Genomic DNA, 105698 nt, shown 5'->3' on the forward strand with positions numbered 1-105698 from the left:
CTCAGGTAGTCGTGAATCTTGCTGCTCAAGCCGGTGTGCGTTATAGCATCACTAACCCCGATGCATATATTGAAAGTAACCTTATTGGATTTTATAATATTTTAGAAGCCTGCCGTCATCATAGTGTGGAGCACTTGGTATATGCTTCTTCCAGTAGCGTATATGGAAGTAATAAGAAAGTGCCTTATAGTACCGATGATAAGGTGGATAATCCTGTATCACTCTATGCTGCTACTAAAAAAAGCAATGAGTTAATGGCTCACGCTTACAGTAAGCTCTATAACATACCAAGTACAGGTTTGCGGTTCTTCACCGTTTATGGTCCCTGTGGTCGTCCCGATATGGCTTACTTTAGCTTTACCAACAAACTTTTGAAGGGTGAGACCATTCAGATTTTTAATTATGGTAATTGCAAACGCGACTTCACCTACATTGATGATATCGTAGAGGGCGTTGTCCGTATTATGCAGTATGCTCCTGAGAAGAAAAATGGTGATGACGGACTTCCAATTCCACCATACAAAGTATATAATATTGGTAACAACTCACCTGAGAATCTCCTTGATTTTGTGACCATTCTTCAGGAAGAGCTCATAGCAGCCAAGGTACTTCCCGATGATTACGATTTTGAGATACACAAAGAGTTAGTGCCAATGCAACCTGGGGATGTGCCTGTGACTTATGCTGATACTACTCCTCTGGAACAAGATTTTGGCTTCAAGCCATCAATCTCACTACGTAAAGGTTTAAGGGCTTTCGCTCAATGGTACTCTAGGTACTATAAGTGTGAAGAGTAGTTTATGCAAAGTTAATCGAAGTCCCCAATACTATGGCACCTGCGAATACCATCTTTAGACTTTCGTCTTCAGCCTTTCCTCTTTCCTAAAATATTTAGATACTGCTACTGTATTTTGCAACTTTTTTTCTAGTGGTAATTCTGTGGTTAGGCTGCTTGCAAAAGAACAAAAAATAAAATAATAACAGTCAATTTATGGCAAAGAAAGTTATGCTAGTCTTCGGAACCCGACCAGAGGCAATTAAGATGTGTCCACTGGTTAAGGAGTTCCAGAAGCGCAACGATGAGTTCGAAACTATCGTGTGTGTTACTGGTCAACATCGTGAAATGCTTGATCAAGTTCTCAAAATCTTCGATGTGAAGCCTGATTACGACCTCAACATTATGAAACAAGGTCAGGATCTTACTGATGTGACTGCACGTGTCCTCACCGGTCTTCGTGATGTGTTCAATGAGTGTCGTCCAGATGTTGTACTCGTTCATGGTGACACCACTACCTCAACGGCAGGTGCCCTTGCTGCGTTTTATGCTCAGATTCCTGTAGGTCATGTGGAGGCAGGTCTTCGCACTCATAATATTTACTCTCCATGGCCAGAGGAGATGAACCGTCAGATTACAGGACGTATTGCTACCTATAACTTTTCTCCAACTCCACTTTCTGAGAAGAACTTATTAGAGGAGAAGGCCCATGGCAACATCTATGTGACTGGCAATACCGTTATTGATGCCCTTCATATGGTGGTGAATAAACTTAAGGACGATGATGCGCTTGCTAAGGAGCAAGAGAACATACTTGCACAGGCAGGTTACGATGTAACACGTCTTGCTAATAACAAGAAGCTCGTCCTCATCACTGGTCACCGTCGCGAGAATTTTGGTGACGGTTTCATTCGTATGGTAACTACAATGAAGGATCTTTCAGAAAAATATCTTGAGGTTGATTTCGTATATCCTATGCATCTCAATCCTAACGTGCGCAAGCCCATTCATGAGGTGTTTGGTGAAGATCTTACTCGTCCTAACTTTTTCTTTATTGAGCCACTTCAGTATCTCGAGTTTGTATACCTTATGAGCAAAGCTACCATTGTTTTGACCGATTCTGGTGGAATCCAAGAGGAGGCTCCAGGACTTGGAAAGCCAGTACTCGTAATGCGTGATACCACAGAGCGTCCTGAAGCACTTGCATCTGGTACTGTTCATCTTGTGGGAACAGATTATGATAAGATAATGAATGAGGTAAGCGTCCTCCTCGACGATGCAGCAGCATATGATGCTATGAGCAAAGCTGTTAACCCTTACGGTGATGGACAGGCTTGCTGTCGCATTGCAGACATCCTTGCTGACAAAGAGACAGAACGTTACGATGTCAATTTCATCCCAACAACAGAAAATAACAACAAAAAATAACTCATTAAAAATCAAACTCATGATTAATGTAATTGGATTGGGTTACATCGGTCTTCCGACCGCCCTTATGATGGCCTCTCACGGAGTTGAGGTCATCGGTACTGACTACAACGAGCAGCTCGTTAACACCCTCAATGCAGGTCACACCACCTTCAAAGAGGATGGTATCGACGAACTCTTTCATAATGCCCTCAAAGCTGGCATCAAGTTCACTACAGAGTACCAGAAGACAGACATATATGTCGTGTCCGTTCCTACACCATACGACAAGTTTTCAAAGAAGGTTGACGCATGCTATGTAGTAGCAGCTGTCAAGGAAGTGATGAAGGTTTGCCCTAAGGGAGCAACCGTAGTTATCGAGTCAACTGTCAGTCCAGGAACCATCGACAGGTTCGTACGTCCTGTCATCGAGGAGAACGGCTTCAAGATTGGTGAGGACATAAACCTTGTGCACGCTCCTGAGCGTATTATCCCAGGCAACATGATTTATGAGCTTCTTCACAACAACCGCACTATCGGTGCTGACTCACGTGAGATTGGTGAGAAGGTAAAAGAGTACTATGCAAGCTTCTGTCAGGGTGATATTGTAGTAACCGATATTCGTACTGCGGAGATGACCAAGGTAGTTGAAAACACCTTTCGTGCAGTTAACATCGCTTTCGCTAACGAGCTTGCACGTATCTGTCGTCACGACAATATGAACGTATACGAGATTATCCGCATCTGCAACATGCACCCACGTGTAAATATTCTTCAGCCAGGACCTGGTGTAGGTGGGCATTGTATTTCTGTCGACCCATGGTTCCTCGTTGGAGACTATCCACAGCTCGCTAAGGTAATCGATGAGTCGATGAAGACTAACGATAGCCAGCCAACATTCGTTCTTGAGCGCATTTATGAGATCATGAAGGAGAATAATATCACCGATAACCGTAAAGTAGGCCTCTATGGGTTGACTTATAAGGAGAATGTTGATGACTTCCGTGAGTCTCCAGCCCTTCAATTACTCGATATTCAGCAGCGCCACTTAGCTCGTCCATTGAAGTGCTACGATCCTTTTCTCGAGAACCACAAGATTGCAGAGAATCAGTTCTCTGATTTCGATGAGTTCCTGAAGGATGTTGATATGGTCGTATTGATGGTTAAGCACGATCACATCAAGCACAACTGGGATAGGCTCAAGGGTAAGGTGATATTGGATTGCTTCAATATTTGTCCACTTGAGGGAGTTTATCACATTTAAAATATAAGGTTATTCGTCAGCACAGGTGGAGCACAAGCTTGCAGTTCGATTCTGCCTGACGGAGCAAATTGATAATAGTCAAATTTTAAACAATGAAAAGAGTTGGATTATTAATAGCTTATAAAAATCCAAATTATGGCACTATGCTTCAGGCATTTGCAACTCAATATATTGTTGAGTCTTTAGGGTGTGAAACAGAGATAATCGATTATACTGCAGATCGTTTTAACAAACATTATCCGCTTGATTTGGGCTTGTTTCGTTTTTTGATTGATGCTTATCAAGAAAAGAAGAAAAAGGCAGCACGCACAAAATTTAATGATGCAACTTTTCAAAATAACATTGCGAAAAGAAAAACTTCTTATGTAGAATTCATACATCGAAGATTACATAATATAAAGGAAGTTTCAGGTTTTTCAAATCTCTGTAAACTAGGTTCTGAATATGATGCTGTTCTTATTGGTAGTGACCAGAAATGGCATCCTGGATTCTCATTTGGAGTTGATTCTTCATTCCGTTTTGTGCCCAAGAGCGTTCGAACAATATCTTATGCAACTAGTCTTGGTGTTTCAGAATATCCAAAGAGCTATTGGAGAACATCTCGTAAAGCTTGGAGCAGGATAGACTATCTTTCTGTACGAGAAAAAACAGGAGCAGATATTATTTCAAAAGTATGTGATAATAATATTCATGCTGAGGTTGTTGTTGATCCTACCTATCTAATATCTTGCGAAGATTGGAAAAAGATTTTTCCAGTTGAAAAGAAATTTGAAGACAAGTATATTTTCTGCTATTTCTTAGGAAATGATGAAGAGTCAAAGAAATGTGCTCGTAGATATGCTAATTTGAAGGGGCTCAAACTTGTATCAGTAGTTAGTAACGAAAGTTATTCAGAAATAGACCAGGAATACGCAGATTTTCTAATGACAGGTGAGTCTCCAGACAGTTTCGTTAATTGGATAAGGGGGGCAGAATGTGTGTTTACAGATTCTTTCCATGGTACAGCATTTTCTATAATGAATGAAAAGCAGATATATGTGTTTTATAGGAAGAATACTGGAGTAAAGTTACAGCGTCATTCTAGAATCGATGATATCCTTTCTCTTTGGGAGATTAAATATAGATTAATTACAGATAAGCATAGGGAATGGGATAGTTATCAGGAACAGCCAATCGATTATACACTTGTTACCCAAAAGGTTCAATCAGAGCGCGAGAGATCAATGAAATTCTTGAAAGCAGCATTAACTTTTTAATATGTTGACATCCGGTTTATATCAAAGTAAGAATCAATGCTGTGGCTGTGAATTATGTTCTTGTGTCTGCCCGAAGAATTTAATTAGAATGCAACCAGATGACGAAGGCTTTCTGTATCCATATATAGAGACAGATGAGGGGTGTATACATTGTAATAAATGTATAAAAATCTGCCCAATGAAGTCCTCTAATCGAAATGATATTGTATTGAAAGCTTCGTTTGGCGGGCAAACGCGAGATATTGATGGAACGAGATATAGTTCTTCTGGAGGCTATGCAACGGCCATCAGTAAGCAATTTATTTTGGAAAAGGGTGTTGTTGTTGGTGTACGTTATTCTTCTGATTTTTCAAAATCGGAATATGCAATAGCAGAAACTATTGAGGAATTAGAACAGTTTAGGACTTCTAAGTATATTCAAGCTGAGAAGGGTGGTATCTATCAAACGATAAGAAATATAAAAAGGAAAAAAATATTATTTATCGGTCTGCCATGTGAAGTTTCAGCTCTGTATAATTATTGGGGGCGTAACACAGATAATTTATATTCTATATCTTTGGTGTGTCATGGACCTACGACTCCTAAGGTGCAAAATCTTTTTGCAAGTAAATTAAAAGAAAATAATAATTCTCAGATAAAGTATTTCTCCGTAAGATATAAAGAGAGTGGTTGGAAACCATATTATATTTATGCCGATTTTGAAAATGGGAAACATCATCAAGAACTTTTTAAAGGAAGTAGTTATGAGATTGCTTTTCAGTATCTGAAGCGACCTTCATGTTCTTCTTGTAGATATAAACTTGGTGATCAAGAATTCGGACTCGTATCTGATTTAACACTTGGTGATTTTCATGCTGTAGAAAAAAATATGCTCCAATATAGTCCTTGGGGGGTATCACAAGCGAGTGTTCAGTCGGAGAAAGGTGAATATTTGATTGATCTTGCAAGAAGGCAATGCAATGTTGAGTTCATTCCTGAAAAATATATAACTAAATATAATTATGCATTTCATCATCCTGTAGCTCAGAAGACAGGTAGAGAATCTTTTAAGCGTATACTTTTACGGGAGGGATTAGATTGTGCAGCAAAGAGTTTGCTGGTGCAAATCCCTACTTGTTATATTAATGCAAAAAGGAGAATAATATCATTCCTCTATAATGTAAAATTATATCTTATATCAAAGTAAAATGGGGAAAAGCTTAAAAAGCGTTTTTTTATCTGGAACAATGTGGACAGCTGCCGAAAATGTTATATTTACAGTATTAGGTATTGTACAATTGGCAATAACTAGTAGAATATTGTCTTCAACTGATTTTGGTGTCTATGCTATTGCTGTGTTTTTTACTGGCCTTGGAACAATTGCGTTTTCTATGGGATTAGGCCCAGCTTTAGTTCAGAAGAAAGGAGATATTAAAGACTATTTGGATACGGCTTGGTCTGCGAATTTATTAGCATCAATAGTAGCAACAATAGTTTTGGAATTTTTGATATTTCCAATATGCACTTATTATTACCATAATGAGGAAGGAGTGCTTCCATCTATGGTTATAATGTTAAGTGTTATATTCTCAGCAGGACAAAATCCTGCAATAGCATATTTTCAGAAGGAGATCAAATTAAAGAAATACTTCTATCTTAAAGTTTTTCCAAAAATTCTTAGTTTTGTTCTCGTTGTAGTTAGCGTGTACTACATGAAGTCTTATTGGGGATTAATTATTGCACTACTATCAGAATATTTGTTTAGGCTAATATATTCATTCTTTGTTTATCCATATAAAGTTAAGTTTGTTATTGACAAAGATAAATTTTATGAGCTATATAGATTTGGGGGGTGGTTGCAGTTGAAAAATATCACGTCATGGTTTGCTACTAATATTGATGTTGCTATAGTCGGTAACGTTTTGGGTACAGCATCTCTTGGATTGTATAATCGTGCTCAAACAATTGCAGGTTATCCAAGAACTTTCGTTACAGGTGTGATTGATAATGTCGCCTTTCCACTTTATGCTCAGATAACAGACGATAAATCTAGGGTCGACCATGTCCTTAGTCAAATTCAGAATATTGTCATGTATCTTCTTTCCATGATGTGTATTGTGGTTGTGCTTTATGCAAAGCCTATTGTTCTTCTTGTATTGGGCAGTACTTGGGTGGAAATGGTTGAACCGTTTAAAATAATATTTGTATCATATGTTTTTCAAACTTTGTTGTTTTCATTTAATCCATTATTGAGAGCTTATGGCTTTACAAAACAGGAATTCAGATTTTATACAATCAAAATGTTAGTGATGATAGGGCTTCTTTATCCTCTCACTTATTGGTATGGTCTTATTGGTGCTGGCATTTCTATTCTTCTTGCTGTGATATGTGTATTTCCTTATTTGTTTTACACTATTAAGAAACTTACCCATGTTGAGTTGAGACAAATCTTCTATTCTTTTGGAATTTCTCTCTTTGTTTCATTTATTACAGTTGGTGTTTTTATGTATATACCAGATTTTGATGGTTTTTGGTGGGTGTTAGAAATGTTTATAGCAATAACTTTTGCGTCATTCTTTTATTTTCTTCTGGCTTTAATTCTTAAGAAAGGACCTGGGCTCGCTATATTGTCGCTTACTCACCTTAAAAAATAAGTTGTTGATTCAAGATCACTATATAACTGTTTGTTAATAAACAGGAGATTGCTAGAATATATGAAAATATTATTTTATTACTTATTATACTTGATATTTTTAATATCATCAATTCTTTATGGGTCTTTATATATTGGCCCTGTTACCCCCAGACAAATAATGTCTGTTGTTATGATAGTCGTTTGCATAAAGGAGGGTTATCTTTTTTTTGATAAATATGCAAAACTGTATTTTGGATTTGTGTTCTTTTATCTTGTCGCTTGTTTCTCTACAGGAGGTTTTGATATAGCTCTTAGAAATTTATTAAGTTATTACTTGGTTGCATTTGTAGGATATCAGTCAACTCGAATGATAATTTCAAAATATAGGGGGGCAAGGTTTGTTTTGTTATCTTTGCTTTCTATTTTTTTCGTTGATGCTGTCGTTACTTTAATTCAAATGTGGCAGCGGCCACTTTCATATATCATACTTGATACTTTAAATATTACAGCTGCTGATGAACTTTTAGAGAGAGCTGAACTCCGTGAGATGGATACTCTAGCAGGTCTTGCGGTTCCGGGCATTGTTGGCTCCGTATTAAATGGATATGTACTTGCAGTTTCGTGTGCTTTGATATTTTATAATAAGAGCGCTCGTTTAAAGTTCTGGAATATAATATTGTTAATGTTTTTCCTTGTTTCAGTGTTCGTTGTACAAGAACGAACTGCTTTGTTTGCTGCAGGCTTTATTTCGATATTAATGATTGTTAAGTTAGTCGGTAGTTCTGAAGAGAAAAACAAAGTCAAATGGATATTTTTTTTTATAGCTATAATATTAATAATTGTATTTGGTAGCCCATTATTTTATGACAGTATTTTGGATGATGGATTTAGATATAGTGAATCGAGTTTCAGTATCAAAGAGGATGCTCGAAGTCATATTTGGTCTGAAGCCTGGGATTTTATTCAATCAACTCCAGTAGGCGGTATTTTTTATTATACTAACATTCACATTAAAATGCCTCATAATTTTTTTCTCAACGCTTTCATTTATGGTGGTATATTCGGTGGTTTGTTCCTTATCACTTTGTTTGTAGAACAAATGATAATTGTATTAAAAATACTAATCCAAAAGTTATCTGCGAATAATATTCTATCTCTAGTATTTGCTGGGGCCTACTTGGCATATAGTATTAATACAATGACTCATAATAGTTCTTTAGCAGATGGAAACCTATTGGTATGGTTATTATGGGGGGCTATTATTTCAACTCGTAATGGTATTAATAATATTAAGAAATAGTGTTTTATGATAAAAAATATTACTGATCTGCGTTATTATCATGAAAGTGATAGATTGGCTTGTAATAAAAGTGCAAAAGTGTCATTACGAGAAAGAATTCTTAGTTTCTTAGCACCTGATTATATTTCGGAATTCTTAAGAGAATTACGAATTGTTGAATATCTGTCCAATTGTTCTAATACGAGGAATTATGGGGAGGGCATTTCTTTTTTATCATCGATTAAAATTAAGAAAAATTCAATTGCATCTAGGTTTTTCTATACCTATTAATGTTTGTGGCCCAGGATTGTCCATCGCTCATTATGGTTCTATTATTATTTCAAGTAAAGCTAAGATTGGACGTAACTGTAGAATTCATTCATGCGTCAACATAGGGGCAAGTAGAGGCAAAAACGGTGCTCCCATAATTGGGAATAATGTGTATATTGGCCCAGGGGCAATATTGTTTGGTGATATAACTATTGCTGACAATGTAAGTATAGGAGCTAATGCAACTGTAAATCGCTCGTTCACTGAGTCAAATGTTGTTATTGCTGGGACGCCAGCGGAAATTGTTAAAAGAAATGTTCCTGCATGGAATGAAGTATAATTTATTTGTATAGTAATGAATATTTGTATTGTATCAACTGATTATCCTGCTCCATCTCATCCAAAATATGTTTTTGTTGAGCAGTTGGTAAATGAAATGGTTAATCAAGGGGTTGATATATCTGTTATCGCTCCTCAAAGTATAACACGCCATTTACTAAAAGGAGACCCTCTGCTAGCAGTGGATTCTGAAAAGAAAATTGGTAATCGAAGTTATCATATTTATCGTCCGAAATATTTAACCCTTGGAAATGCTCCAAGATGGATACAAAACATATTAGAATGGTTAAGATATAAAGTCATCTTGAGAGTAATCACAAAACATAATTTAAAGCCCGATGCTATTTATGGCCATTTTTGGCAAAATGCTTTTGATATTAGAAAGTATTGCTATAAGAATGGTACACCATTGTTTGTTGCTTGTGGTGAAGGAGATACAGCATTGGAGGATCTTGTCAATTCGTTATCTTTTGCAGAAAAGAAAAGGCTTTCCAATGCGGTAACAGGCGTCATAAGTGTATCAAGTCTTAATAAAAGGAAGTGTATAGAATATGGGTTGTCAAAAGCTGAGGATATTGTTGTTCTTCCTAACTCTGTAAGTTCTTCTCTTTTTTCTGATATAAATCCTCTTAATAGGAATTCACTTGGAGTTTTTGATGATGATTTTTTAATTGTTTTTACCGGTGGTTTTATCCATCGTAAGGGGGCTTCTAGACTTGCTGCTGCAATTGATAAGATTGGTGATAAAAGGATAAAAGTTATTTTTATAGGAAAGCCAGTACCAGGAGACGATGCGACACCTCATTGTAATGGAATAGTTCATATTGGAGCATTAGAACATGATGATATCCCTTCTTATCTCAGTGCTGCTGATGTGTTTTGTTTACCTACTTTGAATGAAGGCTGCTCTAATGCTATAGTAGAGGCCATTGCATGTGGACTTCCTATTATATCTTCAAACTTACCATTTAATGATGATATATTAGATAGTTCTAATGCTTTACTAGTAAACCCAGAAAGTGTCGATGATATCGCTTCTGCTATTAAACAATTAATGGATAATTCTGATTTAAGACAAAAGTTAGCAGAAGGATCTAAAGAAAAGGCTAAATCATTATGGATTGAATTTAGAGCAAAAAAAATAATTGAATTTATAAATAGACAGATGCAAAAGTAATCGATAAATGAGAGATTTTATTAGTAGCTTAATACATTTCTTTATTGAAATAAAAATATGGACACCGTGTCATATGCTGAAACGACTATGTTGCAAATGTTTTATAAAGAAATTCGACATGTTCTATATTTAGGAATGTAGACATTCGAAGTCCGCAACGTATTACAATTGGTAGAAATTGCAATATTAACAAATATTGTGTACTTGATGGACGATGTGATCTTACAATTGGTGATAATGTCGATATAGCACAAGATTCTTACATTTGGACTGAGCAACATGATTATAATAGTTCTGAATATACCCCTGTCGCGAGTAATGTTACTATCGAAGATTATGTATGGATTGCATCAAGAGCAACAATTTTGCCAGGTGTAACAATAGGAAGAGGCGCAGTTGTTGTATGTGGAGCAGTTGTAACAAAAGATGTTCCTCCTTTGGCTATAGTAGGAGGGGTACCTTCTAAGATTATTGGATGGCGAAAAGATAATATGAAATATAAATTAGGCGATCGCCCATGGTTTAAATAAATATGAAATATTTATTAGTTGATTTGTCGGGAAAGGTCGATAATTATGACAAGGCTTTATACCAAGCATTAGAAAAAGAATTGTCGAAGGGAAAATCATCAATACAACTTTTGATTCCTGGTCATGGTTTAATTAGACTAATCCCTAATAAATTCAGTCAAACCGAATTTATTGTAAAGAGATTAATAAAAGCATTGGAGGGGCTTATTAATTATATTTACTTGCTTTTGTTTGTTTCTTTTAAGAAAATTGATGTTATTCATTTCCAATGGTTACCTTTTGTTGAAGTAGTTGGTATAGAAAAATATATTCTTTATTTGCTACATGTACTATCACCTCAAACGAAGGTTATTTTAACGATACACAATATTTATCCTCATGGTGTGAAAAGCATGAGCGATAGCGGAAAACAAAAATATAAGAAGAGGTTTCGTGATACTTGCAGGAATATAGATAACATCATTGTTCATACGGAATCATCTAAAATGGAAGTAATCAAAGAGTTTGATTTTGTTCCTGATATTATCAGTATTGTTCATCATGGAGTTTTTATTCCTAAGATTAGGATCTCCAAGAAAGAATTTTTGCAAAAAAATAAATATGTTATATTACAGTTTGGTTTGCAAACTTATTATAAAGGAACTGATGTTCTAGTTGATGCAGTTAACTTATTGCCTGCTGAATATAGTGAAAAGATTGAAACTAGGATAGTTGGTGGTGTCGGTGAAAGCTATTTACAGGAACTTAAAGGTAAAGATTCTAACTCCCTTATTCATTGGAAATCTTACTTTTTGCCTAATGATGAACTTTATGAAGAGATAAATAATAGTGACGTTTTAGTCCTTCCTTATAGAGAAATATCACAAAGTGGCGTCCTGTTGTTATCTATCTATTTTGAAAAAAATATAATCTGTTCGGACTTACCTTCTTTTGTAGAAACGATTCATGGTGATCTGGACAATTCGTTGGATCATGATTTTTTCTTCAAAAATAATGATCCGTCTTCTCTATGCGAATTACTTATGCGCTATATTGATAGTAATATTAATAATGAGAAGATACAATACAGGATTAAGTATCTGAAGAATTTGTATTCATGGGAGAATGCAGCTAAAGCTACTATTAGTATATATAGAAAATAAACAATTATTAAATATACAGAAATGAAAATTGCATTATTGACACAATACTACAAACCTGAAATGGGTGCACCTCAGAATCGTTTGTATGAAATGATTCATGGCCTTAAGGAATGTGGTAATGAAGTATGCATAATCACAGGTATGCCCAATTACCCTATGGGGAAGATATTTGATGATTATAGAGGTAAGATTACATGCACTGATCAAATAGATGGTGTAGAGATTAAAAGATATTGGCTCTATGCATCAAATACAAAGAAGGTGATTCCTAGAATTTGGAATATGGTGTCTTTCTCATTTATGGTGTTATTCTCTTTACGCTATCTGAAGAGCAAGCAATTGGATTATTTAATAGTTGAAAGTCCTCCTTTGACGTTAGGGCTTGTTGGAAAATGGTTAGCCAAGCGTGCACATTGTAAATTTATTGCTAATATTTCTGATATTTGGCCTTTGTCTGCGAAAGAGTTGGGTGCGATATCAGAAGGAAAACTTTATCATATTCTTGAGAATCTTGAGCATAGAATTTATAAGGGTTCTTATATTTCTATGGGGCAATCTCAGGAGATTGTTGATCATATTGCTTCCCACGGTAGCAATAAAACCTATCTGTTTCGGAATGGAGTAGATCCTACAAGATTTGCAGATATTAAGGTGCATAAGATTAATGATGGAAAAGTTAGATTGGTTTATGCTGGTTTGCTTGGATTCGCTCAAGGGGTTGCTGATATCTGCAAGTCCATCAATTTTGCTGAGATGGGTATGGAATTTCATATATATGGTTCAGGTGGCGAGCAGAAGGAGATTGAAGCATTTATAGCTTCTCATCCAAATAATGGTATTATATATCATGGTGTCGTTGCTAGAGAAGAATTACCTTTTCGATTGAAGGAGGCTGATATGACGCTGATTCCATTAGTCAAAAATATCTATGGAGCAGTTCCTTCTAAAATTTATGATTCTATGGCTGCAGCTTTACCTATTATGTTTGTTGGAGAAGGTGAGGGGGCCCGTATTGTGAAGGATAACAATATTGGATTGGTGGCTCATTCTAAAGACTATGAAGGATTAAAAGATAATATTAAGTATGCAGTATCTCATCCTGAGGAAATGAAAGTGATGGCAAAGAATTGCGTTGATTGTGCTGAGAATAAATTCAATCGTCCTAAACAAATCTTGTGTCTAAACGATTACTTGAAGGATAATCTTAAGTAAAATATTAAGCTATTTGAAAAGACGATTTCCAATAAATGGAATTAATAGTTAGGAAAAATCTACTCTTAGCATTATTATGAGTATCTCTTTTTAGGCAGGATTTTAACAGATTGCTTACATTTCAATTGAATGCAAATGAGTGGGACTATTGGTTTGATTTTGCTGTTGATCATGGAATGCAAGTTTTTGCTCTTGAGGCTATTAAAGGAAGAATATTAATAAATGTGAGCAATTGTGTAGACGAAGTCTTAACTCTGTCATTGATGAAATAACCAGCTAGCCTAATATTGTTCAACAGAATTTTAGACATAGCATCAAAAAACAACTTAGGGATTTGCAGCTAATCTTAGCTGAACCTGTTGTACGCAATACAGTTCCTTGCATTGTTTGGACTTGCTGGAGTATCTGTAAGGAAGAAGCTAATGCTACTTGTTGTTACTCCTACAGATGTAATAGTGATGAATCGAGAGGAGTTCAGGCGTGTTATAAAGAATGTGCTAATTTATACAGAGAAGAACAATGATATCGTAACTTAGGGAGGAGAAGATTCATAGCGTAAATGAATTCAAGGAGAAGCCAAACCTTGAAACAGCAAAGAAATATCTTGTTGTTGGCAATTATCTCTGGAATGCAGGTATATTGGTATGGAGTGCCAATACCATTACAGAATGCATTAGTAAGTATAAACCAAGTATTGTAGAGGAGATGGATGCTACTATTACCTCAGAAGTTTCAGAAATTTCAAAGGTTCGAGAGATTTTTCCGAATGTAGAAAAGGTCTCTGTTGTTTATGCAGTCATGGAGCCTGTATCAAAGGTTGGTATGGTATATATCCATCCTACTGATTTCGGATGGAGCAATCTTGGTAATTGGGCTTCGTTACATGATAAACTTCAAAAAGATGAATTTATAATGGCGCAATTGGTAACATTTACGTGTACGAATGCAAGAATTATGTGGTTTATGTAGAAGATACAAATAAGGTTGTGTTTCAAGGTTTAGATGGATATATTGTCTCTGAGAAAAATGGTTATATTCTTATTTGTCAGGGAAGTGAGGAACAGAGAATTAAAGAGTGGCCAACAGGAATATAAAGGTTGTGATAGGTAGTAAGAAGGACATAAGCCTATGATTCGATGTCATTGCCTGTGAGAATGAATAATAAGTTATATGAAACGATTATTTGATATAGTAGCGAGTGGAATTGGGCTTGTGCTGTTGAGCCCATTGTTTTTAGTCCTTGCCATTTGGATCAAGATGGATTCAAAAGGCCCTGTGTTCTATCGTCAGGTGCGTGTAGGCAAGAACAATAAGAATTTCCGTATTTTAAAGTTTCGTTCCATGCATGTAGGGGCGGACAAAGGATCATTGGTGACTATTGGTGGGCGTGATTCTCGGATTACACGCTCTGGGTATTACATCCGCAAATATAAGTTTGATGAAATACCTCAATTAATCAATGTGTTTATCGGCGACATGAGTTTGGTAGGTCCTCGTCCTGAGGTTCGCTATTATGTGAATTATTGGACTTCAGAGCAGATGCACGTGTTGGATGTACGTCCAGGCATTACAGATCCTGCAAGTATCAAGTTCCGTAATGAGAATGAACTGATGGAAAAGGCTGAGGCCCCAGAGGATTACTACATTAATGTGATTATGCAGGAGAAGATCAAGCTCTACTTGGAGTATGTTGAGAACGCTAGTTTTTGGTATGATATTAAGCTGATCTTTATGACATTCAAAGTGATAATTACTGAAAGATAAACAATAACTTTTAAAATATACAGTAAAATGAGTACTGATTTAAAAAAAAGGAACGTGTTTTTCAGTCCTCCAGATATGACGGAAACTGAAACGAGATTGGTAGTAGAGGCTATCATGAGTGGTTGGATTACTACTGGTCCTAAGACAAAAGAATTTGAGAAGAAGATTTCGGCATACGTACATACTGATAAGACTGTATGTCTGAATTCTGCAACAGCTGCTATGGAACTTGCGCTTCGTCTGATTGGAGTGGGGCCTGAGGATGAGGTAATTGTGCCTGCATATACTTATACGGCTAGTGCAAGTGTGACTCAGCATGTGGGGTGCCACTTAGTGATGGTAGATAGCAACGAGGAAAACCAGCAGATGGATCTACAAAAGTTGGCTGAGGCTATCACAGAACGTACTAAGGTGATTGTGCCTGTTGATCTAGGTGGTGTGGTATGTGAGTATGACAAGATTTTGGAGGTCCTTGAGCAGAAGAAGGGTTTGTTCCGTCCTACTAATGAATTACAGAAGAAGATTGGTCGTGTGATAATCAGTTCGGATTGTGCTCACGCTTTTGGTAGCGAGTGGAAAGGGAAGATGGCTGGTGAGATTGGAGACTTCTCTTCCTTCAGTTTCCATGCTGTTAAGAATCTGACTACGGCAGAAGGTGGCGCACTTACTTGGCATCTACCATTTGGAAACGAACCTGTAGTAATGGATATAGATACTACTGTCCCTGTCTTCGAAGGAGAGACATGGAATGAGTTTCTGTACCGCAAGTGTCAGTTGTTCAGTCTCCATGGACAGAACAAGGATGCTTTGGCAAAAACTAAGCTCGGATCATGGGAGTATGATGTGATTGGTCCTTGGTATAAATGTAATATGACCGACATCATGGCTTCGCTTGGTTTGGCTCAGATGGAGCGTTACGATACAATGCTTCAGAAACGTCAAAAGTATGTAGAGCGTTTCAATGAGGCTTTTAAGGAACTGAATGTGGCTGTTCTCGACCATAAAGGGGCTGAGCATTGTTCAAGTCATCACCTTTACATCATCCGTTTGTTAGGCAAGACTCGTGAGCAGGTGAACGATGTTATCACTAAGATGGCAGAACGTGGCATCGCTACCAACGTGCACTACAAGCCGCTACCTATGATGACTGCCTATAAGACTCTCGGTTTCGACATTAAGAACTTTCCCAATGCCTACAAGATGTTCGAGAATACAATGACACTTCCACTTAACACTAAGATGACAGAGGAGGATGTAGAGTATGTTATCGAGAACTTCGTAGATATCGTAAAGTCCCTCTAATCTCATTTAGATTCTCCAATGAAAAAAGTAGTAATAGGGGGATTATGTGCATACTTCTTTTAGGTACAGAGGACAGATAAGACAAGATGTGAGTTTTTGAGTTCAATAATTAATGGAAAAGATGATTGATAAAGATTTTCCAAAAGGGCTATTAACTCAGGCGGCTGAATTGCCATCCTTGCGTTGTAATTATGACTTATGTAATTTGACACATTACAATGAATGCTGAATGCTTTGCAGGCACAAACGGAAGTGTCTACTTATCAATATGAAAATACTGGAGAAGCTGTAACGTGTCTTGCAGGTAAATTGGAAGAAGTTATCTATGGAGGAGTAAATAAAATTTGTAATTATAGTATTAAAAACAATAGAAAGAAATATATGAAGAAAATGAAACAACTAGGCTATTGCCTATTGGTAGCTTTTCTGTTAACAGCCTGCCAGTCTTACAAAAAAGTACCTTACTTGCAGGATGCAGAAGTGGTATTGTATAGTACCCAGAATGAACAACTGTACGATGCAAAGATTATGCCAAAGGATTTGTTAACCATTGTGGTGTCATGTACTAGTCCAGAATTGGCGGCGCCTTTCAATTTGACTGTTGCAACGCAGAATAATATGGCCTTGAATTATGCCACCACTCAGCCAGTCTTACAACAGTACTTGGTGGATAATGAAGGTAATATTAATTTTCCAGTGTTGGGTGAACTACATGTGGGTGGATTAACGAAGAAAGCAACAGAGCAAATGATTGTGGAAAGGCTGAAACCTTATATAAAAGAAACCCCTATTGTAACAGTACGTATGGTGAATTATAAGATTTCCGTAATCGGCGAAGTTGCCCGTCCTGGTACGTTCACGATTTCTAATGAAAAAGTGAACATTCTGGAAGCTTTAGCTATGGCAGGAGATATGACTGTATACGGTTTGCGTGATGATGTTAAGCTGATACGGGAGAACGCCAATGGTAAGCAGGAAATTATTCCGTTGGACCTGAATAAGGCGGAGACTATTCTTTCTCCTTATTATTATCTGCAGCAGAATGATATTCTTTACGTAACTCCTAATAAAGCGAAAGCACGAAATTCGGATATCGGAACTAGTACAAGCTTGTGGTTCTCTGCTACTTCAATCCTTGTTTCTATTGCCAGTTTATTGTTTAACATCTTGAAATAAAAAGAAAGGGTTATGAAGGAAGAAAATCAAAACGTGAAGGAACGTGAATTGACTGAGGATCAGATTGATTTCCGGGCGCTTCTTTTTAAGTATATTATTCACTGGCCCTGGTTTGTAGGGGCAGTGTTGCTATGTTTTGTTGGCGCGTGGTTTTATTTGCATTGGGCTACCCCCATTTATAATATTTCCGCCACTGTTCTCATAAAAGACGAGAAGAAGGGTGGAGGTGCAGGACTTTCTTCGGAATTGGAGGATATGGGGTTAAGTGGTGTGATGACTTCTTCTAAAAATATTGATAACGAGTTGGAAGTTTTACGTTCGAAAACACTCGTAAAAGAGGTTGTTAATCAGCTGGGATTGTATATAACTTATAAAGATGAGGATGAATTTCCTGCTAAAGGTTTATATAAGACTTCTCCGGTGCAGGTGAGTCTGACATCTCAGGAGGCTGAAGAATTGAATGTACCAATGATGGTAGAGATGACCTTACAGCCTGAAGGTAGTATGGATGTGAATGTGACTGTAGGTGAGAAGGGTTATCAGAAGCATTTTGAGAAGTTGCCTGCTATCTTTCCGACTGATGAAGGCACACTGGCTTTCTTTCAGGCGGCTGATTCGGTAACTTTACAGGATGGAACGAAAGTTCCTCGGATAGAGAAGAACATACGCCATATAACTGCGACAATAAACAAACCGATGAGAGTGGCAAAAGACTATTGTAAAAACTTGTCTATTGCCCCTACTTCTAAGACTACTTCTGTAGCCGTAATTTCGTTGAAGAACTCCAGTTTGCAGCGTGGACAGGATTTTATCAACCAGTTGCTTGAGATGTATAATCGCAATACGAACAATGATAAAAACGAGATCGCTCAGAAGACGGCGGAATTTATCGATGAACGTATTGGCATTATCTCAAAAGAATTAGGTAGTACGGAAGCTAATCTGGAGTCCTTCAAGCGTGATGCAGGTATCACGGACTTGACGAGTGAAGCTCAGATAGCCTTAGCTGGTAATGCTGAGTATGAAAAGAAAAGTGTGGAGAACCGTACTCAAATCAGTTTGGTAAATGATTTGCGTAAGTATTTGCGAGGCAATGAATACGAAGTCTTGCCGAGTAATGTTGGTTTACAGGATGCTGCCTTGATCGGTGCGATTGAACGTTATAACGAGATGCTTATTGAGCGTAAACGCCTGTTGCGTACATCAACAGAGAATAACCCTACGATTGTGAATTTGGATACAAGTATCCGTGCCATGAAAGCCAATGTGCAGGCTACTCTTGAAGGAACCTTGCAGGGGTTGATGATCACCAAAGAGAGTCTTGACCGTGAAGCAAGTCGCTATTCCCGTCGTATCAGTAATGCTCCGGGACAGGAGCGTGCTTATGTAAGCATCGCCCGCCAGCAGGAGATTAAAGCAGGCTTGTATCTGATGTTGTTACAGAAACGTGAAGAGAATGCGATTGCACTTGCCGCTACTGCCAATAATGCGAAGATCATTGATGAAGCGATAGCTGATGATATTCCGGTATCTCCCAAGCGTTCTATGATTTATCTGATTGCATTGGTATTGGGTATTGGAATTCCCGTTGGCATTATCTACCTGATAGAATTGACAAAATTTAAGATCGAAGGTCGTGCTGATGTAGAGAAACTAACGAGTGTGCCGGTTGTAGGTGATGTTCCATTGACAGACGAAAAGAATGATAAGAATGGCTCTATTGCGGTATTTGAGAACAAGAACAATCTGATGAGTGAAACTTTCCGTAATATTCGAACCAACCTTCAGTTTATGCTCGATAATGATCAGAAGGTTATCCTTGTGACCTCAACTGTCAGTGGTGAAGGAAAATCATTCGTATCGTCGAATTTGGCTATCAGTCTTTCTCTTTTGGGAAAGAAGGTGGTGATTGTCGGACTCGATATTCGTAAGCCGGGGTTGAATAAAGTATTCCAGCTCTCTAATAAGGAGAGAGGTATTACTCAGTATCTTTCCAATCCTGAAACGGATTTGATGGAGCTTGTTCAACCTTCTGATGTAAATAAGAATCTGTTTATTCTTCCGGGTGGTACTGTTCCTCCTAATCCAACGGAACTGTTAGCTCGTAACGGTCTGGACAGAGCGATAGAAACCTTGAAGAAGAACTTCGATTATGTCATTCTTGATACTGCTCCTATCGGCATGGTAACGGATACCTTATTAATCGGCCGTATAGCAGACTTGTCAGTTTACGTATGCCGTGCTGACTACACTCATAAGGCGGAATATACATTGATCAATGAACTGTCTTTTGAGAAGAAGCTGCCTAATCTTTGTACCGTCATCAACGGCGTAGACCTGAAGAAGCGAAAATACGGTTATTACTACGGCTACGGTAAGTATGGCAAACACTACGGCTATGGTAAACGTTATGGCTACGGCTATGGATATGGCCAAGATACAAAAAGATAAATATCTGAATATCTATGAATTATAACTTTTCTCAGAAAAAGAGCCCCGCAAGGGGCTTTTCTTTTTGCTATATGAAATAAAAGCTTCACCTTTGCATTGTTGATCAACGAAACGTGAATAAATAACTTGAATTTGAATCTTTTTAAAAACGTATTATGAGTGTAATTTACAAAGTCGTAACGCGACCATCTGATCCGCGTGTTCCTAATTCTCCTAAGAAATATTATCCGCATCTGATTACTTTAGGTCAGTCTGTCAATCTGAAATATATTGCGCAGAAAATGCAGGGCTATTCCTCTTTATCCATTGGTGATATCAAGAGTGTGATTCAGAATTTTGTGGAGAAGATGAAGGAGCAACTTCTGGAAGGTAAGTCAGTGAATATCGAAGGCTTGGGTGTATTTATGCTGACTGCCTGTTCGAAAGGTACAGACACAGCGAAAGATGTTACGGCTAAAAGTGTGGACAGTGTACGCATCTTCTTTCAGGCAAATAAAGAACTGCGTATCACGAAGACAGCTACCCGTGCGGATGAAAAACTGGATCTGATCAGTCTGGATGAATATCTGAAGAAATTGAATGCCTCTGTGACACCGGATAATCCGGATGATGGTGAAAATGGCGGTGGTGGAAATGAAGGAGGAGGAGACGAGGAAGCCCCGGATCCGACTGTATAATCTGAAAAGCTTAAAAAAGAAAGGAGGAAAAATCTATGAAGAAAACTTGGAGTGTAGTTTTGAAAGTAATCATTGCTGTAGCCGGTGCGATTGCCGGAGTACTGGGAGTACAGGCTGCATCATTGTAAGCAGCATTCAGTAAATAAAGTAATTGGTTAGATAAGACAGGCAGGCGGGAAGAACTTTTCCGCCTGCTTTGTTGTATGCTAAAATATCAAATAGTTGGCGTTACTTTTTCGTGTGCGATAACGAAAACACAAAAAATAACATTTTATTATGTAGAAAAAAGTGAGGGAATGCTTCGTAGTTCACAAATAATGATTAAATTTGCCGCGATTTGTAATGTTGAGTTTGCAAAATGACGAATAATACTATAAAGCATCTGGGTATTGTGGAAAACATACAGGGTTCTCATCTGTCGGTGAGGATCGTTCAGACGTCGGCTTGTGCGGCTTGTAGCGCAAAAGGTCACTGTTCTTCGGCGGATAGTAAAGACAAAATCATAGATATAACAGATGCTGCGGCTGATTCCTATCAGACAGGAGAGCGGGTGATGGTGATCGGCGAAACGTCGATGGGCATGATGGCTGTAGCATTGGCATTCATAATTCCTTTTGTACTTCTGATTGTTTCTCTGTTCGTCTTGATGGCGTTGATAGGGAATGAACTGTATGCGGCTCTTCTTTCTCTGGCCGTTCTTATACCTTATTATTTCATTTTATGGCTCAATAAAACGCGAATGAAACAACATTTTTCATTTACTATAAAACCAATAAATAACTAGAACATTATGAATTTGATTCTGATTGCAGTGATTTCATTGGGAGCTATAGCGCTCGTGCTGGCCGCTATTCTTTATGTAGCTTCCAAGAAATTTGCCGTGTATGAAGACCCGCGGATTGCCCAGGTGGGGGAAGTGTTGCCCCAGGCAAACTGTGGTGGATGTGGCTATCCTGGTTGTAGCGGATTTGCCGATGCTTGCGTCAAAGCCGGTTCGCTGGATGGTAAATTCTGCCCTGTAGGCGGTCAGCCTGTCATGGCACAAATTGCTGATATTCTCGGACTGGCAGCTACTGAAGCTGAGCCGATGGTAGCAGTGGTGAGATGTAACGGAAGCTGTGCCAACCGTCCGCGTATCAATCAATACGACGGTGCCAAGAGTTGTGCTATTGCCGCTTCATTGTATGGTGGAGAAACAGGCTGTAGCTACGGATGCCTCGGATGTGGCGACTGTGTGGCTGCCTGCCAGTTCGACGCCATCCACATGAATCCTGAAACGGGACTTCCGGAAGTGGACGAAGCAAAATGTACAGCTTGTGGCGCTTGTGTGAAGGCTTGCCCGAAGGCGATTATTGAGATTCGCCCGCAAGGTAAGAAGTCACGCCGTGTATACATCTCTTGTGTGAACAAGGACAAGGGAGCTGTAGCACGCAAGGCTTGTACGGTGAGCTGCATCGGCTGCGGTAAGTGTGTCAAGACTTGTCCGTTCGAAGCTATCACGCTGGAGAACAACCTGGCTTATATCGATCCGAACAAGTGTAAATCATGCCGCAAGTGCGTAGAAGTTTGTCCGCAGAACACGATTATCGAGCTGAACTTCCCTCCGCGCAAACCGAAGGCAGAAGAAGCATCCAAGCCGAAAACAGAGGAAACTTCAAAGCCGGTTGCTGCAGAAACTCCGAAAACTGTTGCGACAGAAACTCCTAAAGTTACAGAATAATAACAGAATAAAATACAGAATTGTATGTTAAAGACATTTTCAATTGGTGGAGTTCATCCACACGAAAATAAATTGTCGGCACATCAACCTATCATCACGGCAGAAGTTCCTGCGAAGGCAGTTATTCTGTTGGGCCAGCACATTGGCGCATCTGCCAAACCGGTAGTGGCAAAGGGTGATATGGTGAAGGTAGGCACGAAGATTGCCGAACCTGCCGGCTTCGTTTCGGCAGCGATTCATTCTTCAGTCAGTGGAAAAGTGGCGAAGATCGATACAGTGGTCGATGCGAGCGGTTATGCAAAACCTGCTATTTTTATTGATGTAGAAGGGGATGAATGGGAAGAAACCATTGACCGTAGCAAGACATTGGTAAAAGAATGTGAATACTCGGCTGAAGAAATCGTGAAAAAGATTGCTGATGCTGGTATCGTAGGTTTGGGTGGGGCTTGTTTCCCTACACAGGTGAAACTCTGTCCGCCGCCTTCATTCAAAGCAGAATGTGTGATAATCAATGCGGTAGAGTGTGAACCATACTTGACTGCCGACCATCAGCTGATGCTGGAACATGCGGAGGAAGTCATGGTAGGTGTTTCTATTCTGATGAAAGCCGTGAAGGTAAATAAAGCATTTATTGGAATCGAAAATAACAAGCCGGATGCTATTGAACTGATGACGAAAGTCGCTTCCAGTTATGCAGGCATCGAAGTCGTTCCTTTGAAGGTGAAATATCCTCAGGGCGGTGAAAAGCAGTTGATTGATGCGATAACCAAACGTCAGGTGGCGAGTGGTGCGCTGCCTATCTCTACAGGAGCTGTTGTGCAGAATGTGGGTACGGCATTCGCTGTCTACGAAGCTGTTCAGAAGAATAAACCATTGTTTGAACGGGTGATTACCGTGACTGGTAAATCTGTGGCTAAACCTTCCAACTTCCTGGCTCGTATCGGTACACCGATGAAGCAGTTGATTGATGCTTGCGGTGGTCTGCCGGAGGATACGGGAAAAGTGATCGGCGGCGGTCCGATGATGGGGAAGGCTTTGGTGAATATCGAAGTTCCTACGGCCAAAGGCAGTTCGGGTATCCTGATCATGAATCAGAAGGAAGCTAAACGTGGTGAAGCACAAACCTGTATCCGTTGCGCGAAGTGCGTGAGCGCTTGTCCGATGGGACTGGAGCCGTACTTGCTCGGAGCTTTGTCCGAAAACGGAGACTTTGAAACAATGGAAAAAGAAAGAATCATGGATTGTATCGAGTGCGGTTCCTGTCAGTTCACTTGTCCTGCCAACCGTCCGTTGCTTGATTACTGCCGCCTGGGTAAAGGCAAGGTAGGAGCTATGATTCGTGCACGTCAAGCTAAAAAATAACGAAGTATGGAAAATAAATTAATCGTATCACTATCCCCCCACGTTCATGGCGGAGACAGCGTACAGAAGAATATGTATGGCGTGCTGATCGCACTGATTCCGGCTTTTCTGGTGTCTCTTTATTTCTTCGGGCTGGGGGCTCTGATTGTCACGGCTACTTCAGTAGCAGCCTGTTTATTCTTCGAATGGGCGATCGTTAAATTCTTAATGAAGAAACCTGCTACAACTATCTGCGACGGCTCTGCTGTTATTACAGGTGTGTTGCTGGCATTCAACTTACCTTCCAACTTACCTGTCTGGATTATCATTCTGGGCGCACTGTTTGCAATCGGTGTAGGCAAGATGTCTTTCGGTGGTCTGGGCTGCAACCCTTTCAACCCGGCATTGGCGGGACGTGTATTCCTGCTGCTTTCTTTCCCGGTGCAGATGACAACATGGCCGGTAGTGGGGCAGCTGACTTCTTATATGGACGCTACCACCGGTGCTACTCCGCTGGCATTGATGAAACAGGCTATTCATGGCGATACAAGCGCTTTGAGCCATATACCCGATGCGCTGAATCTGTTTATCGGACAGAACGGCGGATGTATCGGTGAAGTAAGTGCGCTGGCACTGCTGCTCGGACTGGCTTATATGCTTTGGAAAAAGATTATCACCTGGCATATCCCGGTTTCTATTATTGTGACTGTGTTTGTATTTGCAGGCATTATGCACCTGGTAGATCCTGAAAAGTATGTTTCTCCGGTATTGCAGTTACTCTCCGGAGGTCTGATGCTGGGAGCCGTATTTATGGCAACCGACTATGTGACTTCTCCGATGAGTAAGAAAGGTATGCTGATTTACGGAGTTTGTATCGGTCTGCTGACGGTCGTTATCCGTCTGTTCGGTGCATATCCCGAAGGTATGTCATTTGCCATCCTGATAATGAATGCGTTTACTCCGCTGATTAACACCTATTGTAAACCTAAACGCTTTGGGGAGGTAGCGAAGAAGAAATGAAAAAGTTACAATCATCTTTAAAGAATATGTTGCTGGTGCTTACAGGAGTCACTGCTGTCTCTGTAGCGTTGCTGGCATATGTAAATGAATTGACGAAAGGACCGATTGCCGAAGCGAATGCGAAAACGCTGAACGAGGCTTTGAAAAAGGTGCTTCCTGAATTTACCAATAATCCGGTAGCTGAAAGCGATACGGTGTTCAGCGAGAAGGACGGAAAGAAAATCGTAGATTTCATTATCTATCCGGCTAAGAACGGTGAACAATGGGTCGGTTCTGCTGTAGAGGCTACGTCAATGGGATTCGGTGGTGAACTGAAAGTGCTGGTAGGCTTTGATGCCGAAGGCAAGATCTATAACTACTCTTTATTGGCACATGCCGAAACTCCGGGACTGGGTTCCAAAGCAGATAAGTGGTTTGGTGCTTATGATCCGGCTAAAGGCGAGCAGGCTGTATCTCACGAGCAAAGTGCGAAGTCTATTCTGGGTATGAATCCGGGAGACGCTCCGTTGGCCGTGACAAAAGATATGAATGGACAGGTAGATGCTATCACTGCTTCCACTATTACCTCACGTGCTTTCCTGAACGCGGTGAATGCTGCTTATCAGGCATATAAAGGCGGTACTTCCGATACAACCAGCGGTGCTTCCCGGAAAAATGAACCGGTTACCGCTCCGGCAAGTGAAGCTGCTGCTGATGACACTAACAACTAAGAAAGGAGGAGACAGATATGAATAACTTTAAAGTAATGATGAACGGGATTATCAAAGAAAATCCTACTTTCGTGCTCCTGCTGGGTATGTGTCCTACGTTGGGTACTACTTCATCTGCTATCAATGGTATGGGTATGGGGCTGGCTACGATGTTCGTACTGATTTGTTCGAATGTGGTCATTTCATCTATCAAAAATTTGATTCCGGATATGGTACGTATCCCGTCGTTTATCGTCGTGATTGCATCTTTCGTGACACTGCTTCAGATGGTGATGCAGGCTTATGTTCCTGACCTGTATGCTACACTGGGACTTTTCATTCCGCTGATCGTGGTAAACTGTATCGTATTGGGACGTGCGGAAGCTTTTGCCGCTAAAAACAACCCGTTAGCTTCAATGTTTGACGGTATCGGTATGGGACTTGGTTTTACCATTGCCCTGACTCTGTTGGGTGCTGTTCGTGAATTCCTCGGAACAGGTAAGATTTTCGACCTGACTATTCTGCCGGAAGAATACGGAATGCTGATCTTTGTTTTGGCTCCGGGCGCCTTTATCGCTTTGGGTTACCTGATTGCAATCATTAATAGCCTGAAGAAAGCCTAACTCAATTAAATAAGAAAAGAATATGGAATATATATTGATCTTTATTTCGGCAATCTTTGTAAACAACATTGTGTTGTCGCAGTTCCTGGGAATCTGTCCGTTCCTGGGTGTTTCCAAGAAGGTGGAAACAGCGATGGGTATGAGCGCAGCCGTTGCTTTCGTACTGACTATCGCTACCATCGTTACATTCCTGATTCAGAAGTTTGTGTTGGATGCTTTCGGATTGGGATACTTGCAGACAATCACTTTTATCCTGGTCATTGCCGGACTGGTGCAGATGGTGGAAATCATTCTGAAGAAGGTTTCTCCTTCTTTGTATCAGGCATTGGGCGTGTTCCTGCCGCTGATTACAACCAACTGTTGTATTCTGGGTGTGGCAATTCTGGTCATCCAGAAAGACTTTGACTTGCTGACAGGAGTGGTGTATGCGTTCTCCACTGCTATCGGCTTCGGTCTGGCGCTGGTACTGTTTGCCGGATTACGCGAGCAGATGAGTCTTGTGAAGGTACCGAAAGGGATGCAAGGCACTCCGATTGCTTTGATTACCGCAGGTTTGCTGGCTATGGCATTCATGGGTTTCTCAGGCGTCGTGTAAAAGACTGAGTTGATAATTAAGATAAAGGGCCGGAAACTCTGTCATGTGGTAATACGCAGACAGTTCGTTTCCGGCTTTTTTCTTTATACCGGGTTTATACCAGATTGGATTTCCATCATACCAAATCGTCCGCAGATCATCCCTTAAGCATCTTCCTGCGAAGAAAATTGAAATAGTTTATTGCATTTTCATTTTATTTCCATACATTTGTACCTCAAACAAACTGAAAACCGAAAAACTAACCATATTTTAAAATTATATGAAAGAAAGAATTTTAGTAACGGGAGGAACGGGCTATATTGGGTCTCACACCGTCGTAGAACTGCAAAACAATGGATACGAAGTAATCATTATCGATAATTTATCAAACTCGAGTGCTGACGTTGTTGACAATATAGAGAAGGTATCCGGTATCCGTCCGGCTTTTGAAAAATTGGATTGTCTTGATTTTGCAGGCCTTGATGCCGTATTTGCTAAATATAAAGGAATTAAAGCGATTATTCATTTCGCAGCAAGCAAAGCAGTAGGAGAGTCGGTAGAGAAACCGTTGCTTTATTATCGTAACAACCTGGTTTCTTTAATTAACCTTTTGGAGTTAATGCCTAAACATGGAGTAGAAGGCATCGTGTTCTCTTCTTCCTGTACAGTATATGGTCAGCCGGATGAGTTGCCTGTAACAGAAAAGGCTCCGATTAAGAAAGCGGAATCTCCTTATGGAAATACAAAACAGATTAATGAAGAAATTATCCGTGATACAATAGCTTCCGGTGCTCCGATCAATGCTATTCTGCTGCGTTATTTCAATCCGATTGGCGCGCATCCTACAGCATTGCTGGGCGAACTTCCGAATGGCGTTCCTCAAAACCTGATTCCTTATCTGACTCAGACAGCGATGGGTATCCGTGAAAAACTAAGTGTATTCGGTGACGATTATGATACTCCTGACGGTTCTTGTATCCGTGACTTTATCAACGTTGTTGACTTGGCTAAAGCACACGTGATTGCAATCCGCCGCATTTTGGAGCAGAAACAGAAAGAAAAAGTAGAAGTATTCAATATTGGTACGGGACGTGGTGTTTCTGTATTGGAACTGATCCACGGATTTGAAAAAGCAACCGGCGTTAAATTGAATTATCAGATTGTAGGCCGTCGTGCAGGTGATATTGAAAAGGTATGGGCTAATCCCGATTTTGCTAATCAGGAACTGGGATGGAAAGCGGTAGAAACCTTGGAAGATACTTTACGCTCTGCATGGAACTGGCAGCTGAAACTCCGTGAAAGAGGTATTCAGTGAAAAGATATTTGTTTTAATTAACATAAAAGTTTAAACAAATCGTTCATGCGATTTGTTTATTAGATGCTAATCAGCTTGAACTGTTTGTGAGTATGTGAATATGAGTAAACGGTACTTATGCCTCTCCGGCATAGACAGGTATGATTGCATAGTAGTTTTGTCGTGTTTTATTTTGTGTTTGTGTTGTGACGGTACTACGACGGGAGTCGTGGTACCGTTTTTTTGTTGCTCCTACAGCTTGCCTTTATAACTGAATGCGTTACTTCCCCAGTCCGCCTCCGGCAACGTACATCCCGGTTCGAATAAGCCGTATACGGAAGAACCGGAACCACTCATGGAAGCATAGACAGCCCCCTGATTGTATAATTCAGCTTTTATTTCTCCGATCACCGGATGTTGGGGGAATACACTGTTCTCAAAATCATTGATCAATATCTCTTTCCATTCATTGATCGGGCGTTTGATCGTCTCTTTGATGGAGTATTCGGGATGGTGAGGATGAATATTGGCGAAAGCCTCCCGGGTTGATACGAATACATCCGGTTTGATAATCAGAATTTGGTATCCTTTTAAAGATAGTGAAATGGGAGAGAATATATTACCGATACCTTCGGCAAAGGTCGGGGCGTTTCTGATGAAGAAGGCACAGTCAGCTCCCAAAGTCGCGGCATGCACTTCCAGCTGATCGTCGGATAGATTCAGTTGAAAGTGTTCGTTGAGCAGTTTCAGCATAAAGGCCGCATCCGATGATCCTCCTCCCAGTCCGGCACCTGAAGGAATATGCTTGTAGAGGTGAATTTCGATGGGAGAGAGGTGAAACTCCTTATCCAACAGCAGATAGGCCTTCACCACTAAATTCTCTTCCGGATTGCCGGATATCTCCATCCCGTACTGATGGAGAGAGAACTTGTTGTCTGCTTGGGGGCAGGTCCGGATTTCCAGCGCATCTTCGAGAGCTACGGGGTAGAATACGGTTTCAAGATTGTGATATCCGTCCGGGCGCTTCTCTGTAATAGAGAGTCCCAGGTTTATTTTGGCGTTGGGGAAAGTGATCATATAAGTTCTGAATTATTATTTTTGAATTTTAAATTATAGGTCGCAAATTTATACTATTGGTGACAAAGTTACTAAAATCTTCATTTTTCCTTATCCTTTCTTCATTATAATATTCTATCTTTGTCATCCCTTTCGGCTTTGGCTATGTCTGAAGGCCGGGGATCATAAATAGTAAATCATAAAATCGTATATAGGCAGATGGCTGAACAAAGAAGAAATTCCCGTAACACAAAATCAACTAAAGTACAACCGGTCAATGATTATGGTCGTATTCAACCTCAGGCGCCGGAGTTGGAAGAGGCGGTGTTGGGTGCTTTAATGATTGAGAAGGATGCTTATTCGTTGGTGAGTGAGATTCTTCGCCCGGAGTCATTTTATGAACATCGTCATCAATTGATTTATGCCGCCATTACTGATCTTGCCGTTAATCAGAAGCCGGTGGATATCCTGACGGTAAAAGAACAGTTAAGCAAAAGAGGTGATCTGGAAGAGGTCGGAGGCCCCTTTTATATAACTCAGTTGAGTAGCAAGGTTGCTTCTTCCGCGCATATCGAATATCATGCCCGTATTATTGCGCAAAAATCGTTGGCGCGCGAATTGATCACATTTACAAGTAATATTCAAAGCAAGGCTTTTGATGAGACGCTGGATGTGGACGACTTGATGCAGGAGGCAGAAGGTAGACTGTTTGAGATTTCCCAGCAGAATATGAAGAAAGACTATACGCAGATTAATCCGGTGATTGACGAGGCGTATAAACTGATTCAGAAAGCAGCTGCCCGAACGGACGGTTTAAGTGGTCTTGAGAGTGGATTTACGAAACTGGATAAGATGACTTCCGGTTGGCAGAATTCCGACCTTATCGTAATCGCCGCCCGTCCTGCTATGGGTAAGACGGCTTTCGTACTTTCCATGGCCAAGAATATTGCTGTTGATTATCGGAATCCGGTAGCGTTGTTCTCTCTCGAAATGAGTAATGTCCAGTTGGTCAACCGTCTTATCACTAATGTTTGTGAGATTCCGAGTGAGAAGATCAAGAGCGGACAATTGGCAAGCTATGAATGGCAACAGTTGGACTACAAACTGAAAGACCTGCTGGATGCCCCGCTTTATGTGGACGATACTCCGTCTTTGTCTGTGTTTGAACTTCGAACTAAGGCGCGTCGTCTGGTACGTGAACATGGGGTGAGAATCATCATTATTGACTACCTTCAGTTGATGAATGCGAGTGGTATGGCATTTGGCAGCCGCCAGGAAGAGGTTAGTACGATCTCCCGTTCGTTGAAGGGATTGGCGAAAGAGTTGAATATTCCGATTATAGCCTTGTCACAGTTGAATCGTGGTGTGGAAAGTCGTGAAGGTATCGATGGTAAACGTCCTCAGTTGAGCGACCTTCGTGAATCCGGTGCCATCGAGCAGGATGCCGATATGGTGTGCTTTATTCACCGTCCGGAATATTATAAGATTTATCAGGATGATCGCGGTAACGACCTTCGCGGTATGGCGGAAATTGTGATAGCCAAGCATCGTAATGGTGCGGTAGGCGAAGTCTTACTCCGATTTAAAGGTGAGTTTACGCGATTCTCTAATCCGGAGGATGATATGGTGATACCGATGCCGGGTGAACCTACAGGTGCTATGCTGGGGTCTAAACTTAATGCAGGCTCTGTGGCCCCGCCTCCGCCGGAACCCGATTTTGTTCCGCAGGGGAATAATCCGTTCGGTGCAACGGAAGGACCATTGCCTTTCTAAAACGATCGTATAATGGAATAGAAACAACTGCTTGATCGGACGAAAACGACCGTTTGATTGGGGAAGATCGACCGCTCTTTTATAATGAAAGATACGGTTGAACAGATAAAACCGACCGCTTGATTGATTCCAATCGAGCGGTCGGTCTTTTTTTATGTATCAGGGATTGAGAGTATTCTGATACCGGTTAGTGACGGTAATGACGGAAAATATCAGGTTTGAGAGTATATAAAGGAAAATAAATAATTAGTAAAATGGAAAATAAAAATTCGAATTAATTATTTTCCTATATATACTATAATATCTCCCTCTATTTTTGTCACTACCGTCACTAATCCTGAATTTATTGAAGAATAATACAGTCTGGTACCCTGTTAGTTTAGCTTCTCTTTACATTTTTCTCTCAAATCGTTCTATGTCAACCGAAAAATCTTATTAACTTTGCGAAACTTTTTGAGAAACAATAAAAATTTAATTATATGAATATCTCTTATAACTGGCTGAAAGAGTATGTCAACTTTGATTTGACACCCGATGAAACGGCTGCAGCGCTGACCTCAATCGGCTTGGAAACAGGTGGTGTAGAAGAAGTGCAAACCATTAAGGGTGGTTTGGAAGGACTCGTGATCGGTGAAGTACTGACTTGCGAAGAACACCCGAATTCCGACCATTTGCATATCACTACCGTCAATCTGGGAGACGGAGAACCTGTGCAGATTGTATGTGGGGCTCCGAATGTAGCTGCCGGACAGAAAGTAGTGGTTGCCACCTTGGGGACCAAACTTTATGACGGTGATGAATGCTTTACTATCAAGAAGTCAAAAATCCGTGGTGTAGAATCTACAGGTATGATTTGTGCAGAAGATGAAATCGGTATCGGTACCGATCATGCAGGAATCATTGTGTTGCCGGCTGAAGCTGTGCCGGGTACTCTCGCCAAAGACTATTATAATATCAAGAGTGACTACGTGCTCGAAGTAGATATTACTCCTAACCGTGCAGACGCTTGTTCACACTATGGTGTAGCCCGTGACTTGTATGCTTACCTGATCCAGAATGGTAAACAGGCTACTTTACAGCGTCCGTCAGTAGACGGGTTTAAAGTAGAAAACCACGATCTGGACATCGAAGTAATAGTGGAAAACAGCGAAGCCTGTCCTCACTATGCCGGTGTTACGGTGAAAGACGTTACGGTGAAGGAAAGTCCCGAATGGCTGCAGAATAAATTGCGCCTGATCGGTGTGCGTCCTATCAATAATGTAGTTGATATTACTAATTATATCGTTCATGCTTTCGGCCAGCCGTTACATTGCTTCGATGCCGGAAAGATCAAAGGCAATGAAGTCATTGTAAAGACATTGGCAGAAGGAACTCCATTCGTCACATTGGATGAAGTGGAACGTAAGCTGAACGAACGCGATCTGATGATCTGCAACAAAGAAGAAGCGATGTGTATTGCCGGTGTGTTCGGCGGACTGGATTCCGGTTCTACGGAAGCTACGACAGATGTGTTCATCGAAAGTGCTTATTTCCATCCTACATGGGTGCGCAAGACTGCCCGCCGTCATGGTCTGAATACGGATGCTTCTTTCCGTTTCGAACGTGGTATCGATCCGAATGGTGTGATTTATTGTCTGAAACTGGCTGCCTTGATGGTGAAAGAACTGGCTGGTGGTACTATCTCATCCGAAATTAAGGATGTATGTGCTGCTGCTCCACAGGACTTCGTGGTAGACTTGTCTTATGAGAAGGTAAATTCGTTGATTGGTAAAGTTATTCCGGTGGAAACGATCAAGAGTATTGTTACCAGTCTGGAAATGAAAATCACGAATGAGACAGCTGAAGGACTGACATTGGCTGTTCCCCCTTATCGGGTGGATGTACAGCGTGACTGCGACGTCATCGAGGATATTCTCCGTATCTACGGATACAATAATGTAGAAATCCCGACTACACTGAATTCTAGTCTGACTACCAAAGGTGAACATGACAAATCAAATAAATTACAGAATTTGGTTGCAGAACAATTGGTTGGCTGTGGTTTCAACGAAATATTGAACAACTCTCTGACTCGTGCGGCTTATTACGATGGCTTGGAGAACTATCCGTCCAACCATCTGGTGATGCTGTTGAATCCGTTGAGTGCCGATTTGAACTGTATGCGTCAGACATTGCTGTTTGGCGGACTGGAAAGCATTGCTCACAATGCCAACCGTAAGAATGCTGATTTGAAATTCTTCGAATTCGGTAACTGCTATTACTTCGATGCGGACAAGAAGAACCCTGAAAAAGTACTGGCTACCTATTCGGAAGATTATCACCTCGGGTTGTGGGTAACCGGAAAGAAAGTTGCTAATTCATGGGCACATCCGGATGAGAACAGCTCGGTATACGAATTGAAGGCTTATGTAGAAAATATACTGAAGCGTCTGGGACTGGATTTGCACAATCTGGTAGTTGGCAATCTGACTGACGATATTTTCGCTGCTGCACTTTCTGTTCATACTAAAGGCGGCAAACGTCTTGCTTCTTTTGGTGTTGTGACAAAGAAACTGCTGAAAGCGTTTGATATCGACAATGAAGTATATTATGCCGACCTGAACTGGAAAGAACTGATGAAGGCTATCCGTTCTGTGAAGATCAGCTACAAGGAAATTTCCAAATTCCCGGCTGTGAAACGTGACTTGGCATTGTTGCTTGACAAGAATATACAGTTTGCCGAAATTGAAAAGATCGCCTATGAGACAGAGAAGAAACTGCTGAAAGAAGTAGAACTCTTCGATGTATATGAAGGCAAGAACCTTGAAGCAGGCAAGAAATCGTATGCAGTCAGCTTCCTCCTTCAGGATGAAACTCAGACGCTGAACGATAAGATGATCGATAAGATCATGTCTAAGTTGGTGAAGAATCTGGAAGACAAACTGGGTGCGAAATTGAGATAACTTTAAAATTCACAATTCAAAATTAATACAAACCAATGGGAAGAGCATTTGAATATAGAAAAGCCGCTAAGCTGAAAAGATGGGGGCACATGGCTAAAACATTTACAAGACTGGGTAAGCAGATTGCTATTGCCGTGAAGGCTGGTGGTCCGGAACCGGAAAATAACCCTACATTGCGTTCGGTCATCGCTACTTGTAAGCGTGAGAATATGCCGAAGGACAATATCGAACGTGCAATTAAGAACGCAATGGGTAAAGACCAGAGCGACTACAAGAGCATGACTTACGAAGGATACGGTCCTCACGGGATTGCTGTCTTTGTGGATACATTGACTGATAATACCACTCGTACGGTAGCCGATGTACGCTCTGTATTCAATAAATTCGGTGGCAATCTTGGAACAATGGGATCATTGGCTTTCCTTTTCGACCATAAATGCATGTTTACTTTCAAGATAAAGGATGGCATGGATATGGAAGAACTGATTCTCGATCTGATCGATTACGACGTAGAAGATGAGTACGAACAGGATGACGAAGAAGGAACAATCACTATCTACGGTGATCCTAAGAGCTATGCCGCTATTCAGAAACATCTTGAAGAATGTGGTTTCGAGGATGTCGGCGGTGACTTTACTTATATCCCAAACGATCTGAAAGAGGTAACTCCGGAACAACGCGAAACTTTGGACAAGATGATCGAACGTCTTGAAGAATTTGATGACGTGCAGACTGTTTATACAAACATGAAACCGGAAGAAGGCGAAGAATAAGCGGATTATGGAATATGTTTATAGGACCCAAGGTACTTGCAGCACAAACATCGAACTGAATGTAGAAGATGGAGTTGTGAAGGAAGTTGCCTTTTGGGGAGGATGTAACGGAAATCTTCAGGGGCTTTCACGTCTGGTAAAAGGTATGAAAGTGGAAGATGTGATCAAAAAGCTTGAAGGAGTACGTTGCAGTGGCAGACCGACGTCTTGCCCCGATCAGTTGTGTCATGCACTGCATGAAATGGGGTATTAACGGAAGTTTTCCTTTATAAGATATACACTGGCCTCCGGCAATTCATTTTGTCGGAGGCTTTTTTTGTTTGCCGTGCCTTTCCCTATTTGTCGGTATTTTGAACCAAAATCAATCCTCGGTCGTTATTTATAAGTATATTTGTGCTGAATAAACTATTATGCAATGATGAAGAATATTTTTCAAGATTTAAAACGGAAAGATCATAAACGCTATTTAGGCGGACTGGATGTTTTTAAATATATTGGTCCCGGACTTTTGGTAACTGTCGGATTTATTGATCCGGGAAACTGGGCATCTAATTTTGCTGCGGGTTCCGAATTCGGGTACTCACTCCTTTGGGTGGTTACATTATCCACCATCATGCTGATTGTCCTCCAACATAATGTGGCTCACTTAGGCATTGTCACAGGGCTTTGCCTTTCGGAAGCTGCTACTAAATATACTCCTAAATGGGTGTCTCGTCCTATTCTGGGTACAGCAGTATTGGCTTCTATCTCTACTTCGCTGGCTGAGATTCTGGGAGGGGCCATCGCATTGGAGATGTTATTTGATATGCCTATAATGTGGGGGGCGGTGCTGACCACTCTTTTTGTTTCCATCATGCTTTTTACCAATTCCTATAAAAAAATAGAGCGTTCTATCATTGCTTTTGTTTCAGTGATTGGTCTCTCGTTCATTTATGAGTTGTTTTTGGTAGAAATAGACTGGCCGGCTGCAACGATGGGTTGGGTGACACCTTCTTTTCCAAAGGGAAGTATGCTGATTATAATGAGTGTGCTGGGAGCGGTTGTGATGCCCCATAATCTGTTCCTGCATTCGGAGGTAATCCAGAGTCATGAGTATAATAAGAAAGATGACGCGTCCATCAAGAAAGTTTTGAAATATGAGTTGTTCGATACTCTTTTCTCTATGATTGTCGGCTGGGCAATTAATAGTGCTATGATTCTGCTGGCTGCTGCCACCTTCTTTAAAAGTGGTATCCAGGTGGAAGAATTGCAACAGGCTAAATCATTGCTCGAACCTTTGCTGGGCAGTAATGCTGCAATCGTATTTGCATTGGCTCTGTTGATGGCAGGTATTTCGTCTACCATAACAAGTGGAATGGCAGCAGGTTCTATCTTTGCCGGTATCTTCGGAGAATCCTATCACATCAAAGACAGCCACTCGCAGGTGGGGGTAATCCTGTCGCTGGGAATTGCGCTGTTACTGATTTTCTTTATTGGCGATCCTTTCAAGGGATTATTGATCTCGCAGATGATATTGAGTATCCAGTTGCCTTTTACGGTATTCCTGCAGGTAGGGCTGACTTCATCCCGAAAAGTAATGGGAAATTATGTCAATAGTCGTTGGAGCACTTTTGTGTTGTATACTATTGCTGTTATTGTTTCGGTATTGAATATCATGCTGCTATTTTCATAAAACGAACATGAATCTATAAAATATAAGATGATGAAGATTATTACTTATAATGTGAATGGGCTTCGTGCTGCTGTTTCTAAAGGTTTGCCGGAATGGCTGGTACAGGAGAATCCGGATGTTCTTTGTCTGCAAGAGACAAAACTGCAACCGGACCAATATCCGGCAGAAGTGTTTGAAGCTTTGGGCTATAAGTCTTATCTCTATTCTGCGCAGAAGAAGGGATATAGCGGTGTGGCAATCCTCACAAAGCAGGAGCCCGACCATGTGGAATATGGTATGGGAATAGAAGCGTATGATAATGAAGGGCGCTTCATCCGTGCAGATTTTGGTGACTTGTCTGTAGTCAGTGTTTACCACCCTTCGGGAACGAGTGGAGACGAACGGCAGGCATTTAAAATGGTGTGGCTGGAAGACTTTCAGAAATATGTGACAGAACTGCGCAAGACTCGTCCCAACCTCATCCTCTGCGGTGACTATAATATTTGTCATGAGCCGATTGATATCCATGATCCTGTCCGTAACGCAACAAACAGTGGCTTTTTACCGGAAGAACGGGAATGGATGACCCGCTTCCTATCAGCAGGATTTATTGATTCTTTCCGTCTGCTTTATCCGGAAAAGCAGGAATATACCTGGTGGAGCTATCGTTTTAATTCGCGCGCCAAGAATAAAGGCTGGCGGATTGATTATTGCATGACCAGTGAGCCGGTACGTCCGTTGCTGAAAAGCGCAAGCATACTGAATGGGGCTGTTCATTCAGATCATTGTCCGATGGCTTTGGAAATAGAACGCTGATTTTCCTTAAAGACGGGACGGTAACGCAATTTTATTGGAAATATTACAGGATAGTAATACTCAATTTACGGGTGTCTCCTCCATCGCGAAACTCGCAGAGGTAGACACCTTGCCATGTTCCGAGGTTCAGACGGTGATTTTTAATGGGGATCGTGACGGAACTACCCACCAGAGAAGCCTTGATGTGAGCGCTCATGTCGTCCGGCCCTTCAAGCGTATGAATGAAGTAGGGAGCACCGTCGGGAACCAGTTTATTGAAGAAAGTCTGGAAATCGTGGCGAACATCTGGATCTGCGTTCTCATTGATAGTCAGTCCCGCCGAAGTATGTTTGATAAAGACCACCAGCAGACCACTTTCGGGAAGTGCCGGCAGTTGGGAAACGATGTCACGCGTGATCAGATGAAATCCGCGTGAGTAATGCGGTAGTTGAATATCAAATGTTGTAGCCATAACTTTCTTTGGTTAATAAAACGGCTGCAAAGATACTTTTTTATACTTTTGCATGAAAATAAAAACAGAAAATAGCATGGAAGATAGAATACAAAAAGCTGTAGAGCTTTTTAAGAGTGGATATAACTGCTCGCAGTCTGTAGTAGCTGCATTTGCCGATATGTATGGTTTCACTCAAGAACAGGCGGTACGCATGTCTGCCTCTTTTGGCGGAGGTATCGGGCGGATGCGCGAGACTTGTGGAGCTGCTTGCGGCCTCTTCCTGGTAGCCGGGCTGGAAACCGGGGCTACCGAGGCGACAGATCGTGAGGGAAAAGCTGCCAATTATGCAGTAGTGCAGGAACTGGCTGCCGAATTTAAAAAACGTAACGGGTCGCTGATTTGTGGAGAATTGTTGGGATTGAAGAAAAAAGATCCGATTTCTACTATTCCCGAAGAACGTAATACTCAATATTATAGCAAACGCCCGTGTGCTAAAATGGTAGAAGAAGCGGCAAGAATTTGGGTAGAATACCTCGAAAAACACCCTAAATAAGGGGGAAAATGCTTTTTTATTACAAAATCAGCAAAAAAATACTCAATAAAGTGTTATATAACATAAAAATAACTATCTTTGTCCCCGAAATAAAATCTGAAAGCTTTCGGGCCGGATGATTTTTAAAGCATGTCTAACTATAATTTCAAAAGCAAATGTTGAAAGAAAAAGCAGGTGTAATTGCAGGTAATATCTGGAATGCACTGAATGAAACAGAAGGAATGACTGCCAAGCAACTGAAAAAAGCAACTAAATTGGTTGACAAAGATTTGTTCCTCGGCCTTGGCTGGTTATTGAGAGAAGATAAAGTTTCTGCTGAAGAAGTAGAAGGTGAACTCTTCATCAAATTGATCTAAGCGAGTAACTCACTTAAGCAATAAAAAAATGCGTTGGTACATTGTTATAATGTTATCAACGCATTTTTTTATATTCCGTCATTTACGTATCTTTGCACACCAAAAAGATAAAAATAATAAGAATTCAGAATGAAGAATATACGCAACTTCTGCATTATTGCCCACATTGACCATGGTAAATCGACCTTGGCAGACCGCTTGTTGGAGTTTACCAACACTATTCAGGTGACTAACGGGCAGATGCTTGATGATATGGATTTGGAGAAGGAAAGAGGTATTACCATCAAGAGCCATGCTATCCAGATGGAATACAACTATAAGGGTGAAAAATATATCCTTAACCTGATTGACACTCCGGGACACGTGGACTTTTCGTATGAGGTATCCCGTTCCATTGCCGCTTGCGAAGGTGCGCTGCTTATTGTAGACGCATCGCAGGGAGTACAGGCACAGACTATCTCCAATCTGTATATGGCTATCGAGCATGATCTCGAAATTATCCCTATTATCAATAAATGCGATATGGCAAGTGCCATGCCCGAGGAAGTAGAGGATGAAATCGTAGAATTGCTGGGCTGCAAACGTGATGAGATTATCCGTGCATCCGGCAAGACAGGAATGGGGGTAGAAGAAATCCTTTCTGCTGTGATCGAACGTATCCCGCATCCCGAAGGTGATGAGGAAGCTCCGTTGCAGGCATTGATTTTCGACTCTGTATTTAATTCTTTCCGTGGTATCATCGCTTATTTCAAGATTGAAAACGGAGTGATCCGCAAAGGTGATAAAGTAAAGTTCTTCAATACCGGAAAAGAGTATGATGCAGATGAAGTAGGCGTACTGAAAATGGAGCTGGTTCCACGTAACGAACTTCGTACGGGAGATGTAGGTTACATTATATCGGGTATCAAGACTTCGAAAGAGGTGAAAGTGGGAGATACCATTACCCATGTAGCCCGTCCGTGTGATAAAGCTATCGCAGGTTTTGAGGAAGTAAAGCCGATGGTATTTGCTGGAGTCTATCCGATTGAGGCGGAAGATTTTGAAGATCTGCGTGCTTCTTTGGAGAAATTGCAGTTGAATGATGCTTCCCTGACTTTCCAGCCGGAATCTTCACTGGCGCTGGGCTTCGGTTTCCGTTGCGGATTCCTCGGATTGCTTCATATGGAAATTGTGCAGGAACGTCTCGACCGTGAATTTGATATGAATGTGATTACTACCGTGCCTAACGTATCTTATAATATATATGATAAGCAAGGCAATATGAGAGAAGTGCATAATCCCGGTGGTATGCCTGATCCGACTTTGATCGATCATATTGAAGAACCTTATATCAAAGCGTCCATTATCACGACTACCGATTATATTGGTCCGATCATGACCCTCTGTCTGGGTAAACGTGGGGAACTCCTCAAACAAGAGTATATTTCAGGCAATCGTGTGGAAATATATTATAACATGCCTTTGGGAGAAATTGTGATTGACTTCTATGACCGTTTGAAGAGTATTTCAAAAGGATATGCGTCGTTCGACTATCATCCCAATGGTTTCCGTCCTTCCAAGTTGGTAAAATTGGATATCATGTTGAATGGTGAACCGGTTGATGCGCTTTCTACGCTGATTCACTTTGATAACGCATACGATATGGGACGCCGGATGTGTGAGAAACTGAAAGAATTAATTCCTCGCCAGCAGTTTGAAATCGCTATTCAGGCAGCTATCGGGGCTAAGATTATAGCTCGTGAAACCATTAAGGCAGTTCGTAAGGATGTAACTGCAAAATGTTATGGCGGTGACGTAAGCCGTAAACGTAAACTGCTTGAAAAGCAGAAAAAAGGTAAAAAACGAATGAAACAAATCGGTAACGTGGAAGTGCCGCAGAAAGCCTTCCTCGCTGTACTGAAGCTGGATTAAAAGACGAACCGCAAGCGATTTTTCAGAGAGATATTCTGAACAAATCGGCTTGCGGTTAGTTTTTTAATACACCAGGTGATTGCCTTCTGTCTGCAGAGCTTTCCTTGGCAATCGTCTTTTTTGAAACAAACAACTATAAATATGAGAAAAGTTCTGTCTTTTTCGGGCTTCCTGATGTTGGGGCTCGTCATTTCACAATTCCTTCCGATGATAGCGGGAGAAGGATATGGAGCCGTTAAGGTCCTGTCGAATATACTACTTTATGTATGTCTTAGTTTTATAATGATTAATGTGGGGCGGGAATTTGTGCTCGACAAAGTCCGCTGGAAAAGTTATGCCGAGGATTACTTTATAGCGATGGCTACAGCCGCCTTACCTTGGTTTATGATTGCTATCTATTACGTATTCGTACTTCTTCCGCCTGATTACTGGAACAGTTGGGAGGCTTGGAAAGAAAACCTGTTGTTAAGCCGTTTTGCTGCGCCTACGTCAGCCGGCATTTTATTTACGATGTTGGCGGCTATCGGTTTGAAGTCGAGCTGGATATATAAGAAGATTCAGGTTTTGGCTATTTTTGACGACTTGGATACGATTATTCTGATGATCCCCCTTCAGATAATGATGATTGGTTTGCGCTGGCAATTGATTATTGTAGTGGTCATTGTATTTATGTTGCTGTCTGTCGGTTGGCGGCAGTTGAATAAATATAATTGGCGGCAGGACTGGAAGGCTATTCTTTTCTACTCCGTTATCATATTTCTGGCTACGCAGATACTTTATCTTGGCAGTAAAGAACTGTACGGAGAGGAAGGAAGCATCCATATCGAAGTACTGTTACCGGCATTTGTATTGGGTATGATCATGAAGCACGAAGAGCATGACACCCCTGTGGAACGGAAAGTCTCTACCGGAATTTCCTTCCTGTTTATGTTCCTGGTAGGAATGAGTATGCCTCATTTTATCGGAGTCAACTTTGCGGAAACTCATGCAGGTACTCATTCGGTGACAGGTTCGCAGGAAATGATGTCATGGGGGATGATTTTGTTCCATGTTGTCATAGTCTCTTTCTTGTCGAATATAGGAAAACTTTGTCCGATGTTCTTCTATCGTGACCGGAAGTTGAGCGAACGACTGGCTCTTTCTATTGGTATGTTCACTCGTGGAGAGGTAGGTGCCGGAATTATATTTATTGCATTAGGTTATAATCTCGGAGGTCCGGCATTGGTAATCTCTGTGCTTACATTGGTATTGAACCTTATTTTGACGGGCATATTTGTTCTTTGGGTGAAAAACCTGGCTTTAAGGAGCTATAATGATTGAGAAAATCCGTATATTGCGAATCTAATACTATAAACACTTTTCATTATGACAATTTTGCGTACTATGCGAAATTTCTCGTCAATGAATATTGCGGCGAGTATCCTCTTGTTTGTAGCGGCAATTGCAGCTGCTATTATCGCTAATTCTCCGGTAGCTCCGGTTTATCAGGAGTTCCTCTTGCATGAGCTTCATTTGCAGATTGGTGATTTTAATCTGCTTTCGCATGGTGGAGAGAATCTGCGGATGATTGAGTTCATCAATGATGGACTGATGACTATATTTTTCTTATTGGTAGGGTTGGAGATTAAGCGGGAGTTATTAGTGGGTGAACTTTCTTCTTTCCGCAAAGCAGCGCTTCCCTTTATTGCTGCTTGTGGGGGGATGCTGCTGCCGGTGCTCGTTTTTATGTCAATTTGTCCTCCGGGTAGTGAGGGAGGGCAGGGGCTGGCTATTCCAATGGCGACGGATATTGCTTTCTCGTTAGGAGTCTTGAGTTTGTTGGGAAGTCGCGTTCCGTTGAGTCTGAAGATATTTCTGACGGCTTTTGCAGTGGTTGATGATATTGGAGGTATTCTCGTAATTGCTATTTTCTATAGTTCGCATGTGTCGTATGGATACATTCTGGTAGCTGTCTTACTTTACATTCTACTTTATTTTATAGGTAAGCGTGGTGCGACGAATAAGATTTTCTTTTTAGTGATTGGTGTCGTTATATGGTATTTATTTTTGCAATCGGGTATCCATAGTACTATTTCGGGAGTTATTCTGGCTTTTGTTATTCCGGCGAAGCCTCGTCTGGATGTAGGGAAATACATTGAGCATATTCGTCATACAATCGCAGGTTTCCCAGTGATGGAATCGGGAAGTATTGTGTTAACTAATGAGCAGATTGCCAAACTGAAAGAGGTTGAATCAGCTTCCGACCGTGTTATTAGCCCCCTTCAGTCTTTTGAAGATAATTTGCATGGAGCTGTCAATTATTTGATCCTTCCGTTGTTTGCCTTTGTCAATGCCGGCGTCGTCTTTAGTGGTGGCGGCGAGTTGGTAGGAGATGTAGGTATTGCAGTAGCAGCAGGCTTATTGTTCGGAAAGTTTGCAGGAATTTACTTCTTTACTTGGTTGGCTATAAAGATAAAACTGACTCCGATGCCGCCGGGTATGACTTGGACGAATCTTTCCGGTATCGCTCTTTTGGGAGGGATTGGTTTTACGGTGTCACTTTTTATTGCCAATCTTTCTTTTGGAGCAAACTTTCCTATTCTATTGAATCAGGCTAAGTTCGGAGTGCTGTCAGGAACTATTCTCTCAGGCTTATTGGGGTATATTGTTCTATGGATAGTATTACCTGCCCGAAGGCGGAAATAATAATTCAAAAATAATAGAATTAGGCATATCGGATATTTATCAGATGATATGCCTTTTTTATTGTATATATAATAAGGTGAAAAATATATCTACTAATAATATTAGTTAAACAACTGCATTAATTAGTAGATTAACTAATGTGATTAGTTGTTTGTTCGAATAATAGTATTATATTTGTGCCATTGTAAGAACTAAATAATATATTCAACTATGAAACAGATGAAACGATTGACCACGAAAGAGGAAGAGATTATGTGTATATTCTGGGAACATGGACCTATGTTTGTTCGTGAGCTTCTATCATTCTATGATGAGCCGAAACCGCATTACAATACTGTTTCTACCCTTGTACGGGGGCTGGAAGAGAAGGGCTTTGTAGGATATAAAGCCTATGGAAATACCTACCAGTATTATGCGCTTATTTCAGAAAAGGAGTATAAAAGTTCGGCACTCAAAGAAGTTGTTTCCCAATATTATAATAACTCCTATATCAATGTAGTGTCTTCTTTTATTGAAGAAGAAGGCATGTCGGTTGATGAACTTAAAGCATTGATAGAGTATATAGAGCAAGGCAAAAAGAAGAATTAATCTCTCTGTAGTCTGTCAGACAGATACGGATTTTATTCTATAGACAAATAACTTTTAATCTGAAAACACAATGGGAGCCTTTTTATTCTATCTGCTGAAATCCGGATGTTGCTTGGTGATCTTTTATATTTTCTTTAAGCTGATGATGAGTCGGAGTACTTTTTTCCGTTTCAATCGTATTACTTTGTTAGTCGGATTGTCAGGATGTACTTTGCTTCCACTTATAGAGCTGACAACTACTGAAGAGACATTTTTGCATACCCCTCTGTATGCCATTCACGAGATTTTGCAAAGTACGGAGCAGGTCATGTCAAATCCGGAAGAGCCGGGAAACGAGATTCTCCTGTCTGAAAAGAATACGGAAATCTCATCTTTGAATTGGATTCCTGTAACTTTGGGGACTATATATGGAGCAGGAGCTTTGTTGACATTTGTCTGGTTGTCTGTGTCTACCTGCCGTTTGGCTCAGTTAATTCGCATGTCAGAGAAAAAACGGTATGGAAACTATATATTGGTGATTCCCCGGCAGCCGATTGCTTCGTTTAGTTGGGGCAGATACATTGTTGTTTCAGCATCTGATTATTCCCGGCAGTCCGAAGAAGTACTCCTCCATGAAATGATGCATTTACGAAATCATCACACATTGGATTTATTGTTTATGCAGATTTTCCTGCTTGTTCATTGGTTTAATCCTGTTATATGGCTACTCAAACGGGAGTTGCAGGAAATACATGAATTTGAAGCCGATAATGGCGTAATTAATACAGGCGTCGATGCAACTAAATATCAATTATTACTGGTGAAAAAAGCTGTTGGCACAAGGCTCTACTCTATGGCTAATGGCTTTAATCACTCTAAACTTAAAAAACGTATCACTATGATGTTAAAAGAAAGAACCAATCGTTGGGCACGATTGAAGCTATTGCTTGCCGTGCCTGTAATGGCTGGCGCACTTTATGTGTTCGCACAGCCGGAAGTGAAAGAAATACCGCAGCAGATTCAGACTGAAATTCAGCAGGATAAAGCGGATGATTATGTGTCTTTGATGATTTTCTTCAGAAAGGAAGAAGAGAAGTATAGTAAACTGGTCAATGGATCGAATCCACCTTCCCGGGTAAAGGAGAAGCAGGCTCACCAGCTTTTGGTTAATGCCGATAATAAGGTGTTGTTCGATGGCAAATTTACCTCGATGGATGAGTTGAAGTCTGCTATTATAAAGAACTTGTTGAAGTCATGGGAGGAAAGTAGCAGGCAAGATGCTCAGGTTGTTTTCTTTCAGTATGATCGCGGAACTGAAATTGCTGCAATTACCACTATCCTCAAAGAAGCGAAAGGGGCATTTGAGCAAATACGTGCTGATCTGTCAGTTACATCAACAGATAAGAGTAAAGAGCATCTTGACCGCTTGTTTCCGATTCTTTTAATAGAAGGGGCTCCGAAAAAATATGGATTAAAGGAACTTCCAGTGGAGGAAAGAATCAGTGGCATTGTGGTAACGATTCACACTTCGGAAGGACGGGAAGTAGTTAAGGATTTTACTTTAACAGAGTTGAAACAGAAAGTCACTGCTGCACGTGCGAAGCAAGCTGATCCGGAAAGTTTGGTTGTTGGCCTCAAGATAGAGAAGGGGTGCAAGATAGGATTCGTGACAGATGTCAAGCAAGTACTGCGGGAAGCTAGTGCTCTCAAGATAACATATAACTCAACTGATGGCTGATAAATTTTGATATAGTGTCACTATATAGTTAGTATAGTGACACTATCCAATCTGCATAGTTACACTATCCCGACCGGATAGTGACACCATTTTAAAAGTTTGATAATGGCTATTTTATTCGTCATCCCCATCATCTGCTATCGGTAGAATCTTTTGACTCTCCTCATGCGGTAATTGTTCTACTTGGCGTAGTTTCCGTTCAATGGCGCGAGTCCTTTTTCCCATTACTTCTTCCAATTGGTCACCGGCACTTTGCAGGTTCTTCTGTACTTTTTCGAGCAGACCTCCGAATTTGCTGAATTCTGTTTTGACTGCTCCTAATACAGTCCATACTTCTCCGGTACGCTTTTGAATAGCCAGTGTGCGGAATCCCATTTGAAGACTGTTCAGAATAGCTCCAAGAGTAGTCGGTCCCGTCACAACAATCTTATATTCTTTTTGCAGCGTCTCTACCAAACTTGTTCTTCGGATCACTTCCGCATAAATACTTTCGAAAGGCAGGAACATAATCGCAAAGTCTGTCGTAAAAGGCGGGTCTACATATTTGTCGTGAATATCTTTCGCCATCTTTTTGATTGTTACTTCCAGCTGCTTGCCGGATGACTCTATCAATGAGGTATCTCCGGCTTCGAAAGCGTCGTAATACTGCTCGTATATGTCTTTCGGAAATTTGGCATCGATAGGCAGGTATACAGTGCTGTTCGCATCATCCTTGCCAGGAAGCTTAATGGCAAATTCCACGAATTCGGTTCCGCTTTTCTTGGTTTTTACATTAGCGTCATATTGTTCCGGACTCATCATCTGTTCCAGCAGTGCTCCCAACTGAACCTCTCCGAATGTACCGCGCATTTTCACGTTGCTCAAGACTTTCTTCAGTCCACCGACATCTTGTGCGAGAGATTTCATTTCTCCCAGTCCCTTCTGTACATTTTCCAATTGTGAGCGGACGATTTCAAAGGACTGGCCAATGCGTTCATTCAAGGTTTTCTGCAGTTTCTCTTCCACCATCAGCCGCATGTCATCCAAACGTTTTTCAGTCGATTTTATCAGAACCTCTTGTTGGCGTGCCATCGTGTCGAACTTTTGGCGTTGCAGTTCTCCGCTCGTCATCATATTCTTATGCAGCACGTCTTGCAGTTGTTGCATATTCTGATTCAGTGTTTGGGTCATTTCCATGCGGAGTTCCCGTATGCTGCGGTTTAGTTCTTCACGGTTTTCTTGCATTTGTTGGCGCAAGGCTGTTTGCAATTGTTCTGCTTGGGCATGGTTATTTCCTTTTACCAGTGATAGTACAATCGAGATTACTGCTAATGCGGCAATAACAATAAGTAGAATCAGCTCCATCAATAAGTCAAAATTTCGTTTCCGGTTTCAGTAATCAGAATCATGTTTTCCCATTGGGCAGAGGGTAGTCCGTCATCTGTACATACCGTCCATCCGTCAGCTTCGTCAACGAACACTTCGTAAGTGCCCATATTTATCATCGGTTCAATGGTAAAGGTCATACCCGGAACAATCATCATTCCCGTTCCACGACGTCCGAAGTGTTCCACATCCGGTGCTTCGTGAAATTGCATACCTACGCCATGCCCGCAAAGATCGCGTACTACGCTGAATCCATTCTTTTCTGCATGTTCCTGAATAGCAGCGCCTACGTCTCCTAGTTGTTTCCATGGCTGTGCAGCAGCTATGCCTATTTCCATGCATTCTTTTGTTACCTGAACAAGTTTACGCATTTCGGGATTCACGTCACCAATCATGAACATGCGGGATGCGTCGGAGAAATATCCTTTGTAAATGGTGGAAACATCTACATTGATTATATCTCCGCTTTGTAGTATTTCCGTTTTGCTGGGAATGCCGTGGCACACTACATCGTTAATGCTGGTACAGACACTTTTAGGAAATCCTTCGTAGTTGAGAGGGGCAGGGATAGCACCATGCTTTGTGGTGAAGTCATATACCATAACATCGATCTCTTCAGTAGACATTCCTTCGCGGATATTTTCCGAAATATAATCTAATAAGGCAGTATTGATCTTCGCACTCTCACGGATTCCTTCCAGTTGCTCGGGTGTACGTAGCACTTTACGCAATGGGAGCTTGTAACCTTGTTTTCTGTATTTCTGTATTTTCGCTTCTACTTCAGCCGGATAATTAGAGGGAGTAAACCGGAATCCCTTGATAAAGTTCTTCATTATTATAGGATGTTTTTTAATCGTACTACAAAGGTACGAGAATAAATGGAAGATACTCTTTCCGGCTTTCTAAAACTTTGTTATCTTTATGAGGAAATGAATCGTTTGCCATGTGATTCCTTTTTTTTACCACTCATAAGAAATACTTACCTGAGGTACCCATTCCCATTTCTTTCGTATGGTGTTGTATTGATACCGCACATCAGTCTTCAATTTCCAGCCTTTATTTATTTTAAGGATAATGTTGCTGCCCAAAGTAGTTGGTATCACTTCAGATGAAAGTCCCCGATATCTTCGGGCATCCAGATTTTGTTCACCATATATGCTGAGAGACCATTTTTTAGAGATGCTATAATCCATCTGAGCTTCAACATGAAAATGGTCCGGATTTTCTCCAAAGTTACTTTTACTGTGCAAAGTAATATTCTTGTGTATTTTAAACCAAGAATAAGTGGGCAAGAAGACAGAATTAGTGCGTCGGAAAACATGATGAGTATATAGGGACAATTTCGGAGACATAATCGGTGATTTTAAAGCCGGCAGTGTTGGATCAAAGTCAACAAACGATTTTGTATGATACAACATATTCTGTTCTGTTTTCTCAACGAACTTTCTGTTTATATTAATTTCCTGATCGGATTTCAATAACTGCTGTAATCTCAATGAGTCCTGTTTGCTCCACTCTTGTCCTGCCACAGATAAAGGAAGCAATAATAGACAAAGAGTACCTAATTGATATTTACAAATGTCCATACAATGTGCTAGTAAAGTTTATTGTATGGACGGTGAAAAATGGGAAATGCTGCTTTGTGTAATGAATAAATAGTATTTATTTCACATAATATGAGAATACTTTTCTTTTTTTGTTGCCGCATCTATAGATGATACAAAACCAACACAACTTTTGTGCTCCTGTTAAGGTAATCTTTTTGCCTTGAACACAGGTTTTATCTTCTGAATTTCCGATTCAAATCCGAACCAATAACCATGCCCTTCTTCGTCAACAGGGAGAAAACATAATCGTAGATTCTCACGGTATGCGCCGTATATAATTTCCCAATTATCGGGAGGAACCTGCCGTTTTGTTTTAACTCTTTCAGCGGGGATTTTCTTTAACGACATACCTGCTTCTATCCATGCAATACTGACCTGTGTCACATAGTCTGGATAATGATTCTTGCAGAAATCATAGATGATAAGTCCCCTTTTCTCCAAGCTTAAAGGAGTGTCAATTACATCTGTTTGTACTAAATGGTCGAGTAACTCATGTAAGAATTGCGGATTCTCTAAAATAAGGGTTCGGGTGATACTCCGCCAAGTGGGAGTATTATAAAATCCGTCTAAAAGGCGGGAGAGGTAGTGGGCTGTTTGTAGTTCTTCTACAGAAATCTCTTTGGTTCTCAGGACTTCGTATGGAGGCAGAGGGGAGTATTGGATTCCTAACTCTTCCGCTCTTCTTCGCATTTCTGTGCCGGGAAGTAGTTTTAATGATTCCAGTTGGATTTCTCCTGCGCCATATTCGGCAAGTGTACGGACGTCTTCGAATATCTCGGACAGATGATAGAGAGGAAGTCCGGCTATTAAGTCGGCATGAGTCTCCATGTTCTTAAGAGAGCAAAGATATTTCAGACCTTGGAGGGCATCAGATAATTTTCCGATGCGTCGGCTTTTCTCCAATACCGGTTCCCGAAGACTTTGAATACCGGCTTCAAGGTGTAGCAGACCGCTAGGTAAAACAGCGAGTTCCTCTTTCAACTCTTCGGAGAGAAGTGCCGGATGAATTTCCAGATGGAAACAGATATCCGGTGCATATTCACGGAAAAGATGCAGAAGTTCTTTGGCTCGCTTATTATTGTAGTTAAAAGTACGGTCGAGTACGCGCACATTTTTGATTCCATGTTGATGAATAACATTCAATCGTTCGCGGATTGCCTCCAAAGAAATGGTGCGGACAGGTTTCTCACCTCCGCTGACGCAAAATGCACAGGTATTGAAGCAGCCTCGGGTGGTTTCCAGTTGTACGAAAGGTTTGCTCCAGTTGAAGAAGCTGCTTTTTTCCGGTGAGACGAGTTGGGAGAAGTTCATGACACGGGCGATACCATTATCTTGATATCGGTCAGATTCATCTAAGTAACAAAGACCGGATACCTGATTCCACTCACTTACTGGATGATTCCATACTTTTAACCAGATAGGAAACACTTCTTCGCCTTCTCCACGAAACACTCCGCTGACAAATTTGTTCTTTCTTAAGAAGGCTTCGTTATCTCCCAGAAACTCCGGACCTCCGAGAACAATACAGCAATGGGGAAGCAAAGCTTTAGCGCGTGAAACGATATGTAACAGTTGCTCATGATTAAATAGCCAGTTGGTAGCGGCGATAATGTCGGGTTGATGACGGTAGATTTGATTGACAACCATTCCGGTGTTCTCGTTGATGGTTGCTGATACTGTACACCATTCAATAGTAGTATCGTCTGCTATTTGTGCATGTAATGCCGGCAATGCCAGCGAAGAGTGCGCGTAGGAGCTATTTAAATCAAGCCAAAGAAGTTTCATACGGAAATGTTACTGTTACTGGGGCAAAGGTACAAAAAACTTGCGTCTTAAGGTGTATAGTAAAATAAAAACGTTAATTTTGCAATAATTAATGCAATAGACTAGATAATTATGAAGAATTTGAAAAAATACGTAGGTGTTCTGATGCTGCTGTCCTTATTGGTCGGCTTTACTTCGTGCGAAGACGATGAAACAATATTCGATAGAATTGTAGGACGTACGTGGATTGGTGATTTAGGATTTGAATCTGATGACCGTTATCATGATCCTTTGGAAAGTGGCATCTACTTAGGTGCGGATGGGTTTGGAGAGGACCAGCTATGCTATTATGATAATGGTGATTATTATGGAAAACCGTTAAGACTGCAATGGAGTGTAGGAAATGGTACCCTTTATATTGATTATGGTAATGTTGCTCCTCCGCGTGAACTGCGTAATGTATATGTTAGTCATGGACGTATGACGGGAACTTTATATATTAATGGATTCTATTATGGCGATGTGGAATTGTACATGCAATAACGGTTAATGTATTGAGCTTTCTTGAAGAAGACTATTAATCGGCAAGAGGAGATAATATAAAAAAAGAAGAGGTTGAATTATTCAATCTCTTCTTTTTTTATATCCTTTTTACTTTTTCAAGAACAACTTCTTAAACTCTCCCGGATAAGGTGTTTCAAATTCCATCAAATCTCCCGTCACCGGATGATAAAAACAAAGTTTGAAGGCATGGAGTGCCAGTCTTCCGATCGGGTTGGGCGAGTCTTCGCCTCCATATCTTCCATCCCCTATGATCGGATGTCCTAAATCCTGCATGTGCACACGAATCTGATTCTTTCGTCCTGTTTCCAGATCAAGTTCCAGCAATGAATATCCGTTAGCACGTTTGATGGTTCTATAGTGTGTGATAGACTTCGAACCGCCATCATCATATTCGCTGGAGCTTACGTAGAGGGTCTTGTCTGTCAGCCAAGAAACTACCGTGTCGTAATCCTTCTCCATTGTTCCTTCCACGACAGCCACATAACGGCGGTCGGTCACTATTTCATGCCAGTTGTCACGCAATGTCCGTTGTGTCTTTTCGTCTTTCGCAAACATCATCAATCCTGATGTATCCCTATCCAGACGGTGTACGATGAAGATCCGGTGCTGTCTGCCCGAACGCTGTACATATTCATTCAGAATAGTATAAGCAGTACGTTCTTTTTGCCGCTCCGTGTTAACGGACAAGAGTCCTTGCATCTTTTCTACCACAATAATATATGCATCTTCATATACAATTTTCAGCAATCTGTTATGAAATTCCTTCTTTCCCTTTTCCTTGCTGATTTGTACTTTCATTCCGGCTTGCAGCGGAAAGTTGAATTGAGTTGTGATAACGTTATCCACTAACACCACTCGTTTGCTTAATAAAGATTTCAACTTCGTGCGGCTTGCATCCGGCATTTTAGCAGCCAGAAACTCCATCAGTTCCATGGGTTCCTTGACGGCATAGTTTGTATATTGTGCACGTGCTTTCTCAGCAGGAGTTCTTCTCGGTCTTTTTTCCATTTCTTTTTTCTTTTGCGAACAGTTCAACTAACGTATTATCGAAGTTCCAGCAATACCACATTTTCCACATGATGTGTATGGGGGAACATGTCTACAGGCTGTACGGCTTTCACTTTGTATTTGCCGTCGAGCAGTTGTAAGTCGCGTGCCTGCGTAGCCGGGTTACAGCTTACATATACAATCCGCTTCGGTTCGGCAAACAGAATAACATCCACAACATCCTGATGCATACCTGCACGTGGAGGATCGGTAATAATCACGTCCGGACGTCCATGCTGGTTGATAAATTCCTGAGTCAGCATGTCTTTCATGTCTCCGGCATAGAACAAGGTATTCTTTATCTCATTAATTTCGGCGTTTACCTTTGCATCCTCGATAGCTTCCGGTACATACTCAATACCAATCACCTGACGTGCTTGACGTGATACAAAGTTGGCGATTGTTCCGGTTCCGGTATATAAGTCATATACCAGTTCATTTCCGGTCAGGCCGGCAAATTCGCGGGCTATCTTATATAGATTGTAGGCCTGTTCGGAGTTAGTCTGATAGAATGATTTCGGGCCGACCTTGAAGCGCAGTCCTTCCATTTCTTCGAAGATGTGGTCTTTCCCCTTGAATACATGCACATCCAAATCATTAATCGTATCGTTACACTTATTATTAATAATGTATAGGAGAGAAGTGATTTCGGGGAATGAGTCGGCAATAAACTGCAGCAGTTGTTTGAACAGCTCCATTTCATGATCTTCTGTGATCTTACAGATAACAATCACCATCAGTTCTCCCGTAGATGAAGTACGGATAATCATATTCCGCAACATACCTTCCTGTGAACGCAGGTTGATAAACGAATAATCATGCTCATAAGCATAGTCGCGTACGGCATTGCGGATACGATTGGAAATGTCATCCTGCAACCAGCATTTTTCAATAGCCAGCACTTTGTCGAAAGCTCCGGGAATATGGAAACCTACCGCATTCATCTGATCGTATTTCACATCCTGGCGAACTTCATCGTTAGTGAGCCAGCGTTTGTTGGAAAAAGTGAACTCCAGTTTATTCCGGTAGAACTCTGTTTTGGCAGAACCCAGAATCGGTGAAATTTCCGGAAGTTCAATCTTACCGATACGCTTCAGATTGTCCTCCACCTGTTTCTGCTTATACTTGATTTGCTCCGAATAGGGGAGTACCTGCCATTTGCAACCACCGCATACGCCATAGTGTTGGCAGAAAGGGACGGCACGTACTGGCGACAGCTCGTGAAATTTCACGGCCTCAGCTTCGGCGTATTTGTTCTTTTTGCGCTTGATTTGCAGGTCTACAACATCGCCTGGCACTACATAAGGAACAAAAATCACCAGGTCGTTTACTTTTGCGATGGCTTTTCCTTCGGCAGCCACATCCGTTATTGTTACCTTCTCCAGCAGGGGAAGTTCTTTTCTCTTTCTTGCCACTTTTACACCAATCTAATAATTATGATGCAAAAGTAGGTATTTTTTTTGGAAAACTTTCGTGTCTATGAAAATATTCCAGATTGTAATGTCGAAATTGCATTTTAATAGAAAGTTTTTTCTCAAAAAGTTTTCTGGTTTGCGAAATATACTTAGATTTGCGAACAGAAAAAAATCATAATGTAACTTTAAACACAATATTATGGATAAAAAAAGAGTTTATACCTTTGGAAATGGTCAGGCAGAAGGAAAGGCTGACATGAAGAATTTGTTGGGTGGTAAAGGTGCCAATCTTGCCGAAATGAATTTAATAGGAATTCCCGTCCCTCCCGGATTCACCATAACTACAGAAGTTTGCACGGAGTATAATACGTTAGGACGTGATAAAGTGGTTGAGTTGCTGAAAGATGAAGTAGTAAAAGCCATTGCCCGTGTAGAAGAATTAATGAAATCTAAATTCGGTGATATCGAAAATCCATTGTTGGTTTCTGTTCGTTCGGGTGCCCGTGCGTCTATGCCGGGTATGATGGATACTATTCTGAACCTGGGTCTGAATGATGAGGTAGTGGAAGGTATCATCCGGAAGACTGGTAATGCTCGTTTTGCATGGGACTCCTATCGTCGTTTTGTGCAGATGTACGGTGACGTTGTTCTGGGCATGAAGCCGACAAACAAAGAAGATATTGACCCGTTCGAAGCAATCATCGAAGAAGTAAAAGAATCAAAAGGAGTGAAACTTGACAACGAGCTGGAAGTGGAAGATCTGAAAGAACTCGTAAAGAAATTCAAGGCAGCTGTGAAGGAGCAGACCGGAAAAGATTTCCCGACTTGTGCTTACGAACAGCTTTGGGGGGCCATCTGCGCCGTATTTGATTCATGGATGAACGAGCGTGCTATCCTTTATCGTAAGATGGAAAGTATACCTGATGAATGGGGAACTGCTGTAAACGTACAAGCTATGGTATTCGGTAATATGGGTGATACATCTGCAACGGGTGTTTGCTTCTCCCGTGATGCCGGTACAGGTGAAGACCTTTTCAACGGTGAATACCTGATCAATGCACAAGGTGAAGATGTGGTAGCCGGTATTCGTACTCCGCAACAGATTACTAAAGTCGGTTCTCAGCGCTGGGCTGTATTGGCAGGTGTTACTGAAGATATCCGTGCATCGAAATTCCCTTCTATGGAAGAGGCAATGCCGGAAATCTACAAGGAACTGGATGCTTTGCAAACAAAATTGGAGAACCATTATAAAGATATGCAAGACATGGAATTCACTGTGCAGGAAGGTAAATTATGGTTCCTGCAGACTCGTAACGGTAAACGTACCGGTGCGGCTATGGTGAAAATTGCAATGGACTTGCTCCGTCAGGGCATGATTGATGAAAAGACTGCTTTGATGCGTGTAGAACCCAATAAACTGGACGAACTTCTTCATCCGGTATTCGATAAATCAGCTTTGAAACAGGCTAAAGTACTGACTCGTGGTCTTCCGGCTTCTCCGGGTGCTGCAACAGGGCAGATTGTGTTCTTCGCTGATGATGCTGCCGAATGGGCTGCCGGTGGAAAGAAAGTGGTAATGGTTCGTATCGAAACCTCTCCGGAAGACCTGGCTGGTATGGCGGTTGCCGAAGGTATTCTGACAGCTCGTGGTGGTATGACTTCTCATGCAGCTGTGGTGGCTCGCGGTATGGGTAAATGCTGTGTGTCCGGTGCAGGTGCATTGAATATCGACTATAAAAACCGTACGGTGGAAATTGACGGTATTGTCTTAAAAGAAGGTGATTATATCTCATTGAACGGTAGTACAGGAGAAGTGTATAATGGTAAAGTAGAAACACAGGCTGCCGAACTTTCCGGTGACTTTGCCGATTTGATGAAACTCTCGGATAAATATACCCGTCTGCAGGTACGTACCAATGCGGATACTCCTCATGATGCGGAAGTAGCACGTAACTTCGGTGCGGTAGGCATCGGTCTTTGCCGTACAGAGCATATGTTCTTCGAAGGTGAAAAGATTAAAGCAATGCGCGAAATGATCCTGTCGGAAGATGCTGAAGGCCGTCGCAAGGCATTGGCTAAGATCCTTCCATATCAACAAGCTGACTTTAAGGGTATCTTTAAAGCAATGGCTGGTTGTCCGGTGACTGTTCGTTTGCTCGATCCTCCTTTGCATGAATTCGTTCCTCACGATACGAAGGGCCAGCAGGAAATGGCTGACACGATGGGGGTAAGCCTGCAATATATCCAGCAGCGTGTAGAATCATTGTGTGAGCACAATCCAATGTTGGGCCACCGTGGTTGCCGTCTGGGAAATACATATCCTGAAATCACTCAGATGCAGACACGTGCTATCTTGGGTGCGGCTCTTGAACTGAAGAAAGAAGGTGTAGAGACACATCCGGAAATCATGGTTCCGCTGACCGGTATCTTGTACGAGTTCAAGGAACAAGAGAAAGTGATCCGCGAAGAAGCTGCGAAGTTATTTAAAGAAGTTGGCGACAGCATTGACTTCAAAGTAGGTACTATGATCGAAATTCCGCGTGCAGCCTTGACTGCTGACCGTATCGCTTCATCTGCTGAATTCTTCTCATTCGGTACGAATGACTTGACTCAGATGACCTTCGGCTATTCTCGCGACGATATCGCTTCTTTCCTTCCGGTTTATCTGGAAAAGAAGATTCTGAAAGTAGATCCGTTCCAGGTTCTCGATCAGAATGGTGTGGGTCAGTTGGTACGTATGGCTACAGAGAAAGGCCGTGCTATCCGTCCGGATTTGAAATGCGGTATCTGTGGTGAACATGGTGGTGAACCGTCTTCTGTGAAGTTCTGCCATAGAGTAGGTTTGAATTACGTTAGTTGCTCTCCGTTCCGGGTGCCTATCGCCAGATTGGCAGCGGCGCAGGCAGCAATTGAAGGATAGAGAGATAAACTGGTTAGAAAGTTAACTTTCTGATAATTGGGCTGTAATCATTCTCTTACGAGACGATTACAGCCTGTTTTGTTAGATGATGTTATTTTTATTTATGCTCGTTAGGTGCTGATAATCAGCTTTTAATAAGGATGCATTTGGTGATTATTATAAAAAACTAACTAAATATTTGTTTAAGATAAAGAAGTAGCTTAATTTTGCCCTCGAAAACAAAACGTATTTTTATTTTATAATTTAAAAAGAAAGAAGATGAAAAAGGGTTTATTATTGGTAGTTGTCATGTTAGCAACTATCGCTGTAAAAGCACAGGACATTTACGTAGGCGGATCTTTGAATGTATGGCGTAATAGCACAGGCAACACTACCTCTTTTAAAGTTGCTCCGGAAATCGGCTACAATTTTAATGAAACATGGGCATTGGGTGCTGAACTGAACTATTCACACGAGTATGTGAAGCAGGTGACTGCAAATACAGTTACTGTTGCTCCGTATATCCGTTGGTCTTACTATCAAAACGATGCTGTGCGTCTGTTCCTGGATGGAACTGCTGCTATTGGTTTCGTGAAAATTAAAGATGGTGATACTACTAAAGCAGGCCAGATTGGTTTGAGACCGGGTATTGCTGTTAAACTGAACGATCATTTCTCTTTTGTAGCTAAGTATGGCTTCTTGGGATATCGTAGAAATGTGAACACTTCCGGAGACTCTTTTGGTCTGATGTTGACTAGCGAAGATCTTTCTATTGGTTTCCACTACAATTTCTAATCGAGTAGTAGATAATAAAAAAACAGGAAAGGGGATTCTTTAAAATAGGGAATTCCCTTTCTTTATGTATTATCTCTATATTTTACACGTTTATTGAAGAAAATGTTGTTAAATATAAATTTCGGTTATACATTTGTGTCATTGATTAAACAGATGATTTAACTATAGTAATTAATTAAAAACTTTAGAATTATGAAAAAGAGTATTTTATTTATTTTATTCGCATTAGTTTCAGTAGTCGGTTTCTCGCAGATTACAGGTTGGAATGCCAAAGTAGGAATGAATATTAGTAATTACACAGGTGATGCTGATATGAATGCAAAAATTGGCTTTAAGCTTGGAGGAGGTTTTGAATATGCTTTTGATAATACTTGGTCATTGCAACCATCATTGTTTGTAAGCAGCAAAGGTGCAAAGCAAGATGAACTCACAATTAATGCTTATTATTTAGAATTGCCGGTAATGGCTGCTGCGCGTTTTGATGTTGCTAATAATACAAATGTGGTTATTAATGCGGGACCCTATTTAGCATGTGGTATTGCAGGTAAGTCAAAAGTGGATATGGGCAATGTGGAGTATAAGGAGAATACTTTTGGTGATGGTGGTTTGAAGCGTTTTGATGCAGGATTAGGTGTTGGTGTTGCATTGGAATTAGGTCAGATTATTGTAGGATTAGATGGCCAATTTGGTTTGGTAGATGTACAAAAAGTTGGTAATCCTAAAAATATGAACTTCTCTATAGTATTAGGATATAAGTTCTGATAAGTAAATACTTGTAAAAAAGAAAACCGCTGTGGAGTATTATTTACAGCGTTTTTTTTATATTTGTTTCTCGAATCAATGTTCTTAGTCCGCTAATTTCTTCAACTTCTTGAAATGCTCGATCACTGCCAGATAATTCTGGTCCAGGCAAGCATCAAACCGATTCCAGAGATCTCCCAGTACAACAGCTCCTCCGAATCCGAAATCCTTTATCTCCAGTAGATTATCTTCATTAATCCCCCCGAGTGCCATCACTTTGGAGTCAATGATTTTGGCTTTCTGTGCTTCACGTAACTCTTCTGCCGTATAAGTAGAATAATAATTGACCTTCGAAATACTATCGTAAATAGGGCTCATGAAAACATAATCATAGAAATGCTTTCTGTTTTTTACCTCCTCTACGGAATGACAGGAACAACTGACATGTCCGGCGTAATCATGCGGTTCGCTCGGATTGCGTGCATTCAGGTGAATACCCATCAGGTTGAATTCTTCTTTCAGATAGAAGTGCTCGTGTGTCACGATGCGGCGATGATATTTTTCAGGAATCAGTGTCAGCAATCGTTCGGAATACATGGCTGGTGTCTCAGGTTTTCTGAGATGTAGAATATCCAGTCCCTCTTCGAAAAGAGCGGTAATAATCTTATCTTCTTCAACGAAGAAAGTAGGGGTGGTAACTACAATTAGTTTCATTTCCTTTGTTAAGTTGTAAACTTTAGCAAAGTTACTAATTAACTATTTCAGAAACCAACGTTTATAGTGAAAATTTGTTAGATTGCAATGTCCGCAAGTCAATAGTCCATAGTTTGCCCGACAATACTTCTCCAAAGCCGCATATAATCTTCAGCACTTCTGTTGCCTCGATGCTCCCTGTCACAGCGGGAGTGATGCCCATTACACCCTTGGGAGGCGGGGGCATTCGTTTCATTTCCTCTTCGTCGGGGTATAGGTCCCGATAGTCTTTTTTCTCTTCTCCGTAATGGAAAACAGATACCTGGCCTTCGAAGCCGCAGATGGCTCCATAGACATAGACTTTCCCCGTTTTTGCACAGATGTCATTGATCAGATAACGGGTAGGGAAGTTGTCGCAGCCATCTACTACAATATCATACTGACTGATGATTTCTTGTGCGTTTTCTTCTGTTAGACGGGTAGGATAAGGCTGGGAAGTTGTCTCGCTGTTGAGTGCGGAAAGCCGTTCAGCGGCACATATTGCTTTCGGTTTACCTAATTCTTTTTCTGAATAGAGCACCTGTCTTTGCAGATTGCTGATACTGACCACATCGTCGTCTACCAGTCCTATACAACCTACTCCTGCTCCGGCCAGATAGAGGGCGATGGGAGAGCCTAACCCTCCTACGCCTACAATAAGAACCTTTGCTTGCTTCAGTTTCCGCTGTCCCTCTTCTCCGATTTCGGGAAGGATCATTTGCCTGTCGTATCGCATCGTTTTATCTTTTAAAGTCAAAAGACTGGTCCCAGTCTTTCCAGACCGGTTCACGTCCCAGTTTTCTCAAATCACGTTCTACTTCTATCGCTTTCCGTTCGTCGCTCACATGAAACTGTTCCAACGTTTGCGGATAGCTGTAATATCCACCCGGTTCAGTCTTGCTTTCGGCACTCATGGTAGTTACCCCCAGAGTTGCCATGTGATTTCGTATCTCGGCACTTTCGCGGGTAGAATAAGAGATATCTACATCATGGTCGAAGATACGCATGGCGAATGTAAGCTGTGCAAGTTCCCGGTCGTTCATGATGACGTTGGGTTGGAAACCATCGTTTTCGGATGGACGCATACGGGGGAAGTTGACGCTGTACTTGGTTTTCCAATAATGTTTCTGCAAGTAGCGGAGGTGGTAAGCCATCATTGTCACATCGGTCCGCCACTCTTCCAGACCGATCAGAACACCCATTCCTATCTTGTGGACACCGGCTTGTCCCATACGGTCGAAACCATTGACACGCCATTCGAATTTGGACTTCATGCCTCTCGGGTGATACTTTTTATAGTTCGCCTTGTTGTAGGTTTCCTGAAAACAGATGACTCCGTTCAGTCCGTGATGAGTGAGCTCTTTATATTCTTCCGCTTTGAGGGGCATCACTTCAATTTGAAGATTGCTGAAATAAGGTTTGGCCAAGTCCAGTGCACGGGCGATGTAAGGTACTCCTGCCGCTGCCGGATTTTCACCGGTCACGAGTAACAGATTCTCGAAAGGAGCCAGCCGTTTGATGGCTTTATATTCGTTGATGATTTCCTCTTCGGTCAGAATCGTTCTTTTCATCGGATTGCTGATGTGGAAACCACAGTAAACACAGGAGTTGGTACATGAATTGGTGATGTAGAGCGGTACGAACATAGAGATTGTTTTGCCGAACCGTTCCATCGTATATTTCTGGCTGAGGCGAGCCATTACTTCCAGATATGGAGTGGCGGCAGGTGAGATCAATGCCATAAAGTCGTTGACGTCCAGATGCTCTTTTTTACCCAATGCACGGCGCACATCGGCATCTGTCTTGGAATAGATGGCTTTTGTCGTCTCTTCCCAGGATATTTTTTCTAATTCGTCTGAGAACATTTTTTTAAGTTATAAGTTAGTTGTAAATTGGTTTTAAGTTTTTCACCACTTACTGTTTGTCATTATGGGCGTTTTTCTTCAAGTCACGAGACAATCTCATGGCACAGAAATTAGGTCCGCACATCGTACAGTATTCTCCGTCGATGTGATGTCCCGCACGGAAATATCCTTGTGCCCGTTCCGGATCGAGAGACAAGTCGAACTGGTCTTTCCAGCGGAACTCGTAGCGGGCTTTGCTCAATGCATTGTCGCGAACCTGTGCTCCCGGATGGCCTTTGGCGAGATCGGCGGCATGGGCGGCAATCTTGTATGTGATGACACCTACACGCACATCTTCTTTATCCGGCAAGGCAAGATGCTCTTTCGGAGTGACATAGCAAAGCATGGCCGTGCCCAGCCAACCGATCTGAGCCGCTCCGATAGCGGAGGTAATATGATCGTATCCCGGAGCAATGTCGGTGACCAAAGGACCGAGCGTATAAAACGGCGCATCATGACATTTCTCGATCTGGCGCTCCATGTTTTCTTTGATTTTATGCATCGGTACATGCCCCGGACCTTCGATGAACGCCTGTACATTCTTTTCCCAGGCACGAAGCACCAGTTCGCCCATGGTATCCAGTTCCGCAAATTGTGCTTTGTCGTTGGCATCGTGGATGGACCCCGGACGCAATCCGTCTCCCAATGATACGGCAACGTCATATTGAGCCAGAATATCACAAATATCATCAAAGTGCTCATACAGGAAACTTTCCTGATTGTGTACCAGACACCATTTGCTCATGATACTTCCTCCACGGCTGACGATACCGCACAGACGCTCGTCGGCAAGATGCACATTGTGGCGACGAATACCTGCATGAATCGTGAAGTAATCCACTCCCTGTTCGCACTGTTCTATCAACGTATCCCGATAGATCTCCCAACTAAGATCCTCGACTACGCCGTTCACTTTTTCAAGTGCCTGATAAATAGGTACAGTACCCACCGGCACCGGACAGTTACGGATAATCCACTCACGCGTCTCATGGATATTCTCTCCGGTGGAAAGGTCCATCAGCGTGTCACCTCCCCATTTACAGCTCCACAAAGCCTTTTCTACTTCTTCATCAATGCTGGAAGTCGTAGCTGAATTTCCGATGTTCGTATTGATTTTCACCAGGAAGTTACGACCGATAATCATCGGTTCAGCTTCCGGATGATTGATATTGGCCGGGAGTACCGCACGGCCTTCTGCTATTTCCTTACGGACAAATTCGGGAGTGATATGAGTCTCGATTCCGAGCTCTTCACAGTTCATATTTTCCCGGATAGCCACATATTCCATTTCCGGAGTGATAATGCCTCGTTTGGCATATGCCATTTGGGTGATGGCTTCTCCTTTTCGGGCACGGTAGGGAAGGGCGATGTGCTCAAAACGAAGATGGTCCAGACTCTTGTCGTCCCGTCGCATTTGCCCGTATTCCGAAGTGATTTCGGGGAGTTGTTCCACATCGCCACGTGACACAATCCACTCTTCACGTAAGCGTGGAAGTCCTTTTTTAAGGTCGATGCTCATTGATGAATCGCTGAACGGTCCGCTGGTATCATATACATATACTTCCGGATTTGGAGTCACTATTTTTTCGTCTCCTTCGAAGCTGGTGCTGGGTACTTGTTCTACTTTCCGCATGGCTACACGGATATTCGGATAGAGCTTGCCCGGCAGATATACTTTCTGAGAGCGGGGGAATTTTATTTTTTGTTCCATGAATTTTTTATTCTAGTATGATAAAAAAGTAGTCAATTAGACATTACTCATTGCTTATTACTTATTCATTCAGAAATGCGGTTAAAGGCGAACTCGCTTCTGCAACAAAGTTGTCGGCCTGCATGCCCAGACCTGCTTCGTATGCCCGCCTTCCGGCCTCGGTAGCCGCTTTGAAAGCCAGCGCCATTTCCACCGGATTGCCTGCTACGGCGATAGCTGTGTTCACCAGTACGGCGGATGCTCCCAGTTCCATTGCTTCGGCGGCATGACTGGGCGCACCGATGCCGGCATCTACCACAACAGGGATGCCTGCCTGTTCGATAATAATTTGCAGGAATTCTTTAGTCTGCAATCCTTTGTTGGTACCGATGGGGGCACCAAGCGGCATTACAGTAGCTGCGCCGGCTTCTTCCAACCGTTTGCAGAGTACGGGGTCGGCCTGACAGTAGGGCAGTACTATAAATCCCAGTTTGACAAGCTGTTCAGTAGCTTTTAATGTCTCGATAGAGTCGGGGAGCAGATAGCGGGGATCAGGATGAATTTCCAGTTTCAGCCAATTGGTTCCGAATGCTTCGCGTGCCATCTGTGCGGCAAAAACAGCTTCTTCCGCATCGCGTACCCCCGATGTATTGGGCAGTAGCTGAATATTCGGATGAATAATATGTTTCAGCATATCGTCTTCTTTATCATCCATGTCGATGCGTTTCATAGCTACAGTTACCATTTCTGTGCCCGATGCCAGAATAGCTTGTTCCATTACTTCATTGGAATTGAACTTTCCTGTACCCAGGAAAAGGCGGGAGTCAAACTCACGGCCTGCAATTACTAACTTTTCCACTTTTCTCTTCTTTTATTTGATTATACATTTGACGTAATTAATAACTCTCCAAAATTCTGCGTGTCTCCTCTGCCGGATCTTCCGCCCGGAGAATCGTTCCGGAAAGTGCGATTCCGTTTACTCCGGTTTCGAGTATGGCGGGTATATCCTCATAGGTGATTCCTCCGATAGCTACTACCGGGAGTTCGATATTCGCCTCCTTCATCTGAGATAAAATAGCGGTATAGCCTTCCAGCCCCAGAACAGGGCTCAGGTTTTTCTTTGTAGTAGTGAATCGGAAAGGACCGATGCCGAGATAATCTGCTCCGGCACGATAATGTTGTACGACGTCTTCGAATGTATTTGCCGTACCACCGATGATAAATGATTCTCCAAGCAGTTGCCGTGCCTCATCGATAGGCATGTCTTTTTTGCCCAGATGCACACCGTCCACTTCCAGCTTTCTGGCAAGTTCGACGTGGTCATCCAGAATTAAGATCGCTTCCTTCTCTTTGCAGAGCGGTTTTAGCTGGAGGGCAACCGCTTCCACTTCTTCGCACGGAGCTTCCTTCATGCGTAGCTGTATCCACTTGCATCCCCCTTCGAGTGCCATGAGTGCCGATTCGAAACAGGTATACCGATCGGTCTGGTGAGTGATAAATTGTAGACTGACCATACTTTTACCCTCCACAAGCCGCTTTGATGATCACCAGGTTGTCATTCTCCTGCAACGAAAACTTTTCCCATTCGGTGCGCGGAATCATTTTGTTGTTTACGGCAATCGCGATGCCTTGTACCGGAAGTCCCAGTTGGGCTGCCAATTGTGTAAGGGTAGAAGCGGGAGTCATTTCCACCTCTTTGTTGTTTACTTGTACTTTCATTGTCCTATCAGAGTTAATAAGTTGAAAGTAAATACAAAGAGCGTGCTTATATGGAAAGGCGATAAGAAGAAACACAATCCCTACGTCAGTGCTAACTGCCTCAGGTTCCTAGGGTATAATCTCAGCCCCTCTTGGGGCACCCCTTTGTCTTTACGGGAGCAAAGTAAGCGAAAAAGAAACAGATAAACACCAAATCATCCGATTTTTTTTCATTTTTCTTCCGATTCCTGCTTTTTGATAGGATGGGAAAAGACAAACCGTGCCCCGTTCTTATAATTCTTATCGATCCAGATATCGCCTCCCATACGTTGTATGGTCAGTTTGCAGATCGCCAGTCCCAGGCCTGTTCCCTGCACAAATTCGTTGAGCTTCTCAAAACGCTGGAATACCAGTTCCTGTTTGTCCTCGGGAATTCCCGAGCCTGTATCGGTCACGGAAAACAGCATACACTGGTCTTCCTCATCTATTTCATAATCCAGCGTAATGCTTCCGCCGTCAGGAGTAAACTTCAGTGCGTTGTTCAGCAAGTTGGTAATGACCTGCTGCAAGCGTAACGGATCGGTGTAGAGCATATAAGGTTCTTTCGGCATCCGGAGTCTGATATCTATATCCTTTGTCCTGTTCTTTCTGGTCAGCGTAATCATGTTCTGACAATGATTGACCAGTTCGCACCATTCATACTTGAACAGCAGTTTGCCGGATTCCAGACGCGATACGTCCAGTACATCACTGATCAGTTGCAATAATAACTCCGAATTGGTCTGAATGATGTCCGCATACTCTTTTTGCTCCTCTGTTGTCTCTACGGTATCAATCAGCAGGCTGGAAAAGCCGACAATAGCGTTCAGAGGTGTCCGTATTTCGTGACTCATGTTCGAAACGAAGGCACTTTTCAGCTGATTGGCTTCTTCGGCACGCTCTTTGGCGTGACGAAGCGCGTTTTCTGATAATTCCAGTTTCTTTTTATCTTCCCTCAATTGTGCTGTTGTCTTTTCGAGGTGGTTCTTCAGAATCTTTGTCCGGTAATAATAATACAATGAGATGAACAGTCCGCCTATCAGCACAAGAAATGTAAGCAGAATAAACTGAACTTCCGTGCGATACGCCTGGAAGAAAGGTATCGGCTGGTTGATGACAAGTGAATTGAACGGTAGCTTCTTGTCATGGAATCCCCATTCTTTCAGTTTGTTGGCATCAAACTTATATTTGTTGGGCAATAAATAGATATTGCTGATGTTTTCTTCTCCTTTGTCCAGAAATAAATAAGCCTGTTCGGCCATGTTTTGCCCTATTCCGGCATATTGAGGCACATATCCGCCGATAGCCCAATAACCGATTGCGGTGGCAGTCATACTGAATACGGGAAGTGAAGGATTGGCTTTGGAGAAAGCATATACGGAGTTATTCATATACGTGATACCCCGGCTGTCAATTCTCCAGATACCTAGCAGCATCACAGAATTCTTCGGTACTTTGCGCAATTGGTTGACGGCTGCATCGAGGGTGTGCGTACGGCCATCAATGTAGGTAGTCGACAATTCAGGGTAACGTACCATGTTCTTTTTCACCCAGGCTTGCTCGGCAAGTCCGTTGTAAGTATTGTCCGAGATGAACACCAGATGCTCCATGTCCGGATAGAAACTTCGCATCATTTCGATATCTCTGTCAATGTCATATTCATATGTATTACAATATATTACATTGTACTCTTTCATCCTTTCCGTTAAGTCGATGCTTGGAGGATCATAAGTCTGTATATGGATGGAATCTTCCGGTATGCGGATACCGTTGCGGGTTGCCATAGCACAAAATACGGGAAGCTGTTTGTACTTCTCATCTTCGAGATGCAGGAAGCTGCTCCACGCTTCGCCTCCCAGCAGGATGACCAGTTTCGCATTCGGGTGTTTATCCAGAATATTGGTGAGCGTTTTTTTCCACTCCCTGGCTTGATTGAGGTCGGTAGCATTCATGTTTTCTACGATGGTGGAATACTTTCCGCCCAGCAGACGGTACGTTTCTACAAATGTGTTGATATTATCGTAAGTATATTTGGTATCAGAATTGTAGGACGTGACAAAAAGTATCTCCTCCTTCGATTCTTCCGGAGTAGCCGCATTGCTGAAGAAGGGGAGCAAAAGTAAGAAAATAACATCGACAATGCGCCATTTTTTATTTTTCTGCTGAAGTGTCATAATTGTCTGTTTTGGGTTCGGCTGTTGCAAAAATACAACTTATACCTTTGAAATACAATAGAATGTTTAGGTTTTGTGCCGGAAAAAAGGTCGCTGTGAAATTCACAACGACCTTTCCGATAGTATAGCTTAGTTTAATTTTAATGAGTCCGGTTACATTCTTTTTTCTACCACGTCCCAGTCGATGATATTCCACAGGGCGTTCACGTGGTCGGCACGGCGGTTCTGGTAATCCAGATAGTAGGAGTGTTCCCACACATCAAATCCCAGAAGTGGTTTCAGTCCGGCGCGTACGGGATTACTGCCGTTTCCTTCTTTGGTAATATGCAGTTTACCGTTCTTGTCTACTGAGAGCCAAGCCCATCCTGACCCGAATAATCCGACTGCTGCTGCATTGAATTCTTTCTTGAAGTTTTCAAAGCTGCCGAAATCACGTTTGATAGCTTCTCCCAGTTTGCCTGCCGGTTCCTTTTTCGAAGGTTTCGGAGCGAATTGGAGGAAATATAAATTGTGATTCAACACTTGTCCGGCGTTGTTGAAGATAGCTCCGTCCGGGGCAATGGCAACGATTTCTTCTACCGTTTTACCTTCATATTCTGTTCCGGGAACAAGGCTATTCAGATTATTTACATATGTTTGCAGATGTTTTCCGTAATGGAAATCTATAGTTTGCTGACTGATTACAGGTTCCAGCGCATTGTTTGCGTAAGGAAGTTTTGGCATTTCGTAAGTCATGGTCATAATTATTAAAGACATTAATATAGTATTCATATTGTCAAAACTTTAATTGGTTTTGTTATACTATAGTAACAGCCGTGAGCCGTAAAAGGTTCACGGTATTTTATTTTTATTTATAAATGTACTGTATGCGCTCCACTTGTTGCGGGTTGTCATGGTTCGTCCGGCATACCCACTGCCCGGTATTGTCATATTCATAATAAGAGTCCCCGTCGATCCGGTTGCCGTACTCATCATAGAGGCAAGTCAGGCATCCGGACGTTTTCTGGCTGTTGCCGAAGATACGTTGGTAGACGATTCGGGTGAGATAACCGTATTTGTCATATTCATACAGTTCTTTTTGCGAAAGGAGCTGGTTGGGCGAATTGACAAAGAGCATATTCTGGTGCTGTGATTCGGTCATTTTGCCGTTATCATCATATTTGTTGACTGTGTATCCTTCCAGTTCCCCGTTCTTGTTGTACTCTTTGCATTCCGTCAGCAATCCCTGTTTGTTATAGCTACTGACGGTATATCTGCCGTCCATGTATTTGAGGGAGTCACTTTCGATGCTTCCGTCGATACCGATGCGGCGTGTCCGGCGGTAGAAATCCGTTTTGGTTTTGGGGTTTGTCTTCACTTCGAAGATGCAGTGGCCTTGCGGGTCGTATAGCCTGCTGGTTTGTACTTCGTTGGCAGGCTGCCCGTTCTTTTCGGTCACGGATAATACGGTGGTAAGCTGCCCCTTATCGTTATAGATGTAGCTCGTTGTAATGTTGCCGGTGCTGTCGGTTTCGCAGCATTTCGTCAATCTTCCCTGCGTGTAATATTTCACGGCAGTAGGGGTCGATACAATTGCTTGCAGAACGAATGGTGCTCGCAGTGCGTTGGCTTGGTCACGAAACTCCTTGTATTTGTGCGTTTTGAGAAACTCTTGCAGTAAACCGAGCGATTCAGAGTTGACTATTGCCGGCTTCAAGAGCTCAAAGTCCGCCTTTTCACTGAGATATTCAAGATCGTTCAGGTGAGTCCGGGTACCGGTGGCCAGATAAGGTGTATTTTTATAGTCATCAATAATCTGCCGGATGGCGGTGGCATTTCCTCCTTTTTTCAAGCTGTCGATGCGTTGAAACAGGAAGTCGTCGTATAAGGTACGGACTTCGGCAAGGTAGGGGCGTGGACCTCTCGTTTGATAATATTTCTGCATTTCGGGGTCCTCAAAGAAAGCTTTGAAGTTGGCAGGAGTCGGTGCGGCTTTTACCAGTTGGTAGAGCCGTACGTTTTCGGAGGCGTTGACTTGTGCGATGAATTTTCCGTCGGGATACTCCTTGACATAAGTCCGGTAGATGGCAGGCGAAGGAGTTTTGAGCATTCCTTCCAGCAATGCTACCTCACGGAGGTTCTGTAGCCTTTGCAACATGGCGGAATCAGCCGGATATTCGGTGGCGTGAATGCTGTCCAGCAATGCCCGGCTGAAAGGAATCTTATCTTTTGAGGCTTCCAGCAAGCTGATGATTGACTGATCCGCCTTTTCCCGTATGTTGGAAAGCTGTATCTTTTCCCCTTCACAGATTCCCGGGAAATAGCTTTGGGCGGCTTTCTCGTAGCAGCCGAAGTAGAGGGTGGCTGCCTGCTCGCTTTGTTTGTTCCAGAGATCGTTGAGCACATCCATTAATGATAACTCTTCGGCATAATATGCCTTTGTTTCGTCATCCAGTTTTTCCCGGTTCTTCTGCCATTTGTCGGCGTCGTTGTCGTTCAGATACCTTAGCAGCTTTTCCATGCGGCTTTGTTTTTGCGCCAGTGCCTGCTGTGGTATACAGGCGACGAGGCACAAGCATAAAATAAATGATAAAAATATACTCTTTTTCATTGCTTTGAGTGGTTAGGTTAAATAGTTAGTGATGAAAAATCATAAAAATATCTTCATTGTCAAATGAATGTTATACTTTTGTCGTATTGAAACAAATTTGAACGCCAAGGGTTTGTTAAAAATCCTCATTGTTTTTATAATGCTGTTATGAATACCAACTATATAGAGGAATTAAATGAGAGTCAGTGTGCAGCAGTGACTTATAACGACGGGCCTTCGCTGGTGATAGCCGGTGCAGGTTCGGGAAAGACACGTGTCTTGACTTATAAAATTGCTTATCTGCTGGAGAACGGCTATCAACCGTGGAACATCCTGGCACTGACCTTTACCAATAAGGCAGCGCGTGAGATGAAGGAACGTATAGCCCGCCAGGTAGGTATGGAGCGGGCGCGCTATCTGTGGATGGGCACTTTCCATTCCGTCTTTTCCCGCATTCTCCGTGCCGAAGCACAACACATCGGATTCACCTCCCAATTCACCATTTATGACTCGGCGGATAGCAAAAGCCTGATCCGCTCCATCATCAAGGAGATGGGGCTGGACGAAAAGACTTATAAACCGGGGATGGTACAGGCACGCATTTCGAGTGCCAAAAACCACCTGGTTTCTCCTACGGGATATGCCGCCAATAAAGAAGCTTATGAAGGGGACATGGCAGCCAAAGTGCCAGCCCTCCGTGATATATATACCCGTTACTGGGAAAGGTGCCGTCAGGCGGGAGCGATGGATTTCGACGATTTGCTGGTGTATACTTATATTCTGTTCCGTGACTTTCCGGAGGTGCTGGCCCGTTACCGGGAGCAGTTCCGTTATGTATTGGTGGATGAGTATCAGGATACGAACTATGCGCAGCATAGCATCGTACTCCAACTGACGAAAGAGAATCAGCGTGTTTGTGTGGTAGGGGATGATGCGCAGAGTATCTACTCTTTCCGTGGGGCGGATATCGATAATATTCTCTATTTCACGAAGGTTTACCCTAACACAAAAGTGTTCAAACTGGAGCAGAATTATCGTTCTACGCAAACCATTGTCTGCGCTGCCAACAGTCTGATCGAAAAGAATGAACGCCAGATTCGGAAAGAAGTGTTTTCTGAAAAGGAAAGAGGTGAACCCATTGGTGTATTCCAGGCTTACAGTGATGTGGAAGAAGGGGATATCGTAGCCAATAAGATAGCTGAACTGCGTCGGGAACATAGTTATGGTTATGCTGATTTTGCGATATTATATCGTACGAATGCGCAGAGCCGTGTTTTCGAAGAGGCTCTTCGGAAACGGAGCATGCCTTATAAAATCTATGGCGGGCTTTCGTTCTACCAGCGTAAGGAGATTAAGGATGTTATAGCTTATTTCCGCTTGGTAGTGAATCCGAATGATGAAGAAGCATTCAAGCGGATCATTAATTATCCTGCCCGTGGTATCGGTGATACGACGGTTGGAAAAATAATATCGGCAGCCACGGAAAATGGTGTCAGCCTTTGGGCAGCGCTCTGTGAGCCATTGAGCTACGGGCTGAATATCAACAAAGGGACGCATGGCAAGCTGCAAGGTTTCCGTGAACTGATAGAAGGCTTTATGGCCGGTCAGGCTGACAAGAATGCCTATGAGATAGGAACGGACATCATCCGTCAGTCCGGCATCATCAATGATGTTTGCCAGGATACTTCACCGGAGAATCTGAGCCGTAAGGAAAACATAGAGGAACTGGTGAATGGAATGAATGACTTCTGCGCTTTGCGGCAGGAAGAAGGAAATCCGAATATTTCTCTGACAGATTTTCTTTCGGAGATCGCTTTGCTTACCGATCAGGATTCGGACAAGGCTGATGATGGAGAAAAGATCACGCTGATGACCGTTCATTCGGCCAAAGGGCTGGAATTTAAAAACGTATTTGTAGTGGGGCTGGAAGAAAACCTTTTCCCCAGTGGCATGGCGGGCGATTCTCCCCGTGCGTTGGAAGAAGAGCGCCGTTTGTTCTACGTGGCTATTACCCGTGCGGAAGAACATTGCTATATTTCTTTTGCCAAGACCCGTTTCCGTTATGGAAAGATGGAGTTTGGAAGTCCCAGTCGTTTTTTGCGTGACATTGATGTGAATTATTTGCAGTTGCCGCATGAAGCCGGAGTCAGTCGTGCGGTGGACGAAGGTGCAGGACGTTTCCGCAGGGAGATCGAAGGCGGGTTTGCACGTACGGCATCCCCTTCACGTACACCTTATGGAAGTAATTTCTCCGACCGTGAACGTCCGAGAGCTCAGGTGATTGCTCCCAGTGTGCCGAAGAATCTGAAGAAGGTTAGTGCGGTGAGTGGCAGTAATGCGAAGCCGGCTTCTGCCGGTTCGGCATCTGTTACAGGGGTGCAGGCAGGACAGATGATAGAGCACGAACGTTTCGGCTTGGGTGAAGTGATCAAAGTAGAAGGAACGGGTGATAATGCAAAAGCAACGATTCATTTTAAAAATGCAGGGGACAAGCAACTATTGTTGCGTTTTGCACGTTTTAAGGTGATAGAGTAATCATAGTAAATTTAGAGATGATGAGAAAACAACTAACTGTCATTCTGCTTTCTGCTCTGATGTTGGGCGGATGTGCATCGGGACGTATGGGAAATCCCGGAGCAATTGTAGGTGGTGCTGCAATTGGGGGAAGTCTGGGAAGTTCGATCGGCGGACTTATCGGAGATAATAATCATGGCTGGAGAGGCGGATATCGTGGCTCTGCCATTGGAAATATTGTTGGAACCATTGCCGGTGCAGCGATAGGGAATGCGCTGACTGCTCCTAAACCGGACCCGATAGAGGAGTATGCCTATGTTCCGGAAGTCAGGCAAGGGCAATCTCATTCCAGATACAAACCTCGTACACAGGTTCAGCAGCAGATGGCCCAGTTGAAGCTGCGCAAAATTCGCTTTATTGATGATAACCGGAATCATGCGATAGATGGCGGAGAAAGCAGCAAGATCATCTTTGAAATCATGAACGAAGGAAAGAAACCTGTCTATGATGTGGTTCCTGTCGTAGAGACGGTCGGAAAAGTGAAACACATTGGTATTTCTCCTACCGTGATGATAGAAGAGATTCTTCCGGGTGAGGGCATTCGCTATACAGCCACTGTTTATGCAGGAAGCAAACTGAAGGATGGCGAAGTGACCTTCCGTGTAGCGGTATCCGATGAGAATGGGGTAATCTGTGATTCTCAGGAGTTTACGCTGCCTACACAGCGGGCGGACTAGGATAAGAATAGCTCGAAATAGTTGATTTAACATGGTGACACTATGTGCTCGGGATAGTGACACCATCCTTGGTACATAGTGTCACTATGTTAATGGGATAGTGACACTATCTTTTAATAGCCATCTCCATATAGGGATTATATGTATTTTTTTGTTGTCGATAGTTATTTCTTCGGTTTCGTCATCGGTCAGAACCATGCCTTCGGTGAGATTATATGCATTGAGTGCAGAAACTAATCCATTTATTTCACGCTGCCTTGTTTTTTCATCTTTCATCGAACGGGTGACTTGACAGGCGGATATAATATGTCCGTTTTCACGCATGATGAAATCACATTCTATTCCGTCATCATGATAATAAACATCTTTTCTCTGGCGTTTTATCTCAATAAACACTAAATTTTCAAGTAATTGCCCGATATTATCAGTAGCATTGAAGCCCACTTTGCCGATAATCGCATTATCAATGAAATAAACTTTCTTTTGATTATTCATCTGCTTCTTTACAGACCAGTCGAATTTCATCACTTGAAACAATAGATAAGTATTTTCAAGATATTCCAGATAATTTTTAACCGTTTCCGTATGCTTGATACCTATCGTTTTTGCTAATGAAGTATAAGAAAAGCGTTTGGTTGCATTACTAGCCAAGTAATAAACCATTTCCAGCAACTCCCTTTCACCATTTAATTTGTTTCGGGTGACAACATCCTTATAAATGATGTTTTCATAGAGTGTGGATAGGTAATTAGTGTTTGGGTCTTTGATATAACGGGGAAAACCGCCTGTTTTTACATATTCATCAAAGTATCTTTTCAGTATACTTTTTCCTGTGGTAGTATAAAAGTCTTTTTGTTGCGGATATACTTCTTTTATTTTTAGAAACTCAGGAAAAGAGAAAGGATATAATTCTATTTGGCAATAACGTCCGGTAAGATGTGTTCCCAATTCTCTGCTTAACATATTGGCATTAGAGCCTGTTACAAAGACTTTGCATCCACTGTCATGCAGTCTCCGTACAAACCTTTCCCAACCGGGAATATTCTGTATCTCATCAAAATAGAAAGTCTTCTGTTCTCCGAATAACTCAATAAAGGCTTCATACAATGTTTGAAAATCATCGACCTTGAAATTGATGAGCCGCTCGTCATCAAAATTCATGTAATAGTCTTGTTCTGTTTGCTGCGAACGTATTTGCTGCAAAAGTACGGATTTCCCACATCTTCGTATACCTGATATAACTAACACTTCGGGACTGTTTACTAAACTTATATCAATATCCCTTTCTATCATTTGTGATATATCTTTTTCGCGTTGATCGAATATGATATGCTTTAATAGTTCTTTCATAATAATGGGCGCTTTTATTTGCAAAGATATAAAACTTCTCATTATAAACGAGTAAAATTAAGAAAAATTGCTCATTGTAAATGCGTAAAATAACATAGAACTTCTCATTTATAATGAATGGCAGACGTTAATCTTTAGACAATGTTAATGAGACAGTGATAACAAAATGATGTTTGCATTTTAAATTATTATACTGTATCTTTGTTACATAACAAATAAAACAGATAACAATGAATCCTCTTGATCTTTTTTTTGGAACTGGTGATGCTGTTAGAATGATTTTTAAACTAGGCTATGTGCCAGAAGAAAGCGAATTTTATGAATTGACTTGTGATCAGTATAAATACTACTTTGAAATTTATGGTCATACTGATGAAAAATTACGTTATGCTGCTTCTCTGTTGCCTTCTATATTTAGTAAAGATACACCTTATTCACGTGACGTGGAACCATAAATAAAAAACATAATGAGAACTGTAAGTCTGATAACACTGTCTATCCTTATTTGTGCATGCTCTGCTAATAAAAAGAATCTTCCCGATGGAATTGAAATAATCCCTGTCGAAGTAGATAAAGTCTCGCAGGATGCCTCATCATTTTTAGAGAAAATAGAGATTGTGCCTTTGGAAACGAACGACTCATCTATCTTTCATAGATGTAATAAAGTCATCTACGATCAAAGTTCGGATCTATTTGCAATTTATACAAGTGATCAAATTGTTTTCACGTTTTCGGGAAATGGGCAATATATAGCAAATTCGAAGAAAATGAAAGGACAGGGGCCGGAAGACTATGTAATGGTATTGGATATTAATTTTAATCCTTATTTAAAAGGCATAGACTTGCTAAATCCTTATGGGACAATATATACTTATAGTCCGACATTCGAACTGCTAGCCAAGAGAAAGTTTAAACCGGAATTTCCATTGGAATACTTGATGGCTTTAGATGCTGAAAATTATATTTAAATAGTAATGACTAGTAGAAAAAATAGCTCGTTGATAGAAGTAGTGTATGTGGGAAAAATTATTATGATACTTTTTCTAACTATGTCATCCTGTCAACGACAGGTTTCATGTCATAAAGGTGATATTGAAATTATTGATGTCTTGAATAGAAATCATCCTATAGAAATCAATCTATACGATATTGTGGATAGTGTCAAATACGTTCCATTGGGAACAGGTGAATGTTTATTAAGTGAGATTGAATGCATAAAGAATGATGGGAAATTCTATTTTGTCAAAGATTCAAGAGGGGTATTTGTATTTGATGAAGAAGGATATTTTATTAATGAAGTAGGTCATAGAGGTATAGGGCCGGGTGAATATGTGTATTCGGACAATTTTTATTTAGATCGTGATAATAAATTGGTATGTCTTATCTGTAATTCTGCGAGAAAAATTTTACAATATACTTATTCTGGAGCTTATTCTAATACAATTCAATTAGATACCGAAGATGCTAACATTGAGTATGCCATGATGTGTGGTCAAGGAGAGCTTATTGCGTATTATCCGTTACCAAATGATTATTCTCAAAACCAAAGTGAATACAGTGTGTTCAGAATCAAGAATGACTCATTAATTGGCGAAACGCTGTTAAAAGCAAAAGAAATAGGGACTCAAAATATACATTATCCTTTTCTACATTATCCAATAGCATTATTAGATAATCAATATTTTTTTATATCGGTATTGTCGAATGAGCTTTTTGTATATGAGGGAGGTCAAATAATGCCTGGATATTACGTAAATATACCAGAGAATGAGCCAAGTGAGGATTTTATAGAAGAACATAAAGACTTGAATTTTTTTGAATTAGTTGAAACATTGAAAAAAAGTAATATAGGTTTGGGAATCACTGCCATTGAGTCTTCTTCTGATTATTTATTTATGTCAATTAGCAATAAAAGTACGTTGATATGGGATAAAAAAAGATCAATTCAAATATCTGATATTTATGATCCTGATTTGAAACTTTATTCTGATTTACTTTTATCTGGTGGAGTATCAGATGAACATTTAGGTTTTTATTCTGCAGATTTTCTTTGTGCTAACAAGGAGCTTATATTGAAAGGCAATGATAGATCTCTAGCTAAATTGGTTGGAAATTTATTAGAAGATGATAACCCTGTCGTGTATCAATATTACTTCAAGAAAAATGCTATAGATATATTAATTGAAAAATATGGAATTTGATTATAACATTGTTTGTTGAATTCTCTTGTAAAAAAATGCTTTTAATAGAATTACGATCGAAATTGTCAATGCCTGTTTTTTCTTTTTACATTCTAAAAATACAAAAGAAATGATTGCTATTTGGGAACGTGACCAATTTGGATATCCAGTTTGTATTGATGAAAAGCATGTATCTGGATTTTGGAGATGCGGAGGTGAAAGTTGAAGGTTTGCTTAGACAGCCGGAGGGAAGAGAACCGATTCCGGTGAAGAAAGAAGAGAAATAACAGAAGATGCTACAAAAAGATATCAATATTTGAAGAAATCGAGTAATATACTGCTCCCATTACTTAAATTTTTCAATGATGATTATGTTATGTTTATTTGGTAAAGACAGATAGAGGATATGGAAGTCATTTTACGTATAACAGAAAGCAGAAGAAAGTTTTTTTGATCAAAGAAGGGGAGCCTTTTATTATGTATCTCTGTTTTGGCATAGTTGATAATGCTTTGCTCTCAATTTGCAAACCTGATTTTGTTCATAGAGTGGTAGATCGTAAGTTGATGCCGTCTGAGGAAATTCGTAAAATGGAGGCTTTGAAAGAAGATGATAATCCTGTTATATTGAAATGTTATTTGAAACGATGAAGCTAAATTGGCGAATTGTAGGTCGGATAGGTGAAATATATTAGTGTTATTTGAATGGAATTATGTTAAGTGAATATTTTAAACAAATTCTTTTTGTTCATTTATATATGGCGTGTTTCTTTAAAACCAAAGAGGTGTTGGTTTTAAAGAAACGGGGTCTTGGTTTTAAAGGAACGATACTTTGGTTTTAAAGGAAAACTGTCGTTTTCTATGGTGTTGATAATCAATTGTTTATGAAGATGAGATTTTACTCTTCTAAAATAGTAAATTATTCAGTCAAATAGGCTCTGAAAGTGATGATAAAGATGTGACGACATTTATATTATGGACATTAATCTTTTCACAAAATGGCTTTTGCTCTAATTTTAGTAGACTAAATAATATCTTTTTAGAGGAAAAGCTATTGATAGTTGTGAAATATGTTATCTTTGTAGTACAAAACGAACTAAAATAAAGCAAAATGAGACCTAAAAGAATAATACTGTTGTTTGTTATAGCTTGTGTCGGAGGAGTTATATTCTTTTTTGTATGCAAATATACCTATGATTTTAAAGTAGTTAAGCTTAAGGAGAAAGCGCGAAACGCTTTTATTGGGGCGGTTGATCAAGAACTAAGAAACCGGAGTGTTGATGGAGATTGTTCATTTAATTTGGATGCAAAAGCGGCTATGAGTGCTGAAATTCCAGATTCTGTATATTTTGAAGATGAAACAGGGAAACGTTGGTATCGGTTAGATCCCAAGAAGAATCGTATGAATATTACGAATAATTCTACATTACGCGCTTTGCACTCTTTTGCTTTTGGAAAAAAAGAGCTTCTTGCTGATTCTTTGAATGCCGTATGGAACGAGCAATTACGAAAGTCAAATATTTTTCTTGAATCAGCTTTGTGTGTTTCATTAATAAATATAGATGGAAGTATAAAATCACAAAATACATGTTGGAACGAATGGTGTAATTCTTCAAATTTGGTTTTTACTTCTTATATAGGTTATGCTTGTGAGATAGAGATAATAGGATATTTGTGTTATTCAGTGTGGAGTATAATGTATAAGGAAATCTTTCTCTATCTATTATTATATATAGTTTTGGTGTATGGATTTTATAAATCTTTTATAGTTCTTCGTCGTAAGTTGTATTCGTTACCTAATAAAGAAATAATAGAAATAGAGGTTATAAAAGAAGTTCCTGTTGAAGTACCGGTAATTAAGGTAGTGCAGAATATAGATGCCACTATACATTCATATAAATTGAATGAACGTTCTATATTTTATTCGGAACGGAATATTCTAGTAGTTGATGGGGTTGAGAAAAAGATTCAGCCTCAGACTTGTCGAATATTAGAATTATTTTTAGAAGAAAAAGATCATAAATATATGTTGGAATACAGTGTAATAATGGATAAACTATGGCCTGACGGATCAGGTAATACTTTACGAATGCATAAAGCGGTAGATCGTTTACGTGCATTATTTAAAGAAAATGATCTTTCTATAAACATACAGAGGAAAAATAGTGCATATCAACTAATTTTTGGGGAAAACCTTTTTGAACAGGCAAATAATAAAAATGTCGATGAAATGGAGATAATTTGAATTCTTGTTTGATTGTTTATAAAGAAAATATGGTTAGGTCCGAAATGGTCATATCTATTTTTTGCTTATTTTTTGTCTCAGTACTATTTTTGCACTTTTAATTAATCATTTAGTATATAAATAGTATGAAAAAATTGGTTGTTTTTTTGTTTTGTATAGTAGCGATTTTGCTTGTTCAACATTTAGGTTCTGATAAAAATGTGCAAAGTGCTTTGCTTCTCTATAATATAGAAGCTTTAGCTGATGATGAGCATGTTGCTATTACTCAGTGTTTTGGAAAAGGTTCGGTGGATTGTCCTAAATCTCATAGGAAGGTTGAATATGTTTTTGGAGGATATAGTCTTGAGGGGTTATATTAGGCTTTTGCCTCTTTTGCTCCTTATTTCTTGTGGTACGAAGCAGGTGGAATATCCAGATAATGTGTTCTTTTATTCTCAATTTCCACAAGAAAAAGAGTTAAAAGGAGAGATTATAGAGTTGGATTCTATTTTTTTTCGCTATCCATTTCGCGTACGTGTAGAAGGAGATAAGGTCATTGTGATGGATTTGCACGGTATTGATTATTATGCGCATCTGTTTCAATATCCTAGTTTTCGATATTTATCTTCTTTTGGAAGGCGTGGCGATTCACCTGTAGAAATGCTGTCAATAGAAAATATTCGTTTTTACAATCATAATATATGGACATTAGATGCTAATAAAAGAGAATTAATAAGGTTAGGTTTTTCTTCATCCGATGATTTACTACTCCGTGACGAAGTGGTAACATTGGGTGAAGATATTTTAAGACCGCTTGATTTTGCTATATATAATGATACTTCCTTTATTATTCCAGATTATTCAGGTGATAGTCGTTTATGTTGGGTAAACCGTAATGGAATCTCTATGAGCAAGATTGGTACTATTCCATCAGTAAAAAAGAAAGCATTACAAAATGCCCGTCCAGCTTTAGCGCAAGCATGGCGAAGCTTTCTTGATTACAATTCGCATAATAATGTGTTAGCAATGGTAACGCAATTAGGTGAAGTGCTTGAAGTATATAATCTAAAAGATAGTACGTATGTTGTTCGCATTGGTGAAAATGGAGAACCAGAATTTAAAGTAGCTGATGGCTATGGGATACCGACAGGAATTATGGGATTTAGTGATGTGCAAGTTACGGATAGCGCTATTTATACAGTGTTTCACGGTACTTCATTCAAAGATATTGCTCAACAAAGTGGCCGTTTGCCCGATGGAGGAAAGTATATATATGTCTTTGATTTGGATGGTGAACCACGATGTAAATATGTACTTGATCATTATGTGTGTGGTATTTCAGTAAATGAAACAACTAAAATGATCATTGCAACAGATGTAAATAGTGACCAACCTATTATTAAGTATCATTTCAAATGAGGAGGATATATTTCATTGGTTGTGGTAGGTAGAGTTTATTCTTGACAGCTATTAGCTAAAATAAGCTCTACCCATCCACTTTAAGGAGATTACCACCACCTCTGTCTTCCGTTTTCGTAGGTGAATATTCTTTCTTCTTTTCCACTGTTATGGCATTTCAACCATAATAATGCGTTAGCAGGTACTTGTTTATATTCTAAATACCAATTTGCTGCCGTCTGTTTGCCAAGTGATTTCCATCCCTCTTTTTCTGTCCAATAAAATAGTTCATATTGATAACCTGGAATAATGCCATTAGTATTACTACGTGGGATTAGTTCTATATGAGTTAGTTGTTGTGGACTTCCTAGGTCGACTGTTAACTGATTAGTAGACATTGTGTAATATTTATTATATTTTCCGTCTTGTAGCATTTCAAGACTAGGGTTGTTTACCATTCCGTCATACAATTGAATGGGTTTTAATAATGTTGTATCCTTATTTTCATCCAATCCTATGAAAGATAATTCAGCAAGACAACAGTCTTTTTCTTCAGGAGCAATAAAACGTATATAACGATATTTTTTTGGGGTGTTAATAGTGATTTTTTGTCTATAATATGGTATACCATTTATTGCTGTAAGACTATCTGCTTTTTTAAAGTCCTTTTGGTTAGAAGCTTCAAAATATCCGCCTTTTAATTTAACAGCATGTGTTGCAGTATAAGAGTAGTAAGTATATTTGGCTGATAAATAGATATTGTTTTTTTCTGTTTTATCTGTATATATATAGTGTACATCCCCTTTTTCATCCAAATAAAATGGTTTTCCTGCTGCTATCATGTGTCTGTTTTCATATATTGCAGGCAAATACATGATATTTCTTCCCATATTTTGAAAGAGTGCCTCTTTATTCTGTTTGATTTCTGAGCATGCGATTGGTATCCATTCGCCCTGTTCAGATACACATAAGTATCCGACATTATGTTCTTGGGTATCCATTTCTATTCGGACATCCGAACAGATAATATATTCGTCTGTTACATCTTTTATACAGAGAGAGAATTCTGGGACTATTTCTCCTACATTAGCTATTTCCAGTATGTGTTTTCTGTCAGGTTGTACGGACCAAGTATGTCTATATACTTTGGGAATCGTTTTTGAGTATTGAACTTCTATACCTTCGGGGAGATCTCCTTTTTTTATATCAAGTGTTTTGCCTTGTAGAAAGGAAGCACTACCGAATAAAACACTTGTGTTTTTTGAACTATTATCGTTTTCCAATAATTCTTCTTGTTTAATAGTGACAACTTTTACTATACCGTGCTTACCGGTGTAGTTTCCCCAATGGGGTACATAGTCCATAGTAGCAGGGATTCCTATAGAGCGAAGAAGCATGGCTCTGTAACGTACTATATCATAGCACCGTCCCATTTGCATGAGATTAACAGCTGACATGTTCATAGAATATGGATAAAGTGATTCTATCCCCCTTTGCGTGCGCAGTGAGATTGCTTGTCTGCTACTTACCCTATTAATATCAGTAATATTTAAATATTTACCTGCCCTTTTTGAATATTCATTGTAAAATTGCGGTCGCCAGTGCTCTATTTGTTCATTCCCTAAACGATAAGGTAGAATATATTCACAAAAAGTATCAAAGTCAATCCCTTTTGCCCATGGATTTGTTTTCCATGCACGATAGGCAAATTCTACATTTTGTATTAAGAAGTTTGCCGTAACAGTACGACTATCCCACTTTATCTCAGTTTTTTCTTGTCGCTGTGTCTTTTCGCAGATGGAGTCCATGATTGATGAAAATAGATCATAATCGGGATATCTTGTCATTCCTGGATTGGTCTGTTGAGTTAATACAGTATCTATTATATTAAAAGCACGATTCATCGTGTCCATTTGTGGGCTATGGTATGCATAATGAGCATACATATCTTTGATTAGGAAGAACATTGCTTTTTGTTTAAGGCTGTCTTTCTCTTGATTGTAGTAAGATAAAGCTTTTTCCAGTTCACTTTTACGGTCTTCGGCCTGTTCCAGAGTTTGTTGTAACATCTGTTGGTATGAATCAGTGCAGGAGGTGGTATTCATGCCGTAGATCAGTATGCAGATTATATTCAATATATATTTTCTCATGATTTTTTTCTTATTTTTTATAAATACGTATACCATAGTCATCAATGAGTGGAGGGAAACTAAGCCAAGATTCAAAAGAGTGCTTTCCATCCGACTCATAGTGTACAATATATTTGCCAGGGGCTAATATTGTGTCATATTTTTCAACTCCAATAATTTGTACAGGAATATTGTTTGTCATGGCAGGTTTCCAAATTATCTCTTGTGATTGTTCCTTTATTATCCAGCATTTGTCGGCAAAAACAATAGAATCATTTGTACTTTTATCTTTGGCTATGTATTTACATCGCTGATTTGAATGAAAAATTGTAATATTGGATTCTTCATTGAGTATAAAATATCGTGAAGCATTCATTCTGTCGGATACATAGTTGATAGCTGTTAATGGAGATACTTTTAAATAATCACAGGGAAGCGAATGAGGGAACAATGTATCATAAACTTCTTTTAGTTTTTGGTATTCATTATGGTTGTTTATTCTGCTTGCTAGTCTGATATGCGATTGTAATTCTTTTATATATAATGCTATGTATGGTGATTTTCTTTTCTCTTTTAGCTGTAAACAAAGTTTTTCTTTAGACTGATTGAAGTCTATTTTACAATAATTTGGTTCAAAGGTGTTCTTCAATATATCCAATGCAATAGGAGATAGTAGTAAATCTGGATTTCCGTTAGAATCAAAAGGAGATAATCCTTCTTTATTAGGATATATGATAGCGATAGTTTTTCTTAAATCGATGAATTTAATGCATAGAAGTGTCTGGCTTTCGTCAGACATAGAACTCCACAGTACTACATGCTTGTTTAGCCTAAATGTATACCAGCCTGCCAATTGGTATATGTTTTCTACATACCATGTAGGAAAAAGGTTGGGAATATCTTTACCTATCGGCATGTATTCTGTAATATTCTGCTCGTCAAAATACGAAGAAATGTATTTAGTCGTAGTCAATATGTTTTTTGTATTCCATGAATGCTTCTCTTCTATCTTTAATGTGTTTTTATAAAAATCGTTATAAGCTTCGGGGAATTGCCTATGAATCAAATGTTTCATATAAAATGATATGTTTTCATTATATAGAGGGAGTATTGAAGGCTGGTTCTCGGGAATACGTATAATATCTTTTACCAAGAGTTTTTCTTTATTTATACTTCGTATAGACATGTAACAACGTAAAAGTGAATCTTCATTTATATGTTCATTTCTTATTTCTTTTGTTAGAATTAGTGGTAGAGATAAAGTTTCTATCCATTTCTCTCCAAGATTAGTTGTTTCATTAAAATTATTTTTAGTTAGAGTTGTATTGTCATCTGTTATAAAATAGTTGTATTTTTTGATTCCATATTCTTTCAATAGTGCTTCTATGTGATCGGTCGATGGAGAACGGTTGGAACATGCGGTACATGTAACGATATAGATATATATTAGCATAAATAGTATCAAAGATAGAATTTGTTTTTTCATAATATGATAATTAATAGTAAAATAATTGCTGCAAATGTAGTGGATCTTGATATAAATATGCATGGATTATTATGCAATATATATGGAAAAACTGGTATGCTTCTAGTTGGTCCGAAATGGTCAGATTTTGTCTTTGGGAATATTCTTATCATTGCTTATTTTTGTATATATAATTAATTGAGTGAATACGCTACTCTGCTAATGTGCTATGTGGAAGTCTATTTTTTAAGAATTAGAAACTATTCAGCCAAAATATTAATTGATTATCAGTAATTTGAACAATATATCTTGCTGGCAAATGTGTAACAATGCGTATGCTTTCTTTTGTATTGCTTGTAATTCGTTTAATTTGCTGCATTTTACTGCTAAAATATATGAAATTTGAGCAAAATTACAGAATATTAGATTGAATAGTTGCGATTGTGTCTTTGGAAACGAACGACTCATCTATATTTCATAGAGGTACTAATAGTGAAACAAATATCAATAATAAAAGTTCTACAAGAAATAAATAGCACTCCCATTCATTCTTATATATTGTATGAAAACATTACATTTTATGCGGAACAAAAGATGATAGAAGTAGATGGTGTAAGAAAGAAAATTCCAACTTAGCCTAGTCATTTATTATGGCTCTTTTTAAAAGAAAAGGAAAACGGATACATTTTAAAGGATAATTATAATATGGTAAATTTGTGACCGGATAAAACAGGTACAACATACCGAATTCATAAAACGATAGGGCGTTTACGTCTTTTACTTCAGGAAATGGACAAATCAATAGATATTATAAGAGGGAACGAAACTTATCAATCGTTTCTCTGAAGGAGTCTTGAGTAAATAATGAATACCCCAAAATGGCGATGAAATGGGGAATTTAGAGTTGGTCCGAAATGGTCAGCTCTTTTTTTTGGCAACTCATACCTTGTTTTTTACCTTTGCTTCCATAATTAATCTATTAAACAAAAAATAATATGAAAAAGATAGCTGTGTATGTAGAGGCTTTAGCTACGGATGTAAATAATGATCAGCCAATAGTTAAGTTCTATTATGGTTAGGGATGAGATAATTAATTTGATTAAAAAGGAGCAAGATGATGAATTGCTAAATCTTGCCGGATTATCGAACATCATCTGCTCCTTAAACTCCACAAAAAAAGGAGGTGAGGCAAAGGTAAGAATAATATGATTTTTAGCAAATAAGTTTTTGCTATTGTTTTAGAAATGTGAGTCTTAATTTATAAAGTAAAATGTTTATTATGAAAAAGAAATTAGTAGCTGTAATCTCATTGTTTGTTATTATTTTAATTGGAGGATATACAGTTTATTCTTCACAGAATAATGTGAAGTTGTCTGATCTGGTCTTAGCTAATGTGGAAGCGTTAGCTGAATATGAATCTCCTGATGTTGAAATTACTTGTAATGGGACAAAAAATACTCCTCCTGGTAGATGCTGGCATCAGTATGCTGATTGTGATTTGGGGTGGTTTCATCATCCTGAAGATTGCAGATTTTCTGGTAGTATGAGTGATACTTGTCTTACTCCTTGCGAGTAGAAGTATAGATTTTGTGAGACTGACTAGAAAGAAGAGCTTTTGATAATTATACTTTTTACTTTTGTCTGTAAATCAGAATTGTTGGACTTTCTAGTTAGTTCCTATGTAAAAATATGATACAATGAAAAAAATAAGTGTAATAATCTTGGCAATTGTTATTGTTGCGTGTGCTTCAAGTAATAAAAACGTACTAGACGGAGTTGAAATAGTACCCGTAGATGTGCATAAAGCTTCTAAAGATGCTTCATCTTTTTTAGAAAAAATAGAGATTGTCCCTCTAGAGACCAACGACTCATCTATCTTTCATAAATGTAATAAAATCATTTATAATAAAAGTATGGATATGTATGCTCTTTATACTAGTGATCAAATTGTTTTTACTTTTTCTGGTAATGGAAAATACATTGATAATTCGAAGAGAATGAATGGTCAGGGTCCTAAAGAATACAATATGGTATTAGACATTAATTTTAATCCTTATTTAAAAGGGATTGATATGCTCAATCCATATGGAACAGTATATACTTATAGTCCGACATTTGGACTTTTATCTAAGAGACAATTTAAACCAGAGTTTCCTGTAGATTATCTGATGGCTCTAGATTCAGATAATTATATTTTCAATCATCCTTTTGTATGGACAAATCAAGAAGTATCGTTTATTGACTTAAAAACGCAGCAATCAGTCAATGCTAATTATGAAGGAACTATTTCTGGAAACACAATGAGTAATGATTGTTTTTATCGTATAGGTGAGCATTTTTATTTTGTACCGTTTGGAGTAAATTATTATTTTTATCAAATAGATGCGAAAGAAAAGAAACTTACCCCGATTATATATCTTGATATGGGAGATGCTGAAGTCAAGGCTGATGGTTTACCTGGACGGGCAGTAGGAAAGAGAAATAGTTCTGATGAAGAAAAAAGAGAAATTACAAAAGAGGCTACAGAGAGATATTTATTTTTGAAATATTCTTCACAGAATCTTTTGCCGGTACTTAAATTTTTCAACAATGATTATGTGTATGTTTATTTAACAACGACCGATAGAGGATACGGAAGTCATTTTATTTATAACAGAAAAATAAAAGAAGGTTTTCTAGTAAAAGATGGCAAGCCTTTCATAATGTATCCTTGTTTTGGGATAGTTGATAATGTATTACTTTCTATTTGTCAGCCTGATAGGATATCTGAAGTTGTAGTTCGTAAATTAATGGCACCTGACGAAATACAAAAGATGGAGCAATTGACAGAAGATGATAATCCTGTAATAGTAAAATATTATTTAAAAAAATGATACGTTTAATAAGTTTGTTGTTTGTAACTATATTACTAACTTCATGCAAGGAGTCGAGGGTAGATAAAATAACACGTTTAGTTAATGAGTGGAGTGGAAAGACGATTCGATTTCCTGATAATATGTGCCTAACGTCTTATGCTAATGATACAGTTATAATGAAATATGAAAGAGAAAAACTCCCTTATACTATATTGAATTATGTGGATACAATTGGTTGTATGAGCTGTAAGTTGCAATTACCAAGATGGAAAGAGATGTTAGAAGAAATAGATTCTGTTTACCCCAATAAGGTGAACTGTTTAATGGTATTCTATCCAAAGGGGAAAAGAAAGTTTATTAAACATTTAAGAGATAACCATTTTGATCGCTTTGTGTTTATAGATGAAATGGATTCTTTAAACAGAATGAATAACTTCTTACATGAAGAGCATTTATGTACATTTCTTCTCGATAAAAATGATAAAATTATAGCAATTGGAAATCCAATACTTAACTATAATGTAAAGAAAATGTATTTAGATATTATTTCGGGAAAAACGGTATTATCATCTTATGATAAGCAGCTTTTAACTGATGTATCCATATCAAAAACAAAAATAGACTTAGGTACTTTTTCTTGGAATGATGCACAAGAAGTCGAGATACAGATTTCTAATGTGGGGAAAAATACATTAGTGATGAATGATGTGATAACTTCTTGTGGTTGTATTTCGGTAGAATATTCTAAGGAACCGATTCAGTCTAATAAGGTTTTAAGTATGAAAATAAAATATAAAGCTGAACATCCTGAACATTTTGATAAGACAATCACTATATATTGTAATATAAAGGATGCACCGCTTCGATTGAAGATAAGTGGAAATGCTGAATAAATAGTATTGAAGAGATATGGCCAAATTTTGGAAATATATTCAACATGTTGTTATAGTAGTATTGATTATAGAACTAGGATGCTTTATTGTAGGCAAAGTGTTTTCCAAGGAAGAGTCTATATCTTCTTTGGAACTTGCTTTGCGTATAGCAAAAGGTAATCGCACAGAACTTGAGAAAGTACTTTATTATTATCAGCAGGATGCTACTGATAGCCTGAAATATAAGGCTGCATGTTTTTTGATAGAAAATATGCCATATCACTCCTATACACATGGAGAACAATTGGAAAAATACAAAAAGTATTATGCGTGGCTGAAGGATAGTCATGGAAAAACTCCTGAAGAAGTAGCGGACTCTGTGAAAAAAACATTTGGTCCAATTGGACAGTTAGATAAAAAATATGATTTGCTGGAAGTCGATTCAGCTTATTTGTGCAATAATATTGAGTGGGCTTTTAAAGTTTGGCGTGAACAACCGTGGGGAAAGAATATATCTTTCGAAATGTTTTGTGAGTATTTGTTGCCTTATCGTATTGATGATGAGGTATTAGCCTATTGGCGTGAAATGTATTATGATAAATATAATCAGCTGTTGGATTCATTAAAGACGTCTGATTCGTTAGATATGGAAGATCCGGTAGTAGCTGCAAATTACTTAATAAATACATTACCTGATAAGTGGCATTATTATACTTCAACTACTCCTTACTCTTTCGGGTATATCGGACCTGAATATGTACAATGCCTGTCAGGAACCTGTCGGGAAGTGACTGATTTTACTGTATATTTATTTCGAGCCTTGGGAATTCCTTGTACAATTGATTTTGTTCCTGTACGTAGCTATGTTAATGCCGGGCATTTTTGGTTGGTAGCCTGGGATAAAACAGGTGAAGCATATATGGCTAATTTCCCGGAGAATCTGGGAATGGTTCGCAAAAACTGGTGGTATCGTTGGGATGATAGTCCAAAAGTGTATCGATATACTTTTGATATAAACAAAGAATTATATGAGCAAATGGCGAAATATAATGAAAAGGTATATCCATTTTGGAGTTTACCGAAATTTAGGGATGTTACTTATGAATATGCTTATTCTTTTGAAAAAGAATTAGTCATTCCATTGGAAAAACTTTATAGGAATAAGAGTAGTGGGAGAATAGCTTATCTATGTGTTACTAATAGAAATAACTGGATACCGATTGATTGGACTGAATACGATGCGGGACATCTGGTTTTCCGAAATGTACGAAAAGGTACGCTAATGAGGGTGGCTACTTATGAGAATGGTACTTTGAACTTTTTGACTGATCCTTTTTATGTGGATAAGCAGAAGAATGAACAGCATTATTTCTCTGTCGAAGGAGATACACAAGATGTGGTATTGTATGCTAAATGTAATATAGATGGAGAAAATATATTTCGTGATCGAATGATAGGGGGTGTTTTTGAAGGCAGTAATCAATCGAATTTTGCAATAAGGGATACTTTATTTATCATACAAAGTAAGCCTGATCGTTTGAATACGACAGTAAGAAGTTCGACAAATAAAGAATATCGTTATATCAGATATGTAGGTCCTCCCGGAGGATTATGTAATGTGGCTGAAGTCGCATTTTATGAAAAAAATGATTCTGCAGCCTTGTTTGGAAAAATAATAGGGACTCTCGGATGCTATCAGCATGATGGAACGCATGAATATACAAATGTGTTTGATGGAAAAACGTGGACTTCTTTTGATTATTTCAAATTTACCGGAGGATGGGCAGGACTTGATTTGGGTAGGAAGGTGCAGATAGACCGTATTGTCTATACTCCCCGCAACAGGGATAATTATATTCGTCCTGGTGATATCTACGAGTTGTATTATTGTGACCGATACTGGAAATCCGCCGGAAGAATCAAGGCTACAGTTGATTCATTAGTATATAGAGGAATTCCTCGAAATGCACTTTTGTTCTTACGTAATCATACGCGTGGCGTAGATGAAAGAGTTTTTGTTTATGAAAAGGGAGAGCAACTATGGAAATAAGACTTACAATTAAACTTGTTATATTGTGGAAAACAATCATTTTATTAGGAATAATTGTCTTGCTATCTGCTTGTTTCCATTCGGAGAAGGAGGCTGTACCTTCTATTGGTATTGTTCCTGATGAACATATGTTGCTGGCTATTACTCCTGATTTCTCTATAAAAATGGCGGGAGATGCATTGAATAAACATTATCTGCGATTGAAGTCTGGAAAGCTATTTCCAGTGATAGGAATTTTACGGATAGATGGTAGGACTTATCGTTTTATGGGAGGAGATTCTTTACGTATATCTCCTATAGCTCCTCTTGCAAATGACAGTGTCGGATGGTCGGGGAAATATTCTTATTTGTTTCCTGGAAAAGGGTGGGAGCAAAAGGAATATGATGATTCTTTTTGGAAAGAAGGAAATGGTGCTTTTGGACCTGTAAAAGGTAATTCAAATATTTGTACCGCATGGGGAGCGGAAAATATATATGTCCGCAGGCATATTAAGATTGACAATAAAGATACTTTAGAAGGGCATAAAATTTATGTCTGTTATATTTGCGATGATCAGATAAAACTTTTTTGGAATGGAGATTTTTTCTCTGAAAAAGGAATAACATATCAAACACAATGTGAACGTTTAACAGATGAAGCTATTGCTCATATTTGTAATGGAACAAATGTTTTGGCAGCTTATGGACGTAACACAGGAGGCCCCGCATTGTTGGATTTTGGTCTGTATATTGAAAATAAAACTTACAGTGAAGCAGATACGGTCCTATTGAAACAAATAGATATACAAGCTACTCAAACTCACTATGTATTTCAATGCGGGGATGTAGAACTTCAGATTGATTTTGTTTCACCTTCTTTGTCGGAGATGTGGAATATGACAGGGTGGCCTGTCGGTTTCCTTTCCTATCAAGTTCGTGCAGAAGATAAAAAGGAGCATACGGTAGAAATTTTGTTCGATGTGGATATGGAATGGATGTTTGGCAAGAGGAAGATTGACAGTTGGGTTGAACAAGAGTGGCGGTTTGTCAAGTCTGATAGTTTATATTTAGGTATGACGGCGGATGAAACAACGTTTTCATGCGATGATAGTCATGTTGTTTTGTCTCAAAAACTGTGTGCAGAAAATGGAAATAAAGGCATATTGTTAATAGGATGTGGAGAAGGACAGAGGATACAATATGTTGGTGAGCGTTTACAACCTCTTTGGAATAGCAATAGAACTGGAGAGGTTAAAGAATTAATGATGGCTGTTGGAAACAAGTATCAGAAACTAAGGGAAGAATGTGATAAATTGGATAAACTGTGGAATAATAAGGCATTTCAAGTGAGTGATAAGACATTTGCTGAACAGATTCTTCCTTCTTACCGTAATTTTATATCTTCCCATAGGTTTGTGTTATCTTCGGATCATAAGTCATTCTGTTTTGGAGATACTTTGGGTAATGTCAGAGAAATATATAAGAATTTTCCTGTCTTGTTATTTTTTAATCGTGTTGATTGGATGAAAAGTTTATTAAATCCGATATTCGAATATTGTGAAGATGAGCGTTGGAAAAGGAAATATCCACCTTATGATATAGGCTTATATCCGGTTGCAAGTAAACAAGTAAAAACAGATAATTGTGCAGAGGAAGCTGCTGCTAATATGTTAATGATGATGTTAGCCATTGTAGAGGCAGAACAAAATTTCAGTTATGCTGAATTGCATTGGGAACACTTGTGTTTATGGGCAAATTATCTGAAAGAGAGGATGGCAGAAAATGCTTCTCCTTCTATTGAATTATTGGATGGAAATGACGAACACGTAAAGTGTGTACTGGGATTGATGGCTTATCGTAAATTGATTCAACTAAAAGATGCGTATGAGTAGGGTGAAGAAAATTCTAGCGATAATAGAGAATTTACTATTCTTACTATTCTGTATTATAGTAATTCTATTTTTGATACAGCTATTCTGTTTTACCTCGTTTAAAATTCCATCGGATTCTATGGAACCTGCATTAAAAGATGGAGATAGAATATTAGTTAATAAAATGATAAAGGGGGCCAGATTATTTAACGTGTTCGCTGCTTTGGATAACAAAGACGTTACTATTTTCCGGATACCGGGGTTAGGTAGTTTTAAGAGAAATGATGTACTGGTTTTTAATTTCCCTTATCAGATGAATCGGTGGGATAGCATCCGGATGAACGTAATGCAGTATTATGTGAAGCGTTGTATAGCTTTGCCTGGGGATACATTGGAAATCAGAGGAGGATTTTATAAAGTGTGTGGATGTCACGAACAGTTGGGAAATTATAAAGCTCAGCAATATCTTGCCAAACTACAGCAACCGGAAAAACAAGGAATCGTAGTGGGAACATTTCCTTATGATGGAAGCTTAGGGTGGAATATTCGGGAGTTCGGACCATTACCTATCCCGCAAAAAGAGCAGATAGTAGTAATGAACCGTACTAATTATTTATTATACAGGCAGTTGATTGCTTGGGAGCAAAAGAAAAAAATACACTTAAAAGAAGAGCAGGTATTTATGGGAGATAGTCTTATTCATCAGTATTGCTTTAAAAAGAACTATTATTTTGTATCGGGGGACAATATGGCTAATTCGCAAGATTCCAGATATTGGGGAATGTTGCCGGAAGAATATATTGTAGGCAAAGCTACCCGTATTTGGAATTCAAAAGAAAAGTATACTGATCAGGTACGTTGGGAGCGGATTTTAATGAAGATCAAATAAAATAGGAGATAACAGAAAATGTTATTACAGAATAAATATAACGTTCATTTATTGATGCTGTTCGGAGTCATTGCGATTTTGAGCGTGGTAACTGTTTCGTCTTATACTATTGCGGTCGGAGATATGGCTTATCAGAAGCTATATTTGGGGCGTATGGCTATTGTGTTTGTAATATGTAGTCTTATTTCTTTATGTTTAGACAAAAGAGGAGGAAATACATTTTATTTATCAGTCGTTTGGTCTCTTATTCTATTAGGTGGAGTTGAGGCTGTTTGGGGATTATGGCAGATATACGGTTTAGCTGTTTCCAATCATTCATTATATGCGCTTACAGGCTCCTTTTACAATCCGGGACCTTATTCTGGATATTTAGCGATGGTATTTCCGATTTGTTTGAGTGAATGGTTGAATTTGAGAAAAGTAGAGAAACATACTTGGGTAGAGCGGGGTAAATATTATATGGCCTTAGGAGTATTGTTGTTAATTCTTTGTGTTTTACCGGCAGGTATGAGCCGTTCGGCATGGATAGCCGTTGCGGTTTCTGGAATATGGGTATATGGTATACACTGTTCATGGGGAACTCGTTTAAGAAAGATAGGTAAGAGGTATAAGAAAAGGGTATTTCTGGCTATGATAACAGCAGGAATAGTGCTGATAATAATTAGTTATGCTCTTTTTCAATTAAAAGTAGGTTCGGCTAATGGCCGTCTGTTAATTTGGAAAGTGAGCGCTATGACTGTTGCGGAAAAGCCATTTTTAGGACATGGTATTGGAAACTTTGCATCGGCTTATGGAATGGCTCAGGAAAATTATTTTGCTAGAACAGAGTTTACAGCTACAGAGGAACAGGTAGCCGGAAGTCCTGAATATGCTTTTAATGAATATCTGCAAATAGCTGTAGAATATGGAGTTTTATTTCTATTGGTTGTGTTGTTGATCATTAGCTTTTGCCTTTGGAAAGGGATAACTGAAAAAAAAATAAGTGCGTGTGCAGGTTTGATTTCTGTTTTAGTTTTTGCATTTTCGTCTTATCCGATGCAAATACCCGGATTTGCGATAGCATTTTATTTTTTGCTGGCTGCTTGTGTGGTAGGAAAGTCACGAATACATATTTATCTTTTTACTGTAATGATTGCTCTGTTGGGAAGTTACTATTGGAAATATAATCAGTATAATGCCTGTGAAGAATGGCTTAGATGTAAAATGTATTATAATATAGGTGCATTTCGTTTAGCCAAAGAGGGGTATGAGAAAATTTATCCGGAATTGAATGACCGGGGAGATTTTTTGTTTGAGTATGGTCATTCTTTACATAAGTTGAAAGAATATGATCATTCTACGGAAGTTCTGAAAGAAGCAATGATGCATAGTTGTGATCCTATGATTCTGAATATAATAGGAAAGAATTATCAGGCTACAGGAGAATATGAGAAAGCCGAAGAATATTTCATACGATCTACTCATCGGCTTCCGGGACGGATTTATCCGTATTACTTGTTAGCGAAACTTTATGTGGAACCGGAATATCGACATCTGGAGAAATTAAAACAGGCGGTTCAGATTGTATTGACGAAGGAACCGAAAGTGCAATCTACTGCAATAAAGGAGATGAGAGAAGAAGTGAAGAAACTTATAAAGAAATAATTTGATAATGATAATGTTTTCTAAATATCAGAATTTGATTTTGTGGAGTGATTTACTGTTTTCGCAGTATTATTTAAATAATCATCCTGTATCTCTTTTTATTTAGAAAGAAATATGTATTTTTGAGTGTGTAACTAACAAAATAAAAAATGAACAAACACAAGTTAGCATGGATCTGTCTGTCTTCTGCATTGATTATGATGACAGCTTGTAGCGGCAAGAAAAATATGGAGGATGAATCGGAAAAGGGTGTTTCCACCGTTCTTCCTATGTCTAAAAATGAGGTGACTGTAGAAATACTGAAAAGAAAGGCATTTAATCACGAACTAATGAGTAACGGCAAGATCAGTGCCCGTGGCAAAGCCGATCTACGCTTTGAAACCAGTGAAGTCATCGCCCATATCTATGTGAAGAATGGCGATCGTGTACAGAAAGGGCAGAAGCTGGCTGATTTGGATAAATTCCGTCTGGAGCAGAAATTGTCTCAGTCTGAAGATGCTTTATTGAAAGCCGAACTGGAATTGAAAGACGTACTGATCGGACAGGGGTATTCTCCTGACGATTTTAATAAAGTTCCTGTCGAAACGATGAAAATAGCCAAAGTAAAAAGTGGTTATGAGCAATCTAAATCCCAATATGAACTGGCGAAAAGAGAGATGGAACATGCTACATTGATTGCTCCTTTTGACGGCGTGGTAGCCAATTTATTTTCAAAGCCCTATAATCCGGCAAATACTTCTGAAGCATTCTGTACTATTATTGATTCCAAAGGAATGGAAGCTGATTTCACGGTGCTGGAAAATGAACTTGCTTTTATCAAGGTAGGAGATAAAGTGGTAATTACTCCTTATGCCGGTGGGGGAGCATTTGAAGGAAGTGTCTCTGAGATTAATCCGTTGGTGGATGCCAATGGTATGGTGAAAGTCAAGGCTGCGGTAAATGCGGGAGGAAAGCTGTTTAGCGGTATGAATGTAAAGGTAAGTGTCCGCCGTTCATTGGGAGAGCAATTGGTTATTCCCAAAACAGCCGTCGTATTGCGTTCCGGCAAACAAGTGGTATTTACCCTGAAAGAGGGCAAGGCTATGTGGAATTATGTAAATACAGGATTGGAGAATGCAACGGAGTGTGTGGTCTCCGATAGGTCGCAGAAAGGTATTGAGGATGGTCTGCTGGAAGGAGATACGGTTATCGTCACCGGAAACTTGAATTTGGCGCATGAAGCGGAAGTTGATGTAAAATGAATAATTAAGAATTAAATAATGAATCTATGATAAAATTCTTAATACAGCGTCCTATTGCCGTATTGATGGCCTTTACCGCCTGTTTCATTATCGGGGTAGTGACGTACTCTACGCTGCCTATATCGCTGCTTCCCGATATCGCTATTCCTGAAATTACGGTACAGGTATCTTCTGCCAATACCTCTGCCCGGGAATTGGAAAATACGATTGTCAAACCTTTGAGGGGGCAATTGATTCAAGTTTCTACCCTGAAGGATATTCATAGTGAGTCGCGGGACGGAGCGGGCATTATCCGTCTGTCTTTTGAGTATGGTACGAATACGGACCTTGCCTTTATCGAGGTGAATGAGAAGATAGATGCCGCCATGAATTTTCTTCCGAAAGAGGCGGAACGTCCGAAGGTTATCAAAGCGAGTGCAACGGATATTCCCGTATTCTATCTGAATCTGACATTGAAGAATGACAGTGCATACGGTGACACAGAACAACAGTCCTTTCTGGAGTTGTGCGAATTTGCCGAATCCGTCATCAAGCGCAGGATAGAGCAGCTAGAGGAAGTCGCCATGGTAGATGTGACCGGAATTTTGCAACGGCAGGTGCAGATTGTACCCGACAAGGATAAACTTGCTGTGATGGGACTTTCGATTGGAGATGTCGAATCGGCTTTGTCCTCTAATAATGTGGAACCGGGTAGCATGACTGTGCGCGACGGGTATTATGAATATAATATAAAGTTCTCAACACTGCTGCGGACAGCAGAAGATGTAGAAAATATCTATCTGCGTAAGGGCGACCGCATTGTACAGTTAAAAGAGTTCTGTAAAGTAAGCGTTGTGCCCGCAAAGGAAAAAGGGGTGTCTCTGTCCAATGGCAAACGTGCCGTGAGTCTTGCCGTTATCAAACAATCGGATGAGAATATAGATAAGATGAAGCGGGCGCTGGTAGGCACCATGACTTACTTCCAGTCAGTATATCCGGGGATTGATTTCAGCATCAGCCGCAACCAGACGGAACTGCTGGACTATACGATCTCTAATCTCAGACAGAATCTCTCTCTGGGCTTCCTTTTTATCTGTCTGGTAGCGGTCCTGTTTCTGGGGGATGTAAAGTCTCCGCTAGTCATCGGACTTAGTATGGTGGTGTCCATCGTTATCAGCTTTGTGTTTTTCTACCTTTGCCATATGTCACTGAATATCATATCGCTTGCCGGATTGATTTTGGCATTGGGAATGATGATTGACAGTTCGATTATTGTGACCGAGAATATATCGCAATACCGCGAACGGGGATATTCATTGCGCCGTGCCTGCGTGACGGGAACCAGTGAAGTGGTAACGCCTATGTTGAGTTCATCTCTGACTACTATTGCCGTATTTGCCCCGCTGATTTTTATGAGTGGTATTGCAGGAGCTATCTTCTACGATCAGGCTTTCTCTGTCACTGTAGGGCTGATGGTGTCTTATCTGACCGGAATCATGCTGCTTCCCGTGCTTTATCTGCTGGTCTACCGGGCAGGTGTCCGTACCTGGAAATGGAAATGGCTTTCCTTCAAATTTAATAATCCGATCAAGGATCATACCCTGGACCGTTTCTATGATGCAGGTGTCGACTGGGTGTTTCGACATAAGGTATTCAGTGTATTGTTCTGTGCTATCTCCATTCCACTTTGCGTATTCTTCTTTTTCTTTATAGACAAAGAGCGGATGCCCGATATCGAAGAGAATGAACTGATCGCACGGATAGAGTGGAATGAAAACATCCATGTGGATGAGAACAAACGACGGGTGGGTGAACTTTTCAAGGAACTGAAAGAAGATGTATTGGAACAAACGGCTTCCATCGGCAGACAGGACTTTATCCTGAACCGGGAAAGGGAGCTGTCTTCTTCCGAAGCGGAACTTTATTTCCGTACAAAAACTTCTGAAGAAATAGCCCCTTTGGAACAGGCAGTATACCGGAAATTGAAGGAGCGTTATCCGCTGTCTGTCATTTCTTTCTCTCCGCCGGAAACGGTATTTGAGAAACTTTTTGTGACGGGAGAACCGGATATGGTGGCGGAGTTCTACACCCGTAATAAAGCGGAGGCTCCCAAAGCTGAAACCATACGGAATGTGGAACTAGAATTGGGGCGGAAAACCGGAATCAATCCGACAGGTATCGCTTTCGATAACCAGTTGAATCTGAGTATCAGCAAAGAGAAGCTCTTGCTCTACCGTGTTTCCTACAGCGAACTGTATCGGGTATTGAAGACTGCTTTTCGGGGAAACAGCGTGACTATGCTGCATTCTTATCAGCAATATTTGCCGATCAACATAGCGGGTGATGAAAAGACTGTGAATGAGGTATTGCAGGAGACACTGGTACAAACGCAGCCGGACAATACCGGAAATATAGAATATATCCCGCTTCGGGAATTGATTAATGTTGCCCCCTCGGAAGACCTGAAGAGTATTACTTCCGGACGTAACGGTGAATATGTCCCGTTCGACTTTTACGGTGTGCGGAATGCGGATAGGTTGATGCGTGAAGTGAAACAGGTGGCGGATGAGACAGGGGATTGGGATACGGGCTTTTCCGGCAGCTTCTTCTCCAACAAAGAGATGTTGGATGAGCTGGTTGTGATTCTGATGATCTCATTACTGCTGATGTATTTCATTCTTGCTGCACAGTTTGAGAGTTTCCTTCAACCGTTGCTGGTATTGGCGGAGATTCCGATTGACGTGGCATTTGCCTTACTCTTGCTATGGATTTGCGGGCACACGCTGAATCTGATGTCTGCCATCGGCTTGATTGTAACCTGTGGTATCGTAATCAATGACTCCATCCTGAAACTGGATGCGATCAATGAACTGCGTAAGGCAGGCGTTCCTTTGCTGGAAGCTATTCATGAAGCTGGGCGTAGACGCCTGCGCCCGATTATCATGACTTCGCTGACTACTATTTTTGCGATGGTGCCATTACTGTTTTCTTCGGATATGGGATCGGAACTGCAAAAGCCGCTGTCTATCGCCATGATAGGTACGATGTCTATCGGTACAGCTGTCAGCCTCTTCATCATACCGCTGCTTTATTGGTTTATCTACCGGGGAAAAAGCGGAAATAACACACAAAATGAAAAATAAGTTGAATTATGAAGAAATCATCTGTTCTTTTGGTCTTGATGACTGTATTAGGGATATATTTCTCTTCGGCATATGCTCAGAAATGTCTGGTGCTGGATTTGAATCAGACTATCGCTTTAGCCAATGACAGTTCGCTGGAGTCATTCCGTACACAGAATATGTATCTGTCCGGCTATTGGGAATACCGGACGTATCGTGCAAACCGTCTGCCGAGTCTGACAATGGATCTTACCCCGGCACAATATAACCGGGACATTACGAAACGTTATGATTCGGGACAGGATCTGGATGTATATCGTACACAACAGTCATACTATGCTTATGGCGGGTTGAGTGTACGGCAAAATCTCGACCTGACCGGAGGTACATTTTATCTGGAATCAAACCTTGCCTATATGCGTAATTTCGGAGATAATAGTGCGACACAGTTGACTAGTGTCCCGATACGAATCGGTTATTCGCAGAGTCTGGTTGGTTATAATCCTTTCAAATGGGACCGGAAGATTGAGCCGCTGAAATATGAACGTGTGAAGAAGGAATTCCTTTATAATGTAGAGAAGGTTTCGGAGACGGCAACGAGTTATTTCTTTTCTCTGGCGATGGCGCAGGCGGAATATAAACTGGCAAAAGAGAATCTCGCTTCTACCGATACCTTATATCGCATTGGGCAACAACGGCATCGGATCGCTGCCATTTCACAGGCAGATCTGCTCACTTTAAAACTGGACAAGGTGAACGCACAGAATACATTGCAGAATCGGGCGAGTGACTTGAAACGGGCAATGTTTTCGTTGGCATCTTTTCTGAATCTGGACAAGAACACGCAGATTGAACTGGAACTTCCTGCACGACCGAGTATGATGGAGATTCCGGTAGATGAGGCTTTGAGATGGGGAAGGAGCAATAATCCGCAGTTATTGGAGTTAAAGCAGAATGTGCTGGAAGCGGAACGGAGTGTGGACAAGACTAAAAAGGAATCCCGTTTCAATGCCAGTGTGAATGCCAGTATCGGCTTCAATCAGGTGGCGGATAATTTCGGAGATGTGTATCACAAACCGATGCAACAGGACTTGGTAGCGGTCAGCGTATCGATCCCGCTGGTGGATTGGGGCGTTCGTAAAGGCAAGTATAATATGGCCCGGAATAATCTGAATGTGGTGAAGATTTCGGCACGGCAGGACGAGATAAGTATTGAGGAGGAGGTGATCATGACGGTGAGTGACTTTAATATCCAGCAGCAGTTGATTGCCAGTGCGGAAGAAGCGCTGGATCTGGCGATACTCGCCTACAATGAGACCAGACAACGTTTTATTATCGGTAAGGCGGATATTAATAGTCTGACGCTTTCGCTCAACAGGCAGCAGGAGGCGCAGCGTAATTATATTTCTGCTTTGCAGAACTACTGGCTGAATTATTATAAAATACGCCGTCTTACTTTATTTGATTTTGCTACGAAGCTTTCTCTTTCGGATCGTTTCGACTTTAATGGAGGAAGACTGATAAAATAACAGTGAGGACTCGATGTCAGATTTTGATTGATAAATCAGTGCTAACTGAAATTGAGACTGACTCAAAGGTCGATAGCATCTCAAATCTCCTCCTTCGGGAAGGAGGAGTCCCCGTAGGGGGAGGTGGTAGGTAAACACTGCTAAATAATAATAGAGATAGGCGCACCTACCACGCGGATTGTACAGCTTGCGAGAGTTAAATTATATATATAATAATTGATAGTGGAAAAAATAAATTCTCCAATAAAGAAGTCATCAAAAGCTTCTGCTTTTACGCTCATTGTCGCTTTTATCAGTGTGGCGTTAGTCGGGCTGGCACTTGTCCCATTGTTGCCGGTAAAACTGAATCCGTCACGGACCTTACCCGGATTTTCGGTGTGGTTTAGCATGGGAGGGACTTCGGCACGTGTTGTAGAGATGACGGCTACCAGCAAACTGGAGGCGATGCTTGCCCGCGTCAAGGGAATACAAAGTATATCTTCGACTTCCGGCAATGGTTGGGGAAGCATCAATGTGAGTCTGGACAAACATGCTGATGCGGCTGTTGCACGTTTTGAGGCTTCTACTATCATCCGTCAGACATGGCCGGAACTGCCTGCCGGAGTTAGCTACCCGTATATTCAGATGGCAAGTCCCGGGCAGGCAAGTCAGGGGCCTTTTGTCGCATTTACAATTAATGCGCCTGCTACTCCCAGTCTGATTCAGCAGTATGCGGAAGAACACATAAAGACACGTTTGGCACAGCTTCCGGGTATCTATAAGATAAATATCAGCGGAGCTACTCCGATGGAATGGCGGCTGGAGTATGATTATGAGCAATTGCGTGCATTGGGGGTGAGCACGGATGAGATTAGTCAGGCAGTTGGTTTGCATTATCAGAAAGAGTTCTTGGGAACTTATGATGTGGAACAGGCGGTTTCGGGTAAAGAGTGGATTCGGCTGGTACTGATGCCTGAACATGATAACCGCGAATTTGATGCCGCGCAGATACAGGTAAAAGTCAAGGACGGGAGAATCATTTGTCTGGATGAACTGGTGAAGGTTGTCCGCATGGAGGAGCAGCCCCAGAGTTATTACCGGATCAACGGATTGAATTCGATTTATTTGTCTGTTGTCGCGGAGGAGACAGCCAATCAGCTGGAATTGAGCCGGGCGGTACAGGCATGTATGAATGATATCAGGCTGTCACTTCCGGCAGGATATGAGATACATACGAGTTACGATACCACAGAGTTTATACATGATGAACTGAACAAGATTTATTTGCGTACAGGAGTGACAGTGGCTATTTTGCTCCTGTTTGTATTACTGATTACTTTCAGTCCTAAATATCTGTTTCTGATTGTTACCAGCCTGACTGTGAATATGGCGATAGCCGTAATCTTTTACTATGTCTTCGGGCTGGAAATGCAGCTATACTCTCTGGCGGGTATTACGGTTTCGCTAAATCTGGTGATTGACAATACGATTGTGATGAGTGACCATTATCTCCGGTGTAGAAACCGGAAGGCATTTATGTCTGTATTGGCAGCTACGCTGACAACAATGGGGGCATTGGTCATCATTTTCTTTCTGGACGAAAGGATTCGTCTGAATTTGCAGGATTTTGCTGCGGTGGTGATGATTAATCTGGGAGTATCCCTGTTGGTCGCTTTGTTTTTTGTGCCTTCTATGATTGATAAAATCGGACTCAAGCGGCGTAAGAAATCCTCTTTGGCCGTAGCTAAAAGAAGGTGGAGGATGGGGAATACCCGTTTCTTTGCGTGGATACGTCCGAAGATGCGGCGGATGCCGGTTTACTTCAGCCGTTCATACAGATGGCTGATACTGCGGCTTTGTCGTTGGAGAGTGGCGGTTTGTGTATTGCTGTTGCTGGCATTCGGATTGCCCGTGTTTCTATTGCCGGAGAAGATGGAAGGGGATGATAAGTGGGTGGAGATTTACAATAAGACACTGGGCACTCCCACCTATAAGGAAAAGGTGAAACCGATAGTGGATAAAGCGTTGGGAGGAAGCCTGAGATTGTTTGTGCAAAAGGTATATGAGGGCAGCTACTTTACCCGGAATGAGGAGGTAGTGCTTTATGCCAACGCCAACTTGCCGAACGGCAGTACGCTTGAACAGATGAACACGCTAATTAAACGGATGGAAACTTATCTGAGCGGGTTCAAAGAGATCAAGCAGTTTCAGACATCGGTGGAAAGTGCCCGCCGGGCATCTATCAGCATCCATTTCACCAAGGAAAATCAGAAAAGCGGGTTTCCGTATACGCTGAAAGCTAACATGATCAGCAAGGCACTCCAACTGGGAGGAGGAGACTGGAGTATCTATGGATTGCAGGATCAGGGATTCAGTAACAATGTGCGCGAGAATGCGGGATCATTCCGGGTGAAAATGTACGGATATAATTATGATGAACTTTATAGCTGGGCTACCAAACTGAAAGAGGTATTGTTGTCTCATCGTCGTATCAGGGAGGTGACGATCGGCTCCAATTTCTCGTGGTGGAAGGATGATTATCAGGAATTTTATTTTGATTTGGATAAACGACGGATGATTGGAGCAGGGGTCGGAGCCGGAGAACTCTTTGCAGCCATCCGACCGATATATGGACGGAATCAGGAGATTGGTTCTGTGGTCACTGAAGACGGCACGGAAAGAATCAAACTCTCTTCCCGGCAATCGGGGCAACGGGATATATGGGCTATGCAGTATGATCCTTTCAGTGTAGGCGAAAAAGAGTATAAACTGGCAGAACTGGCTAAAGTGGAGAAGGGACAGATGCCACAGGAAGTGGCAAAGGAGAATCAGCAATATCGTCTGTGCCTGCAATATGAGTATATCGGTGCGTCGGAACAGGGACATAAGTTGCTGAAAAAAGACTTGGAAGGTTTTAATAAACTTCTCCCGCTGGGATATAAGGCGGAAGCGGAAAGTGATAACTGGTCATGGGGCGGGGGTGCCAACAAACAGTATCGTTTGCTCCTGATTGTGATTGCTATCATTTTCTTTATTACAAGTATTCTGTTCAATTCGTTGAAGCAGCCGTTAGCGATTATTTTCGTCATTCCGATATCTTATATCGGCGTATTTCTGACGTTCTACTGGTTCAAACTGAATTTTGACCAGGGCGGTTTCGCTTCGTTCATCTTGCTTTGCGGTATTACTGTGAATGCCAGTATTTATATTCTGAACGAGTATAATGCGATTCGTAAACGTTTTACCCGCCTTTCACCTCTCCGTGCTTATGTGAAGGCATGGAATACGAAAGTGATTCCTATTTTCCTGACAGTCGTTTCTACTATTTTAGGTTTTATCCCTTTCATGGTGGGAGCAGAAAAAGAAGGCTTCTGGTTTCCTTTGGCAGCAGGTACTATCGGAGGATTGGTGATGTCCGTGATCGGAGTGTTTGTTTTCTTGCCGGTGCTGACTTTAAAAAAACTCACAAAATTGTAAGATCTGATAAAACTATTGAAAGATGAAAAGCATATTATTAACGGTTGGGCTTGCCTTCATAGGCATGTATGCCACAGCACAGACGAGAGTCATTGATTATCCGGTAATGGGACAACGTACTACTGATGCATTGGAGTTTTATCAGGCGGAAGTTTCGGATACGGCAGTTATCCTTAGAGGAGATATGTATAGCCGCCCTAACTATTGGGTCCGGATAGCTTCTTCTTCTGTATTGAAAGGGAAAGAAACGGGAAAAGTCTACCGTTTGATACGTGCTACGGGGATCAAACTGGATCACGAAGAGTATATGCCCGAGTCTTGGAATCGCTCGTTTTCGTTGCAGTTCGAGCCGGTAGATAAACGGGACAGAATGGTTGATTATGATGAAATGATTCCGGAAGGGAATGGTTTTCGGGTAAATGATATTTGCTTGGAAAATAAGCAGATAAATAAGAAAATTCATTGCCGTATTGAAGGGACGGTAGCCAACTGTCCGGCATACAGCCGCTTGATGTTAATGCCGGAAGGAACCGATCCACGTGTGCAGGGATGGATTTCCATTCCGGTACGTGACGGGAAATTCTCGTATGACTTGTATACTGATAGGGAAGAACCCTATGAACTGTATGCCTGGAGTGATAACCTGCAGGGGGCTTGGTATCCGACTTCTTTCTTTTCAGAGAACGGGAAAATTGAAATTATCCTGCATTCGTCCCAGGCACCTGAAGTTTACTCGGACGCACCATTGACCAAAGAATTGCTCCGTTTCAAACAGGAAACTGATAAGCTATTCTTTGACTCACTTCGGGAAGAAAGGGAAAAATTAGAAAAAGAGAATAAAATATTGACTCCTGCAGCGCTTGCTTTGCAGGCAGAGGTAGAAAAAGCTCAGAATGAAGAGGAAAGGAAGGAAATCTTTCAAAAGATGCGCCAGTTAGATGATGACGGTAAGGCTTATACAGAAGATTATAAGGTATTGGAAAAAAAGAGTCAGGAAGTTAATGGCAAATACAAAAATTATGAAAAGGAATATATCCGGTCGAACCCTACAATCGTAGGATTGTATCTGTTGAAGCAACAAATCAGAAGGATGCATGACACTGAAGAAGCCTCTGATATCATGCATATATATAAGACAGGATATGCAGGCAAGTTTGCTGATAATCCTATGACGGACTATATGAAACTTTGGATTGCAAGCCGGGAAATAAAGCTGGGTGGCAAGTATATCGACTTTACAGCTCCTGATGCAGAAGGACTTCCTCATACATTATCCAAGGAAATAGAAGGAAAAGTGGCTTTGATTGATTTATGGGCTTCCTGGTGTGGCCCTTGTCGACGGTCGTCTATCAGCATGATTCCTGTTTATGAAGCTTATAAAGATAAAGGTTTTACTGTTGTCGGTGTTGCCCGTGAACGTCAGGCAGACGATATGGGAAAAGCTGTAGCCAAAGATAAATATCCCTGGCTGAATCTTATAGAATTGAATGACGCAGGAAAGATATGGGACAAATATGGAATCGGCAATGCCGGAGGAGGAACTTTCCTGGTTGATAAAGAAGGGAAAATTCTGCTTATCCAGCCAACAGCCGAGGAGGTAAAAGCCTGTTTGGATAAGTTATTGCAATAACATATAGAGGATAATATATCCTATTAGCAAAAACAAATTAGCTATTAGCTAATTTGTTTTTGCTAATAGCTAATTGAAATAAGCTATAGGGGAGATCTCATTTACCAGTTATTTCCTGCATTACTGCTGCCGATAAGCATTTCTATCCGTTGTTTATACTGATTAGCTCCTTCGGCGATGTTCTTTCCCGCATCTGCGGTTCCCATTCCATAAACAACAATAGGTGTTTGCCAGGACATCCCCGAATGAATGGCGCTCACTTGATAAGGGCGTAGAAGCTCGTCTGTTGTGAAGCGGTTCCTGCCTCCACTGCGGTATGCTTCGTATTCGGAACCTGTGGTGGTCACTATAGTCAATGGCTTTCCTGCTACTGCCGGGGTTTTGGAGAGAAAAGTAAAGACTTCGTCCTGCCATCTTTTGAGTAGTGACGGTGCAGCCATCCAATGAAAAGGAAATTGATAAATAAGTGCGGAAGCGTCGGAAATGATTTTGCTCCACTCATCGACATCAAAAGCAGCATCTTGCTGGTCGTAAAGATTGAATACCGCTACACCTTCGATGTCACTCACTGCGTCAATCAATGCTTTGTTTGCTTGTGATTCCTTCATGTTGGGATGCGCCAGGAGAATCACTACTTTTCTTAAATCTTTATTCATAATCAATCGGGTATTTAGGATAAAATAACTACTTATATGAAATAAAGGTCTAAAAATAAGAAAAAGTTCTCGAAATTCAATGTCTTAATTAAAAATAAAAGAATCTCTCTTTGCTTTTGAATTTGTATTTTTGCAGTCGCGTCCGTAAGGCGTGACTTTAGATAATAAATTTGTATATGATAGATTTTACCCAATTTCCTTCTCCTTGCTATATCATGGAAGAAGAGCTCTTGCGAAAGAACCTGTGTTTGATAAAAAGTGTGGCCGACAGGGCAGGAGTGGAGATTATTCTCGCTTTCAAGTCATTCGCCATGTGGCGCTCTTTCCCGATATTCCGCGAATATGTAGACCATTCTACGGCAAGTTCCGTGTATGAGGCACGTCTGGCATTGGAAGAATTCGGCAGTAAGGCACATACTTATTCGCCTGCATATACCGAGCAGGATTTTCCGGAGATCATGCGTTGCAGCAGCCATATCACCTTTAATTCGATGGCACAGTTCCATCGTTTCTATCCGATGACAGTAGCCGAAGGAAGCGGAATCTCCTGCGGTATCCGTGTGAATCCCGAATATTCGGAAGTAGAAACAGAACTTTATAATCCGTGTGCCCCCGGTACCCGTTTCGGTATTACTGCAGACTTATTGCCGGATACATTGCCACAGGGAATCGAAGGTTTCCATTGTCATTGCCACTGCGAATCATCTTCTTACGAATTGGAACGTACTTTGCTGCATCTGGAAGAGAAATTCTCCCGCTGGTTTCCGCAAATAAAATGGCTGAACCTGGGAGGCGGACACCTGATGACCCGAAAGGATTATGATACGGAGCATCTGATTAAACTGTTGCAGGACTTGAAAGTGCGATATCCCCATTTGCAGATCATTCTTGAACCCGGTTCGGCATTTACATGGCAGACAGGCGTCCTGACTTCGGAAGTAGTCGATATCGTTGAAAGCCGCGGCATCAAGACAGCCATTCTGAACGTCAGTTTCACTTGTCACATGCCCGACTGTCTGGAAATGCCTTATCAGCCTGCCGTTCGTGGTGCGGAAATGGGGAACGAAGGGGAGTTCATTTATCGTTTGGGAGGAAACTCCTGTTTGAGTGGTGACTATATGGGATGGTGGAGCTTCGATCATGAATTGCAAATCGGAGAAAGGATTGTGTTCGAAGATATGATTCATTATACCATGGTCAAGACAAATATGTTTAACGGAATACACCATCCGGCCATCGCTTTGTGGACAAAAGAAGGTAAAGCTGAAATATACAGGCAATTTTCTTACGAAGACTATCGAGACCGAATGAGTTGATTATCAAAACGATTGTTTGTTTGCGGAAACAAAGTGTGCAGATTCTTGTGAAAAAAAAATGCAGAATGTTTGCAGAATTACGGAAAATCCCTACCTTTGCAACCGCAAACGAAAAAATGCGGAAATAGCTCAGTTGGTAGAGCATAACCTTGCCAAGGTTAGGGTCGCGAGTTCGAGTCTCGTTTTCCGCTCATGTTTCTTTGAAATGTTGGAAATATAATCTTTGCCCAGGTGGCGGAATTGGTAGACGCGCACGTTTCAGGTGCGTGTGTCGAGAGGCATGCAGGTTCGAGTCCTGTTCTGGGCACAGAGATTAACTTTAAAGTTCTGGAGAGGTGGCGGAATTGGTAGACGCGCTACTTTGAGGGGGTAGTGACAGTTATGTCGTGGGAGTTCGAGTCTCCTTCTCTTCACAGTCATTAAAGTTATTTGCGGAAATAGCTCAGTTGGTAGAGCATAACC

Annotated in this window: 86 protein-coding genes, 3 tRNA genes, 1 pseudogene and 1 riboswitch; of the genes and pseudogenes, 68 read left to right on the top strand and 22 right to left on the bottom strand. The window is 40.6% G+C overall.

All coding sequences use genetic code 11. From position 1 onward, the window contains the following. The 27 genes from HMPREF2794_RS15045 to galE all read left to right on the top strand — a co-directional run. Positions 1–797, top strand: a 797-nt coding sequence (locus tag HMPREF2794_RS15045) for an NAD-dependent epimerase/dehydratase family protein (protein ID WP_070751806.1), incomplete at its 5' end; no start/stop codon positions are given. A 194-nt stretch (positions 798–991) separates the two neighbouring features. Then, positions 992–2203 (top strand): non-hydrolyzing UDP-N-acetylglucosamine 2-epimerase, encoded by a 1212-nt coding sequence (wecB, locus tag HMPREF2794_RS15050; RefSeq protein ID WP_083312096.1) that lies wholly within the window; start codon positions 992–994, stop codon positions 2201–2203. 19 nt (positions 2204–2222) lie between these two features. Beyond that, positions 2223–3446: a nucleotide sugar dehydrogenase gene (locus tag HMPREF2794_RS15055; protein WP_070751807.1), complete on the top strand. Its 1224-nt coding sequence runs from the start codon at positions 2223–2225 to the stop codon at positions 3444–3446. Positions 3447–3538: 92 nt separating this feature from the next. Then, positions 3539–4702 carry a polysaccharide pyruvyl transferase family protein gene (locus HMPREF2794_RS15060; protein ID WP_016267353.1) on the top strand — a complete coding sequence of 388 codons (1164 nt, stop codon included), beginning with the start codon at positions 3539–3541 and terminating at the stop codon, positions 4700–4702. A gap of 178 nt (positions 4703–4880) precedes the next feature. Next, positions 4881–5888: a Coenzyme F420 hydrogenase/dehydrogenase, beta subunit C-terminal domain gene (locus tag HMPREF2794_RS15065; RefSeq protein ID WP_070751852.1), complete on the top strand. Its 1008-nt coding sequence runs from the start codon at positions 4881–4883 to the stop codon at positions 5886–5888. A 1-nt stretch (position 5889) separates the two neighbouring features. Next, complete coding sequence (locus tag HMPREF2794_RS15070) at positions 5890–7335, top strand: lipopolysaccharide biosynthesis protein (RefSeq protein WP_016267355.1); 1446 nt, start codon at positions 5890–5892, stop codon at positions 7333–7335. A 60-nt stretch (positions 7336–7395) separates the two neighbouring features. Continuing rightward, entirely contained in the window at positions 7396–8616 is a 1221-nt protein-coding gene (locus HMPREF2794_RS15075; protein WP_070751808.1) for an O-antigen ligase family protein, read from the top strand. Between the two features lie 190 nt (positions 8617–8806). Beyond that, complete coding sequence (locus HMPREF2794_RS15080) at positions 8807–9205, top strand: serine O-acetyltransferase (RefSeq protein ID WP_240052969.1); 399 nt, start codon at positions 8807–8809, stop codon at positions 9203–9205. A 15-nt stretch (positions 9206–9220) separates the two neighbouring features. After that, complete coding sequence (locus HMPREF2794_RS15085) at positions 9221–10381, top strand: glycosyltransferase family 4 protein (protein ID WP_083312098.1); 1161 nt, start codon at positions 9221–9223, stop codon at positions 10379–10381. A gap of 326 nt (positions 10382–10707) precedes the next feature. Further along, positions 10708–10911 carry an LbetaH domain-containing protein gene (locus HMPREF2794_RS29580; RefSeq protein ID WP_255323353.1) on the top strand — a complete coding sequence of 68 codons (204 nt, stop codon included), beginning with the start codon at positions 10708–10710 and terminating at the stop codon, positions 10909–10911. A 2-nt stretch (positions 10912–10913) separates the two neighbouring features. Next, on the top strand, positions 10914–12053 hold the full coding sequence (locus tag HMPREF2794_RS15095) for a glycosyltransferase (protein WP_070751810.1): 1140 nt from the start codon (positions 10914–10916) through the stop codon (positions 12051–12053). A gap of 21 nt (positions 12054–12074) precedes the next feature. After that, a complete protein-coding gene (locus HMPREF2794_RS15100) occupies positions 12075–13265 on the top strand; it encodes a glycosyltransferase family 4 protein (protein WP_070751811.1) in 1191 nt (396 codons plus the stop codon). 546 nt (positions 13266–13811) lie between these two features. Beyond that, the gene (locus tag HMPREF2794_RS29585) at positions 13812–14234 is read left to right on the top strand and encodes a sugar phosphate nucleotidyltransferase (protein ID WP_240052971.1); all 423 of its coding nucleotides are present in this window, start codon (positions 13812–13814) and stop codon (positions 14232–14234) included. A gap of 201 nt (positions 14235–14435) precedes the next feature. Continuing rightward, the gene (locus HMPREF2794_RS15110; protein ID WP_070751813.1) at positions 14436–15029 is read left to right on the top strand and encodes a sugar transferase; all 594 of its coding nucleotides are present in this window, start codon (positions 14436–14438) and stop codon (positions 15027–15029) included. A gap of 27 nt (positions 15030–15056) precedes the next feature. Further along, positions 15057–16331: a DegT/DnrJ/EryC1/StrS family aminotransferase gene (locus HMPREF2794_RS15115; protein WP_070751814.1), complete on the top strand. Its 1275-nt coding sequence runs from the start codon at positions 15057–15059 to the stop codon at positions 16329–16331. A gap of 381 nt (positions 16332–16712) precedes the next feature. After that, positions 16713–17507: a polysaccharide biosynthesis/export family protein gene (locus HMPREF2794_RS15120; RefSeq protein ID WP_070751856.1), complete on the top strand. Its 795-nt coding sequence runs from the start codon at positions 16713–16715 to the stop codon at positions 17505–17507. A gap of 12 nt (positions 17508–17519) precedes the next feature. After that, the gene (locus HMPREF2794_RS15125) at positions 17520–19958 is read left to right on the top strand and encodes a GumC family protein (protein ID WP_070751815.1); all 2439 of its coding nucleotides are present in this window, start codon (positions 17520–17522) and stop codon (positions 19956–19958) included. A gap of 155 nt (positions 19959–20113) precedes the next feature. Beyond that, positions 20114–20635, top strand: coding sequence for an HU family DNA-binding protein (locus HMPREF2794_RS15130; RefSeq protein ID WP_070751816.1), 522 nt, complete (start codon positions 20114–20116; stop codon positions 20633–20635). A 35-nt stretch (positions 20636–20670) separates the two neighbouring features. Beyond that, a complete protein-coding gene (locus tag HMPREF2794_RS29000) occupies positions 20671–20763 on the top strand; it encodes a smalltalk protein (RefSeq protein WP_008765124.1) in 93 nt (30 codons plus the stop codon). A 230-nt stretch (positions 20764–20993) separates the two neighbouring features. Continuing rightward, positions 20994–21419, top strand: coding sequence for a SoxR reducing system RseC family protein (locus HMPREF2794_RS15135; RefSeq protein ID WP_010538336.1), 426 nt, complete (start codon positions 20994–20996; stop codon positions 21417–21419). 6 nt (positions 21420–21425) lie between these two features. Beyond that, entirely contained in the window at positions 21426–22355 is a 930-nt protein-coding gene (locus tag HMPREF2794_RS15140; RefSeq protein WP_010538335.1) for a Fe-S cluster domain-containing protein, read from the top strand. Between the two features lie 24 nt (positions 22356–22379). Next, positions 22380–23717, top strand: a complete 1338-nt coding sequence (gene rsxC, locus HMPREF2794_RS15145) for an electron transport complex subunit RsxC (protein WP_070751817.1) — start codon at positions 22380–22382, stop codon at positions 23715–23717. Between the two features lie 6 nt (positions 23718–23723). Then, the gene (locus HMPREF2794_RS15150) at positions 23724–24716 is read left to right on the top strand and encodes an RnfABCDGE type electron transport complex subunit D (RefSeq protein WP_070751818.1); all 993 of its coding nucleotides are present in this window, start codon (positions 23724–23726) and stop codon (positions 24714–24716) included. After that, complete coding sequence (locus HMPREF2794_RS15155) at positions 24713–25426, top strand: RnfABCDGE type electron transport complex subunit G (RefSeq protein WP_070751819.1); 714 nt, start codon at positions 24713–24715, stop codon at positions 25424–25426. The genes HMPREF2794_RS15150 and HMPREF2794_RS15155 overlap by 4 nt, the downstream gene beginning before the upstream one ends. 17 nt (positions 25427–25443) lie before the next feature. Further along, on the top strand, positions 25444–26028 hold the full coding sequence (gene rsxE / locus HMPREF2794_RS15160) for an electron transport complex subunit RsxE (RefSeq protein ID WP_010538331.1): 585 nt from the start codon (positions 25444–25446) through the stop codon (positions 26026–26028). A 22-nt stretch (positions 26029–26050) separates the two neighbouring features. Further along, positions 26051–26623, top strand: a complete 573-nt coding sequence (gene rsxA, locus HMPREF2794_RS15165; RefSeq protein ID WP_010538330.1) for an electron transport complex subunit RsxA — start codon at positions 26051–26053, stop codon at positions 26621–26623. Positions 26624–26882: 259 nt separating this feature from the next. Next, positions 26883–27917 carry a UDP-glucose 4-epimerase GalE gene (galE, locus tag HMPREF2794_RS15170; protein WP_010538329.1) on the top strand — a complete coding sequence of 345 codons (1035 nt, stop codon included), beginning with the start codon at positions 26883–26885 and terminating at the stop codon, positions 27915–27917. 231 nt (positions 27918–28148) lie between these two features. On the opposite strand, the gene ispE is transcribed toward galE, so the two are convergent. Next, the gene (gene ispE, locus HMPREF2794_RS15175) at positions 28149–28973 is read right to left on the bottom strand and encodes a 4-(cytidine 5'-diphospho)-2-C-methyl-D-erythritol kinase (protein ID WP_070751820.1); all 825 of its coding nucleotides are present in this window, start codon (positions 28971–28973) and stop codon (positions 28149–28151) included. Positions 28974–29171: 198 nt separating this feature from the next. Here ispE and dnaB point away from each other — a divergent pair, with 198 nt between their 5' ends. The 6 genes from dnaB (at position 29172) to HMPREF2794_RS15205 (ending at position 36907) form a co-directional block, all read left to right on the top strand. Then, positions 29172–30725 (top strand): replicative DNA helicase, encoded by a 1554-nt coding sequence (gene dnaB, locus HMPREF2794_RS15180; protein WP_010538327.1) that lies wholly within the window; start codon positions 29172–29174, stop codon positions 30723–30725. A gap of 479 nt (positions 30726–31204) precedes the next feature. Next, entirely contained in the window at positions 31205–33667 is a 2463-nt protein-coding gene (gene pheT / locus HMPREF2794_RS15185) for a phenylalanine--tRNA ligase subunit beta (RefSeq protein ID WP_010538326.1), read from the top strand. 35 nt (positions 33668–33702) lie between these two features. Beyond that, positions 33703–34440: a YebC/PmpR family DNA-binding transcriptional regulator gene (locus tag HMPREF2794_RS15190; RefSeq protein ID WP_010538325.1), complete on the top strand. Its 738-nt coding sequence runs from the start codon at positions 33703–33705 to the stop codon at positions 34438–34440. Positions 34441–34447: 7 nt separating this feature from the next. Further along, positions 34448–34693: a TIGR03905 family TSCPD domain-containing protein gene (locus HMPREF2794_RS15195; protein WP_055271720.1), complete on the top strand. Its 246-nt coding sequence runs from the start codon at positions 34448–34450 to the stop codon at positions 34691–34693. Between the two features lie 165 nt (positions 34694–34858). Beyond that, positions 34859–36112 carry an Nramp family divalent metal transporter gene (locus tag HMPREF2794_RS15200; protein WP_070751858.1) on the top strand — a complete coding sequence of 418 codons (1254 nt, stop codon included), beginning with the start codon at positions 34859–34861 and terminating at the stop codon, positions 36110–36112. A gap of 30 nt (positions 36113–36142) precedes the next feature. Beyond that, positions 36143–36907, top strand: a complete 765-nt coding sequence (locus HMPREF2794_RS15205; protein WP_010538322.1) for an exodeoxyribonuclease III — start codon at positions 36143–36145, stop codon at positions 36905–36907. A gap of 43 nt (positions 36908–36950) precedes the next feature. Here HMPREF2794_RS15205 and HMPREF2794_RS15210 read toward each other — a convergent pair whose 3' ends face one another. Further along, positions 36951–37358, bottom strand: coding sequence for a secondary thiamine-phosphate synthase enzyme YjbQ (locus HMPREF2794_RS15210; protein ID WP_010538321.1), 408 nt, complete (start codon positions 37356–37358; stop codon positions 36951–36953). A gap of 76 nt (positions 37359–37434) precedes the next feature. On the opposite strand from HMPREF2794_RS15210, the gene HMPREF2794_RS15215 reads away from it, so the two are divergent. The 7 genes from HMPREF2794_RS15215 (at position 37435) to HMPREF2794_RS15245 (ending at position 45150) form a co-directional block, all read left to right on the top strand. Next, positions 37435–37893, top strand: coding sequence for a C-GCAxxG-C-C family protein (locus HMPREF2794_RS15215; RefSeq protein ID WP_029425585.1), 459 nt, complete (start codon positions 37435–37437; stop codon positions 37891–37893). A gap of 155 nt (positions 37894–38048) precedes the next feature. After that, a complete protein-coding gene (locus HMPREF2794_RS15220) occupies positions 38049–38249 on the top strand; it encodes a winged helix-turn-helix domain-containing protein (protein WP_008761257.1) in 201 nt (66 codons plus the stop codon). 129 nt (positions 38250–38378) lie between these two features. After that, positions 38379–40160 carry a translation elongation factor 4 gene (gene lepA / locus HMPREF2794_RS15225; RefSeq protein WP_055271718.1) on the top strand — a complete coding sequence of 594 codons (1782 nt, stop codon included), beginning with the start codon at positions 38379–38381 and terminating at the stop codon, positions 40158–40160. Positions 40161–40301: 141 nt separating this feature from the next. Further along, on the top strand, positions 40302–41480 hold the full coding sequence (locus tag HMPREF2794_RS15230) for a cation:proton antiporter family protein (RefSeq protein ID WP_010538318.1): 1179 nt from the start codon (positions 40302–40304) through the stop codon (positions 41478–41480). Between the two features lie 45 nt (positions 41481–41525). Beyond that, complete coding sequence (gene nhaA / locus HMPREF2794_RS15235; protein ID WP_022301529.1) at positions 41526–42845, top strand: Na+/H+ antiporter NhaA; 1320 nt, start codon at positions 41526–41528, stop codon at positions 42843–42845. Between the two features lie 219 nt (positions 42846–43064). Further along, positions 43065–43433: a BlaI/MecI/CopY family transcriptional regulator gene (locus tag HMPREF2794_RS15240; RefSeq protein WP_010538316.1), complete on the top strand. Its 369-nt coding sequence runs from the start codon at positions 43065–43067 to the stop codon at positions 43431–43433. A gap of 70 nt (positions 43434–43503) precedes the next feature. After that, on the top strand, positions 43504–45150 hold the full coding sequence (locus tag HMPREF2794_RS15245) for a M56 family metallopeptidase (RefSeq protein ID WP_010538315.1): 1647 nt from the start codon (positions 43504–43506) through the stop codon (positions 45148–45150). A gap of 114 nt (positions 45151–45264) precedes the next feature. Here the strand turns inward: HMPREF2794_RS15245 and HMPREF2794_RS15250 are convergent, their stop codons facing one another. The 4 genes from HMPREF2794_RS15250 to HMPREF2794_RS15265 form a co-directional block, all read right to left on the bottom strand. Next, positions 45265–46494, bottom strand: a complete 1230-nt coding sequence (locus tag HMPREF2794_RS15250; protein WP_010538314.1) for a DNA recombination protein RmuC — start codon at positions 46492–46494, stop codon at positions 45265–45267. Next, positions 46494–47348 carry a type I methionyl aminopeptidase gene (map, locus tag HMPREF2794_RS15255; RefSeq protein ID WP_010538313.1) on the bottom strand — a complete coding sequence of 285 codons (855 nt, stop codon included), beginning with the start codon at positions 47346–47348 and terminating at the stop codon, positions 46494–46496. Before map ends, HMPREF2794_RS15250 begins: the two co-directional genes overlap by 1 nt. 126 nt (positions 47349–47474) lie before the next feature. Next, positions 47475–48101 (bottom strand): DUF4858 domain-containing protein, encoded by a 627-nt coding sequence (locus tag HMPREF2794_RS15260; RefSeq protein ID WP_010538312.1) that lies wholly within the window; start codon positions 48099–48101, stop codon positions 47475–47477. Between the two features lie 162 nt (positions 48102–48263). Further along, complete coding sequence (locus HMPREF2794_RS15265; protein WP_022301950.1) at positions 48264–49907, bottom strand: B12-binding domain-containing radical SAM protein; 1644 nt, start codon at positions 49905–49907, stop codon at positions 48264–48266. A 111-nt stretch (positions 49908–50018) separates the two neighbouring features. On the opposite strand from HMPREF2794_RS15265, the gene HMPREF2794_RS15270 reads away from it, so the two are divergent. Then, a complete protein-coding gene (locus HMPREF2794_RS15270; protein ID WP_070751821.1) occupies positions 50019–50429 on the top strand; it encodes a hypothetical protein in 411 nt (136 codons plus the stop codon). 108 nt (positions 50430–50537) lie between these two features. Here the strand turns inward: HMPREF2794_RS15270 and HMPREF2794_RS15275 are convergent, their stop codons facing one another. Further along, positions 50538–51458: an RluA family pseudouridine synthase gene (locus HMPREF2794_RS15275; RefSeq protein ID WP_010538309.1), complete on the bottom strand. Its 921-nt coding sequence runs from the start codon at positions 51456–51458 to the stop codon at positions 50538–50540. Positions 51459–51493: 35 nt separating this feature from the next. Continuing rightward, positions 51494–52912, bottom strand: a complete 1419-nt coding sequence (gene rlmD / locus HMPREF2794_RS15280; protein WP_010538308.1) for a 23S rRNA (uracil(1939)-C(5))-methyltransferase RlmD — start codon at positions 52910–52912, stop codon at positions 51494–51496. A 199-nt stretch (positions 52913–53111) separates the two neighbouring features. Between rlmD and ppdK the strand changes: the two genes are divergently transcribed. From ppdK to HMPREF2794_RS15295, 3 genes are all read left to right on the top strand, one after another. Next, positions 53112–55832 carry a pyruvate, phosphate dikinase gene (gene ppdK, locus HMPREF2794_RS15285; protein ID WP_010538307.1) on the top strand — a complete coding sequence of 907 codons (2721 nt, stop codon included), beginning with the start codon at positions 53112–53114 and terminating at the stop codon, positions 55830–55832. A 258-nt stretch (positions 55833–56090) separates the two neighbouring features. Continuing rightward, entirely contained in the window at positions 56091–56606 is a 516-nt protein-coding gene (locus HMPREF2794_RS15290) for an outer membrane beta-barrel protein (RefSeq protein WP_010538306.1), read from the top strand. Positions 56607–56798: 192 nt separating this feature from the next. Beyond that, entirely contained in the window at positions 56799–57368 is a 570-nt protein-coding gene (locus HMPREF2794_RS15295) for a porin family protein (protein WP_010538305.1), read from the top strand. A gap of 84 nt (positions 57369–57452) precedes the next feature. Here the strand turns inward: HMPREF2794_RS15295 and HMPREF2794_RS15300 are convergent, their stop codons facing one another. The 10 genes from HMPREF2794_RS15300 to HMPREF2794_RS15345 form a co-directional block, all read right to left on the bottom strand. Further along, complete coding sequence (locus HMPREF2794_RS15300) at positions 57453–58061, bottom strand: thiamine phosphate synthase (protein ID WP_010538304.1); 609 nt, start codon at positions 58059–58061, stop codon at positions 57453–57455. A gap of 61 nt (positions 58062–58122) precedes the next feature. Then, entirely contained in the window at positions 58123–58815 is a 693-nt protein-coding gene (locus HMPREF2794_RS15305; RefSeq protein ID WP_022300815.1) for a HesA/MoeB/ThiF family protein, read from the bottom strand. A 4-nt stretch (positions 58816–58819) separates the two neighbouring features. After that, positions 58820–59944, bottom strand: coding sequence for a 2-iminoacetate synthase ThiH (thiH, locus tag HMPREF2794_RS15310; protein WP_010538302.1), 1125 nt, complete (start codon positions 59942–59944; stop codon positions 58820–58822). 49 nt (positions 59945–59993) lie between these two features. Beyond that, positions 59994–61694 carry a phosphomethylpyrimidine synthase ThiC gene (gene thiC, locus HMPREF2794_RS15315; RefSeq protein ID WP_070751822.1) on the bottom strand — a complete coding sequence of 567 codons (1701 nt, stop codon included), beginning with the start codon at positions 61692–61694 and terminating at the stop codon, positions 59994–59996. A 61-nt stretch (positions 61695–61755) separates the two neighbouring features. Then, on the bottom strand, positions 61756–62532 hold the full coding sequence (locus HMPREF2794_RS15320; protein WP_055269390.1) for a thiazole synthase: 777 nt from the start codon (positions 62530–62532) through the stop codon (positions 61756–61758). 37 nt (positions 62533–62569) lie between these two features. Beyond that, positions 62570–63187 carry a thiamine phosphate synthase gene (locus tag HMPREF2794_RS15325; RefSeq protein ID WP_055269391.1) on the bottom strand — a complete coding sequence of 206 codons (618 nt, stop codon included), beginning with the start codon at positions 63185–63187 and terminating at the stop codon, positions 62570–62572. 4 nt (positions 63188–63191) lie between these two features. Next, complete coding sequence (gene thiS / locus HMPREF2794_RS15330; protein WP_010538298.1) at positions 63192–63392, bottom strand: sulfur carrier protein ThiS; 201 nt, start codon at positions 63390–63392, stop codon at positions 63192–63194. A 60-nt stretch (positions 63393–63452) separates the two neighbouring features. Continuing rightward, a riboswitch (TPP riboswitch) is annotated at positions 63453–63546 on the bottom strand. Between the two features lie 55 nt (positions 63547–63601). Further along, positions 63602–65584, bottom strand: coding sequence for a sensor histidine kinase (locus HMPREF2794_RS15335; protein WP_010538297.1), 1983 nt, complete (start codon positions 65582–65584; stop codon positions 63602–63604). Between the two features lie 153 nt (positions 65585–65737). Beyond that, complete coding sequence (locus tag HMPREF2794_RS15340) at positions 65738–66355, bottom strand: superoxide dismutase (protein WP_029425584.1); 618 nt, start codon at positions 66353–66355, stop codon at positions 65738–65740. A gap of 76 nt (positions 66356–66431) precedes the next feature. Next, positions 66432–68174, bottom strand: coding sequence for a hypothetical protein (locus tag HMPREF2794_RS15345; RefSeq protein ID WP_070751823.1), 1743 nt, complete (start codon positions 68172–68174; stop codon positions 66432–66434). A 147-nt stretch (positions 68175–68321) separates the two neighbouring features. On the opposite strand from HMPREF2794_RS15345, the gene HMPREF2794_RS15350 reads away from it, so the two are divergent. After that, complete coding sequence (locus tag HMPREF2794_RS15350; RefSeq protein ID WP_070751824.1) at positions 68322–70688, top strand: ATP-dependent helicase; 2367 nt, start codon at positions 68322–68324, stop codon at positions 70686–70688. 20 nt (positions 70689–70708) lie between these two features. Further along, positions 70709–71404, top strand: a complete 696-nt coding sequence (locus tag HMPREF2794_RS15355; protein ID WP_022300994.1) for a hypothetical protein — start codon at positions 70709–70711, stop codon at positions 71402–71404. Between the two features lie 84 nt (positions 71405–71488). On the opposite strand, the gene HMPREF2794_RS15360 is transcribed toward HMPREF2794_RS15355, so the two are convergent. Beyond that, a complete protein-coding gene (locus HMPREF2794_RS15360; protein ID WP_070751825.1) occupies positions 71489–72754 on the bottom strand; it encodes an ATP-binding protein in 1266 nt (421 codons plus the stop codon). 230 nt (positions 72755–72984) lie between these two features. On the opposite strand from HMPREF2794_RS15360, the gene HMPREF2794_RS15365 reads away from it, so the two are divergent. From HMPREF2794_RS15365 to HMPREF2794_RS15390, 6 genes and pseudogenes are all read left to right on the top strand, one after another. Then, the gene (locus HMPREF2794_RS15365) at positions 72985–73209 is read left to right on the top strand and encodes a hypothetical protein (protein WP_010538291.1); all 225 of its coding nucleotides are present in this window, start codon (positions 72985–72987) and stop codon (positions 73207–73209) included. A gap of 12 nt (positions 73210–73221) precedes the next feature. Further along, positions 73222–73719 (top strand): annotated as a pseudogene (locus HMPREF2794_RS15370) (6-bladed beta-propeller); the annotation flags it as partial. Between the two features lie 9 nt (positions 73720–73728). Beyond that, positions 73729–74955: a 6-bladed beta-propeller gene (locus HMPREF2794_RS15375; protein ID WP_070751826.1), complete on the top strand. Its 1227-nt coding sequence runs from the start codon at positions 73729–73731 to the stop codon at positions 74953–74955. A 1087-nt stretch (positions 74956–76042) separates the two neighbouring features. Further along, positions 76043–77176 (top strand): hypothetical protein, encoded by a 1134-nt coding sequence (locus HMPREF2794_RS15385; RefSeq protein ID WP_022300999.1) that lies wholly within the window; start codon positions 76043–76045, stop codon positions 77174–77176. A gap of 125 nt (positions 77177–77301) precedes the next feature. After that, positions 77302–77535, top strand: coding sequence for an NVEALA domain-containing protein (locus tag HMPREF2794_RS27850; protein WP_010538284.1), 234 nt, complete (start codon positions 77302–77304; stop codon positions 77533–77535). Beyond that, positions 77498–78574, top strand: a complete 1077-nt coding sequence (locus tag HMPREF2794_RS15390) for a BF3164 family lipoprotein (protein ID WP_139147265.1) — start codon at positions 77498–77500, stop codon at positions 78572–78574. The genes HMPREF2794_RS27850 and HMPREF2794_RS15390 overlap by 38 nt, the downstream gene beginning before the upstream one ends. Positions 78575–78663: 89 nt before the next feature. On the opposite strand, the gene HMPREF2794_RS15395 is transcribed toward HMPREF2794_RS15390, so the two are convergent. Further along, on the bottom strand, positions 78664–80703 hold the full coding sequence (locus HMPREF2794_RS15395) for a hypothetical protein (protein ID WP_022300979.1): 2040 nt from the start codon (positions 80701–80703) through the stop codon (positions 78664–78666). 10 nt (positions 80704–80713) lie between these two features. Beyond that, positions 80714–82168 carry a hypothetical protein gene (locus tag HMPREF2794_RS15400; protein WP_139147266.1) on the bottom strand — a complete coding sequence of 485 codons (1455 nt, stop codon included), beginning with the start codon at positions 82166–82168 and terminating at the stop codon, positions 80714–80716. Positions 82169–83426: 1258 nt separating this feature from the next. Between HMPREF2794_RS15400 and HMPREF2794_RS27855 the strand changes: the two genes are divergently transcribed. The 12 genes from HMPREF2794_RS27855 (at position 83427) to HMPREF2794_RS15460 (ending at position 103264) form a co-directional block, all read left to right on the top strand. Beyond that, entirely contained in the window at positions 83427–83723 is a 297-nt protein-coding gene (locus HMPREF2794_RS27855) for an NVEALA domain-containing protein (RefSeq protein WP_022300977.1), read from the top strand. Positions 83724–83844: 121 nt separating this feature from the next. After that, a complete protein-coding gene (locus HMPREF2794_RS15410; RefSeq protein WP_010538236.1) occupies positions 83845–85020 on the top strand; it encodes a 6-bladed beta-propeller in 1176 nt (391 codons plus the stop codon). Beyond that, positions 85017–85895, top strand: coding sequence for a DUF1573 domain-containing protein (locus HMPREF2794_RS15415; RefSeq protein WP_010538235.1), 879 nt, complete (start codon positions 85017–85019; stop codon positions 85893–85895). The genes HMPREF2794_RS15410 and HMPREF2794_RS15415 overlap by 4 nt, the downstream gene beginning before the upstream one ends. A gap of 16 nt (positions 85896–85911) precedes the next feature. Next, a complete protein-coding gene (locus HMPREF2794_RS15420; RefSeq protein ID WP_070751829.1) occupies positions 85912–87924 on the top strand; it encodes a hypothetical protein in 2013 nt (670 codons plus the stop codon). After that, positions 87915–89795 (top strand): glutaminase domain-containing protein, encoded by a 1881-nt coding sequence (locus HMPREF2794_RS15425; protein ID WP_070751830.1) that lies wholly within the window; start codon positions 87915–87917, stop codon positions 89793–89795. Before HMPREF2794_RS15420 ends, HMPREF2794_RS15425 begins: the two co-directional genes overlap by 10 nt. Next, positions 89788–90663, top strand: a complete 876-nt coding sequence (lepB, locus tag HMPREF2794_RS15430; RefSeq protein ID WP_070751831.1) for a signal peptidase I — start codon at positions 89788–89790, stop codon at positions 90661–90663. Before HMPREF2794_RS15425 ends, lepB begins: the two co-directional genes overlap by 8 nt. 18 nt (positions 90664–90681) lie before the next feature. Continuing rightward, entirely contained in the window at positions 90682–92307 is a 1626-nt protein-coding gene (locus HMPREF2794_RS15435) for an O-antigen ligase family protein (RefSeq protein WP_010538231.1), read from the top strand. A gap of 149 nt (positions 92308–92456) precedes the next feature. Next, positions 92457–93548, top strand: coding sequence for an efflux RND transporter periplasmic adaptor subunit (locus tag HMPREF2794_RS15440; RefSeq protein ID WP_010538230.1), 1092 nt, complete (start codon positions 92457–92459; stop codon positions 93546–93548). 26 nt (positions 93549–93574) lie between these two features. After that, entirely contained in the window at positions 93575–96670 is a 3096-nt protein-coding gene (locus tag HMPREF2794_RS15445; protein WP_070751832.1) for an efflux RND transporter permease subunit, read from the top strand. Between the two features lie 8 nt (positions 96671–96678). After that, positions 96679–98178 carry a TolC family protein gene (locus tag HMPREF2794_RS15450; RefSeq protein ID WP_070751833.1) on the top strand — a complete coding sequence of 500 codons (1500 nt, stop codon included), beginning with the start codon at positions 96679–96681 and terminating at the stop codon, positions 98176–98178. Between the two features lie 222 nt (positions 98179–98400). Beyond that, positions 98401–101634, top strand: coding sequence for an efflux RND transporter permease subunit (locus tag HMPREF2794_RS15455; RefSeq protein WP_083312104.1), 3234 nt, complete (start codon positions 98401–98403; stop codon positions 101632–101634). Positions 101635–101656: 22 nt separating this feature from the next. Next, the gene (locus tag HMPREF2794_RS15460; protein WP_070751834.1) at positions 101657–103264 is read left to right on the top strand and encodes a peroxiredoxin family protein; all 1608 of its coding nucleotides are present in this window, start codon (positions 101657–101659) and stop codon (positions 103262–103264) included. A 101-nt stretch (positions 103265–103365) separates the two neighbouring features. Here the strand turns inward: HMPREF2794_RS15460 and HMPREF2794_RS15465 are convergent, their stop codons facing one another. Further along, positions 103366–103920, bottom strand: a complete 555-nt coding sequence (locus tag HMPREF2794_RS15465; protein WP_070751835.1) for an NAD(P)H-dependent oxidoreductase — start codon at positions 103918–103920, stop codon at positions 103366–103368. Positions 103921–104096: 176 nt separating this feature from the next. Here HMPREF2794_RS15465 and nspC point away from each other — a divergent pair, with 176 nt between their 5' ends. The 4 genes from nspC (at position 104097) to HMPREF2794_RS15485 (ending at position 105649) form a co-directional block, all read left to right on the top strand. Next, entirely contained in the window at positions 104097–105236 is a 1140-nt protein-coding gene (gene nspC / locus HMPREF2794_RS15470; protein WP_070751836.1) for a carboxynorspermidine decarboxylase, read from the top strand. A 118-nt stretch (positions 105237–105354) separates the two neighbouring features. Beyond that, positions 105355–105427 (top strand) — tRNA-Gly (locus HMPREF2794_RS15475). A gap of 34 nt (positions 105428–105461) precedes the next feature. Next, positions 105462–105543, top strand: a tRNA-Leu gene (locus HMPREF2794_RS15480). A gap of 22 nt (positions 105544–105565) precedes the next feature. Further along, a tRNA-Leu gene (locus tag HMPREF2794_RS15485) sits at positions 105566–105649 on the top strand. Positions 105650–105698: the final 49 nt, after the last annotated feature.

This window comes from Bacteroides sp. HMSC067B03 (genome assembly GCF_001811315.1).
Taxonomy (GTDB): domain Bacteria; phylum Bacteroidota; class Bacteroidia; order Bacteroidales; family Bacteroidaceae; genus Bacteroides; species Bacteroides faecis.

Bases quoted from the DNA above. Each gene is read 5' to 3' on its own strand.
- wecB (WP_083312096.1), top strand. From the start codon at position 992: ATGGCAAAGAAAGTTATGCTAGTCTTCGGAACCCGACCAGAGGCAATT.
- HMPREF2794_RS15055 (WP_070751807.1), top strand. From the start codon at position 2,223: ATGATTAATGTAATTGGATTGGGTTACATCGGTCTTCCGACCGCCCTT.
- HMPREF2794_RS15060 (WP_016267353.1), top strand. From the start codon at position 3,539: ATGAAAAGAGTTGGATTATTAATAGCTTATAAAAATCCAAATTATGGC.
- HMPREF2794_RS15065 (WP_070751852.1), top strand. From the start codon at position 4,881: ATGAAGTCCTCTAATCGAAATGATATTGTATTGAAAGCTTCGTTTGGC.
- HMPREF2794_RS15070 (WP_016267355.1), top strand. From the start codon at position 5,890: ATGGGGAAAAGCTTAAAAAGCGTTTTTTTATCTGGAACAATGTGGACA.
- HMPREF2794_RS15075 (WP_070751808.1), top strand. From the start codon at position 7,396: ATGAAAATATTATTTTATTACTTATTATACTTGATATTTTTAATATCA.
- HMPREF2794_RS15080 (WP_240052969.1), top strand. From the start codon at position 8,807: ATGGGGAGGGCATTTCTTTTTTATCATCGATTAAAATTAAGAAAAATT.
- HMPREF2794_RS15085 (WP_083312098.1), top strand. From the start codon at position 9,221: ATGAATATTTGTATTGTATCAACTGATTATCCTGCTCCATCTCATCCA.
- HMPREF2794_RS15095 (WP_070751810.1), top strand. From the start codon at position 10,914: ATGAAATATTTATTAGTTGATTTGTCGGGAAAGGTCGATAATTATGAC.
- HMPREF2794_RS15100 (WP_070751811.1), top strand. From the start codon at position 12,075: ATGAAAATTGCATTATTGACACAATACTACAAACCTGAAATGGGTGCA.
- HMPREF2794_RS15110 (WP_070751813.1), top strand. From the start codon at position 14,436: ATGAAACGATTATTTGATATAGTAGCGAGTGGAATTGGGCTTGTGCTG.
- HMPREF2794_RS15115 (WP_070751814.1), top strand. From the start codon at position 15,057: ATGAGTACTGATTTAAAAAAAAGGAACGTGTTTTTCAGTCCTCCAGAT.
- HMPREF2794_RS15120 (WP_070751856.1), top strand. From the start codon at position 16,713: ATGAAGAAAATGAAACAACTAGGCTATTGCCTATTGGTAGCTTTTCTG.
- HMPREF2794_RS15125 (WP_070751815.1), top strand. From the start codon at position 17,520: ATGAAGGAAGAAAATCAAAACGTGAAGGAACGTGAATTGACTGAGGAT.
- HMPREF2794_RS15130 (WP_070751816.1), top strand. From the start codon at position 20,114: ATGAGTGTAATTTACAAAGTCGTAACGCGACCATCTGATCCGCGTGTT.
- HMPREF2794_RS29000 (WP_008765124.1), top strand. From the start codon at position 20,671: ATGAAGAAAACTTGGAGTGTAGTTTTGAAAGTAATCATTGCTGTAGCC.
- HMPREF2794_RS15135 (WP_010538336.1), top strand. From the start codon at position 20,994: ATGACGAATAATACTATAAAGCATCTGGGTATTGTGGAAAACATACAG.
- HMPREF2794_RS15140 (WP_010538335.1), top strand. From the start codon at position 21,426: ATGAATTTGATTCTGATTGCAGTGATTTCATTGGGAGCTATAGCGCTC.
- rsxC (WP_070751817.1), top strand. From the start codon at position 22,380: ATGTTAAAGACATTTTCAATTGGTGGAGTTCATCCACACGAAAATAAA.
- HMPREF2794_RS15150 (WP_070751818.1), top strand. From the start codon at position 23,724: ATGGAAAATAAATTAATCGTATCACTATCCCCCCACGTTCATGGCGGA.
- HMPREF2794_RS15155 (WP_070751819.1), top strand. From the start codon at position 24,713: ATGAAAAAGTTACAATCATCTTTAAAGAATATGTTGCTGGTGCTTACA.
- rsxE (WP_010538331.1), top strand. From the start codon at position 25,444: ATGAATAACTTTAAAGTAATGATGAACGGGATTATCAAAGAAAATCCT.
- rsxA (WP_010538330.1), top strand. From the start codon at position 26,051: ATGGAATATATATTGATCTTTATTTCGGCAATCTTTGTAAACAACATT.
- galE (WP_010538329.1), top strand. From the start codon at position 26,883: ATGAAAGAAAGAATTTTAGTAACGGGAGGAACGGGCTATATTGGGTCT.
- ispE (WP_070751820.1), bottom strand. From the start codon at position 28,973: ATGATCACTTTCCCCAACGCCAAAATAAACCTGGGACTCTCTATTACA.
- dnaB (WP_010538327.1), top strand. From the start codon at position 29,172: ATGGCTGAACAAAGAAGAAATTCCCGTAACACAAAATCAACTAAAGTA.
- pheT (WP_010538326.1), top strand. From the start codon at position 31,205: ATGAATATCTCTTATAACTGGCTGAAAGAGTATGTCAACTTTGATTTG.
- HMPREF2794_RS15190 (WP_010538325.1), top strand. From the start codon at position 33,703: ATGGGAAGAGCATTTGAATATAGAAAAGCCGCTAAGCTGAAAAGATGG.
- HMPREF2794_RS15195 (WP_055271720.1), top strand. From the start codon at position 34,448: ATGGAATATGTTTATAGGACCCAAGGTACTTGCAGCACAAACATCGAA.
- HMPREF2794_RS15200 (WP_070751858.1), top strand. From the start codon at position 34,859: ATGAAGAATATTTTTCAAGATTTAAAACGGAAAGATCATAAACGCTAT.
- HMPREF2794_RS15205 (WP_010538322.1), top strand. From the start codon at position 36,143: ATGAAGATTATTACTTATAATGTGAATGGGCTTCGTGCTGCTGTTTCT.
- HMPREF2794_RS15210 (WP_010538321.1), bottom strand. From the start codon at position 37,358: ATGGCTACAACATTTGATATTCAACTACCGCATTACTCACGCGGATTT.
- HMPREF2794_RS15215 (WP_029425585.1), top strand. From the start codon at position 37,435: ATGGAAGATAGAATACAAAAAGCTGTAGAGCTTTTTAAGAGTGGATAT.
- HMPREF2794_RS15220 (WP_008761257.1), top strand. From the start codon at position 38,049: ATGTTGAAAGAAAAAGCAGGTGTAATTGCAGGTAATATCTGGAATGCA.
- lepA (WP_055271718.1), top strand. From the start codon at position 38,379: ATGAAGAATATACGCAACTTCTGCATTATTGCCCACATTGACCATGGT.
- HMPREF2794_RS15230 (WP_010538318.1), top strand. From the start codon at position 40,302: ATGAGAAAAGTTCTGTCTTTTTCGGGCTTCCTGATGTTGGGGCTCGTC.
- nhaA (WP_022301529.1), top strand. From the start codon at position 41,526: ATGACAATTTTGCGTACTATGCGAAATTTCTCGTCAATGAATATTGCG.
- HMPREF2794_RS15240 (WP_010538316.1), top strand. From the start codon at position 43,065: ATGAAACGATTGACCACGAAAGAGGAAGAGATTATGTGTATATTCTGG.
- HMPREF2794_RS15245 (WP_010538315.1), top strand. From the start codon at position 43,504: ATGGGAGCCTTTTTATTCTATCTGCTGAAATCCGGATGTTGCTTGGTG.
- HMPREF2794_RS15250 (WP_010538314.1), bottom strand. From the start codon at position 46,494: ATGGAGCTGATTCTACTTATTGTTATTGCCGCATTAGCAGTAATCTCG.
- map (WP_010538313.1), bottom strand. From the start codon at position 47,348: ATGAAGAACTTTATCAAGGGATTCCGGTTTACTCCCTCTAATTATCCG.
- HMPREF2794_RS15260 (WP_010538312.1), bottom strand. From the start codon at position 48,101: ATGGACATTTGTAAATATCAATTAGGTACTCTTTGTCTATTATTGCTT.
- HMPREF2794_RS15265 (WP_022301950.1), bottom strand. From the start codon at position 49,907: ATGAAACTTCTTTGGCTTGATTTAAATAGCTCCTACGCGCACTCTTCG.
- HMPREF2794_RS15270 (WP_070751821.1), top strand. From the start codon at position 50,019: ATGAAGAATTTGAAAAAATACGTAGGTGTTCTGATGCTGCTGTCCTTA.
- HMPREF2794_RS15275 (WP_010538309.1), bottom strand. From the start codon at position 51,458: ATGGAAAAAAGACCGAGAAGAACTCCTGCTGAGAAAGCACGTGCACAA.
- ppdK (WP_010538307.1), top strand. From the start codon at position 53,112: ATGGATAAAAAAAGAGTTTATACCTTTGGAAATGGTCAGGCAGAAGGA.
- HMPREF2794_RS15290 (WP_010538306.1), top strand. From the start codon at position 56,091: ATGAAAAAGGGTTTATTATTGGTAGTTGTCATGTTAGCAACTATCGCT.
- HMPREF2794_RS15295 (WP_010538305.1), top strand. From the start codon at position 56,799: ATGAAAAAGAGTATTTTATTTATTTTATTCGCATTAGTTTCAGTAGTC.
- HMPREF2794_RS15300 (WP_010538304.1), bottom strand. From the start codon at position 58,061: ATGAAACTAATTGTAGTTACCACCCCTACTTTCTTCGTTGAAGAAGAT.
- HMPREF2794_RS15305 (WP_022300815.1), bottom strand. From the start codon at position 58,815: ATGCGATACGACAGGCAAATGATCCTTCCCGAAATCGGAGAAGAGGGA.
- thiH (WP_010538302.1), bottom strand. From the start codon at position 59,944: ATGTTCTCAGACGAATTAGAAAAAATATCCTGGGAAGAGACGACAAAA.
- thiC (WP_070751822.1), bottom strand. From the start codon at position 61,694: ATGGAACAAAAAATAAAATTCCCCCGCTCTCAGAAAGTATATCTGCCG.
- HMPREF2794_RS15325 (WP_055269391.1), bottom strand. From the start codon at position 63,187: ATGGTCAGTCTACAATTTATCACTCACCAGACCGATCGGTATACCTGT.
- thiS (WP_010538298.1), bottom strand. From the start codon at position 63,392: ATGAAAGTACAAGTAAACAACAAAGAGGTGGAAATGACTCCCGCTTCT.
- HMPREF2794_RS15335 (WP_010538297.1), bottom strand. From the start codon at position 65,584: ATGACACTTCAGCAGAAAAATAAAAAATGGCGCATTGTCGATGTTATT.
- HMPREF2794_RS15340 (WP_029425584.1), bottom strand. From the start codon at position 66,355: ATGAATACTATATTAATGTCTTTAATAATTATGACCATGACTTACGAA.
- HMPREF2794_RS15345 (WP_070751823.1), bottom strand. From the start codon at position 68,174: ATGAAAAAGAGTATATTTTTATCATTTATTTTATGCTTGTGCCTCGTC.
- HMPREF2794_RS15350 (WP_070751824.1), top strand. From the start codon at position 68,322: ATGAATACCAACTATATAGAGGAATTAAATGAGAGTCAGTGTGCAGCA.
- HMPREF2794_RS15355 (WP_022300994.1), top strand. From the start codon at position 70,709: ATGAGAAAACAACTAACTGTCATTCTGCTTTCTGCTCTGATGTTGGGC.
- HMPREF2794_RS15360 (WP_070751825.1), bottom strand. From the start codon at position 72,754: ATGAAAGAACTATTAAAGCATATCATATTCGATCAACGCGAAAAAGAT.
- HMPREF2794_RS15365 (WP_010538291.1), top strand. From the start codon at position 72,985: ATGAATCCTCTTGATCTTTTTTTTGGAACTGGTGATGCTGTTAGAATG.
- HMPREF2794_RS15375 (WP_070751826.1), top strand. From the start codon at position 73,729: ATGACTAGTAGAAAAAATAGCTCGTTGATAGAAGTAGTGTATGTGGGA.
- HMPREF2794_RS15385 (WP_022300999.1), top strand. From the start codon at position 76,043: ATGAGACCTAAAAGAATAATACTGTTGTTTGTTATAGCTTGTGTCGGA.
- HMPREF2794_RS27850 (WP_010538284.1), top strand. From the start codon at position 77,302: ATGAAAAAATTGGTTGTTTTTTTGTTTTGTATAGTAGCGATTTTGCTT.
- HMPREF2794_RS15390 (WP_139147265.1), top strand. From the start codon at position 77,498: ATGTTTTTGGAGGATATAGTCTTGAGGGGTTATATTAGGCTTTTGCCT.
- HMPREF2794_RS15395 (WP_022300979.1), bottom strand. From the start codon at position 80,703: ATGAGAAAATATATATTGAATATAATCTGCATACTGATCTACGGCATG.
- HMPREF2794_RS15400 (WP_139147266.1), bottom strand. From the start codon at position 82,168: ATGAAAAAACAAATTCTATCTTTGATACTATTTATGCTAATATATATC.
- HMPREF2794_RS27855 (WP_022300977.1), top strand. From the start codon at position 83,427: ATGAAAAAGAAATTAGTAGCTGTAATCTCATTGTTTGTTATTATTTTA.
- HMPREF2794_RS15410 (WP_010538236.1), top strand. From the start codon at position 83,845: ATGAAAAAAATAAGTGTAATAATCTTGGCAATTGTTATTGTTGCGTGT.
- HMPREF2794_RS15415 (WP_010538235.1), top strand. From the start codon at position 85,017: ATGATACGTTTAATAAGTTTGTTGTTTGTAACTATATTACTAACTTCA.
- HMPREF2794_RS15420 (WP_070751829.1), top strand. From the start codon at position 85,912: ATGGCCAAATTTTGGAAATATATTCAACATGTTGTTATAGTAGTATTG.
- HMPREF2794_RS15425 (WP_070751830.1), top strand. From the start codon at position 87,915: ATGGAAATAAGACTTACAATTAAACTTGTTATATTGTGGAAAACAATC.
- lepB (WP_070751831.1), top strand. From the start codon at position 89,788: ATGAGTAGGGTGAAGAAAATTCTAGCGATAATAGAGAATTTACTATTC.
- HMPREF2794_RS15435 (WP_010538231.1), top strand. From the start codon at position 90,682: ATGTTATTACAGAATAAATATAACGTTCATTTATTGATGCTGTTCGGA.
- HMPREF2794_RS15440 (WP_010538230.1), top strand. From the start codon at position 92,457: ATGAACAAACACAAGTTAGCATGGATCTGTCTGTCTTCTGCATTGATT.
- HMPREF2794_RS15445 (WP_070751832.1), top strand. From the start codon at position 93,575: ATGATAAAATTCTTAATACAGCGTCCTATTGCCGTATTGATGGCCTTT.
- HMPREF2794_RS15450 (WP_070751833.1), top strand. From the start codon at position 96,679: ATGAAGAAATCATCTGTTCTTTTGGTCTTGATGACTGTATTAGGGATA.
- HMPREF2794_RS15460 (WP_070751834.1), top strand. From the start codon at position 101,657: ATGAAAAGCATATTATTAACGGTTGGGCTTGCCTTCATAGGCATGTAT.
- HMPREF2794_RS15465 (WP_070751835.1), bottom strand. From the start codon at position 103,920: ATGAATAAAGATTTAAGAAAAGTAGTGATTCTCCTGGCGCATCCCAAC.
- nspC (WP_070751836.1), top strand. From the start codon at position 104,097: ATGATAGATTTTACCCAATTTCCTTCTCCTTGCTATATCATGGAAGAA.